Origin of the sequence: Flavobacterium sp. CYK-55, from assembly GCF_018413465.1 — a bacterium.
GTDB lineage: Bacteria > Bacteroidota > Bacteroidia > Flavobacteriales > Flavobacteriaceae > Flavobacterium.
In genome coordinates this window covers 1-115,343 of sequence record NZ_JAHCDK010000004.1, presented here as the reverse complement: position 1 = coordinate 115,343, position 115,343 = coordinate 1, and the positions used below count along the sequence as shown (strand labels likewise).

Below are 115,343 nucleotides of genomic sequence, written 5' to 3'. Positions count from 1 at the left end.
AGGCTGAGAAATATTCAACCACGCGATAATATTCTTGAAAATTTGAAATCATTACGGTTTGCCCTAATGAACAAAGCAATTCTGCTCTATCCATAAAGTCGCGTTCGTCAATTTCGCCTTCAGAACGAAGATTTGATAAGGTGATTTCAAAAACAACAAGCGTGTTGTCTTTGTCTACTTTATTTTCGGCTAAGAACATATTGAGTGAATGCTCATACATGTCCATGTTTACTTTGGTTACGGGTCTGAAACTTCCGCGCAAAGCCAATATATTTTTTTTGTACAAAATGGCGGCTGGTAAAACGTTGTTTCCTTGCGGATCAAACATTACCGCATCGGTCATTCCGTTTTTAACCAATTGCAAACTCATCAAACGATTGTCAATATGCGAGAAACGCGGACCTGAAAAGTTGATCGTGTCAATCTCTAATTGATCTTTGTCAAGATGATCGTATAAATAGCGCAGTAATTTTTTAGGTTCATGGAATTTATAAAAAGCTCCATAAATCAAGTTTACACCCAAAATCCCCAAGGTTTCTTGTTGCAAGCGGGCATCGGTTTCTTTAAATCTGATGTGAATAATGATGTCATTGTAGTCTTCATCAGGATCAAGTTGATAACGAATTCCTACCCAACCATGGCCTTTAAATTGTTTAGCGAAATCAATAGTTGCTACTGTATTGGCATAGCTAAAAAACAATTTGCTCGGATGCTTTTCACGACTCAAACGTTTTTCCATAAGATTGGTTTCATGGGCCAACATTTTTTTCAAACGACTCTCGGTTACATAACGTCCGTCATCTTCAATTCCATAAATAGCGTCACTAAAATCTTTGTCATAAGCACTCATCGCTTTAGCAATCGTACCTGACGAACCTCCGGCTCTAAAAAAATGCCTTACCGTTTCTTGACCGGCGCCAATCTCGGCAAAAGTTCCGTAAATATTTTCATTTAGATTGATTCGAAGCGCTTTGTCTTTGGTCGCGGGGATATGCTCAATAGCTCTATCGCCTTTAATCCTGGTTTCTTTGTCCATTTTGGGAAGCAAACATAAAAATTCATCACAAAGTTAGTAAAACAGCCCTTTTGCAAAAGAGAATTAATAGTATTTTTGTAAAAAAATAACATAATTGAAAGTCTACTTTTTAGGAACAGGAACCTCACAAGGAATTCCGGTCATCGGGAGCCAACATTCTGTATGCAAAAGTGACGATCCCAAAGACACTCGTTTGCGGGTTTCAGTATGGATTCATTGGGATGATTATTCGTACATCATTGATTGCGGCCCTGATTTTCGTCAGCAAATGATCACTTCACGCTGCCCAAAAATTGATGGGATTCTCTACACCCACGAACATGCCGATCATACCGCCGGTCTAGACGATATCAGACCTTTTAACTTTCGTCAAGGCGACATTCCGATTTATGCTCATGCGCGGGTCATTGCCAATTTGCAAAAGCGATTTGACTATGTTTTTGAGACCGAAAACAAATACCCCGGAGCGCCATCAGTTCAACCGATTGAAGTTTTACCAGATGTACCTTTTAAAATAGGCGATAAAATGGCTATTCCTATAAATGTTGATCACGGACGATTGCAGGTTTTTGGTTATCGAATTGACGATTTTGCCTATTTAACCGATGTAAAAACGATTGATCCACATGAAATTGACAAGTTAAAAGGCGTACAAGTTTTGGTGGTGAATGCTTTGCGTGAAGAGCCACATCATTCACATTTTAATCTTCAAGAAGCTTTAGAGTTTATTGATTTGGTCAAGCCTGAACGCGCATACCTCACGCACATCAGTCACTTATTCGGATTTCATCAAGACATTCAAAAGAAATTACCCAAACATGTTTTTGTAGCCTACGATAATTTAGAAATTACTTTATAATCATGAAAAAATCACTGTTTTTATACTTGTTTATCATTGCTGCTTTGATGAATATTTTTACCTATATGTATTTTAATCAGAAATCAACTTTTGATCAAAATCATACCGAAGTTGTTCGAAAAAGCTTAAAAGACAGTATTCAAAGTTTGCAAAACAAAATGGTTGATGCCGATTATTTTTCAATTGAGAAAGATCAAAATGCTCAAAATTATTTTGACAATGCCAATATTCCGCAGTTTGGTTCCTATGAAGAACTTTCAAAATTTGTGACCGATGCGCTTATTGCGTTCAATGATAATCCGGCCGGAAATCCGTATACCGGGCAAGCACCCATTGGCGGAAAAAAATTCATCATCAACAAAGCTAAAGTGCTCAATCATCGTTGGATAGTGGCCGATTGTAGCGATGGTCAATACTGGGGCGAAGTTTTACTCAAGTATTTTATCAATCCCGATAAAACCGTTTCATTTGAAGTGATTCAATCGGTGGTTTATGACAAATAATTAGCGCGTTTGCGCGAGCCAATTTCTAAAGTCAAAGAAGTTTTGCGGCGCCACACCGTGTCCTACCGGATATTCTTTATAAGTTACATCAATCTTGAGTTGCTCTAAAGCTGGCGCAACTTTGCGAGCCCAATCCACCGGAATAACCTGATCAACAGTTCCGTGTGATGCAAAAATCTTGAGGCTTGAAAAATCGTTTTGCGCGTAATTTTCAGCCATCATATCCAAGTTTAAGTAACCGCTCATCGCAACCACTCGCTGCACCTTTTCAGGATGTGATAAAGCCACCGCATAACTCAAAATACTTCCTTGACTAAAACCAATCAAGGTGATTTTTTGAGCATCAATGGCATAATTATCAATTAGTTCATCAATAAAACCAGCAATCAAATCGCGAGAGCTGCGGGCTTGGTCTAAATCAGAAAATTTATTTTCATCGGCATCAAAGTTAATGGCATACCAAGCATAACTTCCGTACATCAAATCATAAGGCGCGCGCGCTGATATAACATAATATTCATCGGGCAATTCTGAGGCAAATGAGAACAAATCTTCTTCGTTGCTCCCATAGCCGTGTAGCAATAACAAAAGCGGATTTTGATCGAGTTTAATCTTAGGTTCGCGAACTAAGTGATAGAGTGAAAAAGCCATAGATTATATAAAATGAAATACTTTTTGAAACCAATTGCCTAAGAGCGGAATGGCTCTTGTTTTGCCTTGAATGGCGCTCATAAATCCGTAGCTCCAAAGCACAAAAATGAATATCCACATCGAGAAACTAATCATCAAATTATCAAAATTACTTACGATGAGACCAAGTGAGAAGAAGGTTATGGTCAAACCCAAAGCTTGCCGAATGTGAAAAGCGGCAAAACGGTTGCGGGTTTCGGAGTTCATCGATAGCGCAATAAGCACGCCGATAAACAAAATATAACTGGTAATTGCGGCAGTTTTGCCTTCTTTGATTAGGTCGTCGGTCATGATAAAATCAATTGGTTTCGGTTGAAAATTCCGTAGGCTTTACCTTTGAGTTTTTGCCCCAGAAAAGCAGCGTTTTTTGATTTTGAAAGGATGTCTTTTTCTGAAAAAATCCATTCCATATTCGGGTTGAACAAGGTTAAATTGGCTTTTTGTCCGATGTTGATTGAACTCGATTCTACACCAAAAACATGGGTTGCTGCCGTGAGTTTTTCAATAACCATCTCCAACGAAAGTACTGAATTCAAGGCTCCGAAAGCACTTTCTAAACCAATGCTTCCATAGCTGGCCAAATCAAATTCGAGTTTTTTTCCTTCTATATCAATGGGCTGATGATCTGAGGTAATTACATCAATCGTTCCGTCAACAACCGCAGCCAAAAGAGCTTGTCTGTCTATTTCATTGCGCAAAGGCGGCATGAGTTTGTAGCGCGTGTCAAATCCGTCCAGAACTTCATCAGTCAACACCAAATTTGAAACCGCAACACTACATGAAACCTGTAAACCTTTTGCCTTGGCTTGTTTGATCAAAGCTGCTGAAGTCGCTGATGAGATGGTCGGAATATGCAGTTTTCCACCGGTGTATTCTAATAAAAATAAATTGCGCGCCACATGAATTTCTTCTGCCAGTGCTGGAATTCCTTTCAAGCCTAAACGAGTCGATACTATTCCTTCGTTGACAACGCCGTTGCCTTTGAGGTTCTGATCTTGCGAAAAAGCAATGATGTGTCCACCAAAGTCTTGTGTATATTGAAGCGCTAACTTGAGTAAATTGCTGTTGGAAATGTCTTTATGATAATCGCCAAATGCAATTGCTCCGGCGTTTTTCATATCGTATAATTCGGCCAGTTCTTTTCCGGCTGACTCTTTGGTGAGCGCGCCAATAGGGTAGAGGTTAACCGCTGTTTTTTCAGCCTTACTTTTCGCCCATGAAATTGCAGTTTGGTTATCATGAATCGGCTCTGAATTTGGTTGAAGCGCTACTGAACTAAATCCGCTGAGTGCCGCAACCAAACAACCGTTTTCAATGGTTTCTCGCTGTTCAAAACCAGGTTCGCCAAAACACACGCTTGAATCAAACCAGCCGCGCGAGAGATGAAGATTTTCAAGTTCAACCATCTGAACATCTGAATCGGGTTGTAGATTAGACGCGATATTCTGTATCGAACCGTTTTCAATAAGCACATCAACCGTTTGTTGGTGAAAAGCGCTCTTAGGGTCGATAATCTTTGCTTGTTTGAGCAGTGTTTTCATTTGACCAGTTTTTGAATGAATATTTCGAGTGTCAAAAAGATAAGTGTCAAAACCACTAACCATTTCCAGAGGGTTTGATCAGTTCTTTCGGTCAGTAAAGCGTCAAAAAATCGATCTACGCTGGGTTTGATGGTAAAATCTGATAAAGCATTTACGGCCTCAGGGTCAGGCTTGCTTTCGGTGCGTGAATAGTTGAAACTCACATTTTTGAGCGCATTATTTCCTTGAAATACCGAGTAATTCCCAGCCAACTGTGGCGCTTCACTACAATTAAGTTTTACTTTGTTGCTCAAGATTTGTTGCGTTGGAATAAATTTCTCACGAGGGTTTTCAATGCGTAATATTTCATCTTTACCCAGCGTGGTATCCACCAAAATCGGATTATTTTCACCAATGGTATAAGCCGCAACCCCGGTTTTGGCTCTGCTTAGCGCCATATTGTAAAACACCGGAACAATCAGCGGTGAGCGTTGAAAATTTGAGTTTTGTGTATTGAGCGCAGCGGCAAAAACATATACGGCGCCCAACGGATTTTGTATAGAACTCAGAAAAACACTTTGATCTTCATAGCTCAAAATGGCCGGATAAGCATTGCTAATGCCAAATTGGCTTTGGGTTTTTGGGTATTGAAAATTGGCTACTTGTTTTTCAAAGACACTGCTAAACACCGGATTTTTGAAGGATATTTTGGTGATGAGTTTTTCTGAAGCTTTTGGGTTTTGTAACTGAATTTGCCCCAATTGACTCAAAAATTGATTGAGATTGGTGAGTTTGCATTGCATTGATGGAATCACAATAATGTTTCCGCCTTTGGCTGTAAAATCTTTTAGCGTAGTTTGAAGTGCTTGTGGAATTTCGGCGAGTTCGTTGAGCACTATGGCATCGTTTTCTTCTATTTTGTTGTAGTCAAGTTCGCGCAATGAATAATTCCCGTAATTGAATTCATCCGGCGTGTAAATCTTATTTAAAAAGTTGCTTTTATCGGCATCGCCTATACTCAAAACATTGACTTTTTTTGGTTTTGAAATGCTTAAATAATAGGTGTTATCATACAATAAAGCATTGTCGGTAATTGAAACATAACCCTGAAAATCATTTTTCGGTATGGTAAATCGCATCAGTTTTGAATCAGTTTCCATTGAAACAATGGTTTTGGCCATAAGCTTGTCGAGATTGTACAAAGCAATCGGAAGTTCTTTGGTTTGTCCGTAAGCGGTGAGTTGTACACCAATTTCGTAAAACTGGGCCGAAGTTTGACTCACAAAAACACTGTCAACAGACACATTGCTCTTTTGTTCTGATTTGGGTGTGATAAAAGTAGTATTCCAACTTTTGTCAATGCTTTTGAGCTGTTGCGCTTGCAAACCTACAGCATCGGTAATCACTACGATATCTTTGGCAGATGATGGTTCGTGGGCTTTAATTTTAGCCATCGCGCTTTCTAACTGAAACGGCAACGGACTATAATTCAAATGTTGTAATTCTTTTCTGATTGATTTGATGTCGGTGTTCCAATACGTTTCAGAATTGGTCAATAACGAGAAGGTTTGATTTTCCGGAACGTGTTCGAGTAAATCTTCAACCGCTCGTTGAAACAATGGGCCTTTTTGTCCTTTGGCCTGCATGCTGTACGAATTGTCCAAAACAATATACATCGAGTTATGGCTATTTTTGCTGTCTTTGGCCTCAAAATAAGGTTGGGCAAATGCCAAAATCAAGAAGGTCAACAATAGCAAACGCGTGGCGAGCAACAACCATTTTTTGATTTGTGAACTCTTGCGGGTTTGAATAGAGATTTGTTGTAAGAACCGAACATTAGTAAAATATTCTTTCTTAAATCGACGCAATTGAAACAAATGTACCAGTATCGGAATAACCAGTAAAAAGAGGAAGTAAAGAATTTCCGGATGTTTAAATTGCATGCTGAATTTTGTTTGTCAAAAATAGCAATCAAAAGTCAATAATCGGTGCTATTTTTTTCCTTTTCTTTTTTGACTTTGTGTTTTTAACAGATTCCGGTTTACAGAACCATGTGTTTTCTTTTTGGTTTTAGATGGCCCGCCCAAATTGACTTTTTGGTTCTTTTTTGCCTTTTCCTGAAAAGCACCATCGCCCTCAAGTTTCGGTTTTTTGAGCAAGAATTTTACCGGTTGTCGGCTTTTTTCTGAACCAATGAGTTTATCTGAAATCTCAACATGTTCCGGAAAATCAACAACTTCAATTTCTCGATTCATCAAAACTTCTGCTTCAATTTTTCGTTCCTCTTCTTTAGGTGTAAAAAAACTGATGGCGTTACCGGTTTTGTCAGCGCGACCGGTTCTACCAATACGGTGAATATAAGTTTCAGGCGTTTCAGGCATTTCAAAATTAATCACATGTGTAATGTCTGAAATATCCAATCCGCGCGCCATGACATCGGTGGTGATGATACCCCTGAGGTTGCCGAGTTGGAATTCGGCCATCGTATTGAGGCGATAATTCTGTGATTTATTTGAATGGATAAGCCCAAATTCATGACCAAAATCTTCTTCAATTCCCTCAAAAATTAAATCAGCGTGTTTTTTATTGTTGACAAAAATCAAAACCCGGCTCATGGATTCATCTTTTAATAGATGTTTGAGCAAATTGATTTTGGTGTTAAAATTTGCTACCGGATAAGAAGACTGTGATATTTTTTCAATGGGTGTTCCTGAAGCTGCCAAGCTTACTTCTTGAGGGAAATCAAAGTAATCGTTTAAAACCGCATCAACATCATCAGTCATGGTGGCCGAAAACAAAATGTTTTGTCTTTTTGGTCGCATCATCGCCAAAATGGACGTGAGTTGTACTCTGAACCCGAGGTTGAGCATTTCATCAAATTCATCAATGACGAGTTTGGTTGTTTCGTCAAATCGAACTACGTTGTCTAGTGCCAAATCCATTACGCGACCGGGTGTTCCGACCAAAATATCAATGCCTTGATAAACGGCTGTTTTCTGTGTATTGATGTTTACTCCGCCATAAATGCCCAAAGTTCGCACCGACATATATTGGGTCAGCTTTTCAACTTCTTCGGTAACTTGTACCACAAGTTCGCGGGTGGGTACAAGAATTAATATTTTAGGTATATGCGAATGGCTAAACTTATACAGTTTGAGTAACGGAAGTAAATAGGCTAAAGTTTTTCCGGTTCCGGTTTGTGCAATTCCCATCATATCACGCCCAGACATGATCACCGGAAAAGATTTTTCTTGGATAGGGGTTGGCGTAGTATAGCCTAATTCGTCAATTGCTTTCTGAACTGATTTAGGTAAACCAAATTCTTCAAATGTGCTCATCTGCCGCTTAAGTTTGGCGCAAAGGTACACTTTTTATGAAACCTCAATGCTTATGATGCCGCTAAAGAAGTATTATCTCTGTTGCGCATAAACTGATAAACGGTAGTGGACAATTGTTTGATAACCTCAGGCAATTTATTCATGTCTTTTCCTTTGGTCATGATGGTTATAGTGTAGGGGCTATTATTCAAATATATCACAGCTGATTCACTCAAATGCTTTTCCATAGGGTCACCTGATTCACCAAATTTATGGGCAATTTTTATATCAGAGGGCAAGCCGGCCACCATGCCTTTTTTGAAATTGCATTTGGCAAGAAGTTCCGTAGCAAACTCAGAGTTTTTAGTGTTCAAGTATGAAGCATTATACAATGCCCTCATAAAATAAGTATATTCTCTAGAGGTAATCGGATAATTCTGTGCCGACAAATCAGGGCATTTCATACCAAAATCAGTAAAAACTTTTTTGAAAATTGTTTTGTCCATGTGGTCAAACAAAAGCGAAGTTGCATCGTTGTCTGAATATTCAATCATATAGCGCAATAGCTCTCGAACGGAGTAATTTTGGCCTACTTGAATAGATTTTGATAAATACTGCGGATGTTTATCAGCTATATAACGCCCTTTAAGGGTTAAGACTTTGTCAAGAGTTCCCGGGTGCAATTCTTCCATTTTTAGATAGGCTATCAGCTCCGGAACTTTCATTAATGAACCCGGCATATACTTTTCATCTGGGTTTATTCCCATCCATCCGTTAGAATTGTACTCTTTAATATAAATTGAAGCTGAGTTCAGATTGCCACTATTCTTGAAGTTGTCCACCATACTTGTAAGCGTGCTTTTTAACTGAGCAAGCTCGTCAGATTCGTATTGGTTGTCAACAAACAACAAGGGCTTAACATATTTATACCCATCTAACCTTTTTACATTGTAACCGCAGCTTTGCCCTATGCCGGCTTCTGAAATTTCTGTGGTTTCTGTGTTGGCGTATTTTCGAGAAATAATCGTAAAAGTGATTAGGTTAGAAACCAACAAAACAGCAATTACAACAAGAAGTGAAACTCTTTGTGAGATTATTTTTTTCATAGCAGGTTAAGTAGTTTTTTTATAAAATCTGAATTGGCGTCGCAAATTTAGCTCTAAATTTAAGAATATCCTTATTTTATGAGACAATTAACATGCGAGCCACCCTACTGAAAAAATGTTAAATTTTATAACCAGCTGATTATAAATTTTCAATCCTCTTTCTGATTCTAAAATCCTTCAAAAACACCAAGCCCAAAAAGAGCAAAATCGTATTTAACCGGATCAATCGCATTTAATTTTCTAAGGTTGGTATCAAGTTCTTCCAAAGCCGCAAAATCATTTTGTTTACGGGTCAACAAACCTAATTTTCTGGCAACGTTTCCCGAGTGAACATCTAAAGGACAAGAGAGTCTTGAGGTTGGAATACTTTTCCAAATACCTAAATCAACTCCGCGTCCGTCATCTCTAACCATCCAACGCAAGAACATATTGATTCTTTTGGCCGCAGAATTTTTCATCGGATCTGAAACATGCTTTTGTGTTCTGGCCTTGTGTTCAATTTCAAAAAATACATTTCGAAAATGATGAATATTGTTTTGTAATCGGTCGGTTTGCCCATTTTGACTAAAAACATTTTCAAGCCCATGATGGTTTTGGTAGATATTTTTGAGGGCAATTACAAAGGTTTGGGCATCAGTTGCGTTAAAAGTTCGGTGTACAAAACCTTCTAGTTTTTCAAGATCGTTTTCAGAGTGCGACATGACAAAATCATAAGGCGCGTTGCCCATCAAATTCATGAGTTTGTTGGTGCTGTTGATGATCATTTTTCGGTTGCCCCAAGCCAAAGTGGCCGCCAAAAATCCGGCTATTTCAATATCTTCTTTTACTGAAAACCGATGCGGAATCTGAATCGGATCAGAATCAATAAAAACCGGCCTGTTGTACAAATCTACCTTTTCGTCCAGAAATTCTTTAAGCTCGCTTTGGTTCATTGTTTTGGGGTTGATTTCGTATAAAATCCGTCGCTTAGATTTGCTCCGCGCATTTGCGGAACCACGCCTAGTGTTTGTTCAAAATAATCAATTTGCTCTTGGTTCACACACGGTAAATTTCCGTCGCCGTTGGCCCAAAAGAATTCACTTTGCACCGGAGCATTGTACTTTAAGTTCCGGTTTTGAACAACTTTATAGGTGGTTTGAAGTTTTGAATTTTTATGCGGAAAAATAACATTCTTGAATGAAAACGGACTGTTTTGACTGATGAGTTTGTTTTGGGTTAACCCATCAAAGTTCAACGGAAAAAACAATACAAAAGCGGTTGCCATAACAGAAATGGCATAAACGCCGGAAATGAATTTTTGATTCTGAATCAAACAAATCACAATAAAAAAGCCCCAAAAAAGCGTCAAATAAATAAAGTAACGATACACCGGAGAACTCAACAGCAACAGCGCAAATTCAATGACCGAAACGCCATAAATAAACCACAGCTCTTTTTTGTGGTGGAATTTGTAAATAAAAATCGGACTCATGAGCAAAATCAAAACAGTTGATACATTGATCAGGCCGCTTATTTTTGAGGCAAACAACCAACGCAGTGCGATTTGCAAAAAACTCATCGATTGATATTCTTGTGGTGTGACAAAAAACAGACACATTTTGCCGGAGTTAAAATAGAATTCGGCGCTGCTCAAAGGCACAGCAAAATCAACCGGCAACCTCAAATGCGTTAACGGAAAAAGCGGTAACCCCGATGTAATGGCGTTTTTGGTGACAAACAAAATTAAAGTCAACAAACCCAAAAAGCCGATGGGAAGTAATTGGTTGCTCCATTTTTTAAAATGCAGGGTCAAAACCAACAACGGAATCAAAATCAGCGCAAAGGCTGTAATCTTGACAAACAAAATAAAAAAGCCCAGCAATGCCATAAAATGAAAGTGGGCGATGTCTTCGCTTTTTAAATGTTGCATCAAATAATAAAACAGCATAAAACTCAAAACATAAACCGGAATATCCGGCGATGGCGCACTGATCAACTGAAAAAACAACACATTGGCCACCGGAAATAAACCCATGAGCAAATCAGCAATCTGGTGCGTTTTAAAGTATTCATGGAGTTTTAAAAACGCGAAAGTATTTCCGATGAGCAAACAAAATCCGCTTAAGTCATTGAAATTCTGATGCAAAAAAGAAAAACTAAATGCGCTCTGCAGGATGTGCCAACCACTGATTTGCCCGAGTGAAATATGCAAATTCGCCAAACCTTTAACCAGTCCATATTCATTGAGCCATTTGATGGTTTGGATGTAATAAGTTTCATTGTCAATCACAAACGGAGCCGTGGCACATTGCGCTATAATCAGCATCGTTACCACAGCTAAAAGCACTTTTATCAGAACCGAAAGCGCTTTTAAATCACCCACAAAATCTTGATAAATTTGGTGAATTTGCTTTTTGTTTGAAGCGTATATCAAGCCGTTGAGCGCCAATAAAAACAGATGAAACTCAATATTAATGCGGCCCCAAACCGCCCAAATCGAGCTCAGCATGGCCACTGAAAACAAGCCATAAATCAGCACCGGAATGAGTTGGTTGGTTTTTAATTTAATGAAATATGATAAGCCGAGCCCCAAATGAACACAAGTCAGCGCAATGTACATCCATGAAATTAAAATCAGTACCATTTTATCTACCGGATATTTGACCGTCTACCATCACGAGTTTACGGTCGGCCATTTGCGCGAGTTCTTCGTTGTGGGTCACAATCACAAAGGTTTGCCCAAGTTCATCGCGCAATTTAAAAAACAATTGGTGCAGGTTTTCGGCTGATAGCGTATCTAGATTGCCCGATGGTTCATCGGCAAAAATAACAGCCGGTTTATTAATGAGCGCTCTGGCTACGGCTACGCGTTGTTGTTCACCGCCCGAAAGTGCCGAGGGTTTGTGGTGTGCTCTTTCAGAAAGGCCTAAATATTCAAGCAATCTGAGCGCCTCGGTCTCGGTTTCTTTTTTGTCTTTTTGAGCGATGAATGCCGGAATACAAACGTTCTCAAGTGCTGTAAATTCGGGCAAAAGTTGATGAAACTGAAAGATAAAACCCAAATGATGATTTCGGAATTGCGACAAAGTCTTATCATTCATTTTTAAAATATCCTGACCGTCAATTTCAAGTTTTGTTCCTTCGTGAACGGTGGGTTTATCTAAGGTTCCGAGAATGTGCAACAAAGTAGTTTTACCGGCGCCCGAGGCTCCGACAATCGAGACAATTTCGCCTTTGGCTATAAACAAATCAACACCTTTGAGCACTTGAAGCTCGTCGTAGTTTTTAAAAATATTTTGCGCTGAAATCATGAGCTTTGAATGTCTTGCAAAGAAACAAATTTTTATCATCAAGCGCGTGTTTGTTTTATCTTTGCGCAAAACAATTCTATGCAAACTTCACTTTCAAAAGCTATTTTAGCCGGTGGATGCTTTTGGTGTACCGAAGCCGTCTTCTTGAACATTCGCGGCGTTCAAAAAGTCACACCGGGTTATATCGGCGGTCGTCGTCCGAATCCAACTTATGAGCAAATTTGCACCGGACATACCGGGCATGCTGAAGCCATTGAAATTGTTTTTGACCCGGCGGTTATTTCATTTGAAATGTTGCTCAACATCTTTTTTGCTACGCATGATCCAACCACGCTCAATCGTCAAGGCAACGACATCGGCACCCAATACAGAAGCTCGATTTTTTATGTAGATGAAGAACAAAAAAAAGCAGCAGAGACTTATTTAGCACAACTCAAAACCATGGAAATTTTTGATGCGCCGGTGGTGACACAACTTGAACAAGCGACGATTTTTTATGAGGCCGAATCATATCATCACAACTACTACAATCGCAATCCTGAACAAGGTTATTGCAGTTTTGTGATCAGCCCAAAGGTCAGTAAACTCAGGAAATATTTTGACGATTGGCTCAAAAGTTAATCTTTATTTTCTTTGGGCAATAAGAAACCCAAACGCATGCTGCGGAGTATTTTCTTTTCAAACTTCCAGAAGAATTCAAATTGCCCGAATAAAAAACCAATCAAGACCAACAACACTTGATAGATCGGAAAAATCAACAGCAACCGAACCGGTGTAAACCAAAAACCCAATTCTTCTTTGGTGATGCCCAACCACAAACAAAATGGTTTGGACAACCAAGCTGATGACGAACCCGTCAGCGCAAACACAATGATGATCACCGTAAGTTGCGTGTTTGATTGAATGTTCCAGCGCTGTTTAAAAGTAGGCATAAGTCAGAAATGAGAGCAAAGATAAGCCGATTTACAATCGTTGCTTGTATCGTTGCTGAAAATAGCTAAAATATTGATATAAAAGATAGTTGACTTCAAAGCCGTAGCGAATGTGCGGCTGATAGTCAATGCGCATTTCGTATAAATTCTGATTATATCGATTGTCCAATACGCGTTGGTTCCACTCAGAAACCCACATTCTGTTTTTGTTTTCAAGATAAACCAGTGAAAAATAATTTCTGGGTTTGGCGGTAGCGAGCCAACTGTCAAATCCGGGTTCGATGATGATGATTTCATACTCAATCGAATCATTGGCAATGCGCACCGTATCAGAAACTTTCCGAAAATCAACTGTTGGTTTTGGTTGGGTCAGATGTTTATTCCAAGCCGAACAGAGCACAACAACGCCTAGAAACAGAAATATTTTAAAACCGATTTTCACTTTCTTGAATTTGGCCTAAAGTTAGTCAAATAGGCTCAATCCACTTGCTTTTCAAATAGATTTAACATCAACCAACCTCTGGTTTTATCTGCCAAATAGTTTTCCGAGCAAACCGCCAATCCCGCCTTTTTTGCTCACAGCAGCCATCGCATCGCTCATATCAACTTTTCCGTCGGCGTTTTGATCGAGCCCAAACTGACCACCATATTGACTAATCGCATCCATCAAACCAGAACTACCTTGTCCGCCGGTAATCGCGCCCACCAAATCAGACATTTCAAAACCCTTGTGGTTCGGGTCTTTGGCATTATTGACCAAATTGCCCAATACTTGTGGTATTAAATTTCCGGCCACGCCCGAAGCTGCCTCACTGCTCAAACCAAATTTTTCACCCAAATCACCTGTGAGCTTTTCAGTGAGTTGTTGCACCACAGGGTTTGATGCATCGCCGGCATTGTTGCCTTGCATGAGTGTTGCCAAATCAGCAGTTCCGCCTTGTGCCGCGATGTTTTTTAAGCCTGAAAGGATTGATTCACTGGCCGTATTCATAACCTCTTGGTTATGTTCATTCGGAACCTCTGAATTGTTGACTACGGCGTCTTGACCAAATTGCTGTACGAGTTGTGTGAGTTGTTCAAACATGATTTTAAGGTATTAGCGTTCCATCAAATGTAATAAAAAAAGCCGAGCGTGAACCCGGCTTTTGTACTATAAATCTGAAGTAAATTACACTTTCTCTGATTTCATCAAACTGATGATTTGCTCGGCCAATTCAGTCCCGATTCGGTCTTGTGCTTCGAGCGTTGCGGCACCAATGTGCGGTGTGAGCGAAATCTTCGGATGCATCAAAATCTGAATCTCCGGATTCGGTTCGTTTTCAAAAACATCCAAACCGGCAAATAAAACTTTTTCTTCGTCCAAAGCAGCTATCAGCGCTACTTCGTCAATGACACCACCACGAGAGCAGTTAATAATGCCCACATTTTTTTTCATCGTTGCAATTTCATCGGCCCCAATCACATAACCTTCTTGCGCCGGAACGTGCAGTGTAATAAAATCAGCGTGCTTGATTACGTCTTCTAAAGGCTCAGTCACGATATCTACATTGATAAACTGACCGTTGTAAAAATCTACTTTAATCTGCGCGTTGTCTACAAATTTATCGGCGGCAATTACTTTCATACCCAAGCCCAAAGCCATTTTGGCCGTAGCTTGCCCAATGCGACCAAAGCCGATGATGCCGAGTGTTTTTCCGCGCAATTCAATACCGTTGGCATAGGCTTTTTTCAATCCGTCAAAATTGCTGTCGCCTTCAAGCGGCATATTGCGGTTGGCGTCTTGCAAAAAGCGCACACCGGTAAACAAATGAGCAAACACCAATTCTGCCACACTTTCTGACGACGAAGCCGGTGTGTTGATCACGTGAATGCCTTTGCTGCGCGCATAGTCTACATCAATATTGTCCATACCCACACCACCGCGACCGATGATTTTGAGGTTGGGGCAACTATCAATGAGTTCTTTGCGCACTTTGGTGGCACTGCGCACCAGTAAAATTTCAATCTGATTTGCATTCATATACGCAGACACTTGTTCTTGGGCTACTTTGGTGGTAATCACTTCGAATCCGCCTTTTTCAAGAGCAGCAATGCCGCTTTTTGAGATTCCGTCGTTGGCTAATACTTTCATTTATTTAGAGTTGCTGAGTTACTGAGCGACTGAGTTTAGGAGCTTTTCACTCGTTGATTATTTATTTTTTTTTTGAAGCTGTTCCGGCTGATTGTTTTTAAAGTGTTTTGCTAAAGCAAAAATACCTGACAGCCACTGGCTGTCCTCCTTTTAATTTCAAATAATCCGGGCTAGGGGGGCAGTACTGTTCGCTTAAGCTTTTTGTTCAAAAGCGCGCATCACCTCTACGAGTACCTGAACGCTCTCTAGCGGAAGCGCGTTATACATTGAGGCGCGATAACCACCCACCGAACGATGTCCTGCAATTCCTGAGATGCCTGCGGCTTTCCACATTTGGTCAAATTCAGCGGCTTTAGACTCGTCGTTGAGCAAGAACGTTGCGTTCATGGCGCTGCGGTCTTCTACTTGAGCGGTTCCTCTGAATAATGGATTGCGATCAATTTCATTGTAAAGCAATTCGGCTTTGGCGTTGTTGATTTTTTCCATGGCCGCAATGCCTCCGTTGTTTTTAATCCATTGCAAAGTGAGCAATGAGGCATACACCGGAAACACCGGCGGCGTGTTGTACATACTGTCGGCTTTGATGTGTTTCTGATAATCTAAAATACTCGGAATTGTGCGTCCGGTATGGCCCAGAATTTCTTCTTTGACCACCACCAAAGTCGTTCCGGCAGGGCCCATATTTTTCTGAGCTCCGGCGTAAATCAAATCAAATTGTGAAAAATCTAAAACGCGCGAGAAAATATCCGAACTCATATCGCACACCATCGGAATGCCCGTTTTCGGAAAGCTTTTCATCTGTGTTCCAAAAATGGTGTTGTTGCTCGTGCAGTGAAAATAATCTGCATCAGCCAGAATTGTATAATCTTTCGGAATAAAGTTGTAATTGGCGTCTTTTGAAGAGGCAACCACTTCAGTCTGACCAAACAATTTAGCTTCTTTGATGGCGTTGTTGGCCCAAGTTCCGGTGTCAAGATAAGCGGCTTTCCCGTTTTCTTTCATCAAATTATACGGAACCATCAAAAATTCCATACTGGCGCCGCTGCTCAAAAACAAAGCTTGATAACCTTTGCCGGTAAGCCCGAGGAGTTCTAAAACCAAAGCGCGCGCTTCATCCATAACGGCGATAAAATCTTTGCTGCGGTGCGAAATTTCTAAAATCGATAAGCCGGATCCGTTAAAATCCAAAATAGCTTGTGCTGATTTTTCAAAAACTTCTTGTGGCAGTATGCATGGACCTGCGCTGTAATTGTGTTTCTTGATGACTTCGGTGAGCATAGTATAAAAATTTAAGCAGCAAATCTCGGAATTGCATTCGATTACAACAATTTATTCTACGCTCAGTTTTGTATATGTTATTAACGAAAACGTTGTAGTTAATAAACAAAAAGCGGTAGTTTATCGGTATTTGTTGCGAAATTTTCTTTGATTTTAGATTTTTACTGAATAAAATCTTCTAAAATTACTTTTTACAAATTCAATAAAAAATCCAAAGTATCTACATGATCTGCATAATCCCAAAGTTCGGGTTTTTGTGTTTTTCCAAACGGAATGCTGCCTTGAATCAAATGGTCAGACACGATGCATTGCAATAAATCACGGTCTGTTTCAAGTCTGGTTTTCACATCTTCAATTGAATCGTAATATTCATAAAAAACACTTGAAATAGGCGAGGCGTAACTGCTGTCTTCTTTGATGGTCAAAAAACCGTTGTCGAGAATTTTAAAATTGCTCATCAAAAAAACCGCTTTGTTGTAATCATAGTTGTTGGCGTATTTGGGGTAGTGAATCACGTCTTGATAGGCAAACATCGCTTCAAAAAAGCGCGTAAAATCATAACCTTTGGGTACAAACAATTTTGATACGTTGCGGCAACCAAGGCCAAAATACCTAAAAATATCTTCGCCCAAAGCCACGAGTTGTTCTTGAGTTTCTTGTCCGTTTAAAACCGCCACTGAATTTCGCGATTTGCGAATAATACTCGGTTTGTCTTTAAAATAATATTCAAAATAACGCGCAGTATTGTTGCTTCCGGTGGCAATCACAGCATCATAGTTTTCGAGCTGGCCGGATGTAAAAGTGATTTGATTTTTAAATTCAGGCAAAACCGCACACAGATATTCAGCCAAAAAAGGCAATAATTTTTGATCGTTTGATGAGGTCTTCACCAAAACGTTGTGGCCAGAAACCAGCACCGATAAAAAATCGTGAAAACCCACCAGCGGAATATTTCCGGCCAAAACCAAACCTACAGTTTTGGGCGCAACTTCTTTTTCTGTATAAGCCGAAAGCCACTGACGGAGGTTTTCTTCGGTCAAAGCCTCAGCCCATGATTGCACCGCAAAATACACTTGTTCTGGCGTAAACCAACCGTTGTGCGAGGGCGAGAGCTCAATGAGCGCCTCAAAACGATCAAAAAACAAATCATTGTGTTTTACAGCTGTATTGCGCGTGGTGTTGTTTGGTGAAAACTGGGCCAGAAACTTTCCTAATTCTGTAAAACTTTTGATTTTATCGTTTTGTGACATTCGTTACTTGTTTATATACAGTTTTGATTGTAATTTTGCAGCAAAAATAAGCAAAATAACCTAGAGAATCGGTCTATATCCTCTTCAAACAAACAATAATTATGGCAATAATAATCACTGACGAATGCATCAATTGCGGGGCTTGCGAGCCAGAATGTCCGAATACCGCTATTTATGAAGGTGCTGATGATTGGCGTTATAAAGACGGAACCAAATTGCACGGAAAAGTAGTTTTACCCGACGGAACTGAAGTAGACGCCGATGCACCGCAAAGACCGGTTTCTGATGATATTTATTATATCGTTCCGAGTAAATGCACCGAGTGTAAAGGTTTTCACGAAGAGCCACAATGTGCGGCAGTTTGTCCGGTAGATTGTTGTATACCAGATGATAACCATGTTGAATCAGAAGAAACCTTGCTCAACAGACAAGCTTTTTTACACAACGAATAAGAAATTTCCTGAATTTATTTCAGGATTTTTTTTGTCAATTTCTTTCAGATTTATATTTTTAACCCAGATAGATTATTTTGATTTGGTTATTGTGTTGAAAAAATCTCAATATATCTGTTAAAATCTAGGGTTATATGCTAAAAAGAATAGCATTCATTTTTGTTTTACTTTCAATTTCTGTTTCTGCCCAAAAGGTGGAGCGCATTCTTATCCTTCAAGATGAAGAAACGCACCAGCCTATTGAGGATGCCACAGTCACGATTCTTAAAACCAAGCAAAATTTACTCAGTAATGCTGAAGGCATCGTGACTTTTGAACTCACCGGTGCGTCTAATATTCAAATCAGGCATTCGTCTTATTTACCGGTTAATATTCGTTCGTTGTCGCTCAAAGAAAAATCAACGGTGGTCTATTTGCGCAATAATGTTACTGATCTAGAAGAGATTTTAGTATTCAACAAACACCCGCAAAAAATATTAGCTTCACTTATTGAAAATTCAAAACTAAAACTAACGGTTCCCGGCCGACTTAAGGTGTACTCCCGCGAGTTTTTTAAACTCAATGGCAATTATGCCTATTACAACGATGGGCTTATGAATTTTCAGTTGCTCGGCAAATCCAAAAACATAGATGCGGTTATACTGGTGGAGCAAAACCGCTCGCGAAGCCTTATTGAACAAGACGTGATTCCGGATTTATTGGGCTACAACCTCAATGACATCATGGAGAATTACTACAACTTTAAGTACCTCAATCCGCTGTTGGTGTCTGAAGCGCGCCGCGATTACGATTTTGTGATTAAAGTTTACTCAAAAAACAAAGAGTTCAATATCATCAGTGCTGTTCCTAATGAAAATTCGTCGGGTATGCACGATGATTTCTCGATTATTTATGATCCGAAACGCAAATTAATTGTTGAAGTTAGCTCAAGTGTTTCGCCCGCAGTTTTGGCGCAACTCAAAGACAAAACCAGAGTTGGGGCCAAAAACGTCTACAAATCAATGTATAAAAATATATACAAAATTCAGAACAACAACTACTACTTGCTGAGTTCAAAAGAAGAAATCGGTTTTGAAAAAGTTGAGAAAGACAAAAACAAAGACATTGAAGTGCGGAACTATTTTTTAACGACTCAGTTTAGTACCCAAAATTACACCTACAAAGAATCTGAGGTTTTCAAAGACAAAACACTGTACAATAAAAAAGATATTGTGTTGTCAAAATATTGGGAAGAATCAGGCTTAACAGCCACCGAAGAAGAGCAAAAAGTGCTCGAAACGCTCGATGAATTACCCGAATAAAATTTACCCAAAACCGCGCTTTTAAAAAAGATTTAAACCGTTATATTTGCACACCTTTTTTAACGGTTAATCTCCACTCAATATGAAAGCAGGAATTGTCGGATTGCCCAACGTCGGGAAATCAACTTTGTTTAATTGTTTGTCTAACGCCAAAGCACAAAGCGCTAACTTTCCGTTTTGTACCATTGAGCCCAATATTGGTGTGGTCAACGTTCCCGATCCGCGCATTGTGCGTTTAGAAGAGCTCGTTAAACCCGAACGTGTACAAATGGCAACCGTTGATATTGTTGATATTGCAGGTTTGGTCAAAGGGGCCAGCAAGGGTGAAGGATTAGGAAATCAATTCCTCGGAAACATCCGCGAATGCAACGCCATCATACACGTTTTGCGCTGTTTTGACAACGACAATATTGTGCATGTGGACGGCAACGTAAACCCCATCCGCGACAAAGAAACCATTGATGTTGAGTTGCAGTTAAAAGATTTAGAAACAGTTGAAAAACGCCTTGAAAAAGTAAATCGCGCGGCCAAAACCGGCAACAAAGAAGCGCAAGCCGAAAAAGCACTTTTAGACCGCATTCGCGAAGCTTTATTGCAAGCAAAATCAGCCAGAACGGTAGTTTTGCAAAACCAAGATGAAGAAGCATTAATGCAAGATTTTCAGCTCATTACCAACAAACCTGTTTTGTATGTGTGTAATGTTGATGAAGGTTCGGCCGTACACGGAAACAAATATGTAGAGCAAGTTCGTGAACTCGTGAAAGACGAAGATGCAGAAGTAATTATTCTTTCGGTGGGTGCCGAGGCAGATATCACCGAGTTAGAAAGCTACGAAGAACGACAAGTTTTTCTGGAAGATATGGGTTTAACCGAACCGGGTTCAGCCGTTTTGATTCGCGCTGCCTATAAGTTGCTCAAATTGCAAACGTATTTTACAGCCGGAGTCAAAGAAGTACGCGCTTGGACCATTAATGTAGGGGATACAGCGCCAAAAGCAGCCGGTGTAATTCACACTGATTTTGAAAAAGGATTCATCCGCGCTGAAGTGATTGCCTACGAAGATTTCTCACAATACGGCTCAGAAGCCAAAGTTAAAGAAGCCGGAAAACTGCGTGTTGAAGGCAAAGAATATATTGTCAAAGACGGTGATGTGATGCATTTTAGATTCAATGTCTAAATTGATTGTCAAACAAATACTACAAAGCCTGTAAATTATTTACAGGTTTTTTTGTTTATTCCATTCGCATTGCTTTACTTTATACAACCCAAAACTATTTAAAACTCTTTTTTATTCAAGGAGCAAACACATGAATGTAGAACAACTGCTGATCAGTACTTCCAATCAATCTTCAACTGTTTTTCAGCATTCAGGTTTTGATGCGCAAAAAGCAACACTGGTTTTGGCCTTTGGTCAAAGAACACTTCTTGAAGATGCACGTCCGTTTACTTTTTTAAAATCTAAATATCCCAACGCTCAAATTGTTATTTGTTCGTCATCGGGGCAAATATCAAATCAATGTGTTATTGAAGATGATATCGTTGCAACGGCAATTCAATTTGAAAAAACACAAGTCAAAGCTACCGTTGTTGATATCATCTCAAATGCAAACTTACCTGATTTAGGAACCCAAATAAAAAATGATTTAGGCGCTGATGACCTCAAAGGAATTCTGGTGCTTTCAGAAGGCAGCAAGGTCAACGGAACCGAACTTATTGAAGAACTTATTGGTAAAACCAATAAAGAGATTCCCATTTTTGGCGGGTTGGCCGGCGATGAATACCACTTTGAAAAAACCATCGTAGGTCTGAATCAAGATGCCTCGGCAGGTAAGATTGTAGCCATCGGGTTTTACGGTCAAAACATCTGCTTTGGCTTTGGATCAGAAGGCGGTTGGGGCGACTTTGGCCCTGAACGCGAAGTAACCCAATCACACAAAAATGTTTTATACAAAATCGGCGATCGCCATGCCTTAGATTTATACAAAGATTATTTGGGTAAATATGCCGATGAATTGCCGGGCTCGTCGCTGTATTTTCCGCTATCCATGCGTGAAAAAGACAGCAATACATCAGTAGTCAGAACCATTTTGTCAATTGATGAAGAAAACAAATCAATGACTTTTGCCGGAAACCTACCCGAAGGTTCGTCGGTTCGATTGATGAAAGCTAATACCGATAGGCTCATTGAAGCTTCGGCTCAAGCCGCTGTCAAAGCCCAAAATAAAGTCTCAGCACATCAGTTGGCTTTGTTGGTTAGTTGTGTTGGACGTCGCATAGTGTTGGACGATCGCGTTGAAGAAGAACTCGAAATCGTCAAAGATACCTTTGGTCAAGCAACTATATTATGCGGATTTTATTCGTACGGCGAAATTTCACCTACGCTTGATCATGTGGCTTGTGAACTGCACAATCAAACCATGACCATAGCCACTATGTTTGAATTATAACCATGGACAAGTCACAACTTCATAGAAATCTAAAGCGACAACTCGATAAGTTTCTGAGTGAAGAATTCATTGAGCAAAATCCTGCGCTGCAATCTTTTATCAAAGTAGTCAACCAAACCTACAATAATTACGATAAAGATGCCGAACTTTCAGAGCAATCCTCACAACTCAATGACAAAGAATACGCCGATATAACCTCTAAACTCAAAGACGAACTCGAAAAAAGAAGGTTCTTTCAAAAAAAACTCGTCGAGGCCATCAAACAACTCAATGCCGAAGGACATGAATTAGACGATGAAAACCTACTTGATTTGTTGCACATACTGCACAAAGAGATAGAAATCAAAGCTGAAATTCAAAAAAAGTTATACGATTCTATAGCCGATACCAAGAAGGCCAATGATGCCAAGTCTGATTTTTTATCTATTATGAGTCATGAAATCAGAACCCCACTCAACGCCATTATTGGTTTGATCTACATTATGGAAAAAGAAAACTCACTACAGAGTTTTCATGAAAATATTGAAGTATTAAAGAATTCGGCCCAAAATTTATTCTTGCTCATCAACGATATTCTTGACTTTAGCAAAATTGAAGCCGGCAAAGTTGACATCGAGAAAATACCGTTTAACCTGCAAGACTTAATTCATCAAATTGCCAAATCAATGGAGGCTCGAGCCTCAGAAAACCTCAATACCATTGAAGTAATTGCCGATACTGACTTTGTGCCCAATTTAATCAGTGACCCCTTACGCATCAATCAAGTGGTGACTAATTTGGTATCAAATGCAATTAAATTTACCTATGAAGGTAAAATCAAAATCAGGCTCAAACAAATTGCCGTACAAAGCAATTTCTCAACCTTTAAAATTGAAGTTATTGACAGCGGAATAGGTATTGAACCCAGTAAGTTTGAAACTATTTTTGAAAAATTCTCTCAAGCCGAAACCAAAACCTCACGCTTATACGGCGGCACCGGACTAGGGCTGGTGATCACCAAAAAGCTACTGGCGTTATTGGGCTCAGAAATTAAATTTGAAAGCGAAGTAGGCGTGGGCTCAAACTTTTACTTCACGATGCATTTGCCTATTGACCTCAAACACGCAGCCGTCAATACCCACGATTTGCACGACGATTACAAAGAAGAAAACCTCAAAGGACTCAAAGTTTTGCTCGTTGAAGACAACCTCATCAACACCAAAATTGCCCAAAAAATCATGAGCCAATGGGATGTTGAGGTTGACACAGCCGAGAACGGGCTTGTTGGCATTGAAAAATACAACCAAAACCACTATGATGTTATCCTCATGGATCTCTCTATGCCTGTGATGGATGGTTACGATGCTACCATCAGTATTCGTCAGACCGATAAACTCATACCCATTATTGCACTCACCGCTTCGGCCTCATTTGGCTATCTGGATCGCGCCCTGCAAATTGGCATCAACGAATACATCATCAAGCCTTTTAACCCCAAAGAACTCAATATGAAGTTGGGGAAATATTATCAGAAGTAGAGACTGAGCGGCTGAGTGCCTGAGCTTATTGATTAACGATTGAAGATTAACGATTTTTGATTTTTGAAGTAATTGAATTCGTGAAACCGATAAACATCACTTCTTTCCAACAGCGCAGCAGGCTATAATAATGAACGACCCGAGCTGTAGGCGAATTGAATGGAGCGCAGCGGTTTGGAATGATTAACGATTGAAGATTAACGATTTTTTGATTTTTGAAGTAATTGAATTCGTGAAACCGATAAACATCACTTCTTTCCAACAGCGCAGCAGGCTATAATAATGAACGACCCGAGCCCTAGGCGAATTGTATGGAGCGCAGCGGTTTGGAATGATTAACGATTGAAGATTAACGAACTTTGATTTTTGAAGTAATTGAATCCGTGAAACCGAGACCATCCCTTTTGTCCTAAAGCGCAGCGGTCTGTAGTGCAACGTGTCCGTAGGCGCAGCCGTGTCTATAGCGCAGCGTGTCTATAGCGCAGCGTGTCCCTCAACCACCTAGCCACAAACCGTATCTAAAAACACCTTGTTTTTCTTAATAATTTGTTAAAGCCTTAAGGTAGATTTTCTGTAAAAATACCCAAAAAAGCGCTTTTTTGCCGTTGTTTTTAAGTGCTGTTTGTGCGTAAAAAAGCCAGTCAATAAAGGTTGTATGAGGTTTTTTTAGTATGGAGCAGGTGGGGGGAGTACTGCTTCTTAAAATTTTGTTAAAGTTGTTGGCAAGCCCATTGCCCATAACGCCCATTTTGCGCTCTGAAAGGTTCGAGATCCAAAACAGATTTAAGGCACCTTTGTAGCACAAAACGGCTTTTTTCTCGAACAGACTGCCTTGAACCTGCCTTCAATCTGCTACAAACCCTTTTTAAAAATGCCGGAATTATAACTCTTTTCGTACAAAAAAGCCTTTTTTTGCAATTTTAACATTTTTGGGGTGCTACCCCCGCTGTGCGAAAGCCATTTTGGCATAAATTTGTATAGCGCTTTACCAGCACCGTTGTGGGAGCTCTGGCCTTTAACAGTACCAGCGCAGTGCGTGTCGAACCCAACATTGGCGGCTACTGAGCGCAGCGGTCATGGCCGTACGTGTGCGGTGGTTGGTGGAATTTGGGTGTGGTGGATAGTTGCGTGAAACTGTGGGGTTTGGTGTGGGGTACGCTACGCTATACACGCGTCGTTGTATGAATTACGAATTATGAATTACGAATTAGGCTTTAAAATAAACTTCTCAACCTTTTACTCTTTTTAAACTTGTATTGCTAATGGAGCACTTGAGAAGGGAAGTGTCTGAGATTGCTCTTGTGTTGGAATGAGGAGAACGATTGCTGCGCTGAATGAATTACGAATTAGGCTTCAATATAAACTTCTCAACCTTTTATTCTTTTTAAACTTGTATTGCTACCTGAGCACATGTTAGGTGACGTTTTGCTAGTAAATTACCTGCTATTTGTGTATTTTTGGATTTTAATTTTCTTACATGAAATCTGCTCAAGAACTTTTTAATCAGTTAAATTCTCTAGATGAAACGCCTTGGATTGAGGCTAAGCTAAGCAGTGAAGCAGGAAAATCATTAATGGAAACTATTAATGCATATTCAAATGAACCAGGATTGCAAGAGGGTTATATTTTAATTGGAGTATCAGCAGTTCAGGATTCTCTTTTTCCTCAGTACATAGTTGTAGGGGTTGAAAACCCTGATAAGATTCAACAAGAAATAGCTACTCAATCTGCAATTATGTTCAATCTGCCAGTCAGGCCAATTATATCAGTCGAGAAACTTGAAGGCAAAAATGTTATTGTGGTAAAAATTAAAGAATTAGATAACCTCCAAAAACCGCTATATTTTACAAAAATGGGCTTGCCCAGCGGCGCTATGAGGCGAATTGGTTCATCAGACATGCATTGTACTGAAGATGACATGGTCATTTTTTACAATAATTTTGGTAAAAGTTATGATAAAACGCCTGTCGAAGGGACAAGTATCAATGATATTGATGAAAGCGCAATAAATAGATATAGAAATTTAAGAGCTAAAGTTTTACCTACAGCTGAGGAATTGACTTATGAGGATGATGAATTATTAACTGCTTTAGGTTGCCTTGAAAATGGAGTTTTAACATTAGCCGGTCTCCTTCTTTTTGGTAAATCATCTGCTCAGAGAAGAACTTTTCCTATGTTGAGAGTTGACTACATAAGAGTTCCCGGTAATGTCTGGGTTGAAAATCCTGAATCAAGGTTCACTTCAATCGATATGAGAGGTCCATTACTTTTAAATGTTTATAAAGTAATTGAGGCAATCAATACTGATTTACCGAAAGGTTTTCTGATGGATAAAGATCAAATTCAAGCACAAGTAACAGGATTACCAATATTGGCGCTCAGAGAAGCTATCGTAAATGCTTTAATGCATAGATCATATAGGGAACACAAACCAACACAAATAATTAGATATGATAATAGAATTGAAATTATAAATCCGGGATTCTCTCTCAAGCCTGAAGATAAATTAGGTTTCCCAGGATCAGAAACAAGAAATTCTTTTATTGCTGCCGTTTTCCATGAAACAAATTTAGCAGAAACCAAAGGATCTGGGATAAGAGCAATGAGAAGATTGATGATTGATGCTAAACTTGCTCCTCCTACTTTTGAATCTAGTAGAGAAGATAATGAATTTATAGCCAGATTATTATTACATCATTTTCTTGATGAAAAAGATTTGGTTTGGCTTAATCGATTCAATTCTTTCAATCTTAATGATTCTCAGAAACAAGCTTTAATTTTTGTTCGTGAAGTTGGAGCTATTGATAATTTGACATATCGTCAAATGTCAGACTGTGATGCTCTTAAAGCTACTACAGATTTGCGTTCTTTGAGAAAGTTGAATTTATTAACCCTTTTTGGTAAAGGTAAGGCTACTTATTATAGACCTGGAGAACAATTAAGTGACAGAATGCCCAGTATAGAACTTAAAGAAATTAATACAGAACCTAATTTAATTAGTACAGAACCTAATTTAATTAGTACAGAACCCAAATTCACTAGTACAGAAGTTCTAAATCTCAATGTGGTTGATAATGAAATTGTTGAAATTTCAGATGAAGGTTTGAGTACAGAAGCTAGAGAAATTAATAGAAAAACATTATTGGAAGAATTACCTTTTAGACTACAAGGTAAAATTTATCACATGCGTGGTAGAGAGACTACAGAAACCATAGAGAATATCATTATTGAAATATGCACAATTCGACCATTTAAGCTTGCAGAATTGGGTAGTATTCTCGATAAAGGGGATAATTATTTGAGCCGAAAATATTTAAAACCTTTGATAGATAAAAATAGACTCAGATTTTTGCATTCTGACATGATTAATCACCCAAATCAGGCTTATTTAGCTGTAGTTTAAAATGTTGCCTAACGGTTTGCAGGTATATTTTTTGGATGATGAGCGAGTCGCGGTTACTCCACTAAGATAGAGTTTTGTTTGTGAAAAACAGGCTAGAAGCTTGAAAAATAAAGCCATAAGTCATGACCGCGGTTGGCAGCAGTATGTGTTTATTTCCAATTAGTTTTAGTTCCAATATCTATTAATTTTGAATATAGACTGTTTAGACCATAAGTTCCAATTAATCCATAGTCAGTAATTTTCTTAGAAAATCCATCTTGGAATTCTATTTCTAAATATATTGTCTGACTATCAGTCCAACTTACACTGTAATTGTCCTTCAAGTTTTTTAAATCAATATAATTGATCAAATCTTCGATTTCTTGGATTTTTTTTAATTCGGCATTTGATGTAGATTTTCCGATGAAATTGGTATAACCTAAACCATTAAATACCATATGCCCATCATAGTTTATTTCTAATTCGAAACTTGGACAAAGTCCCAAACAATAAGATGTTTTTACTTTTATTAATTTGACTCGATCCTGAGTGATTTTTTTGCTATTAAACTCTATGAAAGAATTGAATTTGTAGGTTAAAGTATCTATTGCGATATATGGTTCGCTGCTTGAAATTGTGCCAAATGACAGTCTATTTACTTTTCTTATTTTTAATTGGTTTTCCCGATTTACTTTAATTGGTTTCACATATTCACAGATATCAAAATCAATAATAAACCTAGTTAGATTAAAATTATTATTGCCCTCGTCAATGATAATGTACTGTGAATATCCATAGTAATGCGGAATGAAGAGTAAATCTGTTAGCCCATCATTATTAATATCTACTTTTTCCCAATTATTTATCTCGGACTTATTAAAAACCTTTTGACATTTTAGGTTTGCATAAATAGTATCTGTTGAAACGATTCTAAAATTTCCACGATCATAATCTTTCCATATTTTCTTTACGAATTCAGGAGCTACAATTTTTATAAAATCCTCAACATCCTTATCTGTTTTAAGTTCATCTATTTTATTTCCAAATGCTGCGTTTGAAAAAATGATTACGAATATTAGTATCAGGTTCTTCATATTGCTGGTAACTAGTATATACCTCTTAAGTTCTAAAAAAAACCTCCACCCTCAAAAGTCTCCTCTCAAGCGGCGGTTATTATGCAGTAAATAAAGTGGTGAGTGTGGTAAATGTAGTAAAATTTCTTACAGAAGCAAAAAAAAGTGCCTGAGGCGCTGAGTGCCTGAGTGCCTGAGATGAGGGGTGAGATTCCTCCTGCGTCGGAATGACAGGATACGGCTGATTTAGAGACACGCTACGCTATAGACACGGCTGCGCCTACAGACCGCTACGCTGTAAGACCGCTGCGCTGTAAGACCGCTACGCTGTAAGAATTACGAATTATGAATTACGAATTATGAATTACGAATTACGAATGGGGCTTCAACTAAACTTCTTAAACCTTTTACACTTTTTAAACCTGTAATATGTTCTCGGTTACACCAATGTTTCAAAAATCAACCATCGTTAATCATTCCGCGCAGTTTCTCAGCCTCTCCAAAATATAACTAAAAAATAATATCTTGTGGCCTCAAAATATAATCCATACATCATGAAAAAAACGCTTTACCTTCTTTTTGTGTTCTTTGTCATCAGCCACTCATGGGCCCAGTATCGTCAGCGATATGGCATTACTGTGGGGCCCAACTATTCTAAATTCAGAGGAATGGATGTTTCGGGCCTCGATTACAGCTATGCGCCCGGTTTAAGCCTGGGTATTGCTTATGAATATTACCTCAAAGAAAACCTCTCTATCAAAACCAATTTCTTTTATGAAAATAAAAAAAGCAAAGCAGTGGGTGAATTGCAAATGCGGCAGGAAGTTGATAGTTCACCTACTGTAACAGAAACCGTTGTTTACAGTTACCAATACATCACTTTGCCGGTCATGATTCAATACCATTTTAAAAAAGCCAAAGGTTTTTTTGTCAACGGCGGAATATTTATGGGCTATTTGCTCGATTCAGAGGCAAAAGGCGAGGGCGATAACGCATTGTACGCGTCGGTGACTGATTTTACAAGCAGCACATTTGAATACAATAATAAATTTGATTTTGGTTTTGTTTTGGGCGCAGGAAAGGCTTTTCAGTTAAACCCTAAAAACCATCTTGTTGTTGAAGTGCGCAACAGTCACGGGGTTTTTCAGACCAACAAAAACAATACTTTTGACGGCAATATCGTTCGTTCAAATTCATATGCTTTGCTGTTGGGCTGGGTATATAGTAAGTAACTACAATATATAGCCTTGTACGATTCAAAATGCTCGGTGTTTTTCTTTGATGTTGCGCATGAATGCCTCGTGTTTTTATTGTCAATATCCGTTTGATAACTTTGATTCTTACGTCTTTTAAAATCAGCAGCAATGCCTTACATTAGCGTGCTATTCGATTTTTCTTGCTATGTCTGAACAAACACAATATACCGAAGATAATATACGCTCGCTAGACTGGAAAGAGCACATCCGTATGCGGCCGGGTATGTACATCGGAAAACTCGGCGACGGTTCAGCGCCCGACGATGGTATTTACATCTTGCTCAAAGAAGTCATTGACAACTGTATTGATGAGTTTGTCATGGGCGCGGGCAAAACCATTGAGGTAACGGTCAAAGATAAAATGGTTACCGTACGCGATTATGGACGTGGTATTCCGCTGGGCAAAGTGGTTGATGTAGTTTCAAAAATGAACACCGGCGGAAAATATGATTCCAAAGCCTTTAAAAAATCAGTCGGACTCAACGGGGTGGGTACCAAGGCAGTCAATGCTTTGTCGAACTACTTTCGGGTTGAGTCGGTGCGTGACAACCAACAAAAGGCCGCCGAGTTTAAAGCCGGTGATCTTACCTTAGAAGAAGAAATTCAAGAAAGCACCAAACGCCGCGGAACCAAAGTGAGTTTTGTGGCCGATGATGTGATCTTTAAAAACTATAAATACCGCCATGAATACGTGGTGCGTATGCTTAAAAACTATTGCTACCTCAATACAGGCCTGACCATTTATTTTAACGGAGATAAGTATTATTCTGATTTTGGCCTCAAAGATTTATTGCAAGAAACCATTGCCGATGAAGATACCGTTTACCCGATCATTCATTTGGTAGGCGATGATATTGAGTTGGCCCTGACCCACAGCAAGTCGCAGTATTCTGAAGAGTATCACTCGTTTGTGAACGGGCAAAACACCACCCAAGGCGGAACGCACTTGAACGCGTTTAGAGAGTCGGTGGTTAAAACCATTCGCGATTTTTACAACAAAAACTTCGAAGCTTCAGATATTCGCAAATCAATCGTGGCTGCCGTTTCGGTTAAAGTTGAGGAGCCTGTATTTGAATCACAAACCAAAACCAAATTAGGCTCGACCGATATTGGCCCGAATGGCCCAAGTATACGAACGTTTATCAATGATTTTGTCGCGACCAAACTCGATAATTTCTTGCATAAAAATCCTGAAGTGGCCGATGCGTTGCTCAAGAAAATCTTGCAAGCCGAGCGCGAGCGCAAAGAGCTTTCGGGCATCAGAAAACTAGCACGCGAACGTGCCAAAAAGGCCAGTTTGCACAACAAAAAATTGCGCGATTGTAGGGTGCATCTTACCGATGCCAAGCATGAGCGCTGCCTTGAGAGTACGTTGTTTATCACCGAGGGCGACTCGGCTTCGGGCTCGATTACCAAAAGCCGCGATGTGAATACGCAAGCGGTATTTAGTTTGCGCGGAAAGCCACTCAATTCGTATGGCATGACCAAAAAGATTGTCTACGAAAACGAAGAGTTCAACCTGTTGCAAGCGGCGCTTGACATTGAAGAAGATTACGACAGTTTGCGCTACAACAACATTGTCATTGCCACCGATGCCGATGTGGATGGTATGCACATTCGTTTGCTGCTTATAACCTTCTTTTTACAGTTTTTCCCCGAACTCATCAAAGAAGGGCATTTGTTTATTTTGCAAACACCGTTGTTTCGGGTGCGCAACAAAAAAGAAACCATCTATTGCTACAGCGATGAAGAGCGTATCGCAGCCATTGAAAAACTCAAACCCAAACCTGAGATTACCCGATTTAAAGGGCTCGGAGAAATATCGCCCGATGAATTCAAACACTTTATTGGCGATAACATTCGTCTAGATCCGGTGATGCTCGATAGAGCTACCCCGATTGAAACTTTGCTCGAGTTTTATATGGGTAAAAATACGCCGGATCGACAAGACTTTATCATCAATAATTTGAAGGTAGAATTAGATGCGGTTGAGTAAGGAGCACAAAGTTGCTCGAAGTTTACGCGAAGTTAAATTACACGCCAATAGTTATGTTTAAGTAAAATGCGATTAGTGGGAAAGTGCTTGTAGAAGGTGGAGCACAAAGTTGCACGAAGTTTACACGAAGTTAAATTATATACGCCAATAGTGATGTTTGAGGAAAATGAGATTAGTAGAAAAGTGCTTGATTGTGCTTACAAAGTGCATTCAAGACTAGGTTCTGGATTGCTTGAAAAAGTTTATCGCGAATGTTTAGCGTTTGAATTGAAGCGTGAAGGTTTGCAAGTTGAACAAGAAAAAGGATTTCCGGTTGTTTATGATCAGATAAAAATTGATTGTGGCTACAGAGTCGATTTGTTTGTAAATAAAAAAGTGATTGTTGAGTTGAAAGTTGTGCAAGACATCAGCACAGAACATATTGCCCAATGCCTCACTTATATGAAACTATCTGATGCCAAATTAGGATTGTTAATCAATTTTTATAAAAGGTCTCTAAAAGATGGTATTAAAAGATTGATTTTAAATAATTAAAAAACACACTGTGCAACTTAGTGTAAACTTTGCGAAACTTTGTGTTACCAAAAAAAGAATGACCCAGAATAACTAAATAAACACATTGTGCAACTTAGTGTAAACTTTGCGAAACTTTGTGTTACAAAAAAGAATGACTCAGAATAACCAAATAAACACATTGTGCAACTTAGTGTAAACTTTGCGAAACTTTGTGTTACCAAAAAAAGAATGACTCAAAATAATCAAATAAATACATTGTGCAACTTAGTGTAAACTTTGCGAAACTTTGTGTTACCAAAAAAAGAATGACTCAAAATAACCAAATAAACACATAGCGAAACTTTGTGTTACCCAAATAAATGAAAGACGAAGAAGAATTTGATAACCTTCCCGAAGGAGAACCCTCCAACGAAGCCTCAGCCGATGAAAACGCTGAAGGTTTTGACGATGTGATTCGCCCATCCACCGGAAGTCATTTTTACGAAAACGACGAAAACCCCGACGATACCATTACCAAGGTAACCGGTATGTATAAAGATTGGTTTTTGGATTATGCCTCGTATGTAATTCTCGAGCGCGCGGTGCCCGCTATTGAAGACGGTTTTAAGCCCGTGCAGCGACGCATCATGCACTCGATGAAAGAACTCGACGACGGACGCTACAACAAAGTAGCCAACATAGTCGGGCACACGATGCAATACCATCCGCACGGTGATGCCAGTATTGGTGATGCGATTGTACAAATTGGTCAAAAAGACTTGCTCATTGACATGCAAGGAAACTGGGGAAACATCCTCACAGGCGATGGTGCTGCGGCTTCGCGTTATATTGAAGCGCGCATTTCAAAGCTTGGGCAAGACATTTTGTATTCGCCCAAAGTCACGAATTGGCAACTGAGTTATGACGGTCGAAAAAACGAGCCGATTCATTTGCCGGTCAAGTTTCCGTTGTTGCTGGCCCAAGGAGGCGAAGGGATTGCCGTAGGTTTATCGACCAAAATTCTACCGCACAATTTCAACGAGCTCATTGACGCTTCGATTAAAATTCTCAAAGGAAAACCTTTCGCGATATTTCCTGATTTCCCGACGGCCGGTATTGCTGATGTATCGAATTACAATGACGGTATGCGCGGTGGACGCGTTCGGGTGCGCGCCAAAATTTCGCAACTCGACAAACAGACTTTGGTGATCAATCAAATTCCGTTTACCACCAACACTTCGTCGCTGATTGACAGTATTTTAAAGGCCAATGAAAAAGGCAAAATCAAAGTCAAAAAGATTGAAGACAACACAGCCGCTGAGGTTGAAATCTTAATTCACCTTCCGCCGGGCGTATCGCCTGATAAAACCATTGATGCCTTGTATGCGTTTACCGCTTGTGAAACATCTATTGCTCCTTTGGGTTGCGTGATTGTCAACAACAGTCCGGTGTTTATGGGGGTTTCTGAAATGTTGCGCCTTTCAACCGAACGCAGCAAAGATTTGCTCAAACGCGAGCTTGAAATTCAATTGGATGAACTTGAAAACAAATGGCATTTATCAACGCTCGAGAAGATTTTCATCCGCGAAGAAATGTACATTGACTTCAAATTGTATTCAGACAGAGAATCTTTGTATGCTTATTTATACAAGCGATTTGACAAGTTCAAGAAAGATTTTGTGCGCGAGATTAACGATGATGATTTGCAAAAGCTCACGCAGATTCCGATGATCCGCATCACGCGTTTTGACTCAGACAAAGCCGATGAAGGCATTGCCAAACTCGAAGCCGAAATGGAACAAGTCAAACACGATTTAGCCCATTTGACTGATTTTGCGATTGCTTATTTTCAGAACCTCAAAGACAAATACGGCAAAGGTCGTGAGCGTCAAACCGAGATTCGCAACTTTGATACGATTGAGGCGACCAAAGTGGTTTTGCGCAACACCAAATTATACGTGAACCGCGAGGAAGGTTTTATCGGAACCAGCCTCAAACGCGATGAATACATAGCCGATTGTTCTGACATTGATGATGTCATTGTATTCTTGCGCGATGGCCGCATGATGGTGGCCAAGGTGGATGACAAAAAGTTCATTGGCAAAGACATCATTTACGCCGCTGTGTTTGACAAAAATGACAAACGCACCATTTACAACATGATTTATCGCGATGGAAAAAACGGAGCTGCGTTCATCAAACGATTCAATGTTTCGGGCATTACGCGTGATAAGTTTTATGATTTGACCCAAGAAAAACCGGGCAGTATGGTGTTGTATTTCTCGGCCAATCCGAATGGTGAAGCCGAAACCGTGACCATTTTATTGCGTCAGGTGGGCAGCATCAAAAAACTCAAATGGGATGTTGATTTTGCCGAGGTCATGATCAAAGGACGCGCTTCTCGCGGAAACACCGTGAGCAAATATCCGATCAAGAAAATTGAACTCAAAGAAAAAGGCATCTCCACCTTGCGCCCTAGAAAAGTTTGGTTTGACGATACCGTTCAGCGCCTCAACGTAGACGGCCGTGGTGAACTTTTGGGTGAGTTTAAACCCAATGATCGTTTGCTGATTATTCATCAATCCGGAAAAATCAAAACCATTATTCCGGAACTCACCACGCACTTTGACGAAGATATGATTGTGCTTGAAAAGTGGATACCGACCAAACCGATTTCGGCCATTTATTACGATGGCGAGAAAGAACGTTACTTTCTCAAACGTTTCTTGGTTGAGACCGAAGGTAAAGACGATTCATTTATCAATGATCACCCCAATACGCGTTTAGAGATTGTCTCGACCGATTATCGTCCGGTGGCCGAATTGGTGTTTGCCAAAAACAAAGGTGTACAAAAAGAGAATTTGGTGGTAGATATGGAAGCCTTCATCACCGTCAAAGGCTTTAAAGCGCTCGGAAACCAACTCACGACTGATAAGCTCAAACAAATCAATTTGCTCGAATCGTTGCCTTATGAAGCGCCTGAAGAAGCTGAGCCTGAAGAAACCATGGCAGCTTTAGATGAAATAGACGCTCCGGATATTCCGACTGAACTCGATGATGACGGACAAATTACTTTGTCGTTAGAATAGAAAAAAGGCTGTCTTGTTTGAGACAGCCTTTGTTTTTTATAGACCTACAAGGTTTTGAAAACCTTGCAGGTCGTTTTGAAACCGCGCAGGTTTATTTGTTTTTCTTACTCGCTTTCATATTGAGTACTTCTACCAACAACGAGAACGCTATGGCAAAATACAAATAGCCTTTCGGAACGCTCTCAACATGGTTGCCCAAGAACGAAGCATGGGCCAAATGCGCGCTTTCTGTGATGAGCATAAAACCAATCAAAATCAAAAAAGACAAGCCCAAAATCTGAATAGACGGATGTTTGTTGACAAAATTCCCTACCGGAACTGCAAACTGCATCATGATGAGCACCGAGATAATCACCGCGGTAATCATGATGTACAAAGCGCCTTCAATGCCGTTGGTCATACCCACTGCCGTGAGAATACTATCAAACGAGAACACCAAATCAATCATAATAATTTGCAGAATAACCTTGCCAAATGAAGCGGCAGCCGTGCTTTTGATTTCTTTTTCTTCTTGGCCTTTCTGATCTACTTTTTCGTGAATTTCATGCGTGCTTTTGTACATCAAAAACAAACCGCCCAACAACAAAATAATGCTTTGCCCCGAAATTTCTGCGCTAAACCAATCGTAATGAAAACTCAGCCAAGGTTCTTTCATGGCAATGAGCACTGAAATGCCTAAAAGCAATACAATGCGCATAAACATGGCTAAGAACATACCGAGTTTGGTGGCTTTCTTGCGCTGTTCTTCGGGCAATTTTCCGGTAGTAATTGAGATAAAAATAATGTTGTCAATACCCAAGACAATTTCTAAAAAAGTCAGGGTTAATAAGGCTACCCAGGCATTCGGGTTAAGAAAAATTTCCATGAAATATTGGTTTATTCAATTCTGTGAGCGGTTCCTTTTTGGCGCGCATCGTCGCCCACCAAACCGAATTCAAAAGTATAGGAATTTTGGCTGGTAGTCAAAATTTTTATTGAAATAGCCTTTTGCTCGGCCATGGTTTTGGGGTGAATCTGACGCAAAACATATTCGCAATCGCTCACCCAACGAATCGTCGCGGTATCGGTTTTTCCTTTATAGGTTTCAATCACCAATGAATCCGTGCGGACAGAAACGGTGCGTTGTGTTACGCCGTTGATGAGCACTTCAGATTCAAATTTTCCGGTTTTAAAATCGTTGCAGTTGCACTCGGTTTGGTAGCAAGCGCTCAGCAGCAGAGGTAAAAATAAAAGTAGATATTTTTTCATGTTTTTTATTTGGGCAGCTATTCCTGTCGTTCGTTGTGTCTTGCAGGCCGAACCCCGGCCGGCAAGGACGCCACTTCCACCAGGGCTGCGGGTTAGCGCAAACGGTTCAGCTCATCGTCGGTAAAGTTACGAATGCCTTTCTCACGCGCAAACTTATCAGCATTATAACTACCCGAAGCATTGCGCGGAATCGACAAACTTTCCCACGGTGTGGCTTTGAGTTGTTTGGCATAAAACACTATTTGCCCTATGTGATACGGATAATGTGCCAACTGTCGGTTGAGGGCTTCCATGACCGTGTGGCCTTCATTGCGAATGTATATAATTTCACTTAATTGCTCAGCCGATAAGCTGTCAAGCGCCCCTAAAAAGCACGACCAACCTTGATTCCACAAAGCCCAAACTTGCTCAGGCGTTTGCAAATCATTTTCAAATTCGCTGTCGCGGTTGCGCCATTCTTTTTCGCCGTCGGTGGTTAAAAAATCAGTCCAGCGCGAAAGCATATTGCCCGACATGTGTTTGACAATCATAGCGATGCTGTTGGTGTCATCGTTGGTCATCACAAAAAGTTGTTCAGGCGCCAACTGATACATGGCTTTTTCGCCTATGGTTTTATAATACAAAAATTGCTTGCGAACGCTTTCGAGATAGGTTTCGGTTATTTTCATGACAAATCAAGTTTAATATCGTATTGTGAGAGCAAACCAATGAGTCCGTGGCTTGAAAATCTGGCCTTTTTCATCGGGTTGTATTGCGGATCAATGGTAAAGTTGCGCGCTGTGGTAAAATCGGCACCGGCCAATTGCGTTTGGTTAAAAACGGCCAGCGTTAAATCGGCATGGTCAAAGTCGGCTTGTGATAAATCAGTTTCAATAAAGCTGACTTCTTTGAGCGAACAACCGGCAAACGAGGTTTTGGGCATTTTTTTGCGCGCAAACGACGAAAAGTCTAACGCGCAATGATCAAAAGCAACAGCAAACAAAAAGTCTGAGCAGGCTTCAAAACGCAGTCCGAGCATTTTACAGTTTTTAAAAACAGCCGAAGCCAGTTGTACACCGGCCAGTTGTGCCATGGATAAGTTGCATTCGGTAAAAGTGCAATCGGTAAAAATACTGCCCGAAAAATCACAACCTGAGAATTGACAATTTACAAAATGACAACCGTCAAATTCTTTGTTGGCAATGCGCCCGTTTTGCCCTTGATAATGTTCAAAGGTTTGGTCTATGTAGAGCAAGTCATTCATTCGTCATCGTTGTAATCAAACATACTTTTAACCATGAGCTGAATACCGCGAAACATCAAATAAACGCCGGTTAAACAAATGGCAATGCCTATGGCAAGCACCAAATAATGCCAGTTGTTTTGCTTGTTGATGAAGGCATTGTATATCACCGCCGGTCCGGTAAACAGAGCCGGTAAGGCAAAAGCTAATTTTTTAATTCCTTGGTTCAGGACTTCTCGGTTGGTTCCCATTGGGCTGCATATTTAAAACGGAACAATAAAGCAAAAATAAAACTTCCCACAGCGTGTGTGAGCAAGGCAAAAAATATAAGGGCAATTTTTTTGAGGCCATATGGGTCTTGCTCAAAAAACTGTGAGCCAAAAAAACCTAAAATAGTCAGATATAAAAGAGCCCATATAAAGTTACTCCAAAAATACACTCTGAAGTTCCGCCAACGACGCAACCACCATAAGCTCCAAACAAGAAGCACCGGAATGGCCGCCGATAACAGATAAAAACCGATCATGATTGTGATTGATAAAATGCAACCGCTTGGCGTACACTTCCGTGTTTTTCTAATAATTCGGCAGCCACTTCATAACTTACCGGAATTTCGCCCATAATCATGCGCACGCCCCGATCTACGAGTTTGTTGTTGCTGAGTTGCATATCAACCATTTTGTTGCCTTTTACACGCCCCAACTGAATCATTGCGGTGGTAGAAATCATATTCAAAACGAGTTTTTGCGCGGTTCCGGCTTTCATACGCGAGCTTCCGGTAACGAATTCAGGGCCTACGACTACTTCAATGGGGTATTGTGCAGTAAGCGCCAATGGGCTTCCGGCATTGCAAGTGATGCCACCGGTAGCGATGCCTTTTTGGTTACAGGCTTCAAGACCGCCTAGCACGTAAGGTGTTGTGCCTGAAGCGGCAATGCCAATCACAAAATCATTCGGGCCAATGTGGTGTGCCTCTAAATCAAGCCAGGCTTGTGTGGTGTGGTCTTCGGCGTTTTCAACCGCACGGCGAATGGCTTGGTCTCCACCGGCAATGATGCCGTTGACCAAATCATGCGGCACGCCATAAGTAGGCGGGCATTCAGAAGCATCGACGATGCCCAAACGACCGGAAGTTCCGGCCCCGATATAAAACAAGCGACCGCCTTTTTTGAGTTGCTCGACCACGCGGCTAACCAATTTTTCAATTTGCGGCAAAGCGCGCTCAACGGCCAAAGGAACGGTTTGATCTTCTCGGTTGATATTGCACAGTAAATCATGCACAGACATCTCTTCGAGTGCTTGATAATGCGAGGCTTGTTCGGTGGTTTTGGTGAAGGACATTTATTATGTTGTATGTTAAATGTTGAATGATTTATGTTGAGCCAAGTTACTGCCGAATTGTATGGAGTGCAGCGGAATAAATGTTGTCATTTTTGAATGACTCAAAAGTAGGGAATTTTGCTTGGAAAGACGCAAAGTTTTTGAACAATCGTGATGGTATCAATCAAAGCATTTTCTGAGGTTTGATTCAACGATGAATCCATCTTACCATCCCTTTTGTCCTCAAGCGCAGCGGTCTGTAATGATTAACGATTGAAGATTAACGATTGTTGATTTTTGAAGTAATTGAATTCGTGAAACCGACGATTCCTTTTATCCCAAAGCGCAGGGGTCTTTAGTGCAGCGAGTCTGTAGGTTTTAACCGTGTCTGTAGCGCAGCGTGTCTGTAGCGTAGCGTGTCTCGATTGCGTGAGATTTAGCTTCGCTCAGTTCGGCTGCGCCTCGGGTAGATATTAAAAGGAGGAAGTCCGGTGGACTTCAGGTATCTTTAAAAGCTTCATTGATGACAAACGCTTGAATTATAGCCGTACGCGTGAGGGATAGCAGTGAAAATCCTTTTTGAGGAACGAAAAAAGATTGCAACGAATAGCCCGACCCTTGTGGTCACGCCCTAAATAAAATAAGCCAGCGCAAAGCCCAAAATAATGACTGTGATTTTGGCTAAGTTGAATTTGTGGCCTTCACTGCTTTCAAAAATAATGGTCGAGGAGATGTGGAATAAAATACCTATGACCAGTGCGGTTACATACGATTGATATTGCGCTGCGGCCGGCCAACTGCTCGCGATCCAGGCGCCTGCCGGAGTCATGAGCGCAAAAAGCAGCATCATGAGCAGGGTTTGCATTTTGCTCAAGCCTCCGTTGATTAAAAACAGCGTGAGAATGATGGCAATAGGCAAGTGGTGGATGCTGATGCCCAGCGCGAGTTCGGGATATTGGCTCACGGGTAAGCCTTCAAGAAAAGCGTGCAGACACAAACTGCCCAAAAGCAACCACGGAATTTTTGTGAGCGGGTCGTGCCCATGAACGTGACCGTGTTCGGCGCCTTGCGAGAAATATTCTAAGATGATTTGCAACAAAATACCCAGCATGATGAACAGACCCACGGCCGGTTGTGCGGTTTGGTATATTTCGGGCAGCAAATGCACCACCGTCATTGAGAGTAAAAACGAGCCGCTAAAAGCCAACAACAATTTGAGGCTTTTTTTCTTTTTGGGTTGCAGACCGATGGATAAACCGAAACCCAAAATCACCGATAAAAAGGGTAATAAATACGGTATCATTTGAAAATCATGATCAGACGTTCGCTGTCGGTTTTGTGAAATTTCTTGAGTTTGTAATCGCCAAAAATATCGAGCAAATAAATGCCAGCTTGCTCCATGAGCGATTGAAAATCGGCTAGGGTAAAGGCGCGGACTTTTTCGGTAAAATGATACGCTTGACCTTGATCGGTAAAGCTGATTTCTTTGTAAATATAGCCTTCAGCATGATAGCGCTTGATGTGAAAATCAAGGCCGTCGACGGTTTTGGTTTCTTCAGGAACGAGCGTGGCCAAGACTTGGTTTGCATTCATAAAATCAATCACACCAAAGCCGTATTCGGTAAGGCTTTCTTTGATGGCAACGAGCGTTTTCAGATGGTCTTCATCGCACTCGAAATAACCGAAACTGGTGAACAAATTAAAAATGGCATCAAACTTTTCATCAAACGGTTCACGCATATCGTGCACTTCAAAACGCAAGGTTTCGTTGGTGTTTTTTGAGGCGGTCTCAATACTGTTCACCGACAAATCAACGCCTAGTACATCATAACCCAATTGGTTGAGGTAAATAGCGTGTCGGCCTTTGCCGCAAGCCAAATCTAGCACCTTGGCTTTTTCGGGCAAATTGAGGTAATGCGTTAGGTTGTCCATAAAAATCTGGGCTTCCCGATAATTGCGCTCTTTGTATAAAATATGATAATACGGCGAATCAAACCAAGAGGCAAACCAGTTGCTGCAAACTTCTTGTTTTTGCGGGTTTTTCGCTGATGAATCTTCGGTCATTTATCTCATGAATCAATTTCGAGGACAAATTTAGACTATTTTTGCACCGAATACCTGATTTTACGATGGAAAATAATTTTAAAATGGTGGCCAAAACTTTTTTCGGTTTTGAAGAAATTTTGGCTGCTGAACTCAAAGCGCTAGGAGCCCAAGATGTACAAGCCGGATTGCGCGTAGTGAATTTTAAAGGCGACAAAGGTTTTATGTATAAAGCTAATTTGGCTTTGCGTACGGCACTGAAGATTCTCAAGCCGATTCACCGTTTTCGCGCTTTTAACGATACACTTTTATACAAAGGAATTTCTGAAATTGATTGGTCAAAATATTTGCTCGACAACCAAACTTTTGTGGTAGATGTAACGGTGCATTCTGAGCATTTTACGCATTCGCAATTTGTGGCGCTCAAAACTAAAGATGCTATTGTGGATCAGTTTCGGGCCAAAACCGGTGCGCGTCCGAGTATTGATAAAGAACATCCGGATTTGCGTATTCATGTGCATATTGATCGCGATCAGGTATCAATTTCGCTCGATACTTCAGGTGCTTCGTTACACCATCGCGGATATAGAACCGCCACCAATATAGCACCGATTAATGAAGTTTTGGCCGCAGGTATGTTGTTGCTTTCGGGTTGGGACGGACAAAGTGATTTTCTGGATCCGATGTGTGGGAGCGGAACTTTACTGGTTGAAGCTGCGATGATTGCGTGTAATATTCCGGCCAACATCAACCGTCGGGAATTTGCCTTTGAAAAATGGCCTGATTGGGATGCCGATTTGTTTGACAAAGTCACAGATTCATTGCTTAACCGCACGCGCGAATTTAGATATACCATTAAAGGTTATGACAAAGCGCCCAGTGCCGTGAATAAAGCCAAAGACAATGTCAGCAATGCTAATTTGAGCGAATATATTACGGTGCAAGAGCGCAACTTTTTTGATACGCAAAAAGAAACGCAAGGCCCGTTGCATATGGCTTTTAATCCGCCGTATGGCGAACGTTTAGATATTGAAATGGAGCGTTTTTACCGCGAAATAGGCGATACTTTAAAACAAAATTACCCCGGAACGCACGCTTGGTTTATTACTGCCAACTTAGAAGCTTTGAAGTTTGTCGGCCTTAAACCATCGCGCAAAATCAAACTCTACAACGGAAGTTTAGAAGCACGACTCGTAAAATACGAAATGTATGAAGGCAGTAAGCGGGCGAAGTTTAACCCTAACTACAACGAAAATTAATCATGACTAAACTACAAATACGCGCACTCATTTATCAATTGCTTTCGTTCGGAGCTATTTTTATCGGATTGCAATTGATTCTTAAATCCTATTCACACTTATCAGGCATGTGGCTGATGTTTACGGCTTTTGTGGCTGGAACGTTGTTGGCTCCGCAATTTCAAGCGGTTAAAACCAATGATGGTGAGCACATTTTCATGCGCTGGATTTTTATGAAAGGCTTTAGGAAAATTAAATAATTACGAATTACGAATTACGAATTTTTGTATGAAGGAAAATATCGTACAAATTAAGAGTTATGCTTTTGCTGTCAGGATTGTTAATTTATACAAACAATTGTGCGAGCATAATAAAGAGTACATATTAAGCAAGCAACTACTTCGATCAGGAACTTCTATCGCAGCTAATATTGAAGAAGCGATTGGAGGCCAGTCTGAAAAAGACTTTTTGTCTAAACTTTCTATTGCATATAAAGAAGCCAGAGAAGCACTTTTTTGGATTAGATTATTGACAGATACAAATTATATCGATAAGGCAGAAAGCGAAAGTTTGATGTACGATGCCAATGAACTTCTGAAAATCATCGGCTTCACCCAAAAGACATTACACAACAAAAAAACTGATTTCTAATTCGTAATTCGTAATTTCTAATTCGTAATTTTCACCGGAACTTTTTTCTTATATATCGGAATCATATACGAAAGCGTATAATTGAATCCCGCGCCAAAGGTTCCGTCATAAGTGCGGTTAAAACCCGGAATGTATAAATTGTCAAAACCGTCGGGCTTTTTGTTGCTCACCAATTTGTTGATTCTAAAGCTAAAGCCCAAATAGAAGTTGTTGATGATTTTGGCTTTGACTCCGGCTACGACTTCAACCCATTGCGCTGATAAACCGTCAAATTTTTCGCCGGATTCGATGGTTTGTGTAGGCGTGAAATACTGATATCGATCGTAGATTTTATAGCTGTTCAAGGTTTGGCTAAACGCGCTCACACCATAGCGCATACCGATGTAAACCATGTTTTCCATGTCAAGCCAATTCTCATATAAGTTATAATCAAATCCAACTTTAAAGTAGGTTCCTTTGGTGGTAAAGTTGAGTCGGTCATCATCGGTGGTTTTGTTTTCGTTTCCGATTTCACCGGCGAGATAGTATTTTTTGGTCAATCGATAATCGCCTACAACCTCAAAACCTTTGTAGTCTTTTTCATAAGATGAACGCCCGATTTTAAACAAATCAACGCCGGCGCGAATGCCGTAACGATTGGTTTTAACTGCCGACGAATCTTTGGGATTTGCCGCTTTGTCTTGTGCAAAAACCATTGCCGAACCCAGCATCAGCAAACTAAAAAGAAATCTCAAGGTGTGTTTCATCTTCGTTAGAAATGGCTGGTTGAACAACGGTTATATTGCGCATCCACAACCCATCAGGTGTAGTGGAATCAGTATGGATAAAAGGCGTGGTATCGTTTAAATCAAACAAAGTTTTGTATCCGCAAGCTCTTGAAACATAAACCTGCGAGCGGCTGTAATCAAATTCAAGCCAATCAGTATTGATAAAATCCGGATTGCTGTTGTCGTAATTGAGCACAAACTGATATTTGGATAGATTTTGCGCAACATCCAATGGAACTTCAATCTTACTTACACCATTGTATACCTGATAAGGCGTAGTCATTCCCTCGCCAATGATGGCCAAATTGGTGACATTCTTATTCAATGTTGGATTGGTAAAATCGTAAAAATCAATAATCAATCGCGGAGTAGTAGGTGTGGTCTCGCTACAGATGTCGTCTTTTTCGCATCCGAAGCTAAAAACCAATAAAACCAAACCGAGCAACGCTGTTTTTTTCATGTTCATGGCAAAATCAAAATCAGTTTTTGCGCTGTAAAAGTACAACATTTTCTACATGGTGCGTTTGCGGAAACATATCTACCGGACGTACGCGTGCTACGCGGTATTGACTGTCTAAAAGCGCCAAATCACGTGCTTGTGTGGCCGAATTACAACTCACATAAACAATGCGCTCCGGAGCAATTTTGAGCAATTGTTCAATAACATCTTTGTGCATGCCATCGCGGGGCGGGTCGGTAATAACCACATCAGGTTTTCCGTGTCGCGCAATAAAAGCATCGTTGAACACGGCTTTCATATCGCCTACATAAAATTCGCAATTGGTGATGTTGTTTCTTTTTGCATTGGCTTTGGCGTCTTCAATGGCTTCAGGAACGCTTTCAACACCAATGACTTTTTGCGCTTTTTTAGAGACGAATTGCGCAATGGTTCCGGTTCCGGTATATAAATCATACACGGTTTCTGAGCCTGTTAATCCGGCAAATTCGCGCGTTATTTTGTAGAGTTCATAAGCTTGCGCCGAATTGGTTTGATAAAATGATTTGGCATTCACGCTAAACTGCAAGCCTTCCATTTCTTCAATAATATAATCGCGGCCGTGGTAACAAATCACGTCTTGGTCATAAATGGTATCGTTGGCTTTGCCGTTGATTACGTATTGCAGCGAAGTAATTTGCGGGAAAGTTTGTATCAGATAATCAAGCAAGGCGATGCGTTGGGCTTTTTGTTCTTCAAAAAACTGAATCAGCACCATGATTTCGCCGGTGGATGCCGTTCGGATCATGAGTGTTCTGAGCAATCCGGCCCGGTTGCGCGGATCGTAAAAGGCTAAGTTGTTTTGATTGGCATAAGTGCGAATGGCGTTTCGGATGTCATTCGACGGATCTTGTTGCAAATGACAATGCGTAATATCGAGGATTTTATCCCACATTTTCGGAATGTGAAAACCAACGGCGTTGCGGTTGTCGTGGTTGTCTTCGCTGTCAATTTCGGCTTGGGTGAGCCAACGAGCATTCGAGAACCCGAACTCCATTTTGTTGCGGTAGAAAAAAGTTTGTGCTGAACCCAAAATCGGTTCAAATTCGGGAAGTTCCACTTTGCCAATGCGCTGCAAATGATTGAGCACTTCGTTGTGTTTGTAGTCTAACTGTTTGTCGTAACGCATGTTTTGCCACTTGCAACCGCCGCAAACTCCAAAATGTTGGCAAACCGGCTCCACGCGATCGGCAGAATATTCTTTGATGCGAATGGCTTTGCCTTCATAATAGGCTTTACGCTTTTTAAAAGTTTGAATATCTGCTACATCACCGGGTACTACATTTGGCACAAAAATGACTTTTCCGTCGGGTGCTTTGGCTACCGAAACGCCTTTGGCTCCGGCATCGGTAATACGGATATTTTCAAAAATAATTTTGTCGGTTTTTTTTCTTCCCATGCCGCAAAAGTAGATAAAGTTTGGCAATATAATGCGTTTGATTTTTATCCTTTAGATAACTGTAAACAGATTTTAACAAGCCTCAGACTTAGGGTTTGTTTACAGATGTTTGTTTTGAAAGAAACCAATCAATATTAATTTAAAACTCAAATCACAATGAAAAACTTCAAAACTTTAATGCCGGTTTTAGGGTCGTTTTTTTTAATGACTTCCTGCTCTTCTGACAGCAGTAGCTCGTCAGCCAACCAAGCCACACTACAAATTAAAGCGAGTGCCACCTACACCAATTCAGCCGGGCGTAATGCCGCTGCAGCCGCAATTGACATCACCAGTTTTGTGGTGAACATTCGCGAAATTGAATTCAATGCTCAAGATGAGCACGGACAAGGTCACGAACACAATGGTCACGACAATGGTCATATGGATGGCGATGACGATCACGGATTTTTCAACAGCGATGATACCAACGAATTGCAAGGTCCGTGGGTTTTAGATTTGCTCAACACCACGGCTCCGGTTACTTCGGTAAGCATTCCGAACGGAACCTATGAAGAAGTTGAATTTAAAATGAGCCCAAGTACAGACAGCGCTTCACCCATCTACAACAAAACACTTGAAGTGCGCGGAACTATTGACGGAACTCCGTTTGTTTTTTGGCACAACTTAAACGAGAAATTTGAGCTGGATTACGATGATCCGAATCAAAACTTAGTGATTACCAACGGAACTTATGATTTGGTCTTTAATTTTGATTTGAACGAAATCATGAGCCATGTTGATTTATCTACAGCAGTTGACGGCGATGGCGATGGTGTCATTGAAATTGGTCCGGATGATACCGATGGCAACAATGCTTTGGCTACCCAATTGCATCAACACATGCACGGAGGAACGCATATGCACGATGGCCCGCACCACCACTAAGATTTACTATTTTGTATAAAAAAAACCGCTTCTGTATGGAGGCGGTTTTTTTTGTTTTAAAGATGTATTATGAACTAAAAATAGCCATATTAAATTAGCAATCTTTTGACCGCAAGGTTCAAAAAAAAGCCCTAATTTTGACACAAATTTTTAAAAAACCTCTTTAAAACATCATATTCTATGAGTTCATTTGACGTTGCTATAATAGGTTCTGGTCCGGGTGGATATGTAGCGGCTATTCGTGCTGCCCAGTTGGGATTCAAAACTGCGATCATCGAAAAATACAATTCTTTAGGCGGAACTTGCCTCAACGTGGGTTGTATTCCTTCAAAAGCTTTGTTGTCATCATCACACCATTATGCCGAGTTGGCGCATATGGCCGAAAACGGAATCGAAATCAGCGGTAAAGTCAAAGTCAATTTGGCTCAGATGATTGCCCGCAAACAATCAGTTGTAGATCAAACCGTTGGTGGCATCAACTACCTCATGGAAAAAAACAAAATCACGGTTTTTAATGGTTTGGGTTCGTTTGCCGATGCCACGCACATCAACATTACGGCTGCCGATGGCAGTGTGCAAACCATTGAAGCCAAATACAGCATTATTGCTACCGGTTCAAAACCGTCGAGTTTGCCGTTTATTAAAATTGATAAAGAGCGCATCATCACATCCACCGAAGCTTTGAAACTTCCTGAAATTCCTAAACACCTGATCATTATTGGCGGCGGTGTGATCGGAATCGAGCTCGGACAAGTGTATTTGCGTTTGGGCGCTCAGGTTTCGGTGGTTGAATATTTAGACCGCATTATTCCGGGTATGGACGCAGCGCTCTCCAAAGAACTCACCAAAGTACTCAAAAAACAAGGCATGAAATTCTATACTTCGCACAAGGTAAAAGAAGTGAGCCGCAAAGGAAAAGCCGTTACGGTAAAAGCCGATGATGCCAAAGGTGCCGAATTGGTTTTAGAAGGCGATTACTGTTTGGTAGCGGTGGGTCGTCGCCCTTATACCGATGGGCTTCAAGCCGAAAAAGCTGGTGTTCAATTAACGGATCGCGGACAAATTCAAGTAAACGATCATTTGCAAACGACCGCTTCAAACATATACGCCATTGGCGATGTGGTGCGCGGAGCTATGTTGGCGCATAAAGCCGAAGAAGAAGGCGTGATGGTGGCCGAATATTTAGCCGGACAAAAACCACATATTGACTATAATTTGATTCCTGGCGTAGTGTATACTTGGCCGGAAGTGGCTGCGGTGGGCAAAACCGAAGAACAACTCAAAGAAGCCGGCGTTGCTTATAAAGCCGGAAGCTTTCCGTTTAAAGCTTTGGGCCGTGCGCGTGCTAGTGGGGATACCGATGGATTTGTCAAAATTTTGGCCGATGCTCAAACCGACGAAGTTTTGGGTGTGCACATGATTGGCGCGCGCGCTGCTGATTTAATCGCTGAGGCGGTTACCGCGATGGAATTCCGTGCTTCTGCCGAAGATATTTCACGCATGAGCCACGCGCATCCGACTTTTGCCGAGGCCATCAAAGAAGCTGCTTTGGCCGCTACCGACAACCGTGCATTACACACATAAAAACAATTTTTCTACCATAAAAAAGCCGTTCACTGTGAACGGCTTTTTGTTTATAAGGCCTTGCTTAATTAGTCTATAAATTTACCCGCTTTGTTGTAATTTTAGCCGCGATAAAAAAACAATCTTGAGAACATCGGTTATACATATTATTGAGCATCCGGAAAAGCTAAAGCAACAATTGCTTGAATGGTCGCGCAGTTTTCGCGAAGTGGTTTTGCTCGATAGCAATGCGCATCAAGCGACTTACAGCGATTTTGATTTTGTTTTGGCGGTGGATGCTTTGACTTCTGTTCAGACTGATCACTACAATGCTTTTGAACAGCTCAGCCAATACCAACAAACCACACAAGATTGGCTTTTTGGCTATTTGTCGTATGATTTAAAAAACGATGTTGAAGATTTAAAATCTCAGAATTTTGATGGTTTGCAGTTTCCGGAATTGTTTTTCTTTCAACCCAAAAAACTGTTTTTGTTGCGCGGAAATAAGCTGGAAGTTGCTTATTTGCCTTTGTGTGAGGATGAGCTTGATGAAGATTGGGCATCGATTCAAAAACAGCCTATTTCCGGTCAAGAAGCACAAATTTCTTTAAATATTCAGGCGCGGATTTCGCCCGAAGCCTATCTTGAAAAAGTACAATCTTTGCAAAAACACATTCAAGCCGGCGATGTTTATGAGGCCAATTTTTGCATGGAATTTTATGCAGAAAATGCCTCTATTGATCCGTGGCAACAATTCCAAAAACTCAACGCCATTTCGCATCCGCCGTTTGCCGTTTTGCTCAGAAATTACAAGCATTATTTGATGTCGGCCTCACCCGAGCGGTATCTGAAAAAAGTAGGCAACAAACTCATTTCACAGCCCATCAAAGGAACCGCGCGCCGTTTTGCGGATGCTGCGTTAGATGCACAAGCCAAAGAACAATTATCGGTTGACCCGAAAGAGCGCTCAGAAAACATCATGATTGTTGATTTGGTGCGCAATGATTTATCGCGAACCGCGGCTAAAGGCTCGGTGCAAGTAGAAGAATTATGCGCGATATATTCGTTTGAACAAGTGCATCAGATGATTTCAACCATCACCTCTGAAATGTCGCCCGACTATAAAGCTGTTGCTGCTTTGCAAACTACTTTTCCGATGGGCAGTATGACCGGAGCGCCTAAAATTTCAGCTCTGCAAATCATCGAACAACTCGAAGAAACCAAACGCGGATTATACAGCGGCGCGGTGGGTTATTTTACGCCAGCAGGTGATTTTGACTTCAACGTAGTGATTCGCAGTATTTTGTATAATGAGCAAAATCAATACGTTTCATTTTCAGTAGGCAGTGCCATTACGGCTTTGTCGGTGCCGGAAAATGAATACGAAGAATGTTTGGTCAAAGCCAAAGCCATGCGTGAAGTATTGACTTAATGTTTCAAATGTATACCTTTGAGCATGTTTGAACGATTCCAAAAACAGCTGCAAGAAAACTTCAGTTTCTTAAACGGAAAAAGACTTTTACTCGCCGTCAGCGGCGGAATTGACAGCATGGTTTTGCTTGATTTGTTTCAGAAATTATCTTATTCAGTAGCTATTGCTCATGTTAATTTTGGTTTGCGTGCCGACGAAAGCGATGCCGATGAAATGTTCGTTCAAAATTACGCGCTAGAACATCAATTGCCTTTTTATTCCAGAAAATTTGACACGGAAGTGTATGCGCAAAACCAAGGAATTTCGATTCAAATGGCCGCGCGTGCGTTGCGTTATACTTGGTTTGACGAGTTGTTGGCGCAAGAAAATTACGATTATCTTTTGACAGCGCATCAGGCCGATGACGTGCTTGAAACTTTTCTGATTAATCTGAGCCGCGGCACCGGAATTGACGGGCTTTGTGGTATTCCGCAGCAAAACGGAAAAATCATTCGTCCGTTGCTTCTTTTTGATCGAAATACCCTTTTAAAATATGCGCAAGATGAGCAACTTTTGTGGCGTGAAGACAGCAGCAATGCTTCGGACAAATACTTGCGCAATCAAATAAGACATTATTTGGTGCCTGAGTTGAAAAAAACATCGGATGATTTTCTGTCATCCTTTCAAAATACCTTGATGCATGTACAACAAACGCGTTCTTTGGCCGATGATGCTGCCGAGCAATTTTACGCAGAAGTGGTATCAGCGCAAGAACATAAATTCAGCATCAATTTGCCGAAATTATTCAAACGAAAAAACCACCAAGCCTATTTATATCAATGGTTGCAACCCTACGGATTTACGGCTTGGCAAGACGTTTATGATTTGTGCTCGGCGCAATCGGGCAAGCAGGTTTTTTCTAAAAATTACGGTTTGCTCAAAGATCGCGAACAACTGATTCTTTACCCATTATTAGAGACTTCAACCGATGAAACATTTGAGGTTTCTTTGACCGATGGCGTTAATTTTCCCTTAAATATTTCGATTAGTCAAGTAGCCGACATGCAAGCTTTGGGCAATTCGGTTATCTTTGTCGACGCTGATAAATTGCAAAACCCATTAAGTTTGCGCCTATGGCAAAAAGGTGATGTTTTTTATCCGCTGGGCATGAACGGCCAATCAAAAAAAGTGAGCAAATATTTTAAAGACGAGCGCTTTTCGTTGCTTGAAAAACAAAATACTTGGTTGCTTTGTTCGGGCGATGCTGTGGTTTGGATTGTCAACCATCGCGCAGATGAACGTTTTAAAATCAGTAGTTCAACCCAAAAAATACTCAAAATAACTTTGCACTTATGAAAAAAATCTTTTTTCTGTTTTGGTCTTTGACCTTTCTTATTTCTGGCCATGCGCAAATGGTTGATCCCGTCAAATGGAAAAACAGCGTTCGCAAAAAATCAGACAACCATTATGTTTTGGTTTTAGATGCGCAAATCGAAAAAGAATGGCATATGTATTCGCAATTTACCCCGGACGGTGGTTCGTTGCCTACTGAAATTAAATATGCCAACGCCGGAAAAGATTTTAAACTCATTGGTAAAACCAAAGAAATCGGCACGCACAAAACCTTTAATGAGGTGTTTGGTGTGGATGAACTGTATTTTGAAAACAAAGCGCATTTTGAGCAAGAAGTTGAAGTAAATCCGGGTGTTAAAACCATTGATGCATCGGTTGATTATCAGGCTTGCAAGCAGATGTGCAGCAACTTTACCAAGAAATTTACTTTTGCCATTCCTGCTTCTGAAGCGGCTGTAGATGTTGCTCAAGAAGTGACCTCAGTTGATACAACCGCTTTAGTTGATGAAGCGCCTGAAGTGGCCCCGGTAGTTGATTCTTCAGCTGTAAAAACCATAAAAACCGCTACGATTGAAGCCACTTCTGAAGCCGTTCCGCGCAGTTTGTGGGGTGTGTTTTTGATTGCTTTTCTCTCGGGATTTGCAGCTTTGCTCACACCTTGTGTGTTTCCGCTGATTCCGATGACGGTGAGTTTTTTTACCAAGCAAAGCAAGACCAAAGCCGAAGGAAAAAAGAATGCCCTCATTTATGGAATCTCAATCATTGCCATTTATGTAATTTTAGGTTCGCTTGTGACCGCTATTTTTGGGGCAGATGCACTGAATGCTTTGGCCACCAATGTTTGGTTCAATGTAATTTTCTTTATTCTTTTGGTGGTTTTTGCCATCTCATTCTTGGGCGCCTTTGAAATTGTCTTGCCGCATACTTGGGCCAATAAAGTTGACCGTCAGGCTGATCGCGGCGGTATCATTGGCATTTTGTTTATGGCTTTGGCTTTGGCGGTAGTTTCATTTTCATGTACCGGACCAATCGTCGGAACTTTGCTTTTTGAAGCGGCTTCGCGTGGAGGCATTGGCCCGATCGTTGGAATGCTCGGTTTTTCATTGGCTTTGGCCTTGCCGTTTATGTTGTTTGCGATGTTTCCGGGTTGGCTCAATTCGTTGCCTAAATCAGGCGGTTGGCTCAATACCGTAAAAGTATTTTTAGGCTTTTTAGAATTGGCTTTGGCCTTTAAATTCTTGTCGAATGCCGATTTGGTTTTGCAGTTGCATTTACTCGAACGCGAAGTTTTTCTGGCCATTTGGATTGCTATTTTTGGTGTTTTGGCTTTGTATCTTTTCGGAAAAATCTCAACGCCGCACGACAGTCCGCTCACGCATATTTCAGTTGGAAGATTGCTTTTGGGTATTTTGGTTTTGACTTTTACTGTTTATTTGATTCCGGGCTTATGGGGCGCTCCGCTCAAACTCATCAATGCTTTCCCGCCACCGCTTGAATACAGCGAAAGCCCACATGGATTGGGTAATTCGGGTGCTGTGGCCATACAACAAGAATTGCCTGAAGGTGCCAAATCAGGTCCGCACGGAATTACTGTTTTTGACGATTATGAAAAAGGAATGGCTTATGCCAGAAAAATCAATAAACCCATTATGCTTGATTTTACCGGATTTGCTTGTGTGAATTGCCGTAAAATGGAAAACAATGTATGGTCAGATGCGCGCATTTTACCTATTTTAAAAGAACAAGTGGTTTTGATTTCGTTGTTTGTAGATGATAAAAGACCATTGCCGGAAAATGAACAACACATCTCAAAAGATACCGGTGAACAAATTGAAACCATTGGCGATCTATGGACCGATTTTATGATCAGCCGTTATCACACCAATACGCAACCGATGTATGTGATGATTGATGCTCAGGAGAAAAATTTAAATCCAACACAGCCGACCATTAGTTATGTTGATGTTGAAACCTTTGAATCTTGGCTCAAAAAAGGTTTATCGGCCTATCAAAAATAAACTCTGAATCCCAATATTTGTTGGGATTTTTTTATGTTTAGAAAAAAAATGAAAAAAAGTTTCAAAAAAAAGGAGGGTGATGACACATTGGGTTGTCTCAATAAAAAAAACGCTATAAAAAAAATTGCTATGGGAAAGATTAAATTTTTATTACTAACGATGGTTTTGTTGGTCGGAGCACTTTACTCGTGTTCTGATGATAACGCCATCAAAGGCGAAACTGCCACAGAGCAAAGCGTAGCTCTGAGAACAGTTTTGAACAAGCTCAAATTGGAGCACACCGTTACCCACGGTAAAAATGCAACCACGGCCAATCCTGCTACCGCGATGTTGTGTTTTGATTTTGTGTTTCCGATGACTTTTTCGTACAACAATGGTACAACCGTTACAGTTGCCAGTTTGGACGGCTTATTAAGCATTCTTCAAAATGAATCGCCTAATATGTTTCTGGCAGGTGTTGTGTTCCCGTTTGAAGTACAAAGCGGTGGTGCATTGCAAACCATCAACAATGAACAAGAACTCACTGCGCTAATCATGCAATGCGGAGTGCCAACTTTTGTTGAAGATTTGCAACATACTTTTTGTTTTGATTTGGTATATCCGATTCAGTTGACCTACAATGGTCAAGTGGTGACGATTAACAATCAATCAGAGTTAATGCAGTTTGGCGATGCTCCGGGTTTTAACGGAGTTGTTGAAGTGGTATTCCCGATTTCGGTTATTTACCAAAATCAAACTGTAGTGCTCAACAGTACCTATGATTTTTATCAAATGGTCAATAATTGTAATGAGGGCACATGCAATTGTCCTCAGAATTATGAACCGGTTTGTGTATTAACTGCCAACGGAACAATCGTTGAATTTGGCAATATGTGTTTTGCACAGTGTGCCGGTTATACACAAAATGATTTGGTTCCGTGTAATTCTAATCAGTGTATCATCAGTAATCTAACCACTACAGTTGGTGCTTGTAATCCGGCAGGGGGTTATGCTTTGACGATTAATTTTACGTATGCCAACGCATCATCAGATCACTTTGTAGTTTACAATAGTGCTTATGAGCCTATCGGAACTTATTTGCTATCGGCTTTACCAGTAACAATCGATAATTATCCGATGATGAACAACAGCGGTGCAGATTTTTTAACTGTTGATTTTGGTGTTAACAGCAGTTGTAGTTCTTCGCAACAATGGGCTACACCAAATTGTGGAGGCTGTGTTTGTCCGACTGATTACAACCCGGTTTGTGTAGTAGATAGTCAAGGTCAAACAATCACTTTTAGCAACGCTTGTAACGCTCAGTGTGCCGGCTATACACCAAATGATTTTGTAACCTGTACCAATGCATCATTTAATTTTGTTCAGTCTTTAGGAAGTTGTTTTAACATAACCTATCCTGTTCAAGTTCAGTACGGAGGATCTGTACATACAGTGAATTCTGACGGTGAGTTGTTGCAGTATTATAATCCGAATTCTGGTCCAATGCCTATTTTGAATTATCCGGTTGTGGTTTCATTCGCCGGTGGTTCATATACTTTTATGAGTCAACAGGCTTTTATGAACCAAATTCAAATTTCTTGTCCGTAAGTATTTGTTATACATAATTGAAAAAGGAGTTAAATTAAGTTGCCCGTTGCCACATGTTCTTGTATAAAGAGCGTGTGGTAACGAATTTTAGAAGGAAATGGGATGCCAGAAAAAATGAATCAGACATGTCTTTGTTCTGAAGCCGTTTTTAAATCGGTTTTCACTGCGCATTTCAAGACTCTGAGGAATTTTTTGGTGTTTAAGTTTCGCGATGTAGAACGCGCAGATGACGTTGCCCAAAATGCCTTTGTAAAACTTTGGGAAAACTGTGGGATATTAAAACCCGAACAAGCCAAAAGTTTTTTGTACACCACAGCCATCAGGCTTTCGCTCAATATGATTAAGCATGATAAAGTGGTTGCTGACTTTGAATGGAAAAATCCAAGTGTTTCTACCCATTCAGAAAGCCCTGAGTTTCTTATGGAAGAAACTGAATTAAAAAAACAATTAGAAAAAGCCATTGCCGATTTGCCCGAAAAGCAACGAGTGGTTTTTATGATGAATAGATTTGAAAACCAGTCCTACACCGAGATTGCCTCAGTACTGGATTTATCGGTTAAAGCTGTCGAAAAAAGAATGCACTTGGCTTTGGTTGCCTTGCGTCAAGTGGTTAAAAATGTATAAACAAGAAGTGTTATGAAAAGTCAATGGTCAAGCCCCAATGAAAATGACTCATTTTTAGCGCAATGGATAGCCGGAGATATCTCTGATGATCAATTGCTCGAGATGGTTTCAGACGCCGATTATCAAGCTTATGCTCAGTTGCGTGGTAGTTTAGCCAGCATGCAGCTTAGCGAGCCCGATTTGGATGAAAATTTTGCTGCCATACAAAATAAAATTCAGCAACCAAAAGCAGTTGTTTCAAGAAGTAAGGTTATTTCGCTGTATGCCTCAATAGCTGTTGCGGCTTCTGTACTTTTGTTTTTTGGATGGAACGCTGTATTTTCATTCTCAAAGCATTTTGAATCACCTTATGCAAGTACACAAACTTTAGCGTTAAATGACGATTCACAAGTTATTTTGAATGCTCATTCAAGTATAGATTATCCGAAGTGGTTTTCACTCAACAGACAACTCAAATTAAACGGTGAAGCTTTTTTTAAAGTTTCTAAAGGAAGCAAATTTACCGTTGAAACCCCAATGGGAAATGTACAGGTTTTGGGCACCCAATTCAATGTGCTCACCGGAAAAGACTTTTTAGAAGTTTCATGTTTTGAAGGTAAAGTTTGCGTGACCCATCTCGGTCAAGAATGGATTTTAACACCGGGAATGGATGTCAGAATCAACGGAAATGAAGTTCAAACATGGAACCAAAATATAGCTAAACAACCAGCATGGATTTCAGGTGAATCATCTTTTACCAATATGCCATTACATATGGTGATACAGCAACTCGAAAAACAATATCATTGCACGATTAATTTCCCGCCATCTTTGGCTCAGATTAAATATACAGGGAGTTTTCCGCATCATTCTCTTGAAACAGCATTACAATCAGTTTGTTTACCTTTACACTTAAAACACCGAATTATCTCGGAGGGAAACATCGAAATATCTGAATGAAGCTGTTAGTGAGGCTATTACTGCTTTTGCTCTTTACCCAATGCGGTTGGGCACAAGCTGTAGTGTCTCATTTGACCGAGTTTTCTTCAACTCCACTTTCAAAAAGCCTTAAAAATGTTGAACAATTATTTGATGTTCGATATTCATTTGCCGATAGTTTGGTAACAAATCAAAAGATAAATTTGCCCAAAGCCGAATATACTTTGGCACAGATTCATCAAGCCATCGAACAACAAACCAATCTTAAAATTACCTCTATTGACGGTCGCTATTACGCGCTGTCATCAAATGAAGTTGAACCACTTTTGCAGGAGCAGCTGCAAGAAGTGCTCATCGATTGTTTTTTGTCAAAAGGCATCAAAAAGAACAATAATCAAATTCAACTTTTTCCGCAAAAAATTGAGGCTTTGCCCGGTGTTACCGATACCGATATCATGTTGTCGTTGCAGCAATTACCAGGAGTGAAAAGCCCAAACGAAACCGCTAGTGGCTTATATGTACGCGGCGGCTCGTTTGATCAGAATTTGATTCTTTGGGATGGCATTCGGATGTATCATCCCGGACATTTATACGGAATGATTTCGGCTTTTAATCCAAATGTCCAGCAAACGGTCAATTATCAAAACAAAGGCACTGATGCTCGATTTGGCGAGCGTTTGTCAAGTATAATCTCTATTGAATCAACTGATAAAATTTCAGATAAAACCATCGTCAAAGCTGGAATCAACGCGCTCAATGCCGATGCTTATGTGCAAACGCCAATACTAAAAGATAAATTTGGGTTGCAATTGGCTGGGCGAAAATCATATACACAGTGGCTACAGACACCTACTTTTAATGCATTGGCCGACAAAGTTTTTCAGAATACACAATTCAAAGATTTTAATGATCGAAATAAGTTCGGGTTTGAAGACTTTTCAGCCAAATTGAATTACCGTTTGAATGAGCAAACTGATTTTTCTGTTACCGGATTGTGGATTGACAATCAACTTGATTTCAACACGATTGATAGATCAGTTACCCAAAACCAAAAAATGAATATTTCAAATCAAGGCTATAGTTTTGTATGGAATCAGCAATACAGCTATCGATTTTCGCAACGTTTACTAATGCATTATTCAGGATTTGTCTTTAATTATCGCAAGACTAAATTTCCCACTGAAACCACTTTTGAACAGTTTGAAAAGCGCAACCGTGTTACTGATTCGGGTGCCGAAATCAGTTGGAAGTTTAAAGCCTCTGAAGAGTTGCAATTTGAAGCAGGATATCAGCTTTCGGGTTATGATATCTCACATTCTTTCAATAGTTTAAATCAGGATATCAATATACAATTAGATCAAAAGCAAGGTTTCAATCGCACACATAATTTATATGTTTCAGCCAAATATGAATTCAAAAAATGGTTGTTTCAAACCGGAATGCGCTACAGCCGATTCAGCGTTTTGTCGTCAGAGAATTTCGAACCGCGCATTTTTGTTCAAAGAAAACTCAATGCATCTTGGACTTGGCAAGGCTCGTATGAGCAAAAAAGCCAGTTGGTGAGTCAAGTGCGTGAGAGCATTGTGAATGATTTGAGCTTAGAAAATTACGTTTGGGTTTTGGCGGACAATCAAGTTTATCCTCTGCAAAAATCGCGACAGTATACTTCGGGTTTGATTTTTAAAACCGGTTCTTGGGTTTTTGATGCGGATTTTTACTATAAAACCGCTACAGGATTGACTTCACTCACGTTTGGATTTTTGAATCCTTTTGATTTCGGAACACACCAAGGCCAAAGTTTTACCAAAGGAATCGATGTCTTAATTCAGAAAAATACGCGCTTGGGTCGCATTTGGATGACGTATAGTTATCAGGATTCTCAAAATCGTTTTGACGGTGTGAATGAAGAGCAATATTTTCCGAATAATGCAGATATTAAACACGCTTTAAGTTTGTCATTTTTCAGAAAGTGGAACCGATTCTCGCTCACCGGCGGATGGTTTTGGCACACCGGAAAACCCTACAGCGAGTTAGACAGCAACAACAAAGTCACGGGTTTCAATACGCAGCGTTTACCCGTTTACCACCGTTTTGATGTTTCAGGAATTTATGAATTTGCGCATCAAAAGCATTGGTCGGCCAAAACCGGATTTTCTATTTATAATTTATACAACCGCAAAACCTTACTCGGACGCGAATATGAACGTCAATATGCCACGGCCGGAAGTTTGAATACAACTCAGTATAAATTGCAAGAATACTATTCTCTGGGATTTACACCGAACATCTTTGTTCGCTTTCAATTTTAAAAAAAAGACCGACATGAAGCCGGCCTAGATTTTATTTGAGAATGTGTTTTCCTAACACGCGATACACTTCATTGATGTTGTTTCCGCCTTTGCCAAATTGTTTGACAATAGGAGCAGCCTCGCCTCGGATCCAGATTTTAAGTTCGGCATCTAGATCGAGTAATCCGGCACTTTCTTTGGAAAATTTTACTACGCTGTGGTACGGAATCGACAAATAATCAACTTTGCTGCCCACGAGTTGTTTCTCAACCAAAATCAAGCGTTTGTTGGTAAAGATGAACATATCTTTGACGAGTTTGAAAGCCAATTCGATGTTTTCTCCATCGACAATAATCGGCTCAAATTCTTTGGCTACTTGTTCGAGGCTTACTTCTGAAGCGTTTCCTAAAATTGCATTGAATAATCCCATGATGATATTTATTTGTTGGCCGCAAAAATAAATGAATTGAGTCTCTATGTCGATTAAAATTTTATTAATTTTAGCCAACAGAATTATTCGCCATTTAAATTTTTATTTGCCATGTTAGTAAAAGTCTACGGAAGCGCCGTCTTTGGCGTTGAAGCCACCACCATTATTATTGAAGTCAACATTGATACCGGGATTGGGTATCATTTGGTCGGATTGCCCGACAACGCCATCAAAGAAAGCAGTTATCGCATTGCCGCCGCGCTCAAAAACAATGGGTATGCCTTGCCCGGAAAGAAAATCACCATCAACATGGCTCCGGCCGATTTGCGCAAAGAAGGTTCTGCCTATGATTTGACTTTGGCACTCGGTATATTACTTGCCTCAGGCCAATTGGTTTGCGATGATTGTCAGAATTATATCATGATGGGCGAGCTCTCACTTGACGGAAGTGTGCAACCCATCAAAGGCGCATTGCCCATTGCTGTCAAAGCCAAAGCCGAAGGTTTTAAAGGATTCTTTTTGCCCAAACAAAATGCGCGTGAAGCTGCCATTGTATCAGGTTTAGAGGTTTATGGTGTTGAGAATTTGCAAGAAGTGATTGATTTTTTTGAAGGGAAATGTAATTTAAAACCTGAGCCCGCTGAAATGCTTGAAGATTTATGCATCACTAATGAAATCTCAGAGCATGATTTTAGCGATGTCAAAGGACAAGAAAGCATCAAACGCTGTATGGAAATTGCAGCTGCCGGTGGCCACAATATTATTCTCATCGGGCCTCCGGGCGCAGGAAAAACCATGCTCGCCAAGCGGTTACCCAGTATTTTGCCTCCGATGACCCTTGAAGAAGCGCTTGAAACCACCAAGATTCACAGCGTGGCCGGAAAAGTCAAAGAATCAGGGCTGATGCGCAGTCGTCCGTTTCGCAGTCCGCATCATACTATTTCTAATGTAGCTTTGGTGGGCGGCGGAACTTATCCGCAACCCGGCGAAATCTCAATGGCGCACAATGGTGTTTTGTTTTTAGATGAATTGCCTGAGTTTAAACGCGATGTGCTCGAAGTGATGCGTCAGCCGCTTGAAGACCGCGAAGTCACTATTTCGCGCGCCAAATTTACAGTAACTTACCCGGCTTCGTTTATGCTTGTGGCCAGTATGAACCCAAGTCCGGGCGGTTTTTTTGTCGATTCAGAAGTGGCCAATGCGCCCAAACCTTACGAAATGCAGCGCTATATGAGCAAGATTTCAGGGCCGCTTTTAGATCGGATTGATATTCATATTGAAGTGAGTCCGGTGCCGTTTGAGAAATTGTCTGATCAACATCCGGCCGAAAGCAGTCAAAACATCCGCGCACGGGTAACGCAAGCCAGAACGATTCAGGCACAAAGATTTGCGCAGCAGGCACAAGTTCATTACAATGCGCAAATGGGCAGCCGACTCATTCGTCAATTTTGTAGACTCGACGAACCTTCAAATCAATTGCTCAAAACGGCTATGGAACGGTTGAACCTGTCGGCACGCGCTTATGATCGGATTCTCAAAGTAGCTCGAACCATTGCTGATTTAGAGTCTTCAGAGGCTATTCAATCAAAGCATATTGCTGAGGCTATTCAATATCGAAGTTTAGACAGAGAAGGTTGGTTGGGTTAGTATTTTTAGGTTGAAAACAGTATTTTTGGGGGATAAAATTCCCATCGATGAAAATCTTATTATCACCCGCTAAATCACTTGATTTCGAAACGGCTTTGCCCACGAATCAATTTACACAACCGATTTTTTTAAAGCACAGTCGCCTTATTAATAAAGAACTCAAAAAGAAAAAACCAGCTGATTTAGCTGAATTGATGTCCATTTCAGATGCTTTGGCTCAGCTCAATTGGCAGCGCAACAAAGCATGGAAAACGCCTTTTACGCCCGAGAATGCTCGCCCGGCCATTTATGCTTTTGCCGGTGATGTGTATGTCGGCTTAAATGCTTATCACATTGCGGAAGATAAATTGCCGTTGTTGCAAGACCGCGTGCGCATACTTTCGGGCTTGTATGGTTTGCTCAAGCCGCTTGATTTGATGCAGCCCTATCGATTAGAAATGGGTACAAAATTTCCGGTTGAGGAATCTAAAGATTTATATGCATACTGGAAGCCGCTCTTGACACAATCGCTCAACAAAGAGCTCAAAAAAGGTGAGTTGCTGATTAATTTGGCGAGTAATGAATATGCTTCAGCCATTCAGTTCAAAGATTTGAAAACATCTGTGATTACGTGTGATTTTCTCGATTACAAAGATGGAAAACTCAAGATGATTAGCTTTTTTGCCAAGAAAGCCCGTGGGCTGATGACACGTTACATCATCGATCAAAAGGTAGAAACGGTTGAAGAACTCAAAGGTTTTAATTATGAAGGTTATGGTTTTGATACGCAACTTTCAACAAACCACAAGCTTGTTTTTACACGTTAAAAATCGCTCTATTATTTTGTTAATTAAGTCTTTGCCTCAAGGTAATTTACTATTTTTATGCCCGCTAATTATATAACCAAAATGAAAAAATCTTTATTATTTGCCGCAGTGTTGTCATCAATGAGTTTATTTGCTCAAGATGAATTGATTAAAAAAGTAATTGGTAACGCATCAATCAATTCTAAATTTGTGTTTACCGATGTCATTAATCTTGAAAATACTTCAGTTAAAAACCAAGGCTCAGCCGGGACTTGCTGGAGTTATTCCGGAAATTCATTCTTAGAATCTGAAATGATCAGAAACGGTAAACAACCGGTTGATTTAGCTGAGATTTATTCAGCGCGCCATGTTTATCTGGGAAAAGCCAGAAACTATATTTTGTTTAATGGCCATATGGGCTTGGGCGATGGTGGAGAAACGCACGATGTAATGAATATGCTTCGTAAATACGGCGCAATGCCACAATCAGCTTATAGTTTAGAAGATTACGGAAAAGGAAAGGTAAAATCTTCTGATTTTCAAGACGGATTTAAGGATATCCTTGATGCGTATATGAAAAATGAAGATGCTAACAAAGGTGCTTCTTGGGTTAAAGACATCAACAATTATATGGATGAAAAGCTGGGTGTATTGCCAAAAACTTTTACCTATGAAGGTAAAACCTATGATGCGCATAGTTTTGCCAAAGACGTTGTTGGTATTAACCCTGATGATTATTTAGAATTTTCATCGTATAAGGATCAACCTTATTACCAAAAAATAGTTTTACCAGTTCCGGATAATTGGAGCTACGATTTAGTTTATAATGTTCCGATGAAAGAATTGACAGATATTATTGATTATGCTGTTTCAAAAGGATATACGGTTGCTTGGTCATCTGATGTTTCTGAACCTTATTTCAGTTGGAGAAACGGTGTGGCTGAAGTACCTGATACCGATTTGAACAACATTACAGCTGAACAACGAAAAGCGATGTTTGATGGTCCAATTAAAGAGAAAGAGGTTACTGAAGATTTGCGTTTAGAGCATTTGTATACTTTAGCCACCACTGATGATCATGCCATGCAGATTGTAGGATTGGCCAAAGATCAAAACGGTAAAGAGTACTATAAAGTCAAAAATTCTTGGGGCGAAAGCAACGACTATAAAGGGTATTTGTATGTAACCAAAGCGTTTGTTCAGCTCAAATCAACAGGAATATTGCTGCACAAAGGAGGCGTTCCAAAAACGCTAAAAACTAAAATTAAAGCCTAAAAAAAGTCCCTCTATTGGGACTTTTTTTATGTGTCAAATTCTTCGTAAAGGCGCAAGGTTTCACGTGTAGTTTTGCGCTGGTGTCGATATAAATCTCGCATTAAATGAACGCCATTTTGGGCACAGTGGTCAATATGCCTCAAGCCAAATAAAAGCGCTTCGAGTTTTTGATGTTCTTCTGTGCTAAGTTTGTTTTTGATTTGAGATAAAAAACTGACCAATTCAGGGTAACTTTCGTGGTATTGATCATATTCTGATTTTAAATCTTCTAACGATTCTTGAATTTCGTTGCTTAAATCATTTGAATAATCTTGGCTTTTGATTCTGAATTCATGAATGATTTTTTTAAAGTTATTGCCGAATAGTCCCATGATTTCAAATTTTTAGTTTGTAAATATTTGATTAGTAGCCAAATATAATAAAAATGAAATTCTCTTGATTGAGTTGTTCATAAGTTTACTTCTTAAATATCTGATATAAAAAAAGCGCTTCATACGAGCGCTATTTCTAACTAACTATAACGAAACAATAATTTAATTAGCAATCAACATTTTTTGGGTAATGATTACTTTTTGGTTGTCTAATAATTCAACAAAATATAAACCACTTGCTAAGTTGCCTCGTTGAATCTCAGCGTGATTTCCTTCAAAAAAAATGTTTCCAGAAACCTGTTGTCCTAGATTGTTTAATATACGTATTGAGCCGTTTTTAAAAGTGTGCTCGGTTTGAATTTGCGATTTATCAACCATTGGGTTTGGTGATAAAATAAGTGGTGTTGTTTCATTTTCAAATGTCCCTAAATTAGTCGTCACATAGGTTCTAAAAACGGTATCCCAACCGTCTATATAAGTGCCGCTGGGATCAATCAAAGCAAATTCACCACGCAAATAGTTACCGGGCATTTTAATCAAAACACCATACGGATCCGGCATTCCAGCTCCCGGAGTAAAATGAATTGTTATGGGTTGATTGGCTGTGACTGCAACTGATGTTTCAAACGGAACCATGCAATCACCGCTGGCACAAAATACATTCACAGGAATTGTTTGTAAAAGAGTTCCTGTATTGTTGTTTCCGTTGTAAATTTTTAAAGTTCCAACTCCGTTGATGAAGTTAAAAAAGCCCAATTCTACCCTGCTTAAAGTCCCGGTTAGTGCTGGAGTAATGGATTGGTAATAACTGTATCCTTGTAGCGTTCTGGCGCTCATACCGGCATTACTGGTTAATTGGCTTTGATCAAGAGTTTGTGCTGGTGTAAAATGGCTAAAAAGCAGCAGGGAAAGCAGCGTAATTTTTTTCATGGGTTTAGTTTTAGTGTTATGCTATAGTAAAAAGAAAACAAGGCAAAACCCTATGTCAAAATCACTTTATTTTTTTAGCCAATTATTTAAAATTTGTTTTCCATTAGGCGTAAGGATACTTTCAGGATGGTATTGAACTCCGATGATGTCCAAGGTTTGATGCTTAAATGACATAATATTTCCTTGATTATCGGCTGAAGTAACAATGAATTCTACTGGTAAATTTTCTGGATTGACCACCCAAGAATGATATCGTCCTACTTGAATTTTTTGTGGTAATCCAAGATAGATTTTTTCTTGGGTGTCAATTTCAATTTCAGTTGAAATACCATGTTGTACTTGAGGTAGATTGATGAGTTCACCGCCAAAAACTTCTGCAATGGCCTGCATACCCAGACAAACGCCTAAAATACTTTTTTGGGGCGCATAGGTTTTAATCACTTCAAGAAGAGCACCGGCTTGAGCGGGTAATCCCGGGCCGGGTGAGAGAACGATTTTATCAAAAAAACGGAGTTCATCAACCTCAAATTCATCATTTCTAAAAACGGTTACCGCTGCATTTAAATCTTCGAGATAATGCACCAAGTTGTAGGTAAAACTGTCGTAATTGTCAATGACGGCTACTTTTTTCATGCGCTGATTTTGCCTGACAAATATCGAGAATAATCCCCAGAGCACAAAAGATTAAAAAGCCAACACAACGGCTAAATCAAATTCGTCATAAATGGTTCGGTCGCCTAAATCTTCAAAAAAACTGCCTGAACCGTATTGAATTCCGTATTTGGTTCGGTCTATCACTAAATGTGCAGTGGCTGATTTAGATTTCAAATTCAAGTCAAAATTAATGGGATTGGTTTTTCCTTTAATAGATAAATCAGCACTAATTTGATACTGACCTTTTCCTTTAGAAGTTATTTTTTTGAAGGTCATTTGCGCCGTTGGAAAGCCTTCGGTATCAAAGAAATCAGCCGATTTTAAATGGCCTTCGAGTTTGGCTTTGTCGTTTCCGGTTTGGTCGGTATTATTGAGTGAAGTCATATCAACGACAAAATTTCCGCCCACGAGTTTCTTGTTTTTAAATGTCAAATTTCCTTTTTTGAATAGGAGTGAACCTTGATGTTCGCCGGTTACTTTTTTACCAGTCCAAGTCAATGAACTTTTTTGGAGATTGATTTTTTTTGATTGACCTATTATGGTTTGGAATCCGAAGATCAAAAGCAGAAGAATAGTGAATTTTTTCATGACTGTTGTTTGTTGCGTTTCTACTCAAAAGTACAAAACAAATGATAATGAGTAGTTTATAACGCAAAAAAAACCTTGACGGTGAGGTCAAGGTTCTTTCCTTAGCAATTTATCTTATTAAAAAACAAGATTCACTGTTAAATCAAAATTATCATAGATCGCTTTGTCACCTAAGTTGTCAAAAAAGCTTCCTGAACCGTATTTGATGTCGTATTTAGTTCTGTCAACAGTCAATTTGGCCGAAGCGGTGTTTCCTTTTACAGTTAAGTCAAAAGTTACCGGATTGGTTTTTCCTTTGATGGTTAAATCAGCTGTTACCGTGTAAACACCCGCAGATTTTTTAGCCACTTTTTTGAAAGTCAATGTTGAAGTTGGGAATTTTTCAGTTCCAAAAAAATCATCAGATTTCAAGTGACCGTTGAGTTTTCCTTGGTATTCTCCGCTCAAATCAGTAGCGGTCATTGAATTCATGTCTACTGTAAATTTACCGCCTTTTACATCGGCTCCTTTAAAAACTAAATTTCCGTCTTTAAAATTTACAGTTCCCTCGTGTTGACCGGTTACTTTTTTTCCTACCCAGTGAATGTCACTTTTGGCAGCATCAATTTTTTTGGTTTGTGCAGAAACAGTTACAGTGCTCAAAGCTACAAACGCCAATAAAGCTAGTTTTTTTAAATTTTTCATGTTTTAAATTGTTAAGGATTAATATTATTAAAGTGTTATAAAAAGTTCTTCAGCTGGTTTTCTAACCTTTGTGTAGTGTTGGGTTGCATCATCAGCATGACGATATCCGAGCGCAATTACCAATGAAGCGTTCAAACCGCGCTCGGTAAGTCCGAGTATTCTGTTGAATTCTGCCGGCTCAAAACCTTCCATAGGAGTTGCGTCAATTTCTAATGAAGCTGCTACTGTTAAGAGTTTACCCAAAGCGATGTAGGTTTGTTTTGATGTCCAATTGTTGCGTGCTTCTTCTGATAGTGGAGTGATTTTAGATTTCATAAAGTCACTGTAACCTTGCACATCTGCCAATGATATTCCTCTGGTTTTGGTCATGTTTTCAAAATAGGCATCGATGTGTTTGTCGCTTATATTGATTTCATTGGCCAAAACAATTAAATGAGAAGCATCAACTATTTGTGATTGCCCCCAAGCGGCTGGTTGTAATTGAGCTCTGAGCTCTGGATTCTCAACAAAAATAATTTGATAAGGTTGCAAGCCGTATGATGAAGCGCTGAGTTGTAAGGCTTCTTTAATCGTGGCTAAATCTGAGGCTGAAATTTTTTTCGAAGCGTCAAATTTTTTGGTTGCATAACGCCATTTAAGGCTGTCTATAATTGAATTCATCGTGATTTGAAATAAATATTGATAGTTTAATTTTTTCTGAATTTTTCTAAAAGTTCATTGAATTGAACCAGTTCATCGGGCGTTAATTTGGCGCCTAAATTGTTTTCATGAGCGTCTACTTTCGGATCTAATACAGCCAATAAATCAAGCCCTTTTTGGGTAATCATTACTTCCATTTTGCGGCGATTGTCTGGGCAAACTTCACGTGTGACTAATTCTTTGAGCAACAATTTATCAATGAGTCGAGTAGTGTTGCTGCTTTTGGCAATCATGCGTTCTTGAATGACACACATATTGGCCGGAACGCCTTTTTGACCTCTGAGGATGCGCAAAACATTGTATTGTTCCCCAGATAAATCATAAGGTTTTAAAAGTTCGCTAAATTTTTCTCCGATGATATTTTGCGTGTACATCAAATTGAGGATGGCTTTTTTAGCATCAGACATCGCTACCGTTGATTTGATAATTTCTTCAATTCTCATGCTTGTAATTGCAAAATTTGTAGGTACAAATGTAGTAGGTTTTATATTTGTATATACAAATGTTGTGTTATTTTTTTGTTAATAGCTAAAAAACCTTTCTCAGCTGGACTTTATTTGATTTTCAAAATTTGATTTAATACTGATTTTACTAATTTTACCCAAAAAAACCATGGATTTAACCCAACAACAATGGTCAGAACAGCTCAGTTCAGACAACAATGCAGTTATTCTTGATGTGCGTACACCAGAAGAGTGGAGTGAAGGCATTATCCCCGGAGCGCAAATGATCAACATCTATGAAGGCCAAGGATTCATCTATAAAGTTGATGAACTCGACAAATCAAAAAACTATTATGTGTATTGCAAAGCCGGTGGTCGCAGTGCACAAGCTTGCCAAGTGATGAATCAACTAGGGTTTGAAAATACTTTCAATCTGATGGGCGGTTTTATGCAATGGCAAGGTGATGTTGCTTCGGCTGAGTAATTATCGACCAATACGGTTTTTCTCGTCTTCTAATCCGGTTTCGCGCTGACGTGATTTTTTCACCGCATCGTTTCCGAATTTATAACTCAAATTAAAGCGCACTTGACGGCTGTCTTGCCCGCCATCGCCTACAATATTTACAAAGGCATAACGCGTGCGGCCTTTCCAGGGCGAAGTGTATAAAATATCAGAAAAAGCCAAACGAGCAGTGAGTTTTTTGTTTAGGAATTGTTTCTGAAAAGCCATGTCTAATGAGCCAATGCTACTGGTTTTAAAGGTTCCGCCCCAAACCGACGGCGAGTTAAACCAACCAGAAACTTCCATTGATATACCACTCGGAAGCTTAAAAGTATTCTGACCGTATATATTCAAAGTTTCTTGACTGATTGAATTAAACGAGTCATTGGTGGCGGTATAAATGCTCTTGAAAGCATTGACACTCATATATACACTCCACCATTTGTTAACATCAAACGGATACGAAACGCCTAAATTAATGACTTCTTCGGTAGCCACATTGCGTGAAGTCAAAAAGCTTCTGCTGGTGCCCGAAGCCTCAATAACTTGGGCAAAAAAGTCGCTCACTTTTGTATAACTCAAACTTGTATTGAGCGAATAATTATAAGTGTGCGAAAGTTTGAAATTATCAGTATACTGCGGTTTCAAGAAAGGATTTCCGCGCATAAATGACAATTCATCAATTTGGTATTCAAACGGGTTGAGCGATTGATAATCAGGACGTTCAATTCTGCGGCTATATATCAAAGCCAAAGAATGTTTTTCAGTCATATTGTAGGTTATTCCGCCACTCGGAAACCAATCCGTATAATTTCTCTTCACGCGTTGATTATTGGTTGATACCAAAGCATTGAGTTCACCATCAGAGTTGGTATTTTCAATGCGAACGCCCAACTGAAAATTAAACTTTTTAATCGTGCGGTTGTAATTGATATAACCCGCGTTTACGTTTTCTTTATAAATAAAGTTGTTGCTGCGGTTTGGATTCAGTACGTTATTTCCGCTAATGACATTGTAAAAGTCCAAAGTATTATCGGTCTTTACCAAAGATGTTTTCATACCCAAACTAATGGTTCCTTTCCAAAATCTTTGTTCATAATCCGTTTTAAAAGTAGCAATATCAATATGGGTCGGCGTATTTTGATAGCTAATATTTTGGTTCAAAATGGTCAATTCGTCGTTGGCCAAATATGTATTGGGCTGATTCACTTGCTTTTTGCTGCCGTATTTTCCGAAGTCAACATCAATATTCAAACTCACCCCCGAAGTATCGGCATATTTATAATTAACATTTGAATACAAATTATAAGTGCGGTGGTGGTCATTGTTTCTAGCCACCAAAATACTGTCATAAACCGCAGAGTTAATAGGCATGATTGGCGTTCTGGTTTGTGCGTTGCTAAAACTGTTGTTGAAGTTTCCGCTCACCATAATTCCAAAAGTATTTTTGGCGTTGGCATAATAATCATAACCTATTTTGAGGTTGTTGGCATTGACTGTGTTTTTGGTTCTTGATCGAGAGTCGAAAATCGTATTGCTTTGCTCGCGGTGAATGTTGATGAAATCTTTATTGGCGCCAAATCGGTTGCTGTAATTTCCGTAAAAGTTATTCTTTTTGTTTCGATTGTTGAGCGATAATGAGTTGATAGAAGTCTGATAACGACCAATATTGGTTCCGGTTGATGCAGTTCCGTTGGTGCCGAAGTTTTTGTTCTTTTTGAGTTTGATGTTGATGATACCCGCATTTCCGGCAGCATCGTATTTAGACGAAGGTTGCGTAATGATTTCAATACTGTCCACATCACTGGCCTGAATGGTTTTTAAGAAATTGGTCAAATCGGCACCGGTTAAATACGATTGTTTTCCGTCTATGTAAATCAAAACACCTGATTTGCCTTCAACAATCAAATTATCATTGTTGTCAATCACCACACCCGGAGCTTTTCTGAGCAACTCAAAACCTGAAGCGCCCGTAGCATTGATGGTATTTTGAACGTTAAACACCGTTTTATCAGCCAAAACTTGAATCATGGGTTTCTTGGCTTTGACCGAAACTTCATTGAGTTGATTTACTTTTTCAATCAAAACCGCAGCGGGTAAAACCACGGGTTGATCGGCTACTTTAAAAACGCTTGATTGATAATCTAAAAAACCCGGAGCAGAAACTTTAATCAAGTAATCGCCTTGCGGAATTTGCGCAAACACAAATTTTCCCTCATTGTCGGTAAGCGCAGCTTTTAAGAAAGCATTTTTTCCTGTCGGATAAATTAAAACATTATAATGGGCCGCTGCCGGTTTTATTGATCCGCTAACGGTTTGATTTTGAGAAAAGACAGAGCAAAAGGCAAAGAACAGAACTACAGTAAATAATTTTTTCATAAAGGTTTTTTGATGATGGCCGCAAAAGTAATCATTCATAGATTATCAGCAACGCGGCTTTAGTCTATGAATTAAGTTTTGTGTTACCGAAAAGATTAAATTTTTTTCAGAAAACAAACACTGTTGTCAACGCCGGCATATTGCCCGAAATTCGGAATGAGTTCGTAGTTGTTTTTGATATACAAAGCAATGGCTTCGGGCATTTTAACTCCGGTTTCCAGTATGCATTTTTCAAAACGCAGCTCTTTCGTCCAAGCTTCTAAGTTTTTTAAAATCAGTGAAGCAATGCCTTTTCCACGTGCGTGGTCGTCCACAAACATCCGTTTGATTTCCATGGTTTGCTCATCATAAGCTTTGATGGCTCCACAGCCCACAGCTTTTCCGTCCTGATAAGCCACTACCGCATATTTAACACCTTCAAGCCCATTAAACTGAGCAAAAAATTCATGCTCGGCACCGTCGCGCAATTGCAGCTCAATATCAAGCGAGCGCACCAGCTTTAAAAAATCCGGATTCGAAGCATCCGTTCTAACTATTTCAATCATGGCCGTTTGTTTAGTGCCTTAAAAATAGTTTTTTTATGCTAGGATTAAAAACCGCAGTCAAAACTTAACATAAAGTTGTCAGTTTATAGTTGTCAGTTAATGATATCTCTAATTCAAAAATCAAAAAATCAACAATCAAAAATCGTTAATCATTTGGGCGTGCCCCTGCGGGTCGCGTTTTCCGCAGTGCACGGCACTTAGCTTCAACCGCTCACGCGAGCGTCTCGCAGAAAATTACTCCAAAACAACAAGCCAACAGTTCTTGGTTGTCAGTTATACGAATCTTTCAACTCAACTTCATAAACTTTTTAAACTTTCTCAACTCTTATTTTTACGCTTTATCAATCTTTACCGACATCATATTAAGCGAACCGGCCAACAGAGCATCGTTAAAAATGGTGGCTTTTTCGTCTTTTTCTTGTAAACCCAAAATGTATAAAAGCGGTAAATAATGCTCCGGCGTCGGAATCGACAAATCAAACTCACGACCTTGTTTTTGAAAGTCAATCAACGGTTTGTGGTTGCCTTCTAAGATGTACTTTTTCATTTTTTCGTTGGCTGTAGTCGCCCAATCAAAGGCAAATCCAGGCACATTCATTTTGTCCCAAGCCACCATGCCTAAGTTGTGCACGGTATTTCCGCTGCCCACAATCAAAACGCCTTTGCGTCTAAGTGCCGCAAGTTGTTTGCCCAATTCATAATGATAAGCGCCACCTTGGCTATAGTCAATACTCATTTGCACCACCGGAATATCTGCCTTCGGAAATAAAAATTTCACCACCGTCCAACAACCGTGATCAAGCCCCCAATCTTGGGTAGGTGAAACGTTGGTTGACTTTACCAAATCATGGGTTTCTTGAGCCAACCATGGACTGCCCGGAGCCGGATACTGCACATCAAACAGCGCTTTCGGAAATCCGCCAAAATCGTGAATGGTTTTTGGTTTTTCCATGGCAGTAATAAAAGTGCCTTTGGTTTCCCAATGGGCTGAGATGCATAAAATAGCTCTGGGTTTGGGCAAAGTTTTGGCGATGCTCTGAAAACCTCGTGTAAAAGTATTGTCTTCAATGGCGTTCATGGGGTTTCCGTGCCCGAGAAACAAAATCGGCATGCGCTCAGTAGGCGGCAAATGCTCGGATATTTGGTGTAAGGTATTGAGTTTCATAACAGCTGCTTGTAAGGGCAAAAGCCCCATTATTTTTAAAAAGTCTTTCCGATTCATGGTTCATTATAATTTAATGCATCCTCTAAATCCGCGCGCGGCATAATAAGACGAAGCTCCGTTGTGATACACAAAAACCGCATCATATCTTCGGTCGCAAAAAAGTGCACCGCCCAATTGACGAATGTTTTCGGGTGTTAGAATCCAACTTGAAGTTTTTAGATCAAATTTTCCTAAAGTTTGCAAAGTGCGGTATTGTGTTTCATTGAGCAGTTCAATGCCCATTTTGTGCGCAGTTTCTATCACATTTCCAGAAGGTTTGTGTTCTTTGCGCTGGTCCAAAGCTTTTGAATCATAGCACAAGCTTCTTCTTCCTATTGGGCTTTCAGCGACACAATCAACATAAAACCATTCCTGGTCAAAGCAAACTAAATCAGGCTCGCCTCCGCTGGTTTCCATTTCAAAAATGGAGGATAATTTTTCGGGTGAATTCATCAGTTTTTGCTCAACTTCAGACCAATCAATATCCGGATGTCTGTTTGTGTTTTGCGCGAATCTCAGCTGTAAAACTTCTAAAAAAGCTGTTTGTTGTTGTGTCATATTCATAAAAAATGCTCTGCCAAAGAAATTTACTTCAGCAGAGCATCAAATTTATAAAAGTTCAGCGTTGCTTATATCATTTCAAGCGCTTGTTTGATATCGCTGATGATATCTTCATGATTTTCAACACCAATAGATAGGCGAATCATTTTTTCAGTAATCGAAAATTTAGCTTTATCTGCGTCATCAACATCACAATGTGTCATGGTTGCCGGATGTTCAGCTAAACTTTCGGTGCTTCCTAAGCTCACGGCCAGCTTGATGAGTTTTAATGCATTGAGGAATTTGAACGCTTCTTTTTCGCCACCAACAATATCAAAAGATATCATACCACCATTGGTAGCGCATTGTTTTTGTTTGATTTCGTATTGCTTATCGCCGGGTTTAAAATTTCCGAGATAATATACTTTTTCAACTTTTGGGTGCGTGTTGAGCATTTCGGCCACTTTATCGGCGTTTAAAGCTTGCATATCCATCCGCACTTTGAGCGTTTCTAAACTGCGCAAAAGCAACCAACCGGTGTGCGGACTGGCCATGTTTCCGAGAAAGGTACGCATGCCTTTCACGCGTCCCATCAAAGATGCATTCCCCAAACAAGCGCCGGCAATTACATCGCTGTGTCCGCCAATATATTTGGTAGCCGAATACAAAACCAAGTCGGCTCCGTGTTTGAGCGGATGTTGCCAAACAGGCCCGAGATAAGTGTTGTCCACCGCTAGGAAAACTTCTTTTTCAGGTGTCGAAAAATGTTTGGCAATTTCTTTAGTAGCTTCAATATCAATCAAATCATTGGTTGGGTTGGCCGGTGTTTCAATATACACTAATGCTAGTTTGTCGGCCATACCGCTGTTGTTCACCAATTCAATGATTTCTTCTTGGCTTTGCCCAACGGTAAATTCAAGTGAGTGAATATTAAATTTCGGAAGAATCTTTTTGATAAAATGGTCGGTTCCGCCATACACGGGGCTACTGAACAAAACCATATCTCCGGGTTTTAAAAACTCTAAAAGTACGGTAGTAATGGCCGCCATACCGCTTTCAAAAACGGCGCAATCTTCGGCCTGGTCCCACAAACACAGGCGGTTTTCAAGAATTTCCAGATCCGGATTGTTGATACGACTGTAAATCAAGCCCATTTCTTCGCCTTCGTTTTTAGCTCTTTTGCCATAAGCCAATTCAAAAAATGCTTTTCCTTCTTCGGCATTTTTGAACACAAAGGTTGAGGTCATAAAAATGGGGCATTTGATGGCGCCTTCAGATAATTCGGGCTTAAAGCCATGCGACATCATTAAACTTTCGGGTTTCATTATTTTTGGATTTAGTGAGTTTGTATATCGATAAATTGTTCTATTCTTAAAAATACAGCTTTGTTTTTGAAGTATTTTTAAAACGTTGGCAATTTATGGAATTAAAACTATCCAATCATTATGAATGAGTTGGAATTTTTATCAAAAAAATGGTTATCCTAATTCAAAAGAGGTCACACCAAATATTCGGTTTATTGGTAAGTTCGGGGCAGTTTTGTAGTACATTCGCCCGCATTCAAAAACGTATTTTGCGTGATATTTTTGTAACATTAAAATGGCCTGAGGGTTGTTTACCGGAACATCAATAAAAACAGCTTCATACGGGCGTGCGTTCAAACAAGCTAGATAAAGTTCTTCAGCTATTTGAGCATCATCGGCAAATAAAGGCCCAATTTTATGCCCGATGTCTGCTTTTCGAATAACCGCATAACCGACTATTTTACCTTCGTTTTTGTATACAAATACTTCACTTAGGTTCATGTTTAACCATGATTTTAAGAATGAGTTGCGTTCAAACAAAAAGCAGTTTTGGTCATATTCTGCGATGTTGTCAAAGTCATCTTTCATTGCTTTTTGAACTTTGGTCGATAACGAAAAACGCTCGCCCAATCTTTCGTAGCGCTCTTCAGTATAGGCCATTTTGAATCCGCCTTGCGCATAAAAATTTTGCATGGCTACTACACCGTCCATTCCGATGGGAGCTTCTGGGTTGAGTCGTTTGAGCAAAGTATCACGCCTCAAATACCAGAGTTTTCTACCAATACCTTGTGAGCGGTAATTTGGCTTTACAATAAAAAGCCCCATGAAACCATAAGCGCGGTTGTACGAAATCAGTGCTCCACCGGCGATGAGTTCACCATAATGAAAAAATCCATAATAGCCTTCAGGATCGGCTGCCCAGAAAGCTTTAGCATCTTCCGGTCCGGGATTCCAACCTTCTTCTTTGGCCCAAGAAATTAGCATTTCTAAGCCTGAAAAGTCGAGTTGTTTGAATGCCAATGCATCGATAGAAATATTCTGTGTTTGCATTGATTATTCACCGGGTGATTTTTTCCATACTTTGTCTGAAGCTTCTAAATAAACCGGAATAGCTGCCGAACCATACCATTCAAAAAGCTCTGCTTCAAGCAAATTCTCTTTGATGGCCGGATCAGTTTGCAGTAGTTTTCGGACTTCTTCTGTACTTGATAAATTAAAAATAAAGAGGCCTCTGTATGCTTGTTCGTTTTTTGAAAACGGCCCTGCAACCACTAGCTTTTTATCATCAACTAACCGTTGTATGTTTTTGAGATGGCCAGAAAAACACGAACTTATAAAAGCCTTATCTTGCGTGTTGTTGGTTCCGGTTTTAAGTATCACAAAAATGTATTTTTTCATGCCGTAGTCATCGGCGCCAAGTTGTTCAGCCAATTGGGCATCGTATTTTGGATTTTTATTTTGTGCTGCTACAGAACTCAAAGTCAAAAGCAGTAACAACGTTGCGATAGATTTTTTCACAATAAATTTATTTAGGGTTTACAGGTATAAAAGTAAAAGGAATTTTCATTTCACCACCTTCAATTTCAGCTTCAAGTTTATGCTTGTTGCGTTTATAGCGAATGATATTCGGGAATTCGTTTTGCTGATTTTCACACACAAAAGCGTTTTTTGAAATTTGGGTCAAAACAAAATCGGTAGGAATAGCTGATTGTCCACCGGAAACTGAGTAAATCCAGTTTTTTCCACGGGTTGAAAGTTTAATTTTTTCGCCCCAAAGGGTATCGTTTGCTTGAATGGTGTAGCTATTTCCGAGATAGATTTCACCAGATTTTATCCAATGTTCATAGGTTTTTTTACCGGGCTGATCATCGGTTCTTTGCCAATTTCCGATAAGCCAATCAAATGAAATTTTATTTTGTTGCTCTTTTTTCTGACAAGCAATTGTTATCAATGCCATGAGTACAATGAGTTTTTTCATAGAGATATATTATTTAATGATATAAGCTTTTTTTATTAAATCAAGTTTTGGAAATTTCTGATAGAATGCTTCCGGATTTGTATACATATTTGGGTTGTTCATGGTGCTTTCTCCATAACCTGAATAGAGTTTTTCAACTATGTCCATTCCGCGGGTAACGCGCCCAAATGACGGAAAACCTCGCACGCCTTCATACTGTAAAGTATCTAAAACGGTATTGTTCTCCAAGTTAATAAAAACCTCTACATCGCGGGTTTCTTTTCCGGCTCGGGCAAAACTGATGCTTCCTTTTTGATTTCCGGATACTACCGGTTCATCAGGAATTTTCACTGCGCGCCATTGCTCTATTAAAGCATTGTCGGTTCGGCCAAATTGAGCCACAAATCCCGGAACTACGCGATAAAAAATACCCTTGTCAAAATAATGATGTTTCACCAATTGATAAAACCGATCGGCCGCTTTGGGCGATAATTTTCGGGTAACTTCAATTTCAAAATCGCCTTGATGTGTTTCAAATTTGGCTTTGAAATATTCGGGCGCTTGTTCGCGCGTCCAAGCTAGGTTGAAGTTTTCTTTCTGCGTACAATTAACCAACAAAAAGGCAATCAACAACAGGATGATTGAAGCTAATTTGAATTTCATAAATGAATCATTTTTAGTTTTGTGATTCTTAGATTCTTCTGAATTATTTCAGCTTTGGCAAAAGTAAATTTTTCATCACCTCATAACCAGCTTTGTTCGGGTGAACACCGTCTTCAGAATATATTTTGGGCAAAGCATTTTGTGGGTCTTTCATAGCCAAAAAGTAATCAACCAAATCTATTTTTTGATCTTGAGCATAGGTTCTAATCATTTGATTCAGTAACAAAACCTTTTCAATCGGATGAACACTTGGTCGCCAAGGAAACTCAGCTGCGGGCAAAACCGTACACAAGATAACTTTGATTTGATTGGTTTTGGCTAAATCACACATTGATTTTATGTGGGCAAAAATTTGTTCCGTACTGATTGGGCCTGAGTTTTCGGCTATATCATTGATTCCGGCCAAAATAACCACTTTTTTAGGATGAAGATCAATAACGTCATTTCTAAATCTGAGCAGCATTTGTGAGGTTGTTTGCCCTGAAATCCCTCGATCAATCAAATGATTTTGAGCAAAGAAATCTGCATCGTTAATAATCCAACCTTCGGTAATTGAATCGCCCATTAAAATAATTTTGTTAGATTGATTAATCACTTCAGTATTTTGATTTTTGTATTTGTCAAAGTTGGCGTAATCAACCGCATTAACTTGCGCCAAAGCCTGTATACTAAAAAAAGTGAGTATTCTGAAAATATTCTTCATATTTATTTTAATTAAAGGATGAAACAGTTGTTGACAACAAAATTACTTTAAACATTTCTGCATCAGTGTTTCTTCAAAACCAACACCTAAATAATCCACCACTATATCTTGCATTTTTTTCCAACCTTTTCGTTCATAAAAGTGCACGCCAACTGGTGAAGCTGACAGTTGTATTTTATCCAAACCTTGAGTCCGCGCATGATTTTCTAAATAATCGAGTAATGCAGAACCAATGCCCTGATTAACTCTTGAAACTTCAGTATAAAAACCCACCACAAAATCACCTTCTAAAGCAATGGTTCCCACCAATTGATGGTTGATTTCAGCGCAAAAAATGATTTGCTTTTTGAGTTTTTCATGCATGGCCTGGGTTGAATAATACCGCAAGAAAATTTCCAGCTGAAGCGCGCTGTAATGTGGTTTTAAAAGTAACTGCGCATTTTCATCAATCAGCCGGCTGAGTTTTTGAGCATCGGCTGATGTTGCCCGTCTGATTTGTATGGCTGAATTTGATTGATGGTTCATGAGTGATTTCTCGATGAACGAAATTAGTCAATTTTGGTTTTTAGAGGATGTGCACAAACCAAATATTGCATAATAAATTAATGAAAATCAGTCTTTATTCAAAGCATCACCCAACTTTTTGATGAGTTTGCCAAAGCGAGAAGCATTCTTTATTTCTGATTTTTTGAGCGTTACCACCAAAGGATTTTTCTGCTGACGGATTTGTTTTAAATAAGTAATCCATCCGCCATTTTTGCATATTTCTTGGCCTTGTTCGGTTAGTTTAAACTGTTGATGTTCAAATGAAGTAATCAAATTTTTGAGCACCATAATCTCAGCGAGCACCTGAGCATCAGCCAGCGGTAGTTTTCCAAAAAGCGCGAGGTCTTTGAGTTCCGCTTGCTGATGCGGGTGTTCATATAAATAGCGTAGGTTAAGCTCAATGAGTTGATTAATATGATTCATCATAAATGATATCTGATCCCTAAAATTGTGATCAACAAATTGGGCTGTTTGCATTTGCAAAAACATTTCACTCGTTAAACCCTCTAAACGAAATGATTATTACAGTCAAACAAAATCTCTTTTATCTAGCCGTTCCCTAAATGCAAGCCCAAATTGTCAATCAACACGAGTAAAACAAAAGCAGCAATTGGCCATTTAAAAAGGCAGGTTAGCCAGTTGTGTCTTCCCTAAAAACCCAAAAATTCGCTTATATGGGTTGGGCAAATTCACAGGATTTTTAGGTGCAACACTTTAACTTAAACCAAACCCAATCTTTCATTATTACGGCTGATTACCAAGACAAAACTAGACCAATCTCTGTCCAAATTTTGTAGAATTCAAAGTCAAATTTTGTAGAATGATTTCGACAGTAAAAGTTGAAAATCCAGTATTTATAATACTTAACGAAGATTATTGATACAACTGAAACAGATCAATCAAATCAGCTAAGTTGTTGATGGCCAATTTCTCAAAAATGCGGTTTTTAAAAGTGCTCACCGTTGATTTTTTAATGCCCAACGATTCTGAAATTTCCATATTGCCAAAACCTTTAATAAGCAAACGCGCTACTTCAATTTCGCGGTCAGACAATTGCTCGAGCGGATTGAGCGGTTTTTTAGATATATATGAGTCGAGAATTTTGTCTTTGATGTTTTGCGTAATGTATTTGCCTGACACCACCATACTTTGCAAAGCTTGTTTCATCTCATCTTCACTACAAGCTTTATTTAAATAACCTGAGGCTCCGGCATTGAGATAGCGCAGTGCGTATAGGTTTTCATCATAGGCTGAGAACACCAAAATTTTTAACTGAGGTTGCAATTCTTTGAGTTCGCCAATAAGATTTAAACTATGGCTATCCGGAAAATGAATATCCAAAATCAACAAATCAAATTTGTATTCATGAACCGCCTTCAGGGTTTCTTTAATCGAACCGGCCTGATGAATTTCGGCATTAAAAAACAAATCTTTGAGCACCATGGCCACGCCTTGACGCACTACCATATGGTCGTCTGCAATCAGAAAAGTGTAACGTCCCGGTTTGGATTTTTGTAGTTGTGTCATGAGCGTGTAATTTTTAAATGCAACAATTCAGGTTTAAGCCTGACTCAAAATAATTCTAAAACTAACGGTGGTTCCGGTATCTAATATACTTTCAACCTGTATTTCACCGTCAAATAATTCTGCTATTTCTTTGCATAAATTCAATCCCAAACCAACGCCGCTGTTCATGGTTTGCCCGGAGGCGCTTCCTTGATAATATGGTTCAAAAATATGCTGAATATCGTCTGCATTGATGCCCGGTCCGTCATCGCGCACCACCGCTTGCAAGTTAATTTCATATTCTGAGATCTCTCCGGCCATCACCACAACATCAATGTTTCCGTTGCGCGTAAACTTATTGGCGTTCCCGACAATATTGTAAAACAACTGGTGAATTCGGGCTACATCAGCACAAACTTCTATATGTTCGTCTATATCAATGCGTGCGTTCAATTGGTTTGCGTTGCTTTGCGCCAAATCAGTCAAAGCCAACAACATGCGTGAAATTTCGGCCTTGAGCATAAAGTTTTGATTCTTCAACTGCAAATTTTGCGCATCTTCTTGTGAATAAGCCAACAACTGATGCGACAACAACAACAGCGATTGCGTCGTAAAATCAATCGATTCAAAAGTTTCTTTCACTTCAGGTTCGGTGGTTGTGTTTTTAATTTTACGACTGTACAGCGCCAACAAACTCAGCGGTGATCTAATTTCATGGCTAATCATACCCATCATTCGGTCTTTGAACTTGAGGTTTTGCTTGATTTTTTCTTGCGCTTCCTGCAAACGTTCTTCATAAGCATAAGTCAATCGGGTAAATCCAAACAAAATGGCCGAAATTACCAGCATGAGCAAAATAATCATCACCAAAGCAACACTTTTGACCACTTTCCCGGTTTGGTAGCGCGATTTAAACTCGTCTCCTTTTTGTTGTTGGTACTGTTTTACGGCCTGAGCATAAGCGGGCAAAAATTGCTGACTTTGTAATAACAATCGGGTATTGAACTTGGCCAACGCAGCATCACGGCCTTGCATTTGCTGAAATGATTTGCGCAGTTTGTTGAATTCTTTGCGGTAATATTGATTGCTTTGTTCAATGATGCTTTTGAGTAAATCTTCAATGGTTCCCGTGACTACTTTGTTTTTATATTGCATCGTAATCACCGTTTTGAGCTGCTCTTTTTGCACTTGCATTTTACCCGAAAATGCCGCGGCCAATCTGGCCAACAAACCTTTTCGGTTCATTTTATCCACCGTAATCACCGTATTGGTCTTGATGCTGTCGAGTACTTTTTTATAACTCAAACTCGTGAGTTCAAAAGGTGCAGCATGTCCCGCTTTTTTGCTGGAGGTTTGTTGTGATAAGTGATCGTCAATTTGCTTTTTGAGCCAGACAACATAAGCTTGGGTTTGCTTTTGATCTGCAAGAATTCCCGAAAAATCGTCCAAGTTTTGCCCAGCCAACTTCAAATGCTCACTCGCTTGCGCAGCCAACAACAATGATTTTCGATAGTTTTGAAGTGATTCAGCCTTTCCGTGTTCAACATAATCTTGAAAATGCATTTGCGCTTCCAGCAATGCACTCATAAGTTGATCAGTCCAACGATTCATTTCATGGGCCTGTGACCATTGCGTAAAAGCGCGCTGGGTTTTCTTCGCGCCATAAGTTTCCTGATACCAAACCACCACAGCCAACAGCTGCAACAGTAGCATACACGCCAGTAAAATATAATGAACCCCTTTTCGGTGACGAAATTCAAGTGGTCTGGTAAAAAATGATTTCAATAACAATCTGTTTGATTTTCAGCAATCAGCAGAAGGGTAGATGGTGGGCACGATGATCCTTTATTTCTCAGGATAATCTTACGACAAAAATACACGAACCAATTGATAAATCCGTAATACATTTTTTTAGTTTTTGTAGAATATGTTCGACAATTTTTGGGGTTGAATAAGTTTAAAAGGTTTAAGAAGTTTAAAAAAGTTTAGTCGAAACATTCTGTTATACGAATCATTTTATTTCCAAATTTCCAAATTGTCTCATTTTCAAATTCTCTTTTGCCCAACAGCGCAGCGGTCCAAAAGCACTGCCGTATTCTCATTTGGGCGTGCCCCTGCGGGTCGCGCTTTCCGCAGTGCGCGGCACTTAGCTGCAATCGCTCACGCGGGCGGCTCACAGAAACAACATCTTAAATGATGCGCAACCATTGACTGTTCTGGCTTCATGGTCAAAGAGGTTTTCAACTAAACTTCTAAACTTTTTTCAACTTCCTAAACTCATCTTATGAATCGTCAAATCAACTTTTCTTTATATTTACCCCAAATTAAATTTTATGTGTTTAGACAAACAAACTGAGTTTATGCAGGAAGCCATTCGCCTGTCGATTGAAAATGTAAAAAGTGGCAACGGCGGACCGTTCGGAGCGGTCATCGTCAAAGACGGAAAAATCATCGCCCGCGGAGCCAACGGCGTCACTTCTACCAATGATCCAACGGCACATGCCGAAGTAGTCGCCATCCGAAATGCCTGCAAAGAACTAGGCACTTTTCAATTAGACGGCTGCGAAATATACACCAGTTGCGAACCTTGCCCGATGTGTTTGGGCGCGATTTACTGGGCCAGACCTGATAAAATGTATTTTGCCAACACCAAAAAAGATGCAGCGGATATCAACTTTGACGATCAGTTCATATATGAAGAACTAGAACTTCCGTATGCCAACCGCAAATTGACCACGGAGCAATTCATGCGCGAAGAAGCACTTGAAGCCTTCCGTTTGTGGGCTTCTAGCCAAGACAAAATAGAATATTAAAAGTATGATTCAATTCTTACTCAACCAAGAACTCATCCAGACCGAAGTACATCCGGCCACCACTTTGCTTGATTTTATCCGCTATGAACAAAACCTGCGCGGAACCAAAATCGGTTGTCGCGAAGGTGATTGTGGCGCGTGTACGGTGCTCATCGGCTCCAAAGCAGCAGATTCGGTTCGTTATATGAGCGCCACTTCTTGTTTGACACCGCTGGCCAACATTCACGGCAAACACGTGGTCACGGTTGAAGGCGTCAACTTAGCCGAAGGGCTCAACAAAGTCCAACAAGCCATGGTGCAATGCTCCGGAACTCAGTGCGGATTCTGCACGCCGGGCTTTGTCAATTCACTCAGCGGTTATGCTTTAACGTGTGAATCGCCCACGGCTGAAGAAGTCATCAGCGCCATTGACGGCAATATTTGTCGCTGCACCGGATACAAATCCATTGAGCGTGCCGCCGCAGTGGTCGCCCAAGAGTTGCAACACAAAGATGCGCAACAGCCTTTGTCTTGGTTGGTAGAAAATAAATTTATTCCCGATTATTTCTTAGAAATTCCCGAGCGATTGGCTTTGATTTCAGCAGATGTTCCGGCCAATTCGGGTCAACTTCCCGTTGGCGGCGGAACCGATTTATACGTACAAAAACACGATGAGCTCCACGGGCTTGAACTCGATTATTTGTTCCATCATCCTGAGCTCAACCAAATCAAAGTAAATGGTGATCAAGTAACTTTAGGCGGTTCGGTCACGGTAACGCAACTCATGGAACATCCGTTTTTGCTTGAGCGTATTCCGCAGTGGCATCGTTTTTTAAAACTGATTTCATCCACGCCCATTCGCAACATCGGAACCATCGCCGGAAACTTAGCCAATGCTTCACCCATCGGCGATTTTACCGCTATTTTATTGGCACTCAACGCCCAAATTACTTTGCTCGATACGCAAACCCAAACCTGCCGAAACTTGCCTTTGCGCTCGTTTTATCTCGGCTATAAAACCCTTGACAAAGCGCCTTCAGAAATCATCAGTCAAATGACTTTTGAACTTCCGGCGCAACGATTGTTTTATTTTGACAAAGTTTGCAAACGACAATACCTCGACATTGCCAGCGTTAATACAGCCATCAGTCTGCAAATGAGCGCTGACCAAATCACCGAGGCGCATATATCGATGGGTGGCGTAGGGCCAACTCCTTTGTATTTGTCGGCTACGGCTGATTATCTCATCGGAAAAAAACTCAGTGTTCAAACCATCCGTGCTGCCGAAGCCATTTTGCAAACCGAACTCTCGCCCATAAGCGATGCGCGCGGCACACAAGACTACAAGCGCTTACTCGCCCGACAGTTGTTTTTCGGACATTTTTTATCGTTGTTCTCAGATTCCTTAACCATGCAAGAGTTGATATGATTAATATAGACGCCCACAACCACGTTCAAGGAAAATCCATTTACCTCGACGATTTGCGCGAGCAATACGGAACCTTACACGCGCTTCCGTTTGATGCTACCGTGGCGCATGCCAAAATTAAATCGCTTGATTTGTCTGCGGCAAAAAAAGCAACAGGAATCACAGCTATTCTCACGGCTAAAGATGTGCCCGGACTCAACCAAATTGGCGGTATTATTCCCGATGAGCCACTCTTGGCCGAAGGCGAAGTACATTTTCGAGGACAAGTCATCGCTATCATAGTCGGCGATACAGAATATCACTGTCGTAGGGCGGCCAAGCTCATTCAAGTTGAATATGAATTGCTTGAAGTAATCACCGATCCGCGTGAGGCACAAGCCAAAAATAAACTTATTATTCCACCGCGTACTTTTCGTTTGGGCGATACTGCTCAAGCATGGGCGCAGTGTGACCATATTATCGAAGGCCGAAGTGATGTCAACGGTCAAGAACATTTATACATTGAAACCCAAGGTGCGTATGCGCGTCCGAAAGAAGAAGGCAGCATTGTGATTTCGTCTTCTACGCAAGGCCCGACGGCTGTTCAACGCATGGTGGCTCAGGTATTGGGCATTCCGATGCACAAAGTTGAAATTGACACCGTTCGACTCGGCGGTGGTTTTGGCGGAAAAGAAGATCAAGCAACACCATGGGCCGTGATGGTGGCTATGGCAGCGCAAATTTTAAATCGTCCGGTCAAGATGTCTTTGCACCGGATGGATGATATGCGCATGACCGGCAAACGCCATCCGTATTCAGCCGATTTTAAAATAGGTCTGAGTAAAGATTTAAAAATTCTTGCTTATCAAGTAACGCATTATCAGAATGCAGGCGCGGCCGCCGATTTATCTCCGGCGGTTATGGAACGCACGCTTTTTCACTCCACCAATGCTTATTACATTCCGAACGTTTTGGCTACAGCTTATAGTTGTAAAACCAATTTGCCGCCCAATACAGCCTTTAGAGGTTTTGGCGGTCCGCAAGGAAAATTCGTCATTGAAGCAGCCATTGTCAAAGCAGCAGAAACGCTCGGCGTGCGTCCGGCCGAAATTCAACAAAGAAATTTAGTTCAAGACGGTGACGAGCTTTCATACGGACAAATACTCACGCAAACCCAAGCGCATCAAGCCTGGGAAACGTGTATGAAAAAGTACGATTATCAGCAGCAAAAACAGCGCATTGACGCGTTCAATCAGAACAACCATCGCTACAAAAAAGGCATGGCGGTACAACCGATTTGTTTCGGGATTTCATTTACCAATACCATGATGAACCACGCGCGTGCTTTGGTGCATATTTACCACGACAGCAGTGTGGTCATCAGTACGGGCGCGGTTGAAATGGGGCAGGGCGTCAACACCAAAATGGTGCAGATTGCCGCTGAAATTTTTGGCATTGCGCCCTCACTGATTCGCATAGAATCAACCAATACGTTGCGTGTGGCCAATACTTCGCCTACTGCTGCCAGTGCCGGAGCTGACTTAAACGGAAAAGCTTTGGAGCTCGCTTGCAACGCACTTGCCCAAAGACTCAAAGCGGTGGCTAGCCAAGATTTTAATGGTGAAATTGTATTGGCATCACAACAAGTCATGGCCGACGGAAAAGCCACGGGTATGACCTGGAAAGACCTCGTGCTCAAAGCGTTTACCCAACGGGTGGCCTTGACTGAAAACGCACATTATGCCACGCCTACCATTCATTACGACAAAACCAAAGAAAAAGGACATCCGTTTGCGTATCACGTTTACGGAACGGCTCTTTTTGAGGTAACCGTTGATTGCTTGCGCGGAACCTATGAATTTGATTCGGTGCAATTGGTGCATGATTTCGGAAAAAGCATGAATCACGATATTGACAACGGACAAATCGAAGGTGGATTGGTGCAAGGAATTGGCTGGATGACACTCGAGGAAATCGTATACAACAAAGAAGGCCGACTCTTGTCCAACGCCTTGTCCACCTATAAAGTTCCGGATATTTACTCGGTGCCCAAACATATTGAGGTGGCGCATTTAGAAACCGAAGGCCACGAGCTCGCGATTAAAAAATCAAAAGCCGTGGGAGAGCCACCACTCATGTACGGAATCGGCGCTTATTTTGCGTTGCGCGATGCTGTGCGTGCGTTTAATCCAAAGGCTGATTTAGCGGTGGACGCGCCCTACACACCCGAGAAAATCTTAACTGATTTGTATCGATAAACCGCTGTTTATGGCTTCTTTGATTACTACTGTTCATCATTTGCTACAGCAAAAAAAACGCTGTGTGCTGATGGTAGTAACCGATCATGAAGGCAGCAGTCCGGGCAGAAAAGGTTTTAAAATGGTGGTGACTGCCGAGGCTCTTTTGGGTACCATCGGCGGTGGCATCATGGAACACAAACTGGTTGAATATGCGCGGAGTTTGCTTTTGGGTGAAGCTTTTACGCCTTTTATCAAACTACAAATCCACGATAAATCTGTTGCCCAGAATCAGTCAGGTATGATTTGTTCCGGAAGGCAAACCATTGCTTTTTTTGATATACCATCAGCGTACAAATCACTTTTTGAAAGACTCGTTATGGAGGCAAATTCCACTTTGTATTTTAGCTCAGAAGGCATTTCACTCCAAAAACCTGCATCAGCTTTGTGGTTGTATTCAGAAAAACTACAGAAACAAGCACAAGTATATATCATTGGTGGTGGTCACGTAGGTTTGGCTTTGAGCGAAGTGTTATCGCGACTCGATTTTGAAATTCATATTTTAGACCACCGCGAAAACCTCAATACCATGCAAGCCAATGCGTTTGCACACCACAAAGCCACGGTTGAATTTGAACACATCGAGCAATATATTCCCGAAGGTGATGCCGTTTATGTGGTGATTATGTCGTTTGGTTATCGAACCGATGGCGTCATTATTCGCAGATTGCTAGGTCGTTCTTACCAATATTTAGGAATGATGGGCAGCCGCGAAAAGATCGAAACTTTAAAAAACGATTTGTTAGCTGAAGGTTTTACCCATCAGCAATGGGTTCAATTGCGCGCTCCGATTGGTGTGGATATCAAAAGTGAAACTGCGCCGGAAATTGCCATCAGCGTGGCGGCCGAACTCATTGCAGTAAAAAACAAACCGAGCTTATGATTTCTGTGACCGAAGCTTTTGATTTAGTACAAAATGCATTGCCTCATCCGGTGGTGACGCAACAATCTTTGCCGGCATCTTTGCAACATGTTTTGGGCCAAGATATATTCGCACCGATTTCACTTCCGCCTTTTGACCAAGCTACCATGGACGGTTTTGCTTTGGCTTTGCACGATTCATTGGCCTATGAAATCATCGGCGAAATCAAAGCAGGCGATGCAACGCTCATCAACATAAAACCCGGTCAAGCAGTCAAAATATTTACCGGAGCTTCGGTTCCGAGTTCAGCGCAAGCAGTGATTCAAATCGAGCAAGTTCAAGTGCAGCAAAATGAGTTGATTTTATCTCAAACTACAGTTGCCGGAACCAACATTCGCGTCGCCGGAGCACAAATCAAACAAGGCGATTTGGCTTTGGCTCAAGGCACTTTTCTGAGCGCCGCTGCCATCGGTTTTTTGGCCGGATTGGGCATCGCTGAAATTTCAGTTTTTAAAAAGCCCAGCATTGGAATCGTTGTCAACGGCAATGAATTGCTTGCGCCCGACGAACCTTTAACGCCCGGAAAAGTGTACAACAGCAATGCGGTAATGCTCGAATCGGCTTTGCGCCAAGCCCATTTTATACAAATCAAACATTATCAAACCCTCGACGATTTACAAGCTACAGAGCAAACCTTGCAAAAAGCGCTCGGTGAAAATGATTTCGTGCTTATTTCGGGCGGTATTTCTGTAGGTGATTACGATTTTGTCGGGAAAGCATTAGCACAATTGAAGGTCGAAAATCTATTCTATAAAGTCAATCAAAAACCCGGAAAACCTCTGTGGTTTGGGCGTAAAAATCATCAACTGGTTTGGGCTTTACCCGGAAATCCAGCGGCGAGTTTAACGTGTTTTTATTTATATGTCTTGCCCGCTTTACAGCAAGTTTCCGGTTTTTCAACAAGCTTTAAATCCGAATTTTATCTGCCTTTGGCCCATGATTATGAGGTGAATAATATGCGCGATCAATTTTTAAAAGCGCGCATTATTGGCGAACAAGTACATATTTTGCCGCATCAAGATTCGGCTATGTTGGATTCATTTGTTCAGGCTCATGGGTTGGCTTATGTTGCAGCCGGAAAATATGCTTTGCAATCGGGTGATAAAGTTGCGCTTTACACGCTGCCACAAGGTTAATTGTCGTTATATTTGTGGGTTGTAAATTTTCAAACCATGCCAGTTTTTGACTTGTTTCAATCGCCCTTATTACTCATGCTTTTGCCGGTAGTGGCTTTTTTGTACGCGAGTGTTGGGCACGGCGGAGCCAGCGGTTATTTGGCTTTGATGAGTTTGTTTGCCTTTCCGATATCGCTCATGAAACCCACCGCGCTTGTGCTCAATATTCTGGTTTCGGGTATTTCATTTTACTTTTATTATCGAGAGAAAAAATTTGAATGGCCTTTGTTTTGGCCGTTTGCGATTACTTCTATTCCATGCTCTTTTTTGGGCGGATTACTCACCGTTGAGGCGCAGGTGTATAAAATCATTTTAGGTTCGGTTTTGATGGTGGCTGTATTGCGATTGCTAGGTTTTCTGGGGAAATCTCCCGGGCAAATCAAGCCCGTTCATTTGCCTAGTGCATTGCTCATTGGCGCCCTCATCGGATTTATTTCAGGTCTGATTGGCATTGGCGGCGGCATCATACTGAGTCCGGTTTTGCTGTTGCTCGGTTGGGCACAAATGAAGCAAACCGCAGCGGTTTCGGCCTTGTTTATTTTGGTTAATTCGCTCTCGGGTTTGCTCGGACTCATTTCAAAAGGCGATGTGCTTCCGGCCACATCCTGGATGGTCGCTCTGGTAGTGGCTTTTGGTGGAATTTTGGGCGGTTATTACGGCAGCCGAAAATTCAACACCGTAACTTTGCGTTATGTGCTGGCTTTGGTATTGGGCATAGCGGTTTTTAAATTATATACGGTTTAAAATGACGATTAAACTTCAATATTTCGGATTGATAGCCGAAGTGGTTGGTTGCCAGCAAGAATCGTTAACGCTTGCTACAATTGCCACAGTTGCCGAACTTAAAGCTGCTTTGTTCGAAAAATATCCTCCATTATCTTCGGTGTATTTTAACCTGGCGGTCAACCAAAAAATGGCCTCTGAAAACACACCGATTGATGCTACTTCTGAAATTGCTTTGTTGCCGCCTTTTGCCGGCGGATAAATATATGGAACGCTACCATCGACAAATCGCTTTGCCCGAAATAGGCGCTCAAGGTCAGCAAAAATTGACTTCGGCGCGTGTATTGGTTATAGGCGCGGGCGGATTGGGCGTGGCCGTTTTACAACAATTAACCGCTGCCGGAGTCGGACATTTGGGTTTGGCTGATGGCGATGTCATCTCGATGAGCAATCTGCATCGGCAAATTATCTACACGCCTGAAGATTGTGGTCAGAGAAAAGTAGACGTGGCTCAGCGATGGATTAAAAATCAAAATCCGGAAATTTCAACCGAGATTTTTACCGATTATTTCTCAGAAGCCAATGCATTTACCCAAGCTTTGGGTTATGATGTTTTGGTGGATTGCACTGATTCTATTCGCGCGCGTTATTTGATCAATGATGTGGCGTTGGCGCTCCATGTTCCGATGGTTTATGCCTCGGTACACGCTTGGCAAGGACAGCTTTCGGTGTTTAATTATCAGGCCGGCCCTACCTATCGATGTTTGTTTGCCGAGCCCGAACAAATTGAGGAACAAATGAATTGTGATACGTCCGGAACCCTTGTTTCGGTGCCGCAATTGCTCGGAACCTTGCAAGCCAATGAAGTGCTCAAAATCATTTTGCAAGCTGGCTTGGTTTATTCCGGAAAATTGCTCGTGTGTGATTTGTTGACCTTGCGTTTTGAAGCGCTGGCTTTTGAAAAAAATCCGTTGCAAATTCAAAAAGGTTTGTTGCGCGGTCTTGCTTTGCGCAGAGCAGCTTTGCCTGAAATCAAGAACATCGAACCGGGACATTTTATGCGTTTGCTCGACCAAGCCGATCTTTGTTTGATTGATTTGCGCGAAGCCCATCAAGAAGCTGCGGTTTCAGGAAGCGCTATTTTGCATTGGCCGTTGAACGAATTATCCGCTCGGCTTGAATCTTTAGATAAAAACCAAAAAATAATCTTATTTTGCCCTTTCGGAAATCAAAGCCGATTGGCTGCTGAATACCTCATGAGTCGTGGCTTTACCAATGTCGGACACTTGGTAGGCGGCACGCAGGCACTGCATCATCTATTCTAATTTATGACCCAATCATCCACACCCAAAAAGGTTTTTGTAGACGGAGCTATTGCGCCCGCTTTTATTGCCGACTCGATTGCCAAGCATCAGAGCAAAACCAATATTGGTGCGCATCAGATTTTTCTCGGGCAAGTGCGCGCTGATGTAATCGATGGACAAACCGTTTTGGCTATTGAATACACGGCTTACAAGCCCATGGCCGAACAAATTTTGTCTGAAATTCGCGAACAAGCGTTTGCCCAATTTGACTTAACTTGTATGCATATTTATCACAGTTTGGGAACCGTTGCCGCAGGCGAGATTTGTCTGTTTGTTTTTGTTTCGTCAGGCCATCGAAAAGCCTCGGCGGATGCGTTGTCTTTTTTGGTTGAAGCCATCAAGGCCCAAGCGCCGATTTTTGGCAAAGAAATTTTTGAAGACGGAACCCACACCTGGAAAAAGAATATATAAGATGGTTGATATTACCCACAAAATAAATACGCTCAGAGAAGCCGTTGCACAAGCTATAGTTCAAGTAGGTTCGCCCGAAACCATGCAGGCCATTCGCGAGAAAAAAGTACCCAAAGGCGATGTGCTCGAAGTGGCGCGCACAGCCGGATTGTTTGCCGTCAAAAACACTTCGTCGGCAATTCCGGATTGTCATCCGCTGCCCATTGAATATACCGCGGTGGCTTATGAGTTACAACAAACAACCATTCAAATTCAGGTAACCGTTAAAACTATTTATAAAACCGGCGTTGAGGTTGAGGCCATGCATGGCGCATCCATTGTAGCCTTGACGCTTTATGATATGCTCAAACCGATTGACAAGGCTGTTGAGATTAACTCGATTAAATTGTTGCATAAAAAAGGCGGAAAGTCAGATGTTTTAAAAAACAGAAAACCTGATTTAAAAGCTGCTGTGGTGGTTTGCTCAGACAGCGTTTCAGCCGGAAAAAAAGAAGATTTTTCGGGCCGAATTATTTCAGAAAAACTCACGAATATGGGTGTTTCGGTAACTGATTATCAAGTTATTCCCGACCAAGTTCAGGCCATACAACCTTTAGTTGAACAATACGCGGAGCAAAAAATAGATTTACTCGTTTTGACCGGAGGCACCGGATTGTCGCACAAAGATGTAACACCCGAAGCGGTTATCCCGTTGCTCGACCGAAGAATTCCGGGCATTGAAGAAGCCATGCGTCATTACGGACAACAGCGCACACCTTTGGCCATGCTTTCACGCAGTGTGGCCGGATTCAAAGGCGATACGTTAATTCTGGCTTTGCCGGGTTCAGCCGCCGGAGCTGCAGAATCAATGCAAGCTGTTTTTCCGTCGGTGTTGCATTTGTTCAACATCCTTAATGGCGGACAACATGAATAATCAGACGCACTTATTGCAAGATGCTTTTGGCCGAACGCACGATTATTTGCGCATTTCGCTCACCGAACATTGCAACCTGCGTTGTACTTATTGCATGCCTGCCGAAGGAATTCAACTCACGCCCAAACCGCATTTGATGACCGCCGATGAAATCCTGCACATTGCCCAAACGTTTGTCAATTTAGGCGTGCGCAAAATCAGATTGACCGGTGGCGAACCGCTCGTGCGCAAAGATGCAGCATCAATCATACACGCGCTTGGTAAGCTAGGTGTTCATTTGACTTTAACGACCAATGGTTTGCTCGTTCATGAGTTTATTGATACATTTAAGCAAGCCGGAATCAGTGCTGTAAATCTGAGTTTAGATACACTTTCAGCCGAAAAATACCGTCAAATTACCCGAAGAAATCACTTTGCACAAGTGTGGTCAAACATCGAACTTTTACAGCAACATTCGTTTCGCGTGAAGCTCAATGTGGTGCTGATGAAAGGTTTTAATGAAGATGAAATCCTCGACTTTATTGCTTTGACCCAACATCAAAATATTCAAATTCGGTTTATTGAGTTTATGCCGTTTAACGGAAACGAGTGGGATAGAAGCAAGCTTGTGTCGTATGCTGAAATCCTCGAAACCTTGCGCAGTCATGATGATTTTCATCAGATAGAACGCTTGGATGATGCGCCGCACGACACCGCCAAAAACTACAAAATTGCGGGTTATGCCGGAAGTTTTGCCATCATCAGTTCGGTGACCAATCCGTTTTGCAGCACCTGTAATCGCATTCGTTTGACGGCCGATGGCAAGCTCAAGAATTGTTTGTTCTCAAATACTGAAACGCCATTGCTTGAAACTTTGCGCTCCGGAGCATCGATTTTACCGCTCATTGAGCAAAACTTACGTTCCAAATTTCCGGTCCGCGGCGGCATGGATGACGATCGAAAATTTGAAAATCCCGATTTGTTTTCACAAAACCGCAGTATGATTGCCATCGGTGGATAAATGGGTTTGAATTATTCGCAAAAAGCCTTGTATTTTTTTAATTAAAACCTATATTTGTTGGTTGTCTTTTTTTAAAAATACTCTTTTGAACGAAAGAAAAATATACAGTAATCGCGTTTGGATTGACCAAAAATTACAGCCTGCTACTTTAGGCTTACGCGACGGAAAAATAACTTCGATTGATTTGACTCAATGCCCCGAAGCAGAAGATTTTCACAACGATGTCATCATGCCCGGTGTGGTGGATGTGCACGTACACGTCAACGAACCCGGCCGCACGCTTTGGGAAGGCTTTGATACGGCTACGCAAGCGGCAGCTGCCGGTGGAACTACCACCATTATTGATATGCCGCTCAACGCGAGTCCGGTAACTACTTCGACAGCCGCTTTCAGCCAAAAACTCGAAGCGACCGCCGGAAAAATGCACACCAACGTGGGGTTTTACGCGGGCTTGGTTCCGGGGAATGCGCACGAGTTGCCCGCTCTGATAGAGATGGGCGTGGTGGGTGTGAAGTGTTTTTTGACCCATTCCGGAATTGATGAATTTCCGAATGTGACCGAAGCCGATTTAGAAGAAGCCATGCCGATTATTGCGCGCTACGGAATCCCATTATTGGCTCATTGTGAATGGTATGATATCGAAGAGGAATGCGGTTTTGAATCACATCCGACGAGTTACCAACACTATTTGGCTAGTCGTCCGAAAAAGTGGGAAAACGATGCTGTTGATTTAATGATTCGCTTGTGTCGCAAACACCATTGTCCGGTGCACATTGTACATGTGGCTTCAGCCGAGGCTTTATCTGCTATTGAAGCGGCCAAACAAGAAGGTTTCCCCATTACTGCCGAAACCTGTACGCAGTATATTTACTTCAATGCCGAAGAAATTCCCGATGCGAACTGTGTATACAAATGCGCGCCGCCTATTCGCGAAAAAGCCAACAATGCGCAACTCAAAAACGCTTTAAAAGCCCGAGTACTCAACTTTTTGGCGACCGATCATTCACCGGCACCGCCTGAAATCAAAGAAATGGGATCGGGTAATTTGAAGAAAGCTTGGGGCGGAATTGCCGGCATTCAGTTTTTGCTCAATGCTTCGTGGACTGCCCTTAAAGATTCGTTTTCATTAGAAGAATTTATTCCGCTGGTGACTTCTGCGCCTGCGTCATTTCTGCAAAATCAAAACAAAGGAACAATCGCGGTGGGTGCCGATGCCGATTTGGTGATTTGGCAACCCGAAAAAGCGCAAGTGATTCGCCAAGAAGATATTTTATTCAGACACAAAATCAGTCCGTATATCGGGCAAACGCTGTATGGCGTGGTACAAGAGACCATTGTGAACGGCGCAACTGTTTATAAAAAACAAACGATAGAACATAAAAACCAAGGAAAATGGCTTTTGAGAAAGTAAAAGAAATAATTAAAGAAGCTCCGGCTTTTGCCCAACTGACTGATTTGGCAGCCGAGCGTTTAGGCGGTCAGGTATTGTATAGTACCGACGATTTTTTTGCCGAAAAAGAAAATCTCATCAAACCCACACGCGGCATTTTTATCGCCGATAAGTATACTGATCGCGGCAAGTGGATGGACGGTTGGGAAAGTCGCAGAAAGCGCACACCCGGCCACGATTGGGCTATTGTAAAACTCGCTACTTCGGGCAAAATCAAAGGTTTTGACATTGATACCAACTTCTTTTTGGGCAATCATCCGCCGCATGCTTCTGTAGAGGCCGTGTACCTTCAGGATGACTCCCATATTACCGACTGGGAAACGGTTGAATGGAAAGAAATTTTAACCAAATCGCATTTAGATCCGGGCTCGCAAAATTTTTATGAATGTCAAGACGATGCCATTTATACGCATTTGCGTTTGCACATTTATCCCGACGGAGGCGTGGCGCGTTTTCGCGTGTATGGCGAAGTGTTCAAAAACTGGAATGAAGTATCAGAAAACCAAGTTATTGATTTGGCAGCGGCCATCAACGGCGGCCAGGCCATTGCTTGTAACGATATGTTTTTTAGCGAAATGGGCAATTTAATCATGCCGAATCGCGGTGCCAATATGGGTGACGGATGGGAAACCAAACGCAACCGAACCCCGAACAACCGCGACTGGGTTATTTTACGTCTCGCACACCGCGGAACGCCTGAGCGCATTGTGGTAGATACTTGCCACTTCAAAGGGAATTACCCAGACAGTTGCTCGATTGAAGCTTGTGTAACCACCGATGAACAAATAGAATCAGCAGATTGGAAAACCTTGCTGCCACCCCAAAAACTCAGTGCTGATCACGAGCATGAATACACCTCAGAAATACAAACATTAGGGCCGATTACGCATATTCGTTTGAATATTTTTCCGGATGGCGGCGTGAGCAGATTGAGAATTTTTGGTAAAATCAACAAATAGTGAAAGTCAATTTATTCATCATTTGGGTATTGTATGCCGTGTATTTCGGCTTGCTGATTACCCTGAGTTATATGGCGTATAAACTGCCCAAAAAAGTGATAGCCAAATCTGAAGAAGAACCTTCAGAAAATGAAGAAATCCGCACCACCGGATTGAATTACATTTATGCAGGCATCTTACTGGTTTTGGTGGGCATTTTATACAACACCTATATTTTGGTGCAAGGTTCGCCACTCGAGAGTCATTTTATGGAATGGCTCAACATCATTATTCGCGTCATGCATATTACCTTTGGTATTGCTTGGATTGGCGCTTCGTTTTATTTTGTGTTTCTTGAAAACGCCCTGAATCGAACCGAAGATGTGCGCGATGAATTGGCCGGAAACCTCTGGGCTGTGCACGGTGGCGGTTTTTATTATTTAGAGAAGTACAAAATTGCGCCCAAGACCATCCCGAAAGATTTGCATTGGTTTAAATACGAAGCTTATTTTACTTGGCTTACCGGATTTTGTTTGCTCTTTGTGGTGTATTATTTCAATGCCTCGGCTTTTTTGATTGACAAAAATGTACTCGATATTACCGCAACCCAAGGCATTATGATAGGCGTGGGCTCATTTGTGGTGGCTTGGATTTTATATGATTTATTGTGTAAATCGCCTTTGATTAAAAAACCGGTGGCTTTTGCCGTCATCGGATTTTTGATTCTGATTGCCTTTGCTTGGTTTTATTGCCATGTATTTAACAGCAGAGCGGCTTATATTCACTTTGGAGCGATGATTGGCAGTTTGATGGTGGCCAATGTGTTTTTTGTGATTATTCCGTCGCAGAAAGCCATGGTGAATGCTGCCAAAAAAGGTTTGCCGCTTGATCCGACTTTGGGCAAAAAAGCGCTGGCTCGTTCGCTGCACAACAACTATTTTACTTTGCCGGTGTTGTTTGTGATGGTCAGCAACCATTTTCCGTCGACTTTTGGTTATGAATATCCGTGGCTTATTTTGGCCATTATTTCGCTCGGAGCAGCCGGAGTGAAGCATTATTTGAACCTCAAAGAAAAAAAGCAACTCAACGTATGGATTTTACCGGTTTCGGTGTTGATATTACTCGCGGCTTGTTTTGTTTCGGCGCCAGATGCTGATCCGTATGCGTGTAAAGAAGAAGTTCCGTTTACCGAGGTCAATGCGATTATTCAAAAGCGATGCGTGCAATGTCATTCGGCCAACCCGACTGATGATGTGAATAAAGTGGCTCCGAATGGTGTAAAATATGACACGCCCGAAGATATACTCAAAAAGAAAGATTTGATTTTGCAACGCGTAGTAATTACCAAGACAATGCCGCAAAACAACAAAACCAATATGACTGATGAAGAGCGCAAACTCATCCGATGCTGGATTGAGCAAGGCGCACACCTAGAATAATATGAATTTAGAAAGTTTTAATCGATTAGATAAAAGTACCGCCGCAGCTCATTTGTTTGCTTGTTGTGGTTCACAGCGTTGGACAGATGCCTTGATGCAGCATTTTCCGTTTGCTTCTGAACAAGATTTGGTAGCGCGTGCCGAAGATATTTGGTACCACCAATGCACTGAAGTTGATTGGCGCGAATCATTTACGCATCATCCGAAAATTGGCGATGTGAAGAGTTTGACCGAAAAGTTTGCCGGTAAAGAACAAGCCGGCGTTGCGGTTGCCACGATGCAAACCATTGAAGATTTAGCCAAAGCCAATGCAGATTATGAGGCCAAGTTTGGTTTTATTTTTATTGTTTGTGCTACCGGAAAATCGGCTGATGAAATGCTCAGATTGTTGCAAGACCGATTGCAAAATTCTGCGGATGAAGAATTGGCTATTGCGATGGGCGAGCAGCATAAAATCAGTATTATTCGGTTTAAGAGATTACTCACCGATGCGAATTTCGGCTTTTTAAAAGTAAGCCAGATTACCACGCATGTGCTCGATACTTCGGTGGGCGTTCCCGGAAAAAACATCACCATTAAACTCAAGAGGTTTTGCAACGGAACCTGGCAAACGCTCGCGCAAGGCGTTACCAATGCCGATGGCAGAATTCCTGATCTATTGCCGCCCGACCGCATTTTAAAACCCGACACCTATCAGATGGTTTTTGATACAGGCGCGTATTATGATGGTTTGAAAACCCCAACTTTTTACCCGATGGTAGAGATTATTTTTCAGACTTTTGACGATGCGCATTATCATGTGCCGTTGTTGGTGAATCCGTTTGGATACAGCACCTACCGCGGAAGCTAAACTCATAGCCCTGATGGCAGCGGAAATCCTTTTTTGCTGATTAAGATGCCCCTCGACTGCGCTCGGGGTGACAAAAGCAAAAAAGATTGCAGCGAACAGCAGGATCAGCTTCTAAAACTAATAATTCAAAATTTGTAATTCATAATTTTTAATTCGTAATTAAAATGACCATTCCCAACGATAAAAAAGAGCAGTTATTCAATAGCTTAAAACAGGCCAATTCGGCTTTTAACCAAATATATCCGGGCGATCGCAGTGAGCGTCAACCCGTGCATACGCTTTATGGCGGTGCGAATCTTTTTAAATCAGATGCGGCCTTGGCTTTGGGGGCACGCGCTTTAGAAATTCTGCAAACCTATGCCCCGAACCACGAAGTTTTCGGAAGCGTTTTTGGTTTTTCGGATCCGAAATTCAGCCAACGCATTTATGATAAAGTGGTGGCCAAACTCAAAACCCAAGCCGTTGAAGATTACCGCATTGACTTTGAAGACGGTTACGGAAACCGCAGCAACGAAGAAGAAGATCAAACGGCCGAAACCACTGCGCGCGAGTTGGCTAAAGGCATGCGCGAAGGAACGCTTTCGCCGTTTGTAGGTATTCGGATCAAGCCGTTTACTGAAGAAATGAAAGAACGCGGATTGCGCACTTTGGACATTTTTGTATCGACTTTGGTCAAAGAAACCGGCGGAAAACTTCCGGAGAATTTTGTCGTGATGTTGCCCAAGGTAACCATACCGGAGCAGCCGCAAACTTTGGCGAATTTCTTTGCGATTTTAGAACAAGAGCTGGGCTTGGCAACCGGTGTTTTGAAAATGGAAATGATGGTTGAGACCACGCAAGCGATTATGGCTATTGACGGAACCAACCCGTTGTACAAATTTATTCAGGCAGCGCAGGGCAGATGTATTGCGATGCATTTTGGAACCTATGATTATACCGCGAGTTGCAGTATTACGGCCAAGTATCAAGAGATGGATCATCCGGTCTGTGATTTTGCGCATCATATGACCAAAGTAGCTCTGGCACACACGGGCATTTGGCTCAGCGATGGAGCTACCAACACCATGCCGATTGGTCCGCACCGTGGCGATTTGACTCCCGAGCAAGAACTAGAAAACACGCAGGTGGTACACCGCGCTTGGAAGAAAGGTTATGACCATATTCGTCACTCATTGTGGAACGGATATTATCAAGGTTGGGATTTGAATCCGGCGCAGTTCGCGATGCGTTATGCAGCCGTGTATGCGTTTTTCTTAGAAAGTTATGACGATGCGGTAGAGCGTTTGAAAACGTTTGTAGACAAAGCGGCGCGTGCGACTTTGATTGGTGATGTTTTTGACGATGCGGCCACCGGACAAGGTTTGCTCAACTATTTCTTGCGGGCACTTAACAGTGGCGCCATTACCGAAGAAGAAGTTTTGGCCACGGGATTAACACTTGATGAAATCAGAGGACGTTCGTTTAAGAAAATCCTCGAAAATAGAATGAACCGATAAAGAGTAGAACCGCTGTATATTTTGCAGCGGTTTTTTTTGTGTATAATTTATCGAGATATATACAAGCTTCTGGGTTTTAGCACGTATTTTTGTTTTCTAATCAAATCAATCCATCCATGAAGTTGTATCAAAGTTTATCGTCTGTTGGCTTTCTCAAAAAGAGTTATGCTTTTAAATTTTTATTTGTGGCCTTTGTGGGCATCCATATTCCGCTCATTGGCATTTTATTCTACGTTTTGTTCGGAAGCGAACACGCATCGCCAGTATCTATTTTGATTTGGGCTTTGATATTGACTTTGTTGGCCACCGGAATTACCTTGTTGGTCTTGAAGCGATTGATTTTTCCCATCGAATTGGCCTCGAGATCTCTTTTGAGTTATCAAAAAAAGCGCGAAATACCATTGCTTCCGGTTGATTATAAAGACGAAGCGGGTTTGCTGATGCGCCATATTTTAGAGATGATTCAAAGCAATGAGAAGTTTTTGAACGAAAAACAAGATATGCTGTATTTGTTGTCGCATGATTTAAAGACTTTTACCACCAATTCGCAGTCATTGGCGCAATTTATCATCGATGAAAACGCCGCTGAACCCATTCCGCAATATGCCAAGCTCATTCATGAAGCCACTACGCAGCAACTCAATTTTATTCATGGATTTATCAAATTGCTTAAAATTCAAGATGAATTGCTGTCTATTGAGCCTAAGTTGCAAAGAGTTTCATTGGTTGAATTAAACAATCAACTTGCTGTTCAGGTAAGCCAGCAAACGCAACTCAAGAAAATTAAACTGGTATCTGAGATACTCGTAAATGATTATATGCTGTGGATTGATCCTGATTTATTGTTGCGCGTTTTGGTGAATTTGGTTGATAATGCGCTAAAGTTTTCGCATCCCGAAAGTGAAATCAATGTGGTTTACCAAGTCAAAAATGATCAGTTATTCATCAGTATTCAAGACCACGGTTTGGGATTTGAGCTCAAAAACTCGAGCGTTTTGTTTGAAAAATTTACCACAGAAAAGAAAATGGGCACCGCCAATGAGTATCCAACCGGACTAGGGTTATATCTTTGTAAAACCGTAGTCGAGAAACATAAAGGAAGGATTGACGCTACCAGTCTGGGCAAAAATCAGGGAGCCACTTTTACGATTGTTTTTTAATTTACCTATAGGGAATCAGATGAAAAAAAATAGTTTTGTCAGTGTTATTTCAGGTGTAGAGTTTCCGCTTTCTGAGCGTGTTTCATGTCAGTTTGTGAGCCTTTCTATTCTGGATTTAATTAGGCAAGATTATCCCGGTATTACCGACGATGATTCTATATCATTAAGTGAACTCAATTTATACCGCGAAAAATACATCGCCAATTATCTGAGTCGTGGCTTAGGCGAGTTGAGTCAGCTTGAAAGCAATGTGATGAACTCGCTTAATGAGAACAAACTTTTGGTCAATCAGATTGATGATTTGCCTGCTCATTTAAGTTTAGGTCAACGAGTTGCTGATCGCGTTGCTGATTTTGGCGGAAGCTGGACCTTCATTATTTCGTTTGGTTTTTTTATCCTGATTTGGATTGGCCTCAATGTATATTGGTTTGCCAACAAAGGTTTTGATCCATATCCGTTTATTTTACTCAATTTGATTTTGTCGTGTATTGCAGCTCTGCAAGCGCCGGTGATTATGATGAGCCAAAACCGTCAGGAAGAAAAAGACCGCGAACGCGCGCGCAATGATTATATGATCAACCTCAAATCAGAACTTGAAATCAGAATGCTGCATGAAAAGCTCGATCATTTGATGTTGCATCAGCAGCAGGAACTTATCGAGATTCAGAAGGTTCAGATTGAAATGATGAATGATATCCTATCAAAAATGCAAAGTGAACATTAATTTAAGCCTTAAAATGGCTGTTTATTTTGTTGAATTCTCAATATTTTATCTAGTTTTGTGGCATATTAGGATGATTTCTCTCCGTACAAGTAGGAATGGTAATTCTCTATTTTAAAGAAATTTTTTATGTCAGTGATTGAAAAAATGAGCTCGGCAGCTTTAATTGAACTCGAAGATAAATACGGAGCCCACAATTATCATCCGTTACCGGTGGTGTTAAGCCGCGGTGAAGGTGTTTATGTTTGGGATGTTGAAGGCAAAAAATACTACGATTTTTTATCGGCTTATTCGGCGGTCAATCAAGGCCATTGCCACCCGCGCATTGTGGGTGCTATGGTGGAACAAGCACAAACTCTGACGCTTACCTCAAGAGCTTTTTACAATGATAAATTGGGTCTTTATGAAGAATACTTAACCCAATATTTTGGTTTTGACAAAGTGCTTCCGATGAATACCGGAGCTGAAGCCGTTGAAACTGCACTCAAAATTTGCCGCAAATGGGCTTATGAAGTCAAAGGAATTGCCCAAAGTCAAGCGCTTATTGTGGTTTGTGAAGGCAATTTTCACGGAAGAACCACTACAATTATTTCGTTCTCTAACGATGAGAATGCGCGTAAAAACTTTGGGCCTTATACCGACGGATTTATTCGTATTCCGTATGATTCAATTGAAGCCTTAGAAGAAGTGCTCCAGAATCATCAAAATATTGCCGGTTTTTTGGTTGAACCCATTCAAGGTGAAGCGGGTGTTTACACCCCAGCGGATGATTATATGATGCGCGCCAAAGAACTTTGCAACCAACACAATGTTTTGTTTATTGCCGACGAAATCCAAACCGGAATTGCCAGAACCGGATCGTTGTTGGCTGTGTGCGGAAATTGTAGTTGCGAAAAACAATGCGAGCGCCAAGCCACTTATGCCACTCCGGATATCTTGATTTTAGGGAAAGCTTTATCAGGCGGTGCTTATCCGGTTTCGGCCGTTTTGGCCAACAATCATATCATGAATGTGATTAAACCCGGACAACACGGATCTACTTTTGGTGGAAACCCTGTAGCAGCAGCGGTTGCTATGGCTGCACTTGATGTAGTATCTGACGAGCAATTGGCTCAAAATGCACGTGCTTTAGGTAAGTTATTTCGAACTAAACTTAATGAATATATTCAAACCAGCAATATTGCCACTTTAGTTAGAGGTCGTGGTCTTTTGAATGCCATTGTAATCAACGATACTGAAGACAGTGAAACCGCTTGGAACATCTGTATGGCGCTCAGAGATAATGGATTATTGGCCAAACCCACCCACGGAAACATCATCAGGTTTGCACCGCCACTGGTCATGAACGAAGAGCAATTACTCGACTGTGTACGTATTATTACAGAAACTTTAAAACAGTTTGAACGATAAAAAAAAATCCTCCGAAAACCGGAGGATTTTTTTATTCCATTTCTTCCATTTCTTGTTGGTGTTTGATTTTTTCAATCAAGTTTTGTTGGAAGTCTTTGATGCCTTGTTCGCCCATAACAACCAACATATAGATGTTGATTACAAAATAAATGGCGCTCAGAACAATTCCAATAATGGCCAGAACTCGTCCTGTGTTTATGCTGGAATAGCCTTCGTATTCTTCGGGGTTTTCGTTGTAAAGAGCTATGTCTTTTTTGGCCAAAACCAAGGCTACAATCCCCAAGACTAAACCAATAACTCCCCAACAACAGCAGGTGAGTATAGACATGATACCTAAAATGAGTACAGCCGAAGCATTGGGTAATTTTCTTTTTTCCATAGAGAATAAATCAGATTAGAATATAAACATTTTGTATAAATAAGCTGCGGTCATTATGATGCCGTTTATCACTGCCAATCGCACAAGTATTTTATGGTAATTGTGGCTTTTGTCTATAAAGTGTAAGCCTAAAAATCCAAAAAACAACAGCAAGGTGTATATGGCCGGATACATATAGAAAGCCGCCGAAAAATCTCCTTTCAAAACCAACAACAAACTTCTTTGAGCACCACAACCCGGACATTCGAGCCCGAAAAGTGTTTTGCTCATACACGGAATCATGTATTCTTCCCAATTCATGTTGTTGTTTTTACTAAGGCAATTTTACAAAAAAATATCCTTTAAAAATGCGTGCTTGCCAATTTTAAGTTTGCTATTTTTGATTTTCAATTTTTATCAATCTTCTATGAAAAATCTTTTATTGCTTGTTATGGTTGTGGCCATTGCAGTAGCTTTTTACGAGCAAAATTCAGACGAAAAAAACACAGTAGTTATGGTCATTGCACTAGCTGTTTTTATTTTTGGATTGATCAAATTGAGTGCTAAAATACCCAGTAAAGAACAAAATAAGGACGATGAGCAACTTTAAGTTAGGCGATCAGGTTTCGGTTTTAGACGATGCTATTGATGGCGTAATAACTACAATTCAAGGCGATAAAATTACGATTGAAACCACCGATGGTTTCCCGATGACTTATTTTGTCAATCAATTGGTTAAAAATTTAAATACCAGCGATTTAACCGGAAGTATAAAAAGCTTTAATGCTCAAAAAATACAAGAGCAAAAAGAGGCTCCGCTCAAACACAAACAACCGGTTTCGGTCCGCCAAAAAGGCGAGATTCCTCCGCCGGAATTTGATTTGCACATTGAAAAATTAGTCAAGAACCACAAAATTTTGAGCAACTATCAAATCTTGAATTTGCAAATTGAAACTGCACAACGACATGTTGAATTTGCCATCAGAAATCGCATTCCAAAAATTGTTTTTATCCACGGTGTGGGCGAGGGTGTTCTCAAAGCCGATTTAGATGCAATGCTCAGTCGATATGACCAAATATCATTTCAAGATGCCAATTACCAAAAATATGGTTTGGGTGCCACTGAAGTTTATTTCAAACAGCCAAAATAATTTTAGTTGGTCAACAAATTCCCGTATAGAATATCGTTTCCGTAGTAAAAAGTATTGTTGCCTTTCTGAAACGTCACACCTTTGAGTTTGATGGTATGCAAATAACCGGTTCCGTTGGTTGTGGTGGTTACTTCAATGATTCCGCTGGTGCCCGAAACACCGGGTTGGGCAATCCATTCTTCATTAACAACAGGCGCGTCCGGAAACGAGCCTCCGCAAAAGTACTCATTGTTGGTTGTAGTTATGGCTGTTTCAAATAAACGGTACACCAAGTGGTTGGTTGTGTCAGAAATCAAAGCGCTTTTTGCAGTACCCAGGTTGTCGGTTGATAAAAGTGCCGGATCTAAATTTTCAATATATAAGCCTTCGATTCCATTGTTGCGTGCATTGTATAATAAGTTGCCCGATGCGCAAAGCTTCACATCATCAGCAATTAAATTAAAAGGCAATGTAGTGGGCGTGGTGCTGTATTCACCAAAATTAAAGGTCTCATAAATCTGTTGACCATCAGGTTTTTGAAATACAATATTTTTAAAAACGATGTTGTGTAGGTACCGAACCACTTTGGTCGCACCGGTTGTTGCATCCGGAGTTGAATAAACAGCGGTAGTGGTAATTTCAATGTCTCCATCAACAGCCGTCCATTCTTGAGTAGCGGCCGGACTCACCGGGCTGGGTGTGTTGCAAATATTAGCCGATGAAACCGTACCGTTGTAGGTGCGATAGGTCACACTAATATTCCCGCCAATGCTGCGAACCCGAGGCACTCCGTCAATTGTGGCTTCATTGATAAAAGCATTTTCTGAAGTGGGCATTTTGAGATACATAGCTTCATTATCTCTGATTTTGTAGATGGTTTCACCACAACTAGCGGCAGTAACGGTTTGAAAATCTACATTTTCAATGGTCAAATCGCCATCATCACAGCTGTTTAATGCTAATAATAGAGCTAGTATTCCAAATGCTTTTTTCATGAAAAAAATTTTGACAAAAATAGGATTTTAATTTACATCACAGCATTACAAACGCTACAATCAAAGATGAAATTAATACCTTTGGCGCATGAAAAAAGTCTACCTAGATCATGCCGCTACCACGGCTATTGCTCCTGAAGTTATTGAGGCTATGGTGTCTTCATTGCACAATGATTTCGGTAACCCATCATCAACCCACAGCTTTGGTCGTCAAGCCAAAAGCAGTATTGAACTCGCCCGAAAAACCATTGCCAAGGCCATCCATGCCAACGCCTCAGAGATTGTATTTACTTCTTGCGGAACCGAATCAAACAACTGGGTTTTTCGCAATGCTGTAGCGCATTTGCAAATCAAGCGCATCATATCAAGCCCAACCGAGCATCATGCGGTTTTGCATACTTTAGAAGAAATGGCTCAATCGAATGATTTTGAATTGGTGCTTTTAAAGATTCAACCCAACGGACAACCCGATTTGGCTCAACTTGAAGCATTACTCGCTCAAGAAGTTAAAACATTGGTTTCGCTGATGCACGTGAACAATGAAACCGGGGTGGTCACTGATATTGAGCAAGTGGGGGCTTTGTGCCAAAAATACGGTGCTGTTTTTCATTCTGATACGGTACAATCCATGGGCAAAACGTCTATAGATGTACAACAAATACCCGTTGATTTTTTAGTAGCCAGTGCGCATAAATTCAATGGGCCCAAAGGCATCGGATTTTTATACATCCGCAAAGGAACATCAATGCAACCGATTCTTTTGGGCGGTGAGCAAGAAAAAGGCCTGCGCGCCGGAACCGAATCAGTCCACAACATTGTGGGCATGGCCAAAGCACTTGAAATTTCATTAGAACAACTCGAGGCACATCGCGCTCATGTATTGCATTTACGCCAATATTTACTGAACGCTTTACAGCTGGAATTTCCCGGATTTAAAATCAATGGTGCCGAGGATGGCTTTTACAATATCCTGAATGTGTTGTTGCCTTTTGCAGCGGATAAAACGGCCATGATTTTGTTTCATCTCGATATGAAAGGTATTGCCGTATCACGCGGAAGCGCTTGTCAATCGGGCAGTATCTCGCCTTCGCATGTGTTGGCGCAAATGCTTTCTGATGATGATTTAACAAAACCTTCGCTGCGCATTTCACTGAGTCATCTCAACACACAAGAAGATATTGATTATTTGATGGAAGCCCTCAAAACGGTTTAGTTTATTGCACCAAAACCTTATATTCCCAAGGTTTAAGAGTCAATATGTCGTTGCCTCTAAGCTGCATGTCTTGCCCGCTGAACCACTCTTTATATAGGCCCTTTTGATGTTCAGATTTTAAAGTAACCGAGGCCGGCTCTGCGCTGTAATTGATCAGGGTAATCACTTGATTGTTGTCTTTTTTACGCGAGAAGGATAAAACTTGCTCGGGTTTGTCGTTGTACATACGCACCATCACACCACCTTCTTTTCCGTTCCAGAGTGCTTTGTTCTGGTGTTTTAAATCAAAGATTTGCGTGAAGATTTTTTCATACGGCAATGATTTCCAGTTGATCAAGTCTTTGTCAAAAAACTTCAATGATCGGTCAAGTCCGGCTTCTTGTCCGCCATAAACGAGCGGCATTCCGTTGATGGTTCCGCACAAAACCATCGAGGCTTGCAGGCCATCGCCAAAATTGTACAACATATTGTGGTTCCAAGAATTCATATCGTGGTTGTCGGTAAAAGTCATGCGGTAGCCATCACGCGGAAAAGTACTCACATCATGCGCCATATATTCAATGAGCCCGCCCAGCGGTTTGTGATCGCGGGTTACAGCGGCCATTTTATCAAATAAAGTCCAAGAATAAGTCATGTCAAAGGCTTTTTGATGCAAATCGCGCGATTCCCACTCAGCGAGCATAAAAACAGGTTTTACAGCATCCATTTCAGCGCGGGCTTGGTTCCAGAAATCCGTCGGAATAAAACCGGCTGTATCGCAACGATAACCATCAATATCAAAATCTTTGACCCAATACACCAATGCTTTAGTCATATATTCGCGAATGCCCGGCTGGTCATAATCAAAGTCAATCACATCGTCCCAATCATACCAAGGTGTGGGCTGGAATTGTCCTTCTTCGGTTTTGGTATACCATTCGGGATGGTCTTTGGCGAGTGGGTTGTCCCATGACGAATGGTTGGCCACCCAATCAATAATCACATGCATGCCCATTTGGTGAATTTGATCCACGAGGTGTTTAAAATCGGCTTTGGTGCCAAACTCAGGGTTGATGCCGTAGTAATCTTTGACCGAGTAATAACTTCCTAAAGTGCCTTTTCTTTTTTCAACGCCAATGGGGTGAATCGGCATGAGCCAAATAATATCAACGCCCATTTTTTTGAGTCGCGGCAAATGGGCTTCAAAAGCCTTAAAGGTTCCTTCGGGTGTATATTGACGCACGTTTACTTCATATATCGTGGCGCTTTTGCTCCATTCAGGGTGTTTGAGTTCTACGTACTCATGTGGTTGGTATGAATTTTCAGCTTGTTTGCGTGAACAAGCTGTACATGAAAGTACTACCAAAATGCAGATAAAATATGTTTTCATAAGAAACAGATAATTTTTAAAAATAATAAAAACCGTTCAAGTGACGGTTTTTATTTTTTGATTGAGTAGTATTGGTGAGCACTTAACTTTATCGAATACTCAATTTTTTTACTTCTCGAGCTGCATCTGATTCTAAAATTAAATGATACATACCCGGTGATAAGAATGAAACATCAATGGTTTTCTGTTCTTGGATACTGCCTTGGGCTACGTTTTTTCCGACTAAATCCCAAAGAGAATAGTTCACTTTTTTGTTTTGTGTTTGTATGGTAATCAAATCATCTGCCGGGTTGGGTGCCATAGTGAATGATTCTGTTTTTGCTTTGTTGGTGCTCAGATTCGGGTAGCGTTGCACCGCATATTGGTAATTATCGGCTTCAATTTCAATGAGCATTGTAGCGGGCAATGATAAATTCTCTAGTATACCGGTGAGTGTATTGTAGGCATATAACCGCTGTTGATTTTGTAAATCATTGCCAATAAACAATAATTTTTCAGTGTTTTGATCATAGCTACGGTTAAACAATTGTAAACCTGATATTTCAACCAGTTCTGTTTCATTGGTAAAGGCTCCGGTGTTGGGGTCAATTTGACCAATGCGCATAAACGTGGTACCTGTAACACTATTGTAGTCAGGATAAATAGCAAAGATTTTATTTTGTGCCATACTAAATTCAAGACCAATATTTCCGGTAATAGTTGTACCTGTAATCGGAATTATTGTATGGGTAAAAGTGTCGTTGCTGATACTGGCTTTTACTAATTTTTTACCCTCATCGTCTTGAATCACAAAGTAATAAAAACCATTGTCTGAGTCATAAGCACTGGCATCCGGAAAAAAGAATGTGTTGGGCTGAAGTTCAAAGTACCCCAAATTGGTAGAGCTTTGGGTCAAAGGATTATAGCGGTTGAGGTATAAATTGTTATCTAAATCACCGTCATATGAGTAAAGCATCCCGGTTTGCATATCAACTTCAGCCGAACCGTTGTAAACCGTTGTAGCTTCGGTTAGTTCTGCGGTAGCGTTGGTTGTATTAAAGCGAAACATCTTACTCACATAATCATTGTTTTCTTCAACCAACACTCGAGAATAATAGGTTCCCACATTTGAATTGTAAACGGATGAACCTACCAAAACCCCAACATAGTTTGTAGGTGTCATTAGCGTAAAGTTGGTTTCGCCGGCATTCCATTGAACCAGGTTATCGATTCCGTTTCCGTTAGAACTAAAACCAATCAGTTTGATGTTTTCTTGCGCACACAAGAAGAAAAAACCAAACAGCACTAAGCTTAAACTCATTGTTTTTTTCATTTTTACAGCCTTATTCGTTAATAACAATTTTGTTTAAAATTCTGTATAAATCATTGAAATACAAAAGGAATGTTAAAAAACTAACTTTTGTTTAAGCCGCAAAAAAAAAATCCGCTGGTAGCCCAACGGATTTTATATTTATGGTATTTTGATTTTTACAAGTGGATGACCTCGCCATAAGCATCGGCAACCGCTTCCATCACAGCCTCGCTCATGGTTGGGTGCGGGTGCACCGCTTTGAGAATTTCGTGACCGGTGGTTTCAAGTTTACGCGCTACCACGGCTTCGGCAATCATATCGGTAACGCCGGCTCCAATCATGTGGCAACCCAGCCATTCTCCGTATTTGGCATCAAAAATAACTTTGACAAAACCGTCCGGAGTTCCGGCAGCTTTGGCTTTACCTGATGCAGTGAACGGGAATTTACCTACTTTGATTTCGTATCCTTTTTCTTTAGCGGCTTTTTCAGTCAAACCTACCGAAGCAATTTCAGGCGTAGCATAAGTACAACCCGGAATGTTTCCGTAATCAAGCGGTTCAACGTGTAATCCGGCAATTTTCTCTACGCAAAGAATTCCTTCGGCTGAGGCTACGTGCGCCAAAGCTTGCCCGGGTGTTACATCGCCAATGGCGTAATAACCCGGAACGTTGGTTTGGTAATAGCTGTTCACCAAAATTTTATCGCGGTCAGTAGCAATACCGGTTTCTTCGAGTCCGATGTTTTCGATGTTGGTTTTGATGCCCACAGCCGAAAGCACAATGTCAGCCTCTAAAACTTCTTCGCCTTTAGCGGTTTTGACAAAAGCTTTTACGCCGCTGCCTGAAGTATCAACGCGTTCTACCGAAGCATTGGTCATGATGTTGATGCCTGCTTTTTTGAGTGAACGTTCAAATTGTTTTGAAATGTCTTCGTCTTCAACCGGAACAATGTTCGGCATGAATTCAACCACGGTAACTTCGGTGCCCATCGCGTTGTAGAAATGAGCAAACTCAACACCAATGGCGCCTGAACCCACTACAATCATTTTTTTAGGTTGGCTCGGAAGCGTCATGGCCTGACGATAACCGATGATTTTGGTACCGTCTTGCGGCAAGTTGGGCAACTCGCGTGAACGAGCTCCGGTAGCAATAATGATGTGATCAGCGCTGTACTCAGTTACTTTGCCATCGGCTGCAGTAACATCAACTTTTTTGCCCGGTTTAATTTTTCCAAAACCGTCAATCACATCAATTTTATTTTTTTTCATCAAGAATTGAACGCCTTTGCTCATGCCATCGGCTACTGAACGCGAACGCGCAATCACTGCATTGAAATCTTTATCGTATTCTTTAACGGTCAAACCGTAATCTGAAGCGTGTTTTAAGTAGTCAAACACTTGTGCTGATTTTAAAAGTGCTTTGGTGGGAATACAACCCCAATTGAGGCAAATTCCACCCAGGTTTTCTTTTTCAACAACGGCTACTTTAAAGCCCAATTGCGAAGCGCGAATAGCTGTTACATATCCGCCCGGTCCGCTTCCTAAAACAATAATATCGTATTTCATTGTAGAGTGTTATTTCAAAAATTTGCAAAAAAAATGACCTGCGTCATTCCGGTTGCGAATGTACGCATTTATTTTAAAATCAAAATGAGTTTAGCTGGGCAGAACGCGTTAAAAAGTATAGGTCAATCCGAGTTGATAACCGTTTTGTTCGTTGTTAAAACTTACCTGAACTTTTTTCTGATAGGGTTTGGTAAAAATATAGTTGGCTCCGATACCAATCGTGGCACCGGCCAATACATCCCAACCATCGTGCTTTTTGGCCTGAATACGTGAATAGCCCACAAATGAAGCCAAGAGATAGCTTGGTACGCCGTATTTCCAGCCGTATCTTCTTTGTATAAAAGCAGCACCGGTAAAAGCGCAAGTGGTATGACCTGACGGGAAAGAATAATTGTTAGAACCATCCGGACGTGGTTTGAGCACAATATGTTTGAGTGATTGTTGTAGGATGAATCCGCTTCCGTAGGCCAAGAAAAATTGTCGTACAGGTTTTGAACCGTCGTCATTGTATATAAATGCACTCGTTAAGGCCGCAGCAGGAATGGCAATTTGAATAATATCACCGGCACTGGTGATGTCTCGGTTTTGGGCTTTTCCGGGTGTTAAAAAACAGAAAGCAAAAACAAAAGCAATTATTTTTTTCATCCGTACAATCTAAAACTTAAGGGTTATTCCGGCCAATTGGGTGTTGTAAAACTGATTCAAACTATAACTCACTTCATAGCGTGGCTTTTTCTGAACCATGCCCACGTTGTTGTTTTTTTTGACGGTAATACGGCGTTTGGCAATGTTCTTACCAATCATATAGCCTACCAAAATTCCAATCGGATAATCTGAAGCCCAATGTACTTTATTACTGACCATGCTAAATGCTAACAGCCCACCGAGTGAATACCCTACTGGTTTGATCCATTTATATTCAGGGTAATTGGTTGATATAATGACCAGTGTAGCCATAAAAGTGGCCATGTGCCCTGAGGGCATCGCATCGTAATAGGGCGTGTGTTTGCCAAAGGCACTAAAGCTCGGAAAAGGAGTCCAATGTCCGCCATCGTGACCGGTTTCAAGAGCGGCAATTGGGCTTTGTCGACCGGTCATGCGTTTGATGGTTTGCGTAGTAATGCCTACACTGAGCAAAGCTTCAACCAATTCACTAGAAGTATTGAGTGCGCGATAATCTTGGCGGTTGATGAGCCCTTTTATATAGAAAAAACCACTCAAAAAAAGCGTAGTGTTTCCGTTGCCAATATAATATACCGCCGAACTAATACTGGTCGGAAAAAACTCTAATCCCAAAACGCGTTTGTAGCGCGGTGATTCGTCCCAACCGCCTAAGCGATCGCCAAAATCAATGGCGTCTTCCAGAATTTTCTGATCATACGGAACCGTTGCCGCTGTAGCCCCCAAAGCCAAAGCATCCCATTTGAGGTTTTCTTTTCGGGTGAGTGAAACGCCAAATTGATATAAATCTGACGGAACATAACGAATCAAATCAATCGTTCGGGGTTTTGTAAAAATGTAGGTGGTGTTTGGATCAATCTGAACCCATTGTTGCTTGACCACTTGGGTTGAATCGGTGAGTGCCGAACTGAGTTTAAGTGAATCAACAGCTGTCTGCGCTTGGGATGTACCTATAAAAAAGTAAAAAAGAATAAATAAAATAGGGTGGTTTGCACGCATACAATTTTGTTTGAGCGGGCTAAAAATATAATTTTTTTAAGATAAAATTAACTTTTTAAAACTTTAACAGCTAATATGTATCAATTTTAAATTATTCAGTTGAGGATAAGAATTGCGAATCGTATAAGTTCTTGTAATAACCGCCTGACATGTTCAGCAATTCAGCATGTGTGCCTTGCTCAACAATCAGGCCTTTATCCATCACAATAATTTGATCGGCCTTGACAATGGTGGCCAAACGATGCGCAATCACTACCGATGTTCGCCCACGCGTGATTTTATCGGTGGCGCTCTGAATGAGCTCTTCAGAGTGCGTGTCAATTGATGAAGTAGCCTCGTCCAAAATTAAAATGCTCGGCTCACTCACATAAGCACGCAAAAACGCAATGAGTTGGCGTTGTCCTGATGAGAGCATCACACCGCGCTCTTTAACGTTGTAGTCATATCCGCCCGGAAGACTCATGATAAACTCATGAACGCCAATTTTTTGTGCGGCTTCCATCACGTGTTCACGACTGATGTTGGGGTTGTGCAGGGTAATGTTGTTCAAAATGGTATCGGCAAACAAAAATACATCTTGCAACACCACGGCAATTTGTTGACGCATAGATTCAAGGGTGTATTCCTTGATGTTGCGCCCGTCAATATAAATACTGCCGGCATTGATTTCGTAAAAGCGATTGAGCAAATTAATGATCGTAGATTTTCCGGCTCCGGTAGCACCTACAATAGCAACGGTTTGTCCGGCTTTGACCTCAAGGTTGATGCCTTTGATGATTTCTTCGTTTTCAATATAACTAAAGTGTACATTTTTGAACTCAATATGGCCTTTAAAAACAGGTGCTACTGTGCTTCCGGTGTCTTGAATCTGATCTTGGGTGTCAATAATATCAAACACGCGGTTGGCCGAAATCATCCCCATTTGCATCTCATTGAATTTATCGGCAATCTGACGCAGCGGGTTAAACAACATGCCAATAAACATGGTATACGAGAACAAATCTCCGAAGGTGGTAAAATGGTCGCCGTGCAAAATTCGGATGCCGCCGTACAACACCACAAACCCCAAAGTAAGCGACGAGATGATATCGGCAATCGGAAAGAAAATCGAGTTGTACAAAATGGTTTTGACCCATGCTTTGCGGTGCTTGTCATTGATTTGGCTAAACTTTTCAGCCTCAATGGCTTCGCGGTGAAACAGCTGAACTATTTTCATGCCCGTTACGCGCTCTTGTACAAAGGTGTTCATATTGGCAATTTGGTTGCGCACCTCCTCAAAAGCCACTTGCATTTTGCGCTGAAAAATTCGGGTAAAAAACACCAAAACCGGCATGGCAAGCACCACAATCCAACTCAGTTGCCAGTTCATATAAAACATAAAAAACAGCACCACAACCATCTTCATCAAATCGCTGGTAATCATAAATAAACCCTGGCTAAAGATTTTGGCAATTTGCTCTATGTCTGATACCGAGCGCGTCACCAATTGCCCCACCGGAGCGTTGTCATAATACTGCATTCTAAAACTCAGCATATGTTTGAAAAGTTTAACGCGAATATCTTTGACAATATCTTGCCCGAGCCAATTGGCCCAAAGCACAAAGTAAAACTGCGAAAAAACCTCAAGCATGAGCACCACACCCATCAAAACAATATACAACAACAAGCCTTGCCCATCGTGGGTTTTGATGTAATCATCAACGGTGAGCTTGAGCAAATACGGCCTGAGCGCGGCAAACACCGATAGTGAAATGGCAAACGCCACCACACTGTTAAAACGCCAACGATAAGGTTGAGCGTATTTTAGAATTCGTTTAAAAACAACGGTATCAAAGGCTTTTGCTTTCATCTGAGTTACTGAGTTGCTGAGTTGCTGAGAAACTGAGCTATTTTATTTTTTTGTAGCTATTCCCGCTATTCGTTGCAATCTTTTGTGTCGAACCCCGCCACAAAAGGATTTTCACTGCTATCGGGGCTATGCGTTTCTTCGCATATCAGTATTTTGTTTCTCATCAATTGGTAGAGTCAAACGAAACATACGGATATACAATTTTGGTTAAATATAAACCGTGCGCGGGCACCGAAACGCCGGCCTCGCTGCGGTTTTTACTGTTTAATACTTCTTGGAATTCGGCCAGCGTCATTTGTCCGCGGCCCACTTCAAGCAAGGTTCCTACTATGGCCCGAACCATATTGCGCAAAAATCTGTTGGCCGTAATGGTAAAGGTTAGTTGGTCTTGCGCCACCGTCCAATATGCTTCAGCAACCGCGCAGTCAAAAGTATACACTTCTGTATGCACTTTTGAGAAACACTCAAAATCAGTATGCGTCAACAACAGTTTTGCCGCCTCGTTCATGGCATCAACCTTGAGTTCTTTGCCATAAAACCAGCTCAGACTGTCTAAAAAAACATTTTTTTGTTGGTGTATGTGATACTGGTAGGTGCGTGCCGTAGCATCAAAACGCGCATGCGCATCGGCGGCTACTTCAAAAACCTTTTGCACAGCAATATCTTTGGGCAAAAACGAGTTGAGTTTGTGCGTTAAATTTTCGGGCAAAGCGTGCTCAAAATCAAAGTGCGCAAACATCATTTGGGCATGAACCCCGCTGTCGGTTCGGCCGGCGCCGGTTAACTCCATCTTTTCTTGCAACAACGTGCTCAAAGCCTCGGTCAGGGTTTGCTGCACAGAGCTGGCATTGGGTTGTATTTGCCAACCGTGGTATTGCGTGCCGTTGTATGAAAACTGAATAAAATAGCGCATGCTTGAACTTAGAATTCCGGGTGCAAATATACTTATTTTTATTGGAGCAGCTGAGACTCTGAGCAGGGGAGAGCCTGAGATTCCTCCTGCGCGGATGAATTACGAATTGTGAATTACGAATTATGAATTACGAATTACGAATTGTGAATTACGAATTGTGAATTACGAATTATGAATTATGAATTACGAATTGTTAATTACGAATGATGCTTCAAAATCAACTTCTTAAACTTTCTATACTTTTAAACTTATATTATTCCTGCTGTGCAAAGTCTTCCGACTTTGCGCTAGTGGTAATCTATGCCGTTGAATTTATACTTATACGACTTTGTGAAGCTACGCATAATCATTAAGAACGTCCATTCTTCTATATTACGAATGCAATTAAAAATGACTTAACTCATGTGTTATTGTAAACGCTTAAAGACATAAAATAAGCCCTTAGTTTCCTAAAGGCTTTATTTCTTTCACTTAGTTACGTTTCATGCTTTCACATGCAAGAGGCTTGACTAAGTATCACGCTACAAACGTATAAAAATTCTGTTATTTTTTCATTCTAGCCATTAGATAATTTGTCATGCCTTTGGCTAGATATTCAATTAAAGAAATATCACTTTTGTCTTTTTCGCATTTTATTATTGTCGAAATATATTCTATTTGTTCTTCCTGATTTGTGATTTGTGGAAATATTGGTGGGCAATTATTCGCCATTAAAACCGCTCCAATAATTATTCTGCAAACTCTACCATTTCCATCTGCAAATGGATGTATCTCATTCAAAAATTTATTGTGAAAATAAGCAACTCGGGTTAACAAGTGCTTTTCAGAAATTGAATTATCAATATCTCCTAATCTCGCATTAAACATATCCACGTATGTAGCCATGACAATTTCCAAATTGTAATGTGGCGAATATTCTTTATCCGCAAAGAACGGTTGTCGAGAACCAACAGTCGGAATGTTTCTGTAATTCCCAACCAACTCAGGGTTGAAATCGGTTTCCCAAGCTAAAGGAGATTTCATTAAACCACTATGGATATTTTTAACCGTTTCTTCAGTTAATTGGAAGTTTTGTAAATTTTCAAGAAGACTTTTTAAAACAGACTGATGTTCTGAAATTCCGAGCAATGAATCAAAATTTATCCCACGTACAGTTTCGTTATTTAAAAAACGGATTGTGTCGCCATATTCAAGTTTAGAATCTTCAATTCTCGCAGAATAAAAAGAATAATCATTAATCAAAGAATCTTTAAACTCTGCTGACCAATTATCTCTCGGGAATTTTTCTTGGAATTTTAAAAGAGCATCATTGAAGTTTAATAAATAATCAGGAAGCATTGATATACTTAACCGTTATACTTATTAAACATAAAACGAGTCCACTTTTTAATATCGTGAGGATATGCAAATAAACCCTTGTCAGTCTTTACAAATGTTTTACCAAAAAAGAACATTTGGAAATCTGTTTTAAAGGTATTAGGAATCGTATCAACAGAAATAAGTTCTTTTGTAGTTGATAGATTTTTTAAAACAATTATATCTTGTCGAGTGACTAGCATACTGCAAATGTATTAAATACTTTGTGAAAACCAACACAATTTATGCTTTTCCCAACTTTGTCATGTCATTGTAAATGTACTGACTGTCAATTATTATTCCAATAGTAGATTATTAAATAGGGAAAAATCTATTTATCAGTTCCCGCTCATTTACGGCATCGACTTTAATATATTTCTCCGTTGTACCAGCCCATTTATGCCCTGCCAATTCCCGCACTCATTCTAAATAAATTTTCTTTTCATTGAGCCGGTTAGTAATCACCCTCATGCGGATTGTTTGCGGGTTGAGGTTTTTCTCCGGGCATTTACTTTTTAATGGTTCAGCAATGAAATGAACCCGGATAGCGCTAGATTTTCTGCATCATCTGTTAAAGGTTTGCGGTAGATTTGATGTAAAAAATCCTAAATACACTCGCGCAACACAGACGAACCTCACTAAACTGAGCTGCTGAGATTCTGAGTGCCTGAGCAGCTGCGCGAAATGATTAACGATTGAAGATTAACGAACTTTGATTTTTGAAGTAATTGAATCCGTGAAACCGAGACCATCCCTTTTGTCCTAAAGCGCAGCGGTCTGTAGTGCAACGTGTCCGTAGGCGCAGCCGTG

General features: G+C 40.8%; 112 protein-coding genes (1 of these 112 running past the window's edge). 51 read left to right on the top strand and 61 right to left on the bottom strand.

Annotated elements, in window-relative coordinates; genetic code table 11:
* Positions 1-1,036: the 5' portion of a TonB-dependent receptor gene (locus KIH23_RS07030; RefSeq protein ID WP_213212435.1), read on the bottom strand. Its footprint begins 428 nt before the window's first position; 1,036 of the gene's 1,464 nt are visible here — the first part of the coding sequence; the start codon lies at positions 1,034-1,036; its stop codon lies off the left edge, out of view.
* Between the two features lie 94 nt (positions 1,037-1,130).
* Between KIH23_RS07030 and KIH23_RS07025 the strand changes: the two genes are divergently transcribed.
* On the top strand, positions 1,131-1,895 hold the full coding sequence (locus KIH23_RS07025; RefSeq protein WP_213212432.1) for an MBL fold metallo-hydrolase: 765 nt from the start codon (positions 1,131-1,133) through the stop codon (positions 1,893-1,895).
* A 2-nt stretch (positions 1,896-1,897) separates the two neighbouring features.
* On the top strand, positions 1,898-2,398 hold the full coding sequence (locus KIH23_RS07020; protein ID WP_213212430.1) for a hypothetical protein: 501 nt from the start codon (positions 1,898-1,900) through the stop codon (positions 2,396-2,398).
* On the opposite strand, the gene KIH23_RS07015 is transcribed toward KIH23_RS07020, so the two are convergent.
* The 9 genes from KIH23_RS07015 to KIH23_RS06975 form a co-directional block, all read right to left on the bottom strand.
* On the bottom strand, positions 2,399-3,049 hold the full coding sequence (locus tag KIH23_RS07015; protein ID WP_213212428.1) for an alpha/beta hydrolase: 651 nt from the start codon (positions 3,047-3,049) through the stop codon (positions 2,399-2,401).
* A gap of 3 nt (positions 3,050-3,052) precedes the next feature.
* Positions 3,053-3,379 (bottom strand): hypothetical protein, encoded by a 327-nt coding sequence (locus KIH23_RS07010; protein ID WP_213212426.1) that lies wholly within the window; start codon positions 3,377-3,379, stop codon positions 3,053-3,055.
* Positions 3,376-4,629 (bottom strand): dihydroorotase, encoded by a 1,254-nt coding sequence (locus tag KIH23_RS07005; RefSeq protein WP_213212425.1) that lies wholly within the window; start codon positions 4,627-4,629, stop codon positions 3,376-3,378. Before KIH23_RS07005 ends, KIH23_RS07010 begins: the two co-directional genes overlap by 4 nt.
* The gene (locus KIH23_RS07000; protein ID WP_213212423.1) at positions 4,626-6,551 is read right to left on the bottom strand and encodes a vWA domain-containing protein; all 1,926 of its coding nucleotides are present in this window, start codon (positions 6,549-6,551) and stop codon (positions 4,626-4,628) included. Before KIH23_RS07000 ends, KIH23_RS07005 begins: the two co-directional genes overlap by 4 nt.
* 48 nt (positions 6,552-6,599) lie before the next feature.
* On the bottom strand, positions 6,600-7,946 hold the full coding sequence (locus tag KIH23_RS06995; protein ID WP_213212421.1) for a DEAD/DEAH box helicase: 1,347 nt from the start codon (positions 7,944-7,946) through the stop codon (positions 6,600-6,602).
* Between the two features lie 50 nt (positions 7,947-7,996).
* On the bottom strand, positions 7,997-9,031 hold the full coding sequence (locus KIH23_RS06990) for a serine hydrolase (protein ID WP_213212419.1): 1,035 nt from the start codon (positions 9,029-9,031) through the stop codon (positions 7,997-7,999).
* A gap of 167 nt (positions 9,032-9,198) precedes the next feature.
* Positions 9,199-9,963, bottom strand: a complete 765-nt coding sequence (locus KIH23_RS06985) for a TIGR02757 family protein (RefSeq protein WP_213212417.1) — start codon at positions 9,961-9,963, stop codon at positions 9,199-9,201.
* The gene (locus KIH23_RS06980; protein ID WP_213212415.1) at positions 9,960-11,654 is read right to left on the bottom strand and encodes an LIC_10190 family membrane protein; all 1,695 of its coding nucleotides are present in this window, start codon (positions 11,652-11,654) and stop codon (positions 9,960-9,962) included. The genes KIH23_RS06985 and KIH23_RS06980 overlap by 4 nt, the downstream gene beginning before the upstream one ends.
* 1 nt (position 11,655) lies before the next feature.
* Entirely contained in the window at positions 11,656-12,321 is a 666-nt protein-coding gene (locus KIH23_RS06975; RefSeq protein WP_213212554.1) for an ABC transporter ATP-binding protein, read from the bottom strand.
* A 78-nt stretch (positions 12,322-12,399) separates the two neighbouring features.
* Between KIH23_RS06975 and msrA the strand changes: the two genes are divergently transcribed.
* Positions 12,400-12,942, top strand: coding sequence for a peptide-methionine (S)-S-oxide reductase MsrA (gene msrA, locus KIH23_RS06970; protein ID WP_213212412.1), 543 nt, complete (start codon positions 12,400-12,402; stop codon positions 12,940-12,942).
* Here the strand turns inward: msrA and KIH23_RS06965 are convergent.
* The 6 genes from KIH23_RS06965 to KIH23_RS06940 form a co-directional block, all read right to left on the bottom strand.
* Positions 12,939-13,253, bottom strand: a complete 315-nt coding sequence (locus KIH23_RS06965) for a DUF6787 family protein (RefSeq protein ID WP_213212411.1) — start codon at positions 13,251-13,253, stop codon at positions 12,939-12,941. The two genes, msrA and KIH23_RS06965, sit on opposite strands and share 4 nt — an antisense overlap.
* A gap of 31 nt (positions 13,254-13,284) precedes the next feature.
* On the bottom strand, positions 13,285-13,626 hold the full coding sequence (locus KIH23_RS06960) for a DUF6146 family protein (RefSeq protein ID WP_249684836.1): 342 nt from the start codon (positions 13,624-13,626) through the stop codon (positions 13,285-13,287).
* Between the two features lie 153 nt (positions 13,627-13,779).
* Entirely contained in the window at positions 13,780-14,337 is a 558-nt protein-coding gene (locus KIH23_RS06955) for a DUF937 domain-containing protein (protein ID WP_213212409.1), read from the bottom strand.
* An 84-nt stretch (positions 14,338-14,421) separates the two neighbouring features.
* Positions 14,422-15,384: a D-2-hydroxyacid dehydrogenase gene (locus KIH23_RS06950; protein ID WP_213212407.1), complete on the bottom strand. Its 963-nt coding sequence runs from the start codon at positions 15,382-15,384 to the stop codon at positions 14,422-14,424.
* A gap of 192 nt (positions 15,385-15,576) precedes the next feature.
* Entirely contained in the window at positions 15,577-16,647 is a 1,071-nt protein-coding gene (gene serC / locus KIH23_RS06945) for a 3-phosphoserine/phosphohydroxythreonine transaminase (protein ID WP_213212550.1), read from the bottom strand.
* Between the two features lie 206 nt (positions 16,648-16,853).
* Positions 16,854-17,912, bottom strand: a complete 1,059-nt coding sequence (locus tag KIH23_RS06940; protein ID WP_213212405.1) for an acyl-CoA reductase — start codon at positions 17,910-17,912, stop codon at positions 16,854-16,856.
* 101 nt (positions 17,913-18,013) lie between these two features.
* Here KIH23_RS06940 and KIH23_RS06935 point away from each other — a divergent pair, with 101 nt between their 5' ends.
* The 6 genes from KIH23_RS06935 to KIH23_RS06910 all read left to right on the top strand — a co-directional run bounded on the left by KIH23_RS06935 (position 18,014) and on the right by KIH23_RS06910 (position 27,032).
* Entirely contained in the window at positions 18,014-18,364 is a 351-nt protein-coding gene (locus tag KIH23_RS06935) for a 4Fe-4S dicluster domain-containing protein (RefSeq protein WP_213212403.1), read from the top strand.
* Positions 18,365-18,498: 134 nt separating this feature from the next.
* Positions 18,499-19,665, top strand: a complete 1,167-nt coding sequence (locus KIH23_RS06930; protein ID WP_213212401.1) for a hypothetical protein — start codon at positions 18,499-18,501, stop codon at positions 19,663-19,665.
* A gap of 82 nt (positions 19,666-19,747) precedes the next feature.
* Positions 19,748-20,842, top strand: a complete 1,095-nt coding sequence (ychF, locus tag KIH23_RS06925; protein ID WP_213212399.1) for a redox-regulated ATPase YchF — start codon at positions 19,748-19,750, stop codon at positions 20,840-20,842.
* 130 nt (positions 20,843-20,972) lie between these two features.
* A complete protein-coding gene (locus KIH23_RS06920; RefSeq protein WP_213212397.1) occupies positions 20,973-22,112 on the top strand; it encodes an FIST signal transduction protein in 1,140 nt (379 codons plus the stop codon).
* A gap of 2 nt (positions 22,113-22,114) precedes the next feature.
* The gene (locus KIH23_RS06915) at positions 22,115-23,629 is read left to right on the top strand and encodes an ATP-binding protein (protein WP_213212395.1); all 1,515 of its coding nucleotides are present in this window, start codon (positions 22,115-22,117) and stop codon (positions 23,627-23,629) included.
* Positions 23,630-25,106: 1,477 nt separating this feature from the next.
* Positions 25,107-27,032 (top strand): ATP-binding protein, encoded by a 1,926-nt coding sequence (locus tag KIH23_RS06910; RefSeq protein ID WP_213212393.1) that lies wholly within the window; start codon positions 25,107-25,109, stop codon positions 27,030-27,032.
* 149 nt (positions 27,033-27,181) lie between these two features.
* On the opposite strand, the gene KIH23_RS06905 is transcribed toward KIH23_RS06910, so the two are convergent.
* The gene (locus tag KIH23_RS06905) at positions 27,182-28,105 is read right to left on the bottom strand and encodes a DUF6438 domain-containing protein (protein ID WP_213212391.1); all 924 of its coding nucleotides are present in this window, start codon (positions 28,103-28,105) and stop codon (positions 27,182-27,184) included.
* Positions 28,106-28,638: 533 nt separating this feature from the next.
* Here KIH23_RS06905 and KIH23_RS06900 point away from each other — a divergent pair.
* From KIH23_RS06900 to KIH23_RS06885, 4 genes are all read left to right on the top strand, one after another.
* Positions 28,639-29,316: a porin family protein gene (locus tag KIH23_RS06900; RefSeq protein WP_213212389.1), complete on the top strand. Its 678-nt coding sequence runs from the start codon at positions 28,639-28,641 to the stop codon at positions 29,314-29,316.
* 169 nt (positions 29,317-29,485) lie between these two features.
* A complete protein-coding gene (locus tag KIH23_RS06895; RefSeq protein WP_213212387.1) occupies positions 29,486-31,336 on the top strand; it encodes a DNA topoisomerase IV subunit B in 1,851 nt (616 codons plus the stop codon).
* Between the two features lie 96 nt (positions 31,337-31,432).
* On the top strand, positions 31,433-31,870 hold the full coding sequence (locus KIH23_RS06890; RefSeq protein ID WP_317197026.1) for a GxxExxY protein: 438 nt from the start codon (positions 31,433-31,435) through the stop codon (positions 31,868-31,870).
* Positions 31,871-32,211: 341 nt separating this feature from the next.
* Complete coding sequence (locus KIH23_RS06885; protein WP_213212385.1) at positions 32,212-34,920, top strand: DNA gyrase/topoisomerase IV subunit A; 2,709 nt, start codon at positions 32,212-32,214, stop codon at positions 34,918-34,920.
* Positions 34,921-35,011: 91 nt separating this feature from the next.
* On the opposite strand, the gene KIH23_RS06880 is transcribed toward KIH23_RS06885, so the two are convergent.
* From KIH23_RS06880 to KIH23_RS06845, 8 genes are all read right to left on the bottom strand, one after another.
* Entirely contained in the window at positions 35,012-35,785 is a 774-nt protein-coding gene (locus KIH23_RS06880) for a TerC family protein (protein ID WP_213212383.1), read from the bottom strand.
* An 11-nt stretch (positions 35,786-35,796) separates the two neighbouring features.
* Positions 35,797-36,168, bottom strand: coding sequence for a DNA topoisomerase IV (locus KIH23_RS06875; RefSeq protein ID WP_213212381.1), 372 nt, complete (start codon positions 36,166-36,168; stop codon positions 35,797-35,799).
* Positions 36,169-36,260: 92 nt separating this feature from the next.
* Positions 36,261-36,836: a DUF1572 family protein gene (locus tag KIH23_RS06870; protein ID WP_213212379.1), complete on the bottom strand. Its 576-nt coding sequence runs from the start codon at positions 36,834-36,836 to the stop codon at positions 36,261-36,263.
* Positions 36,833-37,411 carry a pentapeptide repeat-containing protein gene (locus KIH23_RS06865; RefSeq protein WP_213212377.1) on the bottom strand — a complete coding sequence of 193 codons (579 nt, stop codon included), beginning with the start codon at positions 37,409-37,411 and terminating at the stop codon, positions 36,833-36,835. The genes KIH23_RS06870 and KIH23_RS06865 overlap by 4 nt, the downstream gene beginning before the upstream one ends.
* The gene (locus KIH23_RS06860) at positions 37,408-37,641 is read right to left on the bottom strand and encodes a DUF6095 family protein (RefSeq protein WP_213212376.1); all 234 of its coding nucleotides are present in this window, start codon (positions 37,639-37,641) and stop codon (positions 37,408-37,410) included. The genes KIH23_RS06865 and KIH23_RS06860 overlap by 4 nt, the downstream gene beginning before the upstream one ends.
* 271 nt (positions 37,642-37,912) lie before the next feature.
* The gene (gene murQ / locus KIH23_RS06855; protein ID WP_213212374.1) at positions 37,913-38,731 is read right to left on the bottom strand and encodes an N-acetylmuramic acid 6-phosphate etherase; all 819 of its coding nucleotides are present in this window, start codon (positions 38,729-38,731) and stop codon (positions 37,913-37,915) included.
* Positions 38,732-39,341: 610 nt separating this feature from the next.
* Positions 39,342-40,010, bottom strand: a complete 669-nt coding sequence (locus tag KIH23_RS06850; protein WP_213212546.1) for a ZIP family metal transporter — start codon at positions 40,008-40,010, stop codon at positions 39,342-39,344.
* Entirely contained in the window at positions 40,010-40,774 is a 765-nt protein-coding gene (locus KIH23_RS06845) for a class I SAM-dependent methyltransferase (protein WP_213212372.1), read from the bottom strand. The genes KIH23_RS06850 and KIH23_RS06845 overlap by 1 nt, the downstream gene beginning before the upstream one ends.
* Positions 40,775-40,839: 65 nt before the next feature.
* Here KIH23_RS06845 and KIH23_RS06840 point away from each other — a divergent pair, with 65 nt between their 5' ends.
* The 3 genes from KIH23_RS06840 to KIH23_RS06830 are packed head-to-tail and all read left to right on the top strand — an operon-like array spanning position 40,840 to position 42,642.
* On the top strand, positions 40,840-42,012 hold the full coding sequence (locus KIH23_RS06840) for a class I SAM-dependent RNA methyltransferase (RefSeq protein WP_213212370.1): 1,173 nt from the start codon (positions 40,840-40,842) through the stop codon (positions 42,010-42,012).
* A 2-nt stretch (positions 42,013-42,014) separates the two neighbouring features.
* Positions 42,015-42,251, top strand: coding sequence for a hypothetical protein (locus KIH23_RS06835; RefSeq protein ID WP_213212368.1), 237 nt, complete (start codon positions 42,015-42,017; stop codon positions 42,249-42,251).
* Between the two features lie 28 nt (positions 42,252-42,279).
* Positions 42,280-42,642: a four helix bundle protein gene (locus tag KIH23_RS06830; RefSeq protein ID WP_213212366.1), complete on the top strand. Its 363-nt coding sequence runs from the start codon at positions 42,280-42,282 to the stop codon at positions 42,640-42,642.
* 17 nt (positions 42,643-42,659) lie between these two features.
* Here the strand turns inward: KIH23_RS06830 and KIH23_RS06825 are convergent, their stop codons facing one another.
* The 3 genes from KIH23_RS06825 to rlmD are packed head-to-tail and all read right to left on the bottom strand — an operon-like array spanning position 42,660 to position 45,304.
* Positions 42,660-43,388: a DUF6048 family protein gene (locus KIH23_RS06825; RefSeq protein WP_213212364.1), complete on the bottom strand. Its 729-nt coding sequence runs from the start codon at positions 43,386-43,388 to the stop codon at positions 42,660-42,662.
* Positions 43,360-43,917: a DUF6452 family protein gene (locus KIH23_RS06820; protein ID WP_249684826.1), complete on the bottom strand. Its 558-nt coding sequence runs from the start codon at positions 43,915-43,917 to the stop codon at positions 43,360-43,362. Before KIH23_RS06820 ends, KIH23_RS06825 begins: the two co-directional genes overlap by 29 nt.
* Complete coding sequence (rlmD, locus tag KIH23_RS06815; protein ID WP_213212362.1) at positions 43,889-45,304, bottom strand: 23S rRNA (uracil(1939)-C(5))-methyltransferase RlmD; 1,416 nt, start codon at positions 45,302-45,304, stop codon at positions 43,889-43,891. Before rlmD ends, KIH23_RS06820 begins: the two co-directional genes overlap by 29 nt.
* A 156-nt stretch (positions 45,305-45,460) precedes the next feature.
* Here rlmD and KIH23_RS06810 point away from each other — a divergent pair, with 156 nt between their 5' ends.
* The 9 genes from KIH23_RS06810 to KIH23_RS06770 all read left to right on the top strand — a co-directional run bounded on the left by KIH23_RS06810 (position 45,461) and on the right by KIH23_RS06770 (position 58,011).
* Positions 45,461-46,228 carry a DUF4382 domain-containing protein gene (locus tag KIH23_RS06810; protein ID WP_213212360.1) on the top strand — a complete coding sequence of 256 codons (768 nt, stop codon included), beginning with the start codon at positions 45,461-45,463 and terminating at the stop codon, positions 46,226-46,228.
* Between the two features lie 180 nt (positions 46,229-46,408).
* The gene (gene lpdA, locus KIH23_RS06805; RefSeq protein ID WP_213212359.1) at positions 46,409-47,812 is read left to right on the top strand and encodes a dihydrolipoyl dehydrogenase; all 1,404 of its coding nucleotides are present in this window, start codon (positions 46,409-46,411) and stop codon (positions 47,810-47,812) included.
* 124 nt (positions 47,813-47,936) lie between these two features.
* Positions 47,937-49,223: an anthranilate synthase component I family protein gene (locus tag KIH23_RS06800; RefSeq protein WP_213212357.1), complete on the top strand. Its 1,287-nt coding sequence runs from the start codon at positions 47,937-47,939 to the stop codon at positions 49,221-49,223.
* Positions 49,224-49,247: 24 nt separating this feature from the next.
* On the top strand, positions 49,248-50,558 hold the full coding sequence (tilS, locus tag KIH23_RS06795) for a tRNA lysidine(34) synthetase TilS (RefSeq protein WP_213212355.1): 1,311 nt from the start codon (positions 49,248-49,250) through the stop codon (positions 50,556-50,558).
* Positions 50,555-52,573 (top strand): protein-disulfide reductase DsbD family protein, encoded by a 2,019-nt coding sequence (locus KIH23_RS06790; RefSeq protein WP_213212351.1) that lies wholly within the window; start codon positions 50,555-50,557, stop codon positions 52,571-52,573. The genes tilS and KIH23_RS06790 overlap by 4 nt, the downstream gene beginning before the upstream one ends.
* A gap of 129 nt (positions 52,574-52,702) precedes the next feature.
* The gene (locus KIH23_RS06785) at positions 52,703-54,160 is read left to right on the top strand and encodes a Kazal-type serine protease inhibitor family protein (protein ID WP_213212349.1); all 1,458 of its coding nucleotides are present in this window, start codon (positions 52,703-52,705) and stop codon (positions 54,158-54,160) included.
* A gap of 114 nt (positions 54,161-54,274) precedes the next feature.
* Positions 54,275-54,784, top strand: coding sequence for an RNA polymerase sigma factor (locus KIH23_RS06780; protein ID WP_213212347.1), 510 nt, complete (start codon positions 54,275-54,277; stop codon positions 54,782-54,784).
* Positions 54,785-54,796: 12 nt separating this feature from the next.
* Entirely contained in the window at positions 54,797-55,723 is a 927-nt protein-coding gene (locus tag KIH23_RS06775) for a FecR family protein (protein ID WP_213212345.1), read from the top strand.
* Positions 55,720-58,011: a TonB-dependent receptor plug domain-containing protein gene (locus KIH23_RS06770; protein WP_213212343.1), complete on the top strand. Its 2,292-nt coding sequence runs from the start codon at positions 55,720-55,722 to the stop codon at positions 58,009-58,011. Before KIH23_RS06775 ends, KIH23_RS06770 begins: the two co-directional genes overlap by 4 nt.
* Positions 58,012-58,042: 31 nt before the next feature.
* Here KIH23_RS06770 and KIH23_RS06765 read toward each other — a convergent pair whose 3' ends face one another.
* Positions 58,043-58,420 carry a PH domain-containing protein gene (locus tag KIH23_RS06765; protein ID WP_213212342.1) on the bottom strand — a complete coding sequence of 126 codons (378 nt, stop codon included), beginning with the start codon at positions 58,418-58,420 and terminating at the stop codon, positions 58,043-58,045.
* 111 nt (positions 58,421-58,531) lie between these two features.
* Between KIH23_RS06765 and KIH23_RS06760 the strand changes: the two genes are divergently transcribed.
* The 3 genes from KIH23_RS06760 to KIH23_RS06750 all read left to right on the top strand — a co-directional run bounded on the left by KIH23_RS06760 (position 58,532) and on the right by KIH23_RS06750 (position 62,127).
* The gene (locus KIH23_RS06760; protein ID WP_213212340.1) at positions 58,532-60,067 is read left to right on the top strand and encodes a YifB family Mg chelatase-like AAA ATPase; all 1,536 of its coding nucleotides are present in this window, start codon (positions 58,532-58,534) and stop codon (positions 60,065-60,067) included.
* Between the two features lie 47 nt (positions 60,068-60,114).
* A complete protein-coding gene (gene yaaA / locus KIH23_RS06755; RefSeq protein WP_213212338.1) occupies positions 60,115-60,873 on the top strand; it encodes a peroxide stress protein YaaA in 759 nt (252 codons plus the stop codon).
* 81 nt (positions 60,874-60,954) lie between these two features.
* The gene (locus KIH23_RS06750) at positions 60,955-62,127 is read left to right on the top strand and encodes an aminopeptidase C (protein ID WP_213212336.1); all 1,173 of its coding nucleotides are present in this window, start codon (positions 60,955-60,957) and stop codon (positions 62,125-62,127) included.
* A 26-nt stretch (positions 62,128-62,153) separates the two neighbouring features.
* On the opposite strand, the gene KIH23_RS06745 is transcribed toward KIH23_RS06750, so the two are convergent.
* The 7 genes from KIH23_RS06745 to KIH23_RS06715 all read right to left on the bottom strand — a co-directional run bounded on the left by KIH23_RS06745 (position 62,154) and on the right by KIH23_RS06715 (position 66,496).
* Complete coding sequence (locus KIH23_RS06745) at positions 62,154-62,498, bottom strand: hypothetical protein (protein WP_213212334.1); 345 nt, start codon at positions 62,496-62,498, stop codon at positions 62,154-62,156.
* A 162-nt stretch (positions 62,499-62,660) separates the two neighbouring features.
* Complete coding sequence (locus KIH23_RS06740; protein ID WP_213212332.1) at positions 62,661-63,428, bottom strand: T9SS type A sorting domain-containing protein; 768 nt, start codon at positions 63,426-63,428, stop codon at positions 62,661-62,663.
* Positions 63,429-63,494: 66 nt separating this feature from the next.
* Entirely contained in the window at positions 63,495-64,061 is a 567-nt protein-coding gene (locus KIH23_RS06735; RefSeq protein ID WP_213212330.1) for an anthranilate synthase component II, read from the bottom strand.
* 51 nt (positions 64,062-64,112) lie between these two features.
* On the bottom strand, positions 64,113-64,670 hold the full coding sequence (locus KIH23_RS06730; RefSeq protein ID WP_213212328.1) for a YceI family protein: 558 nt from the start codon (positions 64,668-64,670) through the stop codon (positions 64,113-64,115).
* Between the two features lie 117 nt (positions 64,671-64,787).
* Positions 64,788-65,354 carry a YceI family protein gene (locus KIH23_RS06725; RefSeq protein ID WP_213212326.1) on the bottom strand — a complete coding sequence of 189 codons (567 nt, stop codon included), beginning with the start codon at positions 65,352-65,354 and terminating at the stop codon, positions 64,788-64,790.
* A 27-nt stretch (positions 65,355-65,381) separates the two neighbouring features.
* Positions 65,382-66,014, bottom strand: a complete 633-nt coding sequence (locus KIH23_RS06720) for an NAD(P)H-dependent oxidoreductase (RefSeq protein ID WP_213212324.1) — start codon at positions 66,012-66,014, stop codon at positions 65,382-65,384.
* A gap of 26 nt (positions 66,015-66,040) precedes the next feature.
* Positions 66,041-66,496: a MarR family winged helix-turn-helix transcriptional regulator gene (locus KIH23_RS06715; RefSeq protein ID WP_213212322.1), complete on the bottom strand. Its 456-nt coding sequence runs from the start codon at positions 66,494-66,496 to the stop codon at positions 66,041-66,043.
* Between the two features lie 169 nt (positions 66,497-66,665).
* On the opposite strand from KIH23_RS06715, the gene KIH23_RS06710 reads away from it, so the two are divergent.
* The gene (locus KIH23_RS06710; protein WP_213212320.1) at positions 66,666-66,980 is read left to right on the top strand and encodes a rhodanese-like domain-containing protein; all 315 of its coding nucleotides are present in this window, start codon (positions 66,666-66,668) and stop codon (positions 66,978-66,980) included.
* On the opposite strand, the gene KIH23_RS06705 is transcribed toward KIH23_RS06710, so the two are convergent.
* The 14 genes from KIH23_RS06705 to KIH23_RS06640 all read right to left on the bottom strand — a co-directional run bounded on the left by KIH23_RS06705 (position 66,981) and on the right by KIH23_RS06640 (position 80,130).
* On the bottom strand, positions 66,981-69,377 hold the full coding sequence (locus KIH23_RS06705) for an outer membrane beta-barrel family protein (protein ID WP_213212318.1): 2,397 nt from the start codon (positions 69,375-69,377) through the stop codon (positions 66,981-66,983).
* Positions 69,378-69,472: 95 nt separating this feature from the next.
* Complete coding sequence (locus KIH23_RS06700) at positions 69,473-69,922, bottom strand: GNAT family N-acetyltransferase (protein ID WP_213212316.1); 450 nt, start codon at positions 69,920-69,922, stop codon at positions 69,473-69,475.
* A 331-nt stretch (positions 69,923-70,253) separates the two neighbouring features.
* Positions 70,254-71,144 carry a 4,5-DOPA dioxygenase extradiol gene (gene ygiD / locus KIH23_RS06695; RefSeq protein ID WP_213212315.1) on the bottom strand — a complete coding sequence of 297 codons (891 nt, stop codon included), beginning with the start codon at positions 71,142-71,144 and terminating at the stop codon, positions 70,254-70,256.
* 6 nt (positions 71,145-71,150) lie between these two features.
* Positions 71,151-71,684, bottom strand: coding sequence for a DUF4256 domain-containing protein (locus KIH23_RS06690; protein ID WP_213212313.1), 534 nt, complete (start codon positions 71,682-71,684; stop codon positions 71,151-71,153).
* 71 nt (positions 71,685-71,755) lie between these two features.
* A complete protein-coding gene (locus tag KIH23_RS06685; RefSeq protein ID WP_317197027.1) occupies positions 71,756-73,027 on the bottom strand; it encodes a cystathionine gamma-synthase family protein in 1,272 nt (423 codons plus the stop codon).
* A gap of 117 nt (positions 73,028-73,144) precedes the next feature.
* Complete coding sequence (locus tag KIH23_RS06680; protein ID WP_213212309.1) at positions 73,145-74,020, bottom strand: GNAT family N-acetyltransferase; 876 nt, start codon at positions 74,018-74,020, stop codon at positions 73,145-73,147.
* A gap of 3 nt (positions 74,021-74,023) precedes the next feature.
* Positions 74,024-74,488: a hypothetical protein gene (locus KIH23_RS06675; RefSeq protein WP_317197025.1), complete on the bottom strand. Its 465-nt coding sequence runs from the start codon at positions 74,486-74,488 to the stop codon at positions 74,024-74,026.
* A 7-nt stretch (positions 74,489-74,495) separates the two neighbouring features.
* Positions 74,496-74,948 carry a DUF6265 family protein gene (locus tag KIH23_RS06670; protein WP_213212308.1) on the bottom strand — a complete coding sequence of 151 codons (453 nt, stop codon included), beginning with the start codon at positions 74,946-74,948 and terminating at the stop codon, positions 74,496-74,498.
* Positions 74,949-74,957: 9 nt separating this feature from the next.
* Complete coding sequence (locus tag KIH23_RS06665; protein WP_213212306.1) at positions 74,958-75,590, bottom strand: peptidylprolyl isomerase; 633 nt, start codon at positions 75,588-75,590, stop codon at positions 74,958-74,960.
* Positions 75,591-75,633: 43 nt separating this feature from the next.
* Positions 75,634-76,293, bottom strand: coding sequence for a GDSL-type esterase/lipase family protein (locus KIH23_RS06660; RefSeq protein ID WP_213212304.1), 660 nt, complete (start codon positions 76,291-76,293; stop codon positions 75,634-75,636).
* A 42-nt stretch (positions 76,294-76,335) separates the two neighbouring features.
* Positions 76,336-76,818 (bottom strand): GNAT family N-acetyltransferase, encoded by a 483-nt coding sequence (locus tag KIH23_RS06655; protein ID WP_213212302.1) that lies wholly within the window; start codon positions 76,816-76,818, stop codon positions 76,336-76,338.
* 87 nt (positions 76,819-76,905) lie between these two features.
* Positions 76,906-77,265, bottom strand: coding sequence for a hypothetical protein (locus KIH23_RS06650; RefSeq protein ID WP_213212300.1), 360 nt, complete (start codon positions 77,263-77,265; stop codon positions 76,906-76,908).
* 447 nt (positions 77,266-77,712) lie between these two features.
* Positions 77,713-78,366 (bottom strand): response regulator transcription factor, encoded by a 654-nt coding sequence (locus KIH23_RS06645; protein WP_213212298.1) that lies wholly within the window; start codon positions 78,364-78,366, stop codon positions 77,713-77,715.
* A gap of 33 nt (positions 78,367-78,399) precedes the next feature.
* Complete coding sequence (locus tag KIH23_RS06640; protein ID WP_213212297.1) at positions 78,400-80,130, bottom strand: sensor histidine kinase; 1,731 nt, start codon at positions 80,128-80,130, stop codon at positions 78,400-78,402.
* 548 nt (positions 80,131-80,678) lie between these two features.
* On the opposite strand from KIH23_RS06640, the gene KIH23_RS06635 reads away from it, so the two are divergent.
* From KIH23_RS06635 to rocD, 19 genes are all read left to right on the top strand, one after another.
* Positions 80,679-81,158 (top strand): nucleoside deaminase, encoded by a 480-nt coding sequence (locus tag KIH23_RS06635; RefSeq protein ID WP_213212295.1) that lies wholly within the window; start codon positions 80,679-80,681, stop codon positions 81,156-81,158.
* A 4-nt stretch (positions 81,159-81,162) separates the two neighbouring features.
* Positions 81,163-82,566: an FAD binding domain-containing protein gene (locus KIH23_RS06630; RefSeq protein WP_213212293.1), complete on the top strand. Its 1,404-nt coding sequence runs from the start codon at positions 81,163-81,165 to the stop codon at positions 82,564-82,566.
* Positions 82,563-84,803 carry a xanthine dehydrogenase molybdopterin binding subunit gene (locus KIH23_RS06625; protein WP_213212291.1) on the top strand — a complete coding sequence of 747 codons (2,241 nt, stop codon included), beginning with the start codon at positions 82,563-82,565 and terminating at the stop codon, positions 84,801-84,803. The genes KIH23_RS06630 and KIH23_RS06625 overlap by 4 nt, the downstream gene beginning before the upstream one ends.
* A gap of 10 nt (positions 84,804-84,813) precedes the next feature.
* The gene (locus tag KIH23_RS06620; RefSeq protein WP_213212290.1) at positions 84,814-85,725 is read left to right on the top strand and encodes an XdhC family protein; all 912 of its coding nucleotides are present in this window, start codon (positions 84,814-84,816) and stop codon (positions 85,723-85,725) included.
* Positions 85,722-86,900 (top strand): molybdopterin molybdotransferase MoeA, encoded by a 1,179-nt coding sequence (locus KIH23_RS06615; protein ID WP_213212288.1) that lies wholly within the window; start codon positions 85,722-85,724, stop codon positions 86,898-86,900. Before KIH23_RS06620 ends, KIH23_RS06615 begins: the two co-directional genes overlap by 4 nt.
* A 36-nt stretch (positions 86,901-86,936) precedes the next feature.
* Positions 86,937-87,683: a sulfite exporter TauE/SafE family protein gene (locus tag KIH23_RS06610; RefSeq protein ID WP_213212286.1), complete on the top strand. Its 747-nt coding sequence runs from the start codon at positions 86,937-86,939 to the stop codon at positions 87,681-87,683.
* Position 87,684: 1 nt separating this feature from the next.
* Complete coding sequence (locus KIH23_RS06605; RefSeq protein ID WP_213212285.1) at positions 87,685-87,924, top strand: MoaD/ThiS family protein; 240 nt, start codon at positions 87,685-87,687, stop codon at positions 87,922-87,924.
* 4 nt (positions 87,925-87,928) lie between these two features.
* The gene (locus KIH23_RS06600) at positions 87,929-88,987 is read left to right on the top strand and encodes a HesA/MoeB/ThiF family protein (RefSeq protein WP_213212283.1); all 1,059 of its coding nucleotides are present in this window, start codon (positions 87,929-87,931) and stop codon (positions 88,985-88,987) included.
* Between the two features lie 3 nt (positions 88,988-88,990).
* Positions 88,991-89,437 carry a molybdenum cofactor biosynthesis protein MoaE gene (locus KIH23_RS06595; protein WP_213212281.1) on the top strand — a complete coding sequence of 149 codons (447 nt, stop codon included), beginning with the start codon at positions 88,991-88,993 and terminating at the stop codon, positions 89,435-89,437.
* A gap of 1 nt (position 89,438) precedes the next feature.
* Positions 89,439-90,350, top strand: a complete 912-nt coding sequence (moaCB, locus tag KIH23_RS06590; RefSeq protein ID WP_213212279.1) for a bifunctional molybdenum cofactor biosynthesis protein MoaC/MoaB — start codon at positions 89,439-89,441, stop codon at positions 90,348-90,350.
* Positions 90,343-91,350: a GTP 3',8-cyclase MoaA gene (moaA, locus tag KIH23_RS06585; RefSeq protein ID WP_213212277.1), complete on the top strand. Its 1,008-nt coding sequence runs from the start codon at positions 90,343-90,345 to the stop codon at positions 91,348-91,350. The genes moaCB and moaA overlap by 8 nt, the downstream gene beginning before the upstream one ends.
* Positions 91,351-91,435: 85 nt before the next feature.
* Complete coding sequence (gene allB, locus KIH23_RS06580; RefSeq protein ID WP_213212275.1) at positions 91,436-92,761, top strand: allantoinase AllB; 1,326 nt, start codon at positions 91,436-91,438, stop codon at positions 92,759-92,761.
* Positions 92,743-93,759, top strand: coding sequence for an allantoicase (gene alc, locus KIH23_RS06575; RefSeq protein WP_213212273.1), 1,017 nt, complete (start codon positions 92,743-92,745; stop codon positions 93,757-93,759). The genes allB and alc overlap by 19 nt, the downstream gene beginning before the upstream one ends.
* Positions 93,759-95,177: a urate hydroxylase PuuD gene (locus tag KIH23_RS06570; protein ID WP_213212271.1), complete on the top strand. Its 1,419-nt coding sequence runs from the start codon at positions 93,759-93,761 to the stop codon at positions 95,175-95,177. The genes alc and KIH23_RS06570 overlap by 1 nt, the downstream gene beginning before the upstream one ends.
* A gap of 1 nt (position 95,178) precedes the next feature.
* Complete coding sequence (uraD, locus tag KIH23_RS06565) at positions 95,179-96,027, top strand: 2-oxo-4-hydroxy-4-carboxy-5-ureidoimidazoline decarboxylase (protein WP_213212269.1); 849 nt, start codon at positions 95,179-95,181, stop codon at positions 96,025-96,027.
* A gap of 164 nt (positions 96,028-96,191) precedes the next feature.
* Positions 96,192-97,523 (top strand): DUF6986 family protein, encoded by a 1,332-nt coding sequence (locus KIH23_RS06560; RefSeq protein WP_213212267.1) that lies wholly within the window; start codon positions 96,192-96,194, stop codon positions 97,521-97,523.
* A 116-nt stretch (positions 97,524-97,639) separates the two neighbouring features.
* The gene (locus KIH23_RS06555; RefSeq protein WP_213212265.1) at positions 97,640-98,683 is read left to right on the top strand and encodes a sensor histidine kinase; all 1,044 of its coding nucleotides are present in this window, start codon (positions 97,640-97,642) and stop codon (positions 98,681-98,683) included.
* A 19-nt stretch (positions 98,684-98,702) separates the two neighbouring features.
* Positions 98,703-99,407 (top strand): DUF1003 domain-containing protein, encoded by a 705-nt coding sequence (locus KIH23_RS06550; protein ID WP_213212264.1) that lies wholly within the window; start codon positions 98,703-98,705, stop codon positions 99,405-99,407.
* Between the two features lie 126 nt (positions 99,408-99,533).
* Complete coding sequence (rocD, locus tag KIH23_RS06545) at positions 99,534-100,814, top strand: ornithine--oxo-acid transaminase (protein ID WP_213212258.1); 1,281 nt, start codon at positions 99,534-99,536, stop codon at positions 100,812-100,814.
* 31 nt (positions 100,815-100,845) lie between these two features.
* Here the strand turns inward: rocD and KIH23_RS06540 are convergent, their stop codons facing one another.
* Both KIH23_RS06540 and KIH23_RS06535 read right to left on the bottom strand, forming a co-directional pair.
* Positions 100,846-101,193: a CCC motif membrane protein gene (locus KIH23_RS06540; RefSeq protein ID WP_213212255.1), complete on the bottom strand. Its 348-nt coding sequence runs from the start codon at positions 101,191-101,193 to the stop codon at positions 100,846-100,848.
* A 15-nt stretch (positions 101,194-101,208) separates the two neighbouring features.
* A complete protein-coding gene (locus tag KIH23_RS06535; RefSeq protein WP_213212254.1) occupies positions 101,209-101,493 on the bottom strand; it encodes a DUF2752 domain-containing protein in 285 nt (94 codons plus the stop codon).
* Positions 101,494-101,599: 106 nt separating this feature from the next.
* On the opposite strand from KIH23_RS06535, the gene KIH23_RS06530 reads away from it, so the two are divergent.
* On the top strand, positions 101,600-101,782 hold the full coding sequence (locus KIH23_RS06530) for a hypothetical protein (protein WP_213212252.1): 183 nt from the start codon (positions 101,600-101,602) through the stop codon (positions 101,780-101,782).
* Entirely contained in the window at positions 101,769-102,323 is a 555-nt protein-coding gene (locus KIH23_RS06525; protein WP_213212250.1) for a Smr/MutS family protein, read from the top strand. Before KIH23_RS06530 ends, KIH23_RS06525 begins: the two co-directional genes overlap by 14 nt.
* Before the next feature lie 2 nt (positions 102,324-102,325).
* Here the strand turns inward: KIH23_RS06525 and KIH23_RS06520 are convergent, their stop codons facing one another.
* Positions 102,326-103,297, bottom strand: a complete 972-nt coding sequence (locus KIH23_RS06520) for a hypothetical protein (protein WP_213212247.1) — start codon at positions 103,295-103,297, stop codon at positions 102,326-102,328.
* 88 nt (positions 103,298-103,385) lie between these two features.
* Between KIH23_RS06520 and KIH23_RS06515 the strand changes: the two genes are divergently transcribed.
* Positions 103,386-104,510 (top strand): cysteine desulfurase family protein, encoded by a 1,125-nt coding sequence (locus KIH23_RS06515; RefSeq protein WP_213212245.1) that lies wholly within the window; start codon positions 103,386-103,388, stop codon positions 104,508-104,510.
* Position 104,511: 1 nt separating this feature from the next.
* On the opposite strand, the gene KIH23_RS06510 is transcribed toward KIH23_RS06515, so the two are convergent.
* The 8 genes from KIH23_RS06510 to KIH23_RS06475 form a co-directional block, all read right to left on the bottom strand.
* Positions 104,512-105,879: an alpha-amylase family glycosyl hydrolase gene (locus KIH23_RS06510; RefSeq protein ID WP_213212244.1), complete on the bottom strand. Its 1,368-nt coding sequence runs from the start codon at positions 105,877-105,879 to the stop codon at positions 104,512-104,514.
* Between the two features lie 88 nt (positions 105,880-105,967).
* Positions 105,968-107,179 (bottom strand): T9SS type A sorting domain-containing protein, encoded by a 1,212-nt coding sequence (locus KIH23_RS06505; RefSeq protein WP_213212242.1) that lies wholly within the window; start codon positions 107,177-107,179, stop codon positions 105,968-105,970.
* A gap of 167 nt (positions 107,180-107,346) precedes the next feature.
* Entirely contained in the window at positions 107,347-108,735 is a 1,389-nt protein-coding gene (gene lpdA / locus KIH23_RS06500; RefSeq protein WP_213212240.1) for a dihydrolipoyl dehydrogenase, read from the bottom strand.
* Between the two features lie 108 nt (positions 108,736-108,843).
* Positions 108,844-109,380 carry a phosphatase PAP2 family protein gene (locus KIH23_RS06495; protein WP_213212238.1) on the bottom strand — a complete coding sequence of 179 codons (537 nt, stop codon included), beginning with the start codon at positions 109,378-109,380 and terminating at the stop codon, positions 108,844-108,846.
* 9 nt (positions 109,381-109,389) lie between these two features.
* Positions 109,390-110,415 carry a phosphatase PAP2 family protein gene (locus KIH23_RS06490; protein WP_213212236.1) on the bottom strand — a complete coding sequence of 342 codons (1,026 nt, stop codon included), beginning with the start codon at positions 110,413-110,415 and terminating at the stop codon, positions 109,390-109,392.
* A gap of 91 nt (positions 110,416-110,506) precedes the next feature.
* Complete coding sequence (locus tag KIH23_RS06485) at positions 110,507-112,264, bottom strand: ABC transporter ATP-binding protein (RefSeq protein WP_213212235.1); 1,758 nt, start codon at positions 112,262-112,264, stop codon at positions 110,507-110,509.
* Positions 112,265-112,427: 163 nt separating this feature from the next.
* Positions 112,428-113,177 (bottom strand): tRNA pseudouridine(38-40) synthase TruA, encoded by a 750-nt coding sequence (gene truA / locus KIH23_RS06480; RefSeq protein ID WP_213212233.1) that lies wholly within the window; start codon positions 113,175-113,177, stop codon positions 112,428-112,430.
* A 543-nt stretch (positions 113,178-113,720) separates the two neighbouring features.
* Entirely contained in the window at positions 113,721-114,515 is a 795-nt protein-coding gene (locus KIH23_RS06475; protein ID WP_213212227.1) for a Fic family protein, read from the bottom strand.
* Between the last annotated feature and the right edge of the window lie 828 nt (positions 114,516-115,343).

What these genes read in the sequence shown, in the direction of transcription:
- KIH23_RS07020 (WP_213212430.1), top strand. Translation starts at nt 1,898, where the DNA reads ATGAAAAAATCACTGTTTTTATACTTGTTTATCATTGCTGCTTTGATG.
- KIH23_RS07015 (WP_213212428.1), bottom strand. Translation starts at nt 3,049, where the DNA reads ATGGCTTTTTCACTCTATCACTTAGTTCGCGAACCTAAGATTAAACTC.
- KIH23_RS07010 (WP_213212426.1), bottom strand. Translation starts at nt 3,379, where the DNA reads ATGACCGACGACCTAATCAAAGAAGGCAAAACTGCCGCAATTACCAGT.
- KIH23_RS07005 (WP_213212425.1), bottom strand. Translation starts at nt 4,629, where the DNA reads ATGAAAACACTGCTCAAACAAGCAAAGATTATCGACCCTAAGAGCGCT.
- KIH23_RS07000 (WP_213212423.1), bottom strand. Translation starts at nt 6,551, where the DNA reads ATGCAATTTAAACATCCGGAAATTCTTTACTTCCTCTTTTTACTGGTT.
- KIH23_RS06995 (WP_213212421.1), bottom strand. Translation starts at nt 7,946, where the DNA reads ATGAGCACATTTGAAGAATTTGGTTTACCTAAATCAGTTCAGAAAGCA.
- KIH23_RS06990 (WP_213212419.1), bottom strand. Translation starts at nt 9,031, where the DNA reads ATGAAAAAAATAATCTCACAAAGAGTTTCACTTCTTGTTGTAATTGCT.
- KIH23_RS06985 (WP_213212417.1), bottom strand. Translation starts at nt 9,963, where the DNA reads ATGAACCAAAGCGAGCTTAAAGAATTTCTGGACGAAAAGGTAGATTTG.
- KIH23_RS06980 (WP_213212415.1), bottom strand. Translation starts at nt 11,654, where the DNA reads ATGGTACTGATTTTAATTTCATGGATGTACATTGCGCTGACTTGTGTT.
- KIH23_RS06975 (WP_213212554.1), bottom strand. Translation starts at nt 12,321, where the DNA reads ATGATTTCAGCGCAAAATATTTTTAAAAACTACGACGAGCTTCAAGTG.
- msrA (WP_213212412.1), top strand. Translation starts at nt 12,400, where the DNA reads ATGCAAACTTCACTTTCAAAAGCTATTTTAGCCGGTGGATGCTTTTGG.
- KIH23_RS06965 (WP_213212411.1), bottom strand. Translation starts at nt 13,253, where the DNA reads ATGCCTACTTTTAAACAGCGCTGGAACATTCAATCAAACACGCAACTT.
- KIH23_RS06955 (WP_213212409.1), bottom strand. Translation starts at nt 14,337, where the DNA reads ATGTTTGAACAACTCACACAACTCGTACAGCAATTTGGTCAAGACGCC.
- KIH23_RS06950 (WP_213212407.1), bottom strand. Translation starts at nt 15,384, where the DNA reads ATGAAAGTATTAGCCAACGACGGAATCTCAAAAAGCGGCATTGCTGCT.
- KIH23_RS06940 (WP_213212405.1), bottom strand. Translation starts at nt 17,912, where the DNA reads ATGTCACAAAACGATAAAATCAAAAGTTTTACAGAATTAGGAAAGTTT.
- KIH23_RS06935 (WP_213212403.1), top strand. Translation starts at nt 18,014, where the DNA reads ATGGCAATAATAATCACTGACGAATGCATCAATTGCGGGGCTTGCGAG.
- KIH23_RS06930 (WP_213212401.1), top strand. Translation starts at nt 18,499, where the DNA reads ATGCTAAAAAGAATAGCATTCATTTTTGTTTTACTTTCAATTTCTGTT.
- ychF (WP_213212399.1), top strand. Translation starts at nt 19,748, where the DNA reads ATGAAAGCAGGAATTGTCGGATTGCCCAACGTCGGGAAATCAACTTTG.
- KIH23_RS06920 (WP_213212397.1), top strand. Translation starts at nt 20,973, where the DNA reads ATGAATGTAGAACAACTGCTGATCAGTACTTCCAATCAATCTTCAACT.
- KIH23_RS06915 (WP_213212395.1), top strand. Translation starts at nt 22,115, where the DNA reads ATGGACAAGTCACAACTTCATAGAAATCTAAAGCGACAACTCGATAAG.
- KIH23_RS06910 (WP_213212393.1), top strand. Translation starts at nt 25,107, where the DNA reads ATGAAATCTGCTCAAGAACTTTTTAATCAGTTAAATTCTCTAGATGAA.
- KIH23_RS06905 (WP_213212391.1), bottom strand. Translation starts at nt 28,105, where the DNA reads ATGAAGAACCTGATACTAATATTCGTAATCATTTTTTCAAACGCAGCA.
- KIH23_RS06900 (WP_213212389.1), top strand. Translation starts at nt 28,639, where the DNA reads ATGAAAAAAACGCTTTACCTTCTTTTTGTGTTCTTTGTCATCAGCCAC.
- KIH23_RS06895 (WP_213212387.1), top strand. Translation starts at nt 29,486, where the DNA reads ATGTCTGAACAAACACAATATACCGAAGATAATATACGCTCGCTAGAC.
- KIH23_RS06885 (WP_213212385.1), top strand. Translation starts at nt 32,212, where the DNA reads ATGAAAGACGAAGAAGAATTTGATAACCTTCCCGAAGGAGAACCCTCC.
- KIH23_RS06880 (WP_213212383.1), bottom strand. Translation starts at nt 35,785, where the DNA reads ATGGAAATTTTTCTTAACCCGAATGCCTGGGTAGCCTTATTAACCCTG.
- KIH23_RS06875 (WP_213212381.1), bottom strand. Translation starts at nt 36,168, where the DNA reads ATGAAAAAATATCTACTTTTATTTTTACCTCTGCTGCTGAGCGCTTGC.
- KIH23_RS06870 (WP_213212379.1), bottom strand. Translation starts at nt 36,836, where the DNA reads ATGAAAATAACCGAAACCTATCTCGAAAGCGTTCGCAAGCAATTTTTG.
- KIH23_RS06865 (WP_213212377.1), bottom strand. Translation starts at nt 37,411, where the DNA reads ATGAATGACTTGCTCTACATAGACCAAACCTTTGAACATTATCAAGGG.
- KIH23_RS06860 (WP_213212376.1), bottom strand. Translation starts at nt 37,641, where the DNA reads ATGGGAACCAACCGAGAAGTCCTGAACCAAGGAATTAAAAAATTAGCT.
- murQ (WP_213212374.1), bottom strand. Translation starts at nt 38,731, where the DNA reads ATGTCCTTCACCAAAACCACCGAACAAGCCTCGCATTATCAAGCACTC.
- KIH23_RS06845 (WP_213212372.1), bottom strand. Translation starts at nt 40,774, where the DNA reads ATGACCGAAGATTCATCAGCGAAAAACCCGCAAAAACAAGAAGTTTGC.
- KIH23_RS06840 (WP_213212370.1), top strand. Translation starts at nt 40,840, where the DNA reads ATGGAAAATAATTTTAAAATGGTGGCCAAAACTTTTTTCGGTTTTGAA.
- KIH23_RS06835 (WP_213212368.1), top strand. Translation starts at nt 42,015, where the DNA reads ATGACTAAACTACAAATACGCGCACTCATTTATCAATTGCTTTCGTTC.
- KIH23_RS06830 (WP_213212366.1), top strand. Translation starts at nt 42,280, where the DNA reads ATGAAGGAAAATATCGTACAAATTAAGAGTTATGCTTTTGCTGTCAGG.
- KIH23_RS06825 (WP_213212364.1), bottom strand. Translation starts at nt 43,388, where the DNA reads ATGAAACACACCTTGAGATTTCTTTTTAGTTTGCTGATGCTGGGTTCG.
- KIH23_RS06820 (WP_249684826.1), bottom strand. Translation starts at nt 43,917, where the DNA reads ATGTTGTACTTTTACAGCGCAAAAACTGATTTTGATTTTGCCATGAAC.
- rlmD (WP_213212362.1), bottom strand. Translation starts at nt 45,304, where the DNA reads ATGGGAAGAAAAAAAACCGACAAAATTATTTTTGAAAATATCCGTATT.
- KIH23_RS06810 (WP_213212360.1), top strand. Translation starts at nt 45,461, where the DNA reads ATGAAAAACTTCAAAACTTTAATGCCGGTTTTAGGGTCGTTTTTTTTA.
- lpdA (WP_213212359.1), top strand. Translation starts at nt 46,409, where the DNA reads ATGAGTTCATTTGACGTTGCTATAATAGGTTCTGGTCCGGGTGGATAT.
- tilS (WP_213212355.1), top strand. Translation starts at nt 49,248, where the DNA reads ATGTTTGAACGATTCCAAAAACAGCTGCAAGAAAACTTCAGTTTCTTA.
- KIH23_RS06790 (WP_213212351.1), top strand. Translation starts at nt 50,555, where the DNA reads ATGAAAAAAATCTTTTTTCTGTTTTGGTCTTTGACCTTTCTTATTTCT.
- KIH23_RS06785 (WP_213212349.1), top strand. Translation starts at nt 52,703, where the DNA reads ATGGGAAAGATTAAATTTTTATTACTAACGATGGTTTTGTTGGTCGGA.
- KIH23_RS06780 (WP_213212347.1), top strand. Translation starts at nt 54,275, where the DNA reads ATGAATCAGACATGTCTTTGTTCTGAAGCCGTTTTTAAATCGGTTTTC.
- KIH23_RS06775 (WP_213212345.1), top strand. Translation starts at nt 54,797, where the DNA reads ATGAAAAGTCAATGGTCAAGCCCCAATGAAAATGACTCATTTTTAGCG.
- KIH23_RS06770 (WP_213212343.1), top strand. Translation starts at nt 55,720, where the DNA reads ATGAAGCTGTTAGTGAGGCTATTACTGCTTTTGCTCTTTACCCAATGC.
- KIH23_RS06765 (WP_213212342.1), bottom strand. Translation starts at nt 58,420, where the DNA reads ATGGGATTATTCAATGCAATTTTAGGAAACGCTTCAGAAGTAAGCCTC.
- KIH23_RS06760 (WP_213212340.1), top strand. Translation starts at nt 58,532, where the DNA reads ATGTTAGTAAAAGTCTACGGAAGCGCCGTCTTTGGCGTTGAAGCCACC.
- yaaA (WP_213212338.1), top strand. Translation starts at nt 60,115, where the DNA reads ATGAAAATCTTATTATCACCCGCTAAATCACTTGATTTCGAAACGGCT.
- KIH23_RS06750 (WP_213212336.1), top strand. Translation starts at nt 60,955, where the DNA reads ATGAAAAAATCTTTATTATTTGCCGCAGTGTTGTCATCAATGAGTTTA.
- KIH23_RS06745 (WP_213212334.1), bottom strand. Translation starts at nt 62,498, where the DNA reads ATGGGACTATTCGGCAATAACTTTAAAAAAATCATTCATGAATTCAGA.
- KIH23_RS06740 (WP_213212332.1), bottom strand. Translation starts at nt 63,428, where the DNA reads ATGAAAAAAATTACGCTGCTTTCCCTGCTGCTTTTTAGCCATTTTACA.
- KIH23_RS06735 (WP_213212330.1), bottom strand. Translation starts at nt 64,061, where the DNA reads ATGAAAAAAGTAGCCGTCATTGACAATTACGACAGTTTTACCTACAAC.
- KIH23_RS06730 (WP_213212328.1), bottom strand. Translation starts at nt 64,670, where the DNA reads ATGAAAAAATTCACTATTCTTCTGCTTTTGATCTTCGGATTCCAAACC.
- KIH23_RS06725 (WP_213212326.1), bottom strand. Translation starts at nt 65,354, where the DNA reads ATGAAAAATTTAAAAAAACTAGCTTTATTGGCGTTTGTAGCTTTGAGC.
- KIH23_RS06720 (WP_213212324.1), bottom strand. Translation starts at nt 66,014, where the DNA reads ATGAATTCAATTATAGACAGCCTTAAATGGCGTTATGCAACCAAAAAA.
- KIH23_RS06715 (WP_213212322.1), bottom strand. Translation starts at nt 66,496, where the DNA reads ATGAGAATTGAAGAAATTATCAAATCAACGGTAGCGATGTCTGATGCT.
- KIH23_RS06710 (WP_213212320.1), top strand. Translation starts at nt 66,666, where the DNA reads ATGGATTTAACCCAACAACAATGGTCAGAACAGCTCAGTTCAGACAAC.
- KIH23_RS06705 (WP_213212318.1), bottom strand. Translation starts at nt 69,377, where the DNA reads ATGAAAAAATTATTTACTGTAGTTCTGTTCTTTGCCTTTTGCTCTGTC.
- KIH23_RS06700 (WP_213212316.1), bottom strand. Translation starts at nt 69,922, where the DNA reads ATGATTGAAATAGTTAGAACGGATGCTTCGAATCCGGATTTTTTAAAG.
- ygiD (WP_213212315.1), bottom strand. Translation starts at nt 71,144, where the DNA reads ATGAATCGGAAAGACTTTTTAAAAATAATGGGGCTTTTGCCCTTACAA.
- KIH23_RS06690 (WP_213212313.1), bottom strand. Translation starts at nt 71,684, where the DNA reads ATGACACAACAACAAACAGCTTTTTTAGAAGTTTTACAGCTGAGATTC.
- KIH23_RS06680 (WP_213212309.1), bottom strand. Translation starts at nt 74,020, where the DNA reads ATGCAAACACAGAATATTTCTATCGATGCATTGGCATTCAAACAACTC.
- KIH23_RS06670 (WP_213212308.1), bottom strand. Translation starts at nt 74,948, where the DNA reads ATGAAAAAACTCATTGTACTCATGGCATTGATAACAATTGCTTGTCAG.
- KIH23_RS06665 (WP_213212306.1), bottom strand. Translation starts at nt 75,590, where the DNA reads ATGAAATTCAAATTAGCTTCAATCATCCTGTTGTTGATTGCCTTTTTG.
- KIH23_RS06660 (WP_213212304.1), bottom strand. Translation starts at nt 76,293, where the DNA reads ATGAAGAATATTTTCAGAATACTCACTTTTTTTAGTATACAGGCTTTG.
- KIH23_RS06655 (WP_213212302.1), bottom strand. Translation starts at nt 76,818, where the DNA reads ATGAACCATCAATCAAATTCAGCCATACAAATCAGACGGGCAACATCA.
- KIH23_RS06650 (WP_213212300.1), bottom strand. Translation starts at nt 77,265, where the DNA reads ATGATGAATCATATTAATCAACTCATTGAGCTTAACCTACGCTATTTA.
- KIH23_RS06645 (WP_213212298.1), bottom strand. Translation starts at nt 78,366, where the DNA reads ATGACACAACTACAAAAATCCAAACCGGGACGTTACACTTTTCTGATT.
- KIH23_RS06635 (WP_213212295.1), top strand. Translation starts at nt 80,679, where the DNA reads ATGTGTTTAGACAAACAAACTGAGTTTATGCAGGAAGCCATTCGCCTG.
- KIH23_RS06630 (WP_213212293.1), top strand. Translation starts at nt 81,163, where the DNA reads ATGATTCAATTCTTACTCAACCAAGAACTCATCCAGACCGAAGTACAT.
- KIH23_RS06625 (WP_213212291.1), top strand. Translation starts at nt 82,563, where the DNA reads ATGATTAATATAGACGCCCACAACCACGTTCAAGGAAAATCCATTTAC.
- KIH23_RS06620 (WP_213212290.1), top strand. Translation starts at nt 84,814, where the DNA reads ATGGCTTCTTTGATTACTACTGTTCATCATTTGCTACAGCAAAAAAAA.
- KIH23_RS06615 (WP_213212288.1), top strand. Translation starts at nt 85,722, where the DNA reads ATGATTTCTGTGACCGAAGCTTTTGATTTAGTACAAAATGCATTGCCT.
- KIH23_RS06610 (WP_213212286.1), top strand. Translation starts at nt 86,937, where the DNA reads ATGCCAGTTTTTGACTTGTTTCAATCGCCCTTATTACTCATGCTTTTG.
- KIH23_RS06605 (WP_213212285.1), top strand. Translation starts at nt 87,685, where the DNA reads ATGACGATTAAACTTCAATATTTCGGATTGATAGCCGAAGTGGTTGGT.
- KIH23_RS06600 (WP_213212283.1), top strand. Translation starts at nt 87,929, where the DNA reads ATGGAACGCTACCATCGACAAATCGCTTTGCCCGAAATAGGCGCTCAA.
- KIH23_RS06595 (WP_213212281.1), top strand. Translation starts at nt 88,991, where the DNA reads ATGACCCAATCATCCACACCCAAAAAGGTTTTTGTAGACGGAGCTATT.
- moaCB (WP_213212279.1), top strand. Translation starts at nt 89,439, where the DNA reads ATGGTTGATATTACCCACAAAATAAATACGCTCAGAGAAGCCGTTGCA.
- moaA (WP_213212277.1), top strand. Translation starts at nt 90,343, where the DNA reads ATGAATAATCAGACGCACTTATTGCAAGATGCTTTTGGCCGAACGCAC.
- alc (WP_213212273.1), top strand. Translation starts at nt 92,743, where the DNA reads ATGGCTTTTGAGAAAGTAAAAGAAATAATTAAAGAAGCTCCGGCTTTT.
- uraD (WP_213212269.1), top strand. Translation starts at nt 95,179, where the DNA reads ATGAATTTAGAAAGTTTTAATCGATTAGATAAAAGTACCGCCGCAGCT.
- KIH23_RS06560 (WP_213212267.1), top strand. Translation starts at nt 96,192, where the DNA reads ATGACCATTCCCAACGATAAAAAAGAGCAGTTATTCAATAGCTTAAAA.
- KIH23_RS06555 (WP_213212265.1), top strand. Translation starts at nt 97,640, where the DNA reads ATGAAGTTGTATCAAAGTTTATCGTCTGTTGGCTTTCTCAAAAAGAGT.
- KIH23_RS06550 (WP_213212264.1), top strand. Translation starts at nt 98,703, where the DNA reads ATGAAAAAAAATAGTTTTGTCAGTGTTATTTCAGGTGTAGAGTTTCCG.
- rocD (WP_213212258.1), top strand. Translation starts at nt 99,534, where the DNA reads ATGTCAGTGATTGAAAAAATGAGCTCGGCAGCTTTAATTGAACTCGAA.
- KIH23_RS06540 (WP_213212255.1), bottom strand. Translation starts at nt 101,193, where the DNA reads ATGGAAAAAAGAAAATTACCCAATGCTTCGGCTGTACTCATTTTAGGT.
- KIH23_RS06535 (WP_213212254.1), bottom strand. Translation starts at nt 101,493, where the DNA reads ATGAATTGGGAAGAATACATGATTCCGTGTATGAGCAAAACACTTTTC.
- KIH23_RS06530 (WP_213212252.1), top strand. Translation starts at nt 101,600, where the DNA reads ATGAAAAATCTTTTATTGCTTGTTATGGTTGTGGCCATTGCAGTAGCT.
- KIH23_RS06525 (WP_213212250.1), top strand. Translation starts at nt 101,769, where the DNA reads ATGAGCAACTTTAAGTTAGGCGATCAGGTTTCGGTTTTAGACGATGCT.
- KIH23_RS06520 (WP_213212247.1), bottom strand. Translation starts at nt 103,297, where the DNA reads ATGAAAAAAGCATTTGGAATACTAGCTCTATTATTAGCATTAAACAGC.
- KIH23_RS06515 (WP_213212245.1), top strand. Translation starts at nt 103,386, where the DNA reads ATGAAAAAAGTCTACCTAGATCATGCCGCTACCACGGCTATTGCTCCT.
- KIH23_RS06510 (WP_213212244.1), bottom strand. Translation starts at nt 105,879, where the DNA reads ATGAAAACATATTTTATCTGCATTTTGGTAGTACTTTCATGTACAGCT.
- KIH23_RS06505 (WP_213212242.1), bottom strand. Translation starts at nt 107,179, where the DNA reads ATGAGTTTAAGCTTAGTGCTGTTTGGTTTTTTCTTCTTGTGTGCGCAA.
- lpdA (WP_213212240.1), bottom strand. Translation starts at nt 108,735, where the DNA reads ATGAAATACGATATTATTGTTTTAGGAAGCGGACCGGGCGGATATGTA.
- KIH23_RS06495 (WP_213212238.1), bottom strand. Translation starts at nt 109,380, where the DNA reads ATGAAAAAAATAATTGCTTTTGTTTTTGCTTTCTGTTTTTTAACACCC.
- KIH23_RS06490 (WP_213212236.1), bottom strand. Translation starts at nt 110,415, where the DNA reads ATGCGTGCAAACCACCCTATTTTATTTATTCTTTTTTACTTTTTTATA.
- KIH23_RS06485 (WP_213212235.1), bottom strand. Translation starts at nt 112,264, where the DNA reads ATGAAAGCAAAAGCCTTTGATACCGTTGTTTTTAAACGAATTCTAAAA.
- truA (WP_213212233.1), bottom strand. Translation starts at nt 113,177, where the DNA reads ATGCGCTATTTTATTCAGTTTTCATACAACGGCACGCAATACCACGGT.
- KIH23_RS06475 (WP_213212227.1), bottom strand. Translation starts at nt 114,515, where the DNA reads ATGCTTCCTGATTATTTATTAAACTTCAATGATGCTCTTTTAAAATTC.